The organism is Diaphorobacter sp. B2A2W2 (assembly GCF_056730635.1).
Genome location: NZ_JBWZOR010000005.1, coordinates 1 through 113,023 on the forward strand (window position 1 = coordinate 1; position 113,023 = coordinate 113,023).

General features: G+C 67.2%; 97 protein-coding genes, 2 tRNA genes and 1 pseudogene. 38 read left to right on the forward strand and 62 right to left on the reverse strand.

Annotation, left to right across the window (positions count from 1 at the left end; all coding sequences use genetic code 11):
* Positions 1-130: 130 nt before the first annotated feature.
* Both AC1PPL_RS10380 and AC1PPL_RS10385 read left to right on the forward strand, forming a co-directional pair.
* Complete coding sequence (locus tag AC1PPL_RS10380; protein WP_479973222.1) at positions 131-406, forward strand: head-tail connector protein; 276 nt, start codon at positions 131-133, stop codon at positions 404-406.
* Positions 403-714, forward strand: a complete 312-nt coding sequence (locus AC1PPL_RS10385; RefSeq protein ID WP_479973223.1) for a phage head closure protein — start codon at positions 403-405, stop codon at positions 712-714. Before AC1PPL_RS10380 ends, AC1PPL_RS10385 begins: the two co-directional genes overlap by 4 nt.
* Before the next feature lie 104 nt (positions 715-818).
* On the opposite strand, the gene AC1PPL_RS10390 is transcribed toward AC1PPL_RS10385, so the two are convergent.
* The 5 genes from AC1PPL_RS10390 to tolB form a co-directional block, all read right to left on the reverse strand.
* A tRNA-Lys gene (locus tag AC1PPL_RS10390) sits at positions 819-894 on the reverse strand.
* A 48-nt stretch (positions 895-942) separates the two neighbouring features.
* Positions 943-1,725 (reverse strand): tRNA threonylcarbamoyladenosine dehydratase, encoded by a 783-nt coding sequence (locus tag AC1PPL_RS10395; protein WP_479973224.1) that lies wholly within the window; start codon positions 1,723-1,725, stop codon positions 943-945.
* Positions 1,722-2,507, reverse strand: coding sequence for a tol-pal system protein YbgF (ybgF, locus tag AC1PPL_RS10400; RefSeq protein WP_479973225.1), 786 nt, complete (start codon positions 2,505-2,507; stop codon positions 1,722-1,724). The genes AC1PPL_RS10395 and ybgF overlap by 4 nt, the downstream gene beginning before the upstream one ends.
* The gene (gene pal, locus AC1PPL_RS10405; protein WP_011804994.1) at positions 2,507-3,049 is read right to left on the reverse strand and encodes a peptidoglycan-associated lipoprotein Pal; all 543 of its coding nucleotides are present in this window, start codon (positions 3,047-3,049) and stop codon (positions 2,507-2,509) included. Before pal ends, ybgF begins: the two co-directional genes overlap by 1 nt.
* A 39-nt stretch (positions 3,050-3,088) precedes the next feature.
* Positions 3,089-4,411 carry a Tol-Pal system beta propeller repeat protein TolB gene (gene tolB / locus AC1PPL_RS10410; protein ID WP_252102523.1) on the reverse strand — a complete coding sequence of 441 codons (1,323 nt, stop codon included), beginning with the start codon at positions 4,409-4,411 and terminating at the stop codon, positions 3,089-3,091.
* 121 nt (positions 4,412-4,532) lie between these two features.
* Between tolB and msbA the strand changes: the two genes are divergently transcribed.
* The gene (msbA, locus tag AC1PPL_RS10415; protein ID WP_479973226.1) at positions 4,533-6,317 is read left to right on the forward strand and encodes a lipid A export permease/ATP-binding protein MsbA; all 1,785 of its coding nucleotides are present in this window, start codon (positions 4,533-4,535) and stop codon (positions 6,315-6,317) included.
* A 120-nt stretch (positions 6,318-6,437) separates the two neighbouring features.
* Here msbA and AC1PPL_RS10420 read toward each other — a convergent pair whose 3' ends face one another.
* From AC1PPL_RS10420 to mltG, 6 genes are all read right to left on the reverse strand, one after another.
* Complete coding sequence (locus tag AC1PPL_RS10420) at positions 6,438-7,124, reverse strand: ankyrin repeat domain-containing protein (RefSeq protein WP_270175382.1); 687 nt, start codon at positions 7,122-7,124, stop codon at positions 6,438-6,440.
* The gene (locus AC1PPL_RS10425) at positions 7,121-7,930 is read right to left on the reverse strand and encodes a TatD family hydrolase (RefSeq protein WP_479973227.1); all 810 of its coding nucleotides are present in this window, start codon (positions 7,928-7,930) and stop codon (positions 7,121-7,123) included. Before AC1PPL_RS10425 ends, AC1PPL_RS10420 begins: the two co-directional genes overlap by 4 nt.
* A 73-nt stretch (positions 7,931-8,003) precedes the next feature.
* Positions 8,004-8,363 carry a PilZ domain-containing protein gene (locus AC1PPL_RS10430; RefSeq protein WP_088886564.1) on the reverse strand — a complete coding sequence of 120 codons (360 nt, stop codon included), beginning with the start codon at positions 8,361-8,363 and terminating at the stop codon, positions 8,004-8,006.
* Positions 8,364-8,379: 16 nt separating this feature from the next.
* Entirely contained in the window at positions 8,380-9,378 is a 999-nt protein-coding gene (locus tag AC1PPL_RS10435) for a DNA polymerase III subunit delta' (protein ID WP_479973228.1), read from the reverse strand.
* A complete protein-coding gene (gene tmk, locus AC1PPL_RS10440) occupies positions 9,375-10,028 on the reverse strand; it encodes a dTMP kinase (RefSeq protein ID WP_015913484.1) in 654 nt (217 codons plus the stop codon). The genes AC1PPL_RS10435 and tmk overlap by 4 nt, the downstream gene beginning before the upstream one ends.
* On the reverse strand, positions 10,025-11,026 hold the full coding sequence (gene mltG, locus AC1PPL_RS10445; RefSeq protein ID WP_287802485.1) for an endolytic transglycosylase MltG: 1,002 nt from the start codon (positions 11,024-11,026) through the stop codon (positions 10,025-10,027). Before mltG ends, tmk begins: the two co-directional genes overlap by 4 nt.
* Before the next feature lie 45 nt (positions 11,027-11,071).
* Here mltG and ygfZ point away from each other — a divergent pair, with 45 nt between their 5' ends.
* Positions 11,072-12,007, forward strand: a complete 936-nt coding sequence (gene ygfZ / locus AC1PPL_RS10450) for a CAF17-like 4Fe-4S cluster assembly/insertion protein YgfZ (RefSeq protein WP_479973229.1) — start codon at positions 11,072-11,074, stop codon at positions 12,005-12,007.
* A 59-nt stretch (positions 12,008-12,066) separates the two neighbouring features.
* On the opposite strand, the gene AC1PPL_RS10455 is transcribed toward ygfZ, so the two are convergent.
* The 3 genes from AC1PPL_RS10455 to AC1PPL_RS10465 form a co-directional block, all read right to left on the reverse strand.
* Entirely contained in the window at positions 12,067-12,930 is an 864-nt protein-coding gene (locus AC1PPL_RS10455; protein ID WP_479973230.1) for a YbgC/FadM family acyl-CoA thioesterase, read from the reverse strand.
* Between the two features lie 21 nt (positions 12,931-12,951).
* Positions 12,952-13,878 carry an alpha/beta hydrolase gene (locus AC1PPL_RS10460; protein ID WP_172209278.1) on the reverse strand — a complete coding sequence of 309 codons (927 nt, stop codon included), beginning with the start codon at positions 13,876-13,878 and terminating at the stop codon, positions 12,952-12,954.
* Between the two features lie 79 nt (positions 13,879-13,957).
* Entirely contained in the window at positions 13,958-14,833 is an 876-nt protein-coding gene (locus AC1PPL_RS10465) for a 2-keto-4-pentenoate hydratase (RefSeq protein WP_479973231.1), read from the reverse strand.
* A 62-nt stretch (positions 14,834-14,895) separates the two neighbouring features.
* Between AC1PPL_RS10465 and AC1PPL_RS10470 the strand changes: the two genes are divergently transcribed.
* Together AC1PPL_RS10470 and AC1PPL_RS10475 are read left to right on the forward strand one after the other, a co-directional pair.
* Complete coding sequence (locus tag AC1PPL_RS10470; protein ID WP_479973232.1) at positions 14,896-16,032, forward strand: iron-containing alcohol dehydrogenase; 1,137 nt, start codon at positions 14,896-14,898, stop codon at positions 16,030-16,032.
* 104 nt (positions 16,033-16,136) lie between these two features.
* Positions 16,137-17,588, forward strand: a complete 1,452-nt coding sequence (locus tag AC1PPL_RS10475) for a PAS domain-containing protein (protein ID WP_479973233.1) — start codon at positions 16,137-16,139, stop codon at positions 17,586-17,588.
* A 30-nt stretch (positions 17,589-17,618) separates the two neighbouring features.
* Here AC1PPL_RS10475 and AC1PPL_RS10480 read toward each other — a convergent pair whose 3' ends face one another.
* The 3 genes from AC1PPL_RS10480 to AC1PPL_RS10490 form a co-directional block, all read right to left on the reverse strand.
* Positions 17,619-18,764 carry a patatin-like phospholipase domain-containing protein gene (locus AC1PPL_RS10480; RefSeq protein WP_479973234.1) on the reverse strand — a complete coding sequence of 382 codons (1,146 nt, stop codon included), beginning with the start codon at positions 18,762-18,764 and terminating at the stop codon, positions 17,619-17,621.
* Between the two features lie 28 nt (positions 18,765-18,792).
* Entirely contained in the window at positions 18,793-19,617 is an 825-nt protein-coding gene (locus AC1PPL_RS10485; protein ID WP_011804978.1) for an HDOD domain-containing protein, read from the reverse strand.
* A 71-nt stretch (positions 19,618-19,688) separates the two neighbouring features.
* Positions 19,689-22,064, reverse strand: coding sequence for a Tex family protein (locus AC1PPL_RS10490; RefSeq protein ID WP_312793552.1), 2,376 nt, complete (start codon positions 22,062-22,064; stop codon positions 19,689-19,691).
* Between the two features lie 76 nt (positions 22,065-22,140).
* On the opposite strand from AC1PPL_RS10490, the gene AC1PPL_RS10495 reads away from it, so the two are divergent.
* Together AC1PPL_RS10495 and AC1PPL_RS10500 are read left to right on the forward strand one after the other, a co-directional pair.
* The gene (locus AC1PPL_RS10495) at positions 22,141-22,545 is read left to right on the forward strand and encodes a hypothetical protein (RefSeq protein ID WP_479973235.1); all 405 of its coding nucleotides are present in this window, start codon (positions 22,141-22,143) and stop codon (positions 22,543-22,545) included.
* Between the two features lie 3 nt (positions 22,546-22,548).
* Positions 22,549-23,646 carry a DUF72 domain-containing protein gene (locus AC1PPL_RS10500; RefSeq protein WP_479973236.1) on the forward strand — a complete coding sequence of 366 codons (1,098 nt, stop codon included), beginning with the start codon at positions 22,549-22,551 and terminating at the stop codon, positions 23,644-23,646.
* 146 nt (positions 23,647-23,792) lie between these two features.
* On the opposite strand, the gene AC1PPL_RS10505 is transcribed toward AC1PPL_RS10500, so the two are convergent.
* Positions 23,793-25,199: an MFS transporter gene (locus tag AC1PPL_RS10505; protein WP_479973237.1), complete on the reverse strand. Its 1,407-nt coding sequence runs from the start codon at positions 25,197-25,199 to the stop codon at positions 23,793-23,795.
* Positions 25,196-26,434: a multidrug effflux MFS transporter gene (locus AC1PPL_RS10510; protein ID WP_424297252.1), complete on the reverse strand. Its 1,239-nt coding sequence runs from the start codon at positions 26,432-26,434 to the stop codon at positions 25,196-25,198. Before AC1PPL_RS10510 ends, AC1PPL_RS10505 begins: the two co-directional genes overlap by 4 nt.
* A gap of 231 nt (positions 26,435-26,665) precedes the next feature.
* Between AC1PPL_RS10510 and AC1PPL_RS10515 the strand changes: the two genes are divergently transcribed.
* Positions 26,666-27,304, forward strand: coding sequence for an Lcl C-terminal domain-containing protein (locus AC1PPL_RS10515; RefSeq protein WP_047351373.1), 639 nt, complete (start codon positions 26,666-26,668; stop codon positions 27,302-27,304).
* A 110-nt stretch (positions 27,305-27,414) separates the two neighbouring features.
* On the opposite strand, the gene AC1PPL_RS10520 is transcribed toward AC1PPL_RS10515, so the two are convergent.
* The 6 genes from AC1PPL_RS10520 to AC1PPL_RS10545 form a co-directional block, all read right to left on the reverse strand.
* Positions 27,415-28,320 (reverse strand): SDR family oxidoreductase, encoded by a 906-nt coding sequence (locus AC1PPL_RS10520; protein ID WP_088886548.1) that lies wholly within the window; start codon positions 28,318-28,320, stop codon positions 27,415-27,417.
* Between the two features lie 34 nt (positions 28,321-28,354).
* The gene (locus AC1PPL_RS10525; protein WP_135147981.1) at positions 28,355-29,281 is read right to left on the reverse strand and encodes a glutathione S-transferase family protein; all 927 of its coding nucleotides are present in this window, start codon (positions 29,279-29,281) and stop codon (positions 28,355-28,357) included.
* A 48-nt stretch (positions 29,282-29,329) separates the two neighbouring features.
* Complete coding sequence (locus AC1PPL_RS10530; protein WP_015913501.1) at positions 29,330-29,794, reverse strand: GNAT family N-acetyltransferase; 465 nt, start codon at positions 29,792-29,794, stop codon at positions 29,330-29,332.
* Positions 29,791-30,807, reverse strand: a complete 1,017-nt coding sequence (locus AC1PPL_RS10535; protein ID WP_479973238.1) for an NADP-dependent oxidoreductase — start codon at positions 30,805-30,807, stop codon at positions 29,791-29,793. Before AC1PPL_RS10535 ends, AC1PPL_RS10530 begins: the two co-directional genes overlap by 4 nt.
* 87 nt (positions 30,808-30,894) lie before the next feature.
* The gene (locus tag AC1PPL_RS10540) at positions 30,895-31,302 is read right to left on the reverse strand and encodes a PaaI family thioesterase (RefSeq protein ID WP_015913503.1); all 408 of its coding nucleotides are present in this window, start codon (positions 31,300-31,302) and stop codon (positions 30,895-30,897) included.
* Positions 31,303-31,373: 71 nt separating this feature from the next.
* Positions 31,374-32,165: an SDR family oxidoreductase gene (locus AC1PPL_RS10545; protein ID WP_011804965.1), complete on the reverse strand. Its 792-nt coding sequence runs from the start codon at positions 32,163-32,165 to the stop codon at positions 31,374-31,376.
* Between the two features lie 215 nt (positions 32,166-32,380).
* Here AC1PPL_RS10545 and AC1PPL_RS10550 point away from each other — a divergent pair, with 215 nt between their 5' ends.
* The 6 genes from AC1PPL_RS10550 to AC1PPL_RS10575 all read left to right on the forward strand — a co-directional run bounded on the left by AC1PPL_RS10550 (position 32,381) and on the right by AC1PPL_RS10575 (position 39,524).
* Positions 32,381-32,848: a nucleoside deaminase gene (locus tag AC1PPL_RS10550; RefSeq protein ID WP_479973239.1), complete on the forward strand. Its 468-nt coding sequence runs from the start codon at positions 32,381-32,383 to the stop codon at positions 32,846-32,848.
* A gap of 558 nt (positions 32,849-33,406) precedes the next feature.
* Positions 33,407-34,540 carry an ABC transporter substrate-binding protein gene (locus tag AC1PPL_RS10555; RefSeq protein ID WP_479973240.1) on the forward strand — a complete coding sequence of 378 codons (1,134 nt, stop codon included), beginning with the start codon at positions 33,407-33,409 and terminating at the stop codon, positions 34,538-34,540.
* Positions 34,541-34,722: 182 nt separating this feature from the next.
* Positions 34,723-35,991: an MFS transporter gene (locus tag AC1PPL_RS10560; RefSeq protein WP_312791753.1), complete on the forward strand. Its 1,269-nt coding sequence runs from the start codon at positions 34,723-34,725 to the stop codon at positions 35,989-35,991.
* A 125-nt stretch (positions 35,992-36,116) separates the two neighbouring features.
* Positions 36,117-37,007, forward strand: coding sequence for a putative selenate ABC transporter substrate-binding protein (locus tag AC1PPL_RS10565; RefSeq protein WP_015913507.1), 891 nt, complete (start codon positions 36,117-36,119; stop codon positions 37,005-37,007).
* Positions 37,008-37,128: 121 nt separating this feature from the next.
* On the forward strand, positions 37,129-37,962 hold the full coding sequence (locus AC1PPL_RS10570; RefSeq protein ID WP_011804961.1) for a phosphonate ABC transporter ATP-binding protein: 834 nt from the start codon (positions 37,129-37,131) through the stop codon (positions 37,960-37,962).
* On the forward strand, positions 37,953-39,524 hold the full coding sequence (locus tag AC1PPL_RS10575; protein ID WP_479973241.1) for a PhnE/PtxC family ABC transporter permease: 1,572 nt from the start codon (positions 37,953-37,955) through the stop codon (positions 39,522-39,524). Before AC1PPL_RS10570 ends, AC1PPL_RS10575 begins: the two co-directional genes overlap by 10 nt.
* Before the next feature lie 159 nt (positions 39,525-39,683).
* Here the strand turns inward: AC1PPL_RS10575 and AC1PPL_RS10580 are convergent, their stop codons facing one another.
* From AC1PPL_RS10580 to AC1PPL_RS10630, 11 genes are all read right to left on the reverse strand, one after another.
* On the reverse strand, positions 39,684-40,184 hold the full coding sequence (locus AC1PPL_RS10580; RefSeq protein ID WP_479973242.1) for a flavodoxin family protein: 501 nt from the start codon (positions 40,182-40,184) through the stop codon (positions 39,684-39,686).
* Positions 40,185-40,244: 60 nt separating this feature from the next.
* Complete coding sequence (locus AC1PPL_RS10585; RefSeq protein ID WP_479973243.1) at positions 40,245-42,104, reverse strand: acyl-CoA dehydrogenase; 1,860 nt, start codon at positions 42,102-42,104, stop codon at positions 40,245-40,247.
* A 137-nt stretch (positions 42,105-42,241) separates the two neighbouring features.
* Positions 42,242-43,426, reverse strand: coding sequence for a GGDEF domain-containing protein (locus AC1PPL_RS10590; RefSeq protein WP_479973244.1), 1,185 nt, complete (start codon positions 43,424-43,426; stop codon positions 42,242-42,244).
* A 341-nt stretch (positions 43,427-43,767) separates the two neighbouring features.
* The gene (locus AC1PPL_RS10595; RefSeq protein ID WP_011804956.1) at positions 43,768-44,943 is read right to left on the reverse strand and encodes an acetyl-CoA C-acyltransferase; all 1,176 of its coding nucleotides are present in this window, start codon (positions 44,941-44,943) and stop codon (positions 43,768-43,770) included.
* A gap of 45 nt (positions 44,944-44,988) precedes the next feature.
* A complete protein-coding gene (locus tag AC1PPL_RS10600; protein WP_479973245.1) occupies positions 44,989-47,088 on the reverse strand; it encodes a 3-hydroxyacyl-CoA dehydrogenase NAD-binding domain-containing protein in 2,100 nt (699 codons plus the stop codon).
* 192 nt (positions 47,089-47,280) lie between these two features.
* Positions 47,281-47,976, reverse strand: a complete 696-nt coding sequence (locus AC1PPL_RS10605) for an ABC transporter ATP-binding protein (RefSeq protein WP_479973246.1) — start codon at positions 47,974-47,976, stop codon at positions 47,281-47,283.
* 3 nt (positions 47,977-47,979) lie between these two features.
* The gene (locus AC1PPL_RS10610; RefSeq protein WP_011804953.1) at positions 47,980-48,762 is read right to left on the reverse strand and encodes an ABC transporter ATP-binding protein; all 783 of its coding nucleotides are present in this window, start codon (positions 48,760-48,762) and stop codon (positions 47,980-47,982) included.
* On the reverse strand, positions 48,762-50,099 hold the full coding sequence (locus tag AC1PPL_RS10615) for a branched-chain amino acid ABC transporter permease (RefSeq protein WP_123675702.1): 1,338 nt from the start codon (positions 50,097-50,099) through the stop codon (positions 48,762-48,764). Before AC1PPL_RS10615 ends, AC1PPL_RS10610 begins: the two co-directional genes overlap by 1 nt.
* Before the next feature lie 6 nt (positions 50,100-50,105).
* Positions 50,106-51,059 carry a branched-chain amino acid ABC transporter permease gene (locus AC1PPL_RS10620; RefSeq protein WP_011804951.1) on the reverse strand — a complete coding sequence of 318 codons (954 nt, stop codon included), beginning with the start codon at positions 51,057-51,059 and terminating at the stop codon, positions 50,106-50,108.
* A 75-nt stretch (positions 51,060-51,134) separates the two neighbouring features.
* Positions 51,135-52,370 (reverse strand): branched-chain amino acid ABC transporter substrate-binding protein, encoded by a 1,236-nt coding sequence (locus tag AC1PPL_RS10625; protein WP_103737959.1) that lies wholly within the window; start codon positions 52,368-52,370, stop codon positions 51,135-51,137.
* Between the two features lie 139 nt (positions 52,371-52,509).
* Positions 52,510-54,147: a 3-(methylthio)propionyl-CoA ligase gene (locus AC1PPL_RS10630; protein ID WP_479973247.1), complete on the reverse strand. Its 1,638-nt coding sequence runs from the start codon at positions 54,145-54,147 to the stop codon at positions 52,510-52,512.
* 172 nt (positions 54,148-54,319) lie between these two features.
* Here AC1PPL_RS10630 and AC1PPL_RS10635 point away from each other — a divergent pair, with 172 nt between their 5' ends.
* From AC1PPL_RS10635 to AC1PPL_RS10655, 5 genes are all read left to right on the forward strand, one after another.
* Positions 54,320-55,807, forward strand: a complete 1,488-nt coding sequence (locus AC1PPL_RS10635) for a protein adenylyltransferase SelO (protein ID WP_196995428.1) — start codon at positions 54,320-54,322, stop codon at positions 55,805-55,807.
* Entirely contained in the window at positions 55,804-56,217 is a 414-nt protein-coding gene (msrB, locus tag AC1PPL_RS10640) for a peptide-methionine (R)-S-oxide reductase MsrB (protein ID WP_011804947.1), read from the forward strand. Before AC1PPL_RS10635 ends, msrB begins: the two co-directional genes overlap by 4 nt.
* Positions 56,214-56,774: a septation protein A gene (locus AC1PPL_RS10645; RefSeq protein WP_479973248.1), complete on the forward strand. Its 561-nt coding sequence runs from the start codon at positions 56,214-56,216 to the stop codon at positions 56,772-56,774. The genes msrB and AC1PPL_RS10645 overlap by 4 nt, the downstream gene beginning before the upstream one ends.
* Entirely contained in the window at positions 56,771-57,049 is a 279-nt protein-coding gene (locus AC1PPL_RS10650) for a BolA family protein (RefSeq protein ID WP_011804945.1), read from the forward strand. Before AC1PPL_RS10645 ends, AC1PPL_RS10650 begins: the two co-directional genes overlap by 4 nt.
* A gap of 67 nt (positions 57,050-57,116) precedes the next feature.
* Positions 57,117-57,902 carry a foldase protein PrsA gene (locus AC1PPL_RS10655; protein ID WP_015913520.1) on the forward strand — a complete coding sequence of 262 codons (786 nt, stop codon included), beginning with the start codon at positions 57,117-57,119 and terminating at the stop codon, positions 57,900-57,902.
* Between the two features lie 50 nt (positions 57,903-57,952).
* Here the strand turns inward: AC1PPL_RS10655 and AC1PPL_RS10660 are convergent, their stop codons facing one another.
* The 5 genes from AC1PPL_RS10660 to AC1PPL_RS10680 form a co-directional block, all read right to left on the reverse strand.
* On the reverse strand, positions 57,953-58,723 hold the full coding sequence (locus AC1PPL_RS10660) for a heparan-alpha-glucosaminide N-acetyltransferase (RefSeq protein WP_479973249.1): 771 nt from the start codon (positions 58,721-58,723) through the stop codon (positions 57,953-57,955).
* A 146-nt stretch (positions 58,724-58,869) separates the two neighbouring features.
* Positions 58,870-59,172: a hypothetical protein gene (locus tag AC1PPL_RS10665; protein WP_479973250.1), complete on the reverse strand. Its 303-nt coding sequence runs from the start codon at positions 59,170-59,172 to the stop codon at positions 58,870-58,872.
* Between the two features lie 175 nt (positions 59,173-59,347).
* A tRNA-Pro gene (locus tag AC1PPL_RS10670) sits at positions 59,348-59,424 on the reverse strand.
* Between the two features lie 63 nt (positions 59,425-59,487).
* Positions 59,488-59,754 carry a translation initiation factor IF-1 gene (gene infA / locus AC1PPL_RS10675; protein ID WP_011804941.1) on the reverse strand — a complete coding sequence of 89 codons (267 nt, stop codon included), beginning with the start codon at positions 59,752-59,754 and terminating at the stop codon, positions 59,488-59,490.
* A 235-nt stretch (positions 59,755-59,989) separates the two neighbouring features.
* The gene (locus AC1PPL_RS10680; RefSeq protein WP_479973251.1) at positions 59,990-61,159 is read right to left on the reverse strand and encodes an HPP family protein; all 1,170 of its coding nucleotides are present in this window, start codon (positions 61,157-61,159) and stop codon (positions 59,990-59,992) included.
* Positions 61,160-61,369: 210 nt separating this feature from the next.
* Between AC1PPL_RS10680 and asd the strand changes: the two genes are divergently transcribed.
* Complete coding sequence (gene asd / locus AC1PPL_RS10685) at positions 61,370-62,221, forward strand: archaetidylserine decarboxylase (protein ID WP_312563761.1); 852 nt, start codon at positions 61,370-61,372, stop codon at positions 62,219-62,221.
* Positions 62,222-62,529: 308 nt separating this feature from the next.
* Here the strand turns inward: asd and hutG are convergent.
* Positions 62,530-63,353, reverse strand: a pseudogene (hutG, locus tag AC1PPL_RS10690) (N-formylglutamate deformylase).
* Between the two features lie 722 nt (positions 63,354-64,075).
* Between hutG and AC1PPL_RS10695 the strand changes: the two are divergent.
* Entirely contained in the window at positions 64,076-64,639 is a 564-nt protein-coding gene (locus tag AC1PPL_RS10695; protein WP_479973252.1) for an Rrf2 family transcriptional regulator, read from the forward strand.
* Positions 64,640-64,708: 69 nt separating this feature from the next.
* On the opposite strand, the gene AC1PPL_RS10700 is transcribed toward AC1PPL_RS10695, so the two are convergent.
* Both AC1PPL_RS10700 and AC1PPL_RS10705 read right to left on the reverse strand, forming a co-directional pair.
* Complete coding sequence (locus tag AC1PPL_RS10700; RefSeq protein WP_479973253.1) at positions 64,709-67,351, reverse strand: DUF349 domain-containing protein; 2,643 nt, start codon at positions 67,349-67,351, stop codon at positions 64,709-64,711.
* A 252-nt stretch (positions 67,352-67,603) separates the two neighbouring features.
* Complete coding sequence (locus AC1PPL_RS10705; RefSeq protein ID WP_479973254.1) at positions 67,604-71,311, reverse strand: DUF748 domain-containing protein; 3,708 nt, start codon at positions 71,309-71,311, stop codon at positions 67,604-67,606.
* Between the two features lie 718 nt (positions 71,312-72,029).
* On the opposite strand from AC1PPL_RS10705, the gene AC1PPL_RS10710 reads away from it, so the two are divergent.
* The 3 genes from AC1PPL_RS10710 (at position 72,030) to nrdR (ending at position 74,813) form a co-directional block, all read left to right on the forward strand.
* A complete protein-coding gene (locus tag AC1PPL_RS10710; RefSeq protein ID WP_011804932.1) occupies positions 72,030-72,869 on the forward strand; it encodes a lytic transglycosylase domain-containing protein in 840 nt (279 codons plus the stop codon).
* A gap of 237 nt (positions 72,870-73,106) precedes the next feature.
* Positions 73,107-74,351: a serine hydroxymethyltransferase gene (glyA, locus tag AC1PPL_RS10715; RefSeq protein ID WP_011804931.1), complete on the forward strand. Its 1,245-nt coding sequence runs from the start codon at positions 73,107-73,109 to the stop codon at positions 74,349-74,351.
* A gap of 12 nt (positions 74,352-74,363) precedes the next feature.
* Positions 74,364-74,813, forward strand: coding sequence for a transcriptional regulator NrdR (gene nrdR / locus AC1PPL_RS10720; protein WP_011804930.1), 450 nt, complete (start codon positions 74,364-74,366; stop codon positions 74,811-74,813).
* A gap of 76 nt (positions 74,814-74,889) precedes the next feature.
* On the opposite strand, the gene aroC is transcribed toward nrdR, so the two are convergent.
* Together aroC and AC1PPL_RS10730 are read right to left on the reverse strand one after the other, a co-directional pair.
* Positions 74,890-75,990 (reverse strand): chorismate synthase, encoded by a 1,101-nt coding sequence (gene aroC, locus AC1PPL_RS10725; RefSeq protein ID WP_479973255.1) that lies wholly within the window; start codon positions 75,988-75,990, stop codon positions 74,890-74,892.
* Positions 75,991-76,082: 92 nt separating this feature from the next.
* Complete coding sequence (locus AC1PPL_RS10730; protein ID WP_047351400.1) at positions 76,083-76,538, reverse strand: CBS domain-containing protein; 456 nt, start codon at positions 76,536-76,538, stop codon at positions 76,083-76,085.
* 98 nt (positions 76,539-76,636) lie between these two features.
* Between AC1PPL_RS10730 and AC1PPL_RS10735 the strand changes: the two genes are divergently transcribed.
* The 3 genes from AC1PPL_RS10735 (at position 76,637) to AC1PPL_RS10745 (ending at position 81,855) form a co-directional block, all read left to right on the forward strand.
* Positions 76,637-77,950 carry an O-acetylhomoserine aminocarboxypropyltransferase gene (locus AC1PPL_RS10735; RefSeq protein ID WP_103737968.1) on the forward strand — a complete coding sequence of 438 codons (1,314 nt, stop codon included), beginning with the start codon at positions 76,637-76,639 and terminating at the stop codon, positions 77,948-77,950.
* Positions 77,950-78,771: an alpha/beta fold hydrolase gene (locus AC1PPL_RS10740; protein WP_479973256.1), complete on the forward strand. Its 822-nt coding sequence runs from the start codon at positions 77,950-77,952 to the stop codon at positions 78,769-78,771. Before AC1PPL_RS10735 ends, AC1PPL_RS10740 begins: the two co-directional genes overlap by 1 nt.
* Before the next feature lie 345 nt (positions 78,772-79,116).
* Positions 79,117-81,855: a cation-transporting P-type ATPase gene (locus tag AC1PPL_RS10745; protein ID WP_479973257.1), complete on the forward strand. Its 2,739-nt coding sequence runs from the start codon at positions 79,117-79,119 to the stop codon at positions 81,853-81,855.
* A 12-nt stretch (positions 81,856-81,867) separates the two neighbouring features.
* Here AC1PPL_RS10745 and AC1PPL_RS10750 read toward each other — a convergent pair whose 3' ends face one another.
* Positions 81,868-82,560: an HAD family hydrolase gene (locus tag AC1PPL_RS10750; RefSeq protein ID WP_479973258.1), complete on the reverse strand. Its 693-nt coding sequence runs from the start codon at positions 82,558-82,560 to the stop codon at positions 81,868-81,870.
* Positions 82,561-82,599: 39 nt separating this feature from the next.
* On the opposite strand from AC1PPL_RS10750, the gene hemH reads away from it, so the two are divergent.
* From hemH to AC1PPL_RS10775, 5 genes are all read left to right on the forward strand, one after another.
* Positions 82,600-83,658 (forward strand): ferrochelatase, encoded by a 1,059-nt coding sequence (gene hemH / locus AC1PPL_RS10755; protein ID WP_270175345.1) that lies wholly within the window; start codon positions 82,600-82,602, stop codon positions 83,656-83,658.
* Positions 83,655-86,108 (forward strand): Lon protease family protein, encoded by a 2,454-nt coding sequence (locus AC1PPL_RS10760; protein WP_479973259.1) that lies wholly within the window; start codon positions 83,655-83,657, stop codon positions 86,106-86,108. The genes hemH and AC1PPL_RS10760 overlap by 4 nt, the downstream gene beginning before the upstream one ends.
* A gap of 136 nt (positions 86,109-86,244) precedes the next feature.
* A complete protein-coding gene (locus AC1PPL_RS10765) occupies positions 86,245-87,198 on the forward strand; it encodes a sulfurtransferase (protein WP_011804922.1) in 954 nt (317 codons plus the stop codon).
* 107 nt (positions 87,199-87,305) lie between these two features.
* Positions 87,306-88,403 (forward strand): YeeE/YedE thiosulfate transporter family protein, encoded by a 1,098-nt coding sequence (locus AC1PPL_RS10770; RefSeq protein WP_479973260.1) that lies wholly within the window; start codon positions 87,306-87,308, stop codon positions 88,401-88,403.
* Positions 88,404-88,422: 19 nt separating this feature from the next.
* Positions 88,423-88,590 carry a hypothetical protein gene (locus AC1PPL_RS10775; RefSeq protein WP_011804920.1) on the forward strand — a complete coding sequence of 56 codons (168 nt, stop codon included), beginning with the start codon at positions 88,423-88,425 and terminating at the stop codon, positions 88,588-88,590.
* A 70-nt stretch (positions 88,591-88,660) separates the two neighbouring features.
* Here AC1PPL_RS10775 and AC1PPL_RS10780 read toward each other — a convergent pair whose 3' ends face one another.
* The 11 genes from AC1PPL_RS10780 to AC1PPL_RS10830 all read right to left on the reverse strand — a co-directional run bounded on the left by AC1PPL_RS10780 (position 88,661) and on the right by AC1PPL_RS10830 (position 102,407).
* The gene (locus AC1PPL_RS10780) at positions 88,661-89,620 is read right to left on the reverse strand and encodes a rhodanese-like domain-containing protein (protein ID WP_479973261.1); all 960 of its coding nucleotides are present in this window, start codon (positions 89,618-89,620) and stop codon (positions 88,661-88,663) included.
* A gap of 162 nt (positions 89,621-89,782) precedes the next feature.
* The gene (locus AC1PPL_RS10785) at positions 89,783-90,661 is read right to left on the reverse strand and encodes an alpha/beta fold hydrolase (RefSeq protein ID WP_479973262.1); all 879 of its coding nucleotides are present in this window, start codon (positions 90,659-90,661) and stop codon (positions 89,783-89,785) included.
* 45 nt (positions 90,662-90,706) lie between these two features.
* Complete coding sequence (locus tag AC1PPL_RS10790; protein ID WP_015913542.1) at positions 90,707-91,834, reverse strand: ABC transporter substrate-binding protein; 1,128 nt, start codon at positions 91,832-91,834, stop codon at positions 90,707-90,709.
* Positions 91,835-91,937: 103 nt separating this feature from the next.
* The gene (locus AC1PPL_RS10795) at positions 91,938-94,118 is read right to left on the reverse strand and encodes a 3-hydroxybutyrate oligomer hydrolase family protein (protein ID WP_479973263.1); all 2,181 of its coding nucleotides are present in this window, start codon (positions 94,116-94,118) and stop codon (positions 91,938-91,940) included.
* Positions 94,119-94,169: 51 nt separating this feature from the next.
* Positions 94,170-95,237, reverse strand: coding sequence for a branched-chain amino acid ABC transporter permease (locus tag AC1PPL_RS10800; protein ID WP_015913544.1), 1,068 nt, complete (start codon positions 95,235-95,237; stop codon positions 94,170-94,172).
* Positions 95,238-95,248: 11 nt separating this feature from the next.
* Positions 95,249-96,274, reverse strand: coding sequence for a branched-chain amino acid ABC transporter permease (locus AC1PPL_RS10805; RefSeq protein WP_088886508.1), 1,026 nt, complete (start codon positions 96,272-96,274; stop codon positions 95,249-95,251).
* A gap of 32 nt (positions 96,275-96,306) precedes the next feature.
* A complete protein-coding gene (locus tag AC1PPL_RS10810; RefSeq protein ID WP_287802611.1) occupies positions 96,307-97,032 on the reverse strand; it encodes an ABC transporter ATP-binding protein in 726 nt (241 codons plus the stop codon).
* Positions 97,029-97,811, reverse strand: a complete 783-nt coding sequence (locus tag AC1PPL_RS10815; protein WP_287743727.1) for an ABC transporter ATP-binding protein — start codon at positions 97,809-97,811, stop codon at positions 97,029-97,031. Before AC1PPL_RS10815 ends, AC1PPL_RS10810 begins: the two co-directional genes overlap by 4 nt.
* Before the next feature lie 39 nt (positions 97,812-97,850).
* The gene (locus AC1PPL_RS10820; RefSeq protein WP_479973264.1) at positions 97,851-99,371 is read right to left on the reverse strand and encodes an extracellular catalytic domain type 2 short-chain-length polyhydroxyalkanoate depolymerase; all 1,521 of its coding nucleotides are present in this window, start codon (positions 99,369-99,371) and stop codon (positions 97,851-97,853) included.
* Between the two features lie 131 nt (positions 99,372-99,502).
* A complete protein-coding gene (locus AC1PPL_RS10825) occupies positions 99,503-100,702 on the reverse strand; it encodes a substrate-binding domain-containing protein (RefSeq protein WP_252102471.1) in 1,200 nt (399 codons plus the stop codon).
* Positions 100,703-100,892: 190 nt separating this feature from the next.
* Positions 100,893-102,407 (reverse strand): sigma-54 interaction domain-containing protein, encoded by a 1,515-nt coding sequence (locus tag AC1PPL_RS10830; RefSeq protein ID WP_313147776.1) that lies wholly within the window; start codon positions 102,405-102,407, stop codon positions 100,893-100,895.
* A gap of 564 nt (positions 102,408-102,971) precedes the next feature.
* Here AC1PPL_RS10830 and AC1PPL_RS10835 point away from each other — a divergent pair.
* Positions 102,972-105,161, forward strand: coding sequence for a TonB-dependent receptor (locus tag AC1PPL_RS10835; protein WP_479973265.1), 2,190 nt, complete (start codon positions 102,972-102,974; stop codon positions 105,159-105,161).
* Positions 105,162-105,184: 23 nt separating this feature from the next.
* Entirely contained in the window at positions 105,185-106,378 is a 1,194-nt protein-coding gene (locus AC1PPL_RS10840; RefSeq protein ID WP_287743715.1) for a PepSY-associated TM helix domain-containing protein, read from the forward strand.
* A gap of 46 nt (positions 106,379-106,424) precedes the next feature.
* Here AC1PPL_RS10840 and AC1PPL_RS10845 read toward each other — a convergent pair whose 3' ends face one another.
* From AC1PPL_RS10845 to AC1PPL_RS10855, 3 genes are all read right to left on the reverse strand, one after another.
* The gene (locus AC1PPL_RS10845; protein WP_287983791.1) at positions 106,425-107,954 is read right to left on the reverse strand and encodes a tripartite tricarboxylate transporter permease; all 1,530 of its coding nucleotides are present in this window, start codon (positions 107,952-107,954) and stop codon (positions 106,425-106,427) included.
* 90 nt (positions 107,955-108,044) lie between these two features.
* Entirely contained in the window at positions 108,045-108,596 is a 552-nt protein-coding gene (locus tag AC1PPL_RS10850; RefSeq protein WP_220637586.1) for a tripartite tricarboxylate transporter TctB family protein, read from the reverse strand.
* Positions 108,597-108,729: 133 nt separating this feature from the next.
* Positions 108,730-109,689, reverse strand: coding sequence for a Bug family tripartite tricarboxylate transporter substrate binding protein (locus tag AC1PPL_RS10855; protein ID WP_011804914.1), 960 nt, complete (start codon positions 109,687-109,689; stop codon positions 108,730-108,732).
* A gap of 147 nt (positions 109,690-109,836) precedes the next feature.
* Between AC1PPL_RS10855 and AC1PPL_RS10860 the strand changes: the two genes are divergently transcribed.
* The 3 genes from AC1PPL_RS10860 to AC1PPL_RS10870 all read left to right on the forward strand — a co-directional run bounded on the left by AC1PPL_RS10860 (position 109,837) and on the right by AC1PPL_RS10870 (position 112,562).
* A complete protein-coding gene (locus AC1PPL_RS10860) occupies positions 109,837-110,520 on the forward strand; it encodes a response regulator (protein WP_123675668.1) in 684 nt (227 codons plus the stop codon).
* Between the two features lie 172 nt (positions 110,521-110,692).
* Complete coding sequence (locus AC1PPL_RS10865; RefSeq protein WP_196995413.1) at positions 110,693-112,096, forward strand: sensor histidine kinase; 1,404 nt, start codon at positions 110,693-110,695, stop codon at positions 112,094-112,096.
* Between the two features lie 40 nt (positions 112,097-112,136).
* Positions 112,137-112,562 carry an RNA-binding S4 domain-containing protein gene (locus AC1PPL_RS10870; RefSeq protein WP_047351412.1) on the forward strand — a complete coding sequence of 142 codons (426 nt, stop codon included), beginning with the start codon at positions 112,137-112,139 and terminating at the stop codon, positions 112,560-112,562.
* A 134-nt stretch (positions 112,563-112,696) separates the two neighbouring features.
* On the opposite strand, the gene AC1PPL_RS10875 is transcribed toward AC1PPL_RS10870, so the two are convergent.
* Positions 112,697-112,999, reverse strand: coding sequence for a hypothetical protein (locus AC1PPL_RS10875; protein ID WP_011804910.1), 303 nt, complete (start codon positions 112,997-112,999; stop codon positions 112,697-112,699).
* Between the last annotated feature and the right edge of the window lie 24 nt (positions 113,000-113,023).

The window sequence follows — 113,023 nt, forward strand, 5'->3', positions numbered from 1 at the left end:
GCAGTGCCGCGTTTCAGAAAACTCCGAACGCCAGCGGCATGACCTTTCTGCCATGCGCGGCTGGCACCCCGCCCCGGCCCTGCGTGATGCTTGTCCGGGGCACCTATTCCAACCATTTGAAAGAAATCAAATGCTGACCCTGTCCGAAGTGAAACTGCACTGCCGCATCGACCACGGCGACGAAGATACGCTGCTGCAATCCATGATCGACGCCGCCACGGCATCGGTAGGCGACTACATCAACGCCACCGAGCCATTGGACGCCACCGCACCCGCTCCGGTGAAGGCCGCCGCGCTGCTGCTGGTGGGCGACCTGTACGCCAACAGGGAAGCCCTGGTGGAGCGCCCGCTGTCCAAGAACCCCACGTTTGAACGCCTGCTGGCACCGTACCGGGTGTACGCATGAAGGCCGGGGATCTGACGCAGCGCGTGACGGTGGAGCGGTTCACCAGCACAGTGGACGACTGGGGAACCCCTATCGAGAGCTGGGCCCCCCTGTTCACCTGCTGGGCCGCTGTAGAGCCGCTGGTGGGCCGGGAGTACATCGCGGCGCAGGCGTTGCAGTCTGAGGTGACGACGCGGATAAGGATGCGCTTTCGCCCTTGGATGACGGCGCAGGATCGCGTGATCCACGATGGCAAGACCTACAACATCGTGAGCGTGATCGACGTGCGCTCGGAGAACCGCGAGCTGGTGCTGATGTGCCGGGCCTGACTGTCACCACGTCGGAAACTGTCACCATACTGTCACCGGCTCGGAAAATGAAAAAGCCTGCTACCGTACTGATAGCAGGCTTTCCAGCATTTACGCGGTGTTGGTGGTAGGACGTACAAGATTCGAACTTGTGACCAACGGATTAAAAGTCCGCTGCTCTACCAACTGAGCTAACGTCCCAACCTTTGCCACCTCTCGGTAGCAAAGCTAAAGATTATAGCGTGGTTTTTAGGTCTTCGACCTTTCCGCCAACTTGTCGAGAATCCATCCCGCTGCACAGTGACCAAATGTGGCCGTGACGGCGACCGATGAGCCATAACCATGGCAATTCAGGGATCCGTCGCCTTCACCGACGCCGCAAGACGCGTGTGGCTTTGATACCGCTTCCTTGCTATAGACGCAGGTGACGCCGATTTTGCGGCCTTCTCGGGCCGCGCCGTGGTTCCTGCGCAAGCGATAGCGCAGCTGGGCCAGTAGAGGATCGTGCGTGGTAAACGCCAAATCTTCTACCTCGACTTTATATGCGTGACGCTTGCCCCCGGCAGCACCTACCGTGACGAAAGGCAGCCGTGTGGAGACGGCCCAAGCTGCCATTACGGCCTTGGCGTTTACCTGGTCGCATGCATCCACCAATGCATCCACCGAAGATGGCAACAGAGTGGGCCAGTTCTGTACATCCACGAACTCTTCAACGCAGTTCACCCGACATGCCGGATTGATCAGGGCAATGCGTTCGGCCATGGCGCGTACCTTGGCTTGGCCTATGGTCGTGGTCAGAGCGTGAATTTGCCGGTTGACGTTCGACTCGGCTACATGGTCCAAGTCAATCAGCGTGAGCGCTCCGACGCCGCTGCGCGCGAGTGCCTCTGCTGTCCAAGAACCCACGCCGCCAATTCCGACCACAGCAACATGCGCGCTCCGGATGCGTGCGGCGCCCTCCTGCCCGAACAGGCGTCCCAGCCCTGCGAAGCGCCGCTCCAAGTCTGGCGTGTCGTCAACGGGTGTGATCACTTCAGGCGCGCCAGTCGTTCCTTCGCAGCGGCTGCTGCTTCCGACTGCGGATAAACGCGCAGCAAGTCCTCCAGGGTCTTGCGCGCAGCCCGCGTATCTTTCAATTCGATCTGGCAATTGGCGATCGAGAGGGCCGCCTCGGGAGCGCGCGCATGGTCTGGCGCCGCCGACAACAGAGCCTTGAAGTTGTTAATGGCCTCTTTGTAATCACGCGTGGCGTACTGTGCATTGCCCAGCCAAAACCGGGCAGACGGCACATAACCGGACTGTGGATACTGGCGCACGAAGCTGCTGAAAGCGTTGGAGGCTTCACCGAACTTACCTGCACGGAAGAGCGCCAAGGCCGCCTCAAAATCACGCTTCTCTGCAGGATCAGCCCGGAATTCGCGCCCGTCCAGCGTCACCATCGCGGGCTCAAACTGGCGTAAACGCTCATCGACACCCTGCGCCATGTCCTTCTGGCGGCGCTGCAGCTCTGCGACATCGCGCAATAACTGCTCGTTCTGACCACGCAGTGTCGCCTGTTCGGTGCGTAATGCCTCGATTTGCATCTGTAGGTCGAGCAGGCTGCGCCGTAGTTGCGAGACCTCATCGCCGGACCGTTCACCCGCACGCTGGCTGGCCTGCGTCAATGCATCGACACGCTGGCGCATCTCAAGGATGGCACGGCGCGCCTCGCTGTCCTCGAACAATGCATAGCTGGGGGTCGACCAGCAGGCAGCGGCGGCCAGCGCCGCCGCGCCCAGCGCCCGCGGGCGCAGGAGCAAAGACATGCGCGGCATCAACGGTACGACAGCTCAACGCGGCGGTTTTGCGAGTGCGCGTCTTCCGTGTGGCCCTGCACCGCCGGCTTTTCCTTGCCAAAGCTCACCGCCTCCACCTGCGCGTCCTGCACGCCCAGCAGCCCCAACGAGCGGCGCACGGCTTCCGCGCGCTTCTGGCCCAGCGCCAAATTGTACTCGCGGCCACCGCGCTCATCGGTATGGCCCTCCAGCACGACCTTGCGGGCGGAAGACGCCTTCATGAAGCGAGCATGGGCCTCCAACACGGATTGGAACTCAGGCTTGACGATGAAGCTGTCAAAGTCGAAGTAAATGACGCGCGCCACGCCAACGGGACCCGCAGCGTCCCGGCCCGACTGGGACAGGTCCACAGGAGCCACGCCGCTTTGGCCCGTGCTGCCCGAGTTGGCGCCCGGGGCGGTGGACGTAGCGCCGCGGTCTTCGACCGGCACATCATCCAGTTTGACGCCGGAGCTGCAACCTGCCATGAGGGCGACGATGGAAAGCGCCAGGGACACGCGCTTGAAGGGGAAACGGTTCATTAATGACTCCTGAAGAGCAGTTGTTCGAAAAACGGAAACTTATTTGTTCTGGAACGGGCCCCAGTCGGGCTCGCGGATATCCCCACCCTGCCCCGCCAGACGCGCTTTGATTTTGCCGTCCAGCGTGGTGGTCATCAGGGCTTCGCGACCCTGCTGCTGCGTGGCGTAGACGATCAGGCGGCTATTGGGAGCAAAGCTGGGATTCTCATCGGCGGAGGTGTCGGTCACCGCCGTCACGCTGCCCGACTTCAAATCCATCACGTGCAGCTTATAGGCGCCGCCCACGCGGGAAATGTAGGCCAACCACTGACCATCGGGACTGATGCTGGGCGAAATGTTGTAGGACCCGTTGAAGGTCACGCGCTCCGCGCCTCCCCCGCTGGCTGCCACGCGGTACACCTGGGGCGAACCTCCACGGTCGCTGACGAAGTAGATGCTGCGGCCGTCGCTGGAGAACACGGGCTCCGTGTCGATGCCGCTGCTTTGCATCAAGCGGCGCGGCTCACCGCCGTTGGCGTCGATGGTGTAGAGCTGCGAGCCCCCGTCGCGGCTGAGGGTCACGGCCAAGGTACGGCCATCGGGCGACCAAGCAGGGGCACTGTTGGAGCCACGGAAATTGGCGATCAAACGGCGGCGGCCTGTGGCCACGTCATGCACGTACACCACCGGCTTGCGCGACTCGAACGATACGTAAGCCAGCTGGGTCCCGGTGGGCGCCCATGCGGGAGAAATGATCGGCTCAGGACTGGAAAGTGCTGACTGCGCGTTCTCGCCGTCCGCATCGGCCACCCAAAGGCTGTAGCGCGAGCCGGCTTTGGTCACATACGCAATGCGGGTGGAGAAGATACCGCGCTCGCCCGTGAGTTTTTCGTAGACGAAGTCGGCAATGCGGTGCGCCACCAGACGCAGGTCGGCCTGCGTGACCACGAAGCTCTGCCCGCCCAGGTCCTGCGCCTTGACCACGTCCCACAAGCGGAATCGCACGTCGAAACGGCCGTCGGCCAAGCGCGTGATGCTGCCGGAGGTGAGTGCGTCGGCCTTGCGCTGACGCCACAGGGACAGATCGGGACGGGATGATTCATCCAGCGCGACACCCGACGCGTCCACGCCCAAAAAGCGCCCGCTGCGCTCCAGGTCAGCCTGGACGATGGCGGATATTTTCTGCGGCGACTGCGGTTCGCCACGGAACGGTGCAATCGCAATGGGCAGTTGCGTCAGGCCTACGCCCGTGATTTCCACACGGAACTGCGCAAGCGCTGAAAGGGAGGAACTGGCAGCCAAGGCTGCAACGGCGTGGCGCCGCGAAAGGTGCGGCAGAGCCGTGCGGAAGGAAGGGGTATTGGGGATGCGGTCAATAGTCATTGGAACCATCGAATAACCGTCAAATGCCGGCAAACAGAGCCTCGCATGTTACACATAGCGTAGCGTGCCATGTGACAAACTGTGCCGGTCTGCAATAGCCGAAACGTAGAATCCGCCCCTCATGCAAGATTCGAATCATAGCGCGCCAAAGACCACTTTGCAGCAAGCTCCGCAGTCTCTTTCGCTGTGGGAGCGGTTGCGCAGGCTCCATCCGTACTTCGGTCACCAGCGGCTGGCATGGACCATGGCGGTATTGGCGACGATCGTCGCGGCCGCTACCGAGCCATTGATTCCCGCGCTTCTCAAACCATTGCTGGACCAGGGTTTTACAGAAGGATCGCTGGAGCTCTGGATGGTTCCCGTGGCCATCATCGGCGTCTTCCTGGTGCGTGGGCTGGCCCAGTTCACGGGGCAGTACGCCCTCACGCGCATCGCCAACGAGGGCATGCTGCGCCTGCGCACGGCGCTGTTCGAGCGACTGCTGGCGGCGGACATGGGGCTTTTCCATCGCCAGTCGGCTAGCGCACTGTCCAACACCGTGGTGTATGAGGTGCAGACCGGGTTCACCTCGCTGGTCCAAGCGCTGCTGGGCCTATCGCGCGACGGTTTCACGCTGGTCGCCCTGCTGGGTTATCTCATCTACCTGAACTGGCAACTCACGCTGATCGTGGCGGTGCTGGTGCCGGGGGTGGCCTGGGTGATGAAGACGCTCTCGCGGCGCCTGTACAAGATCACTAAAAGCAGCCAGCAGGCCACCGACGACCTGGCCTATGTGGTCGAAGAGAACGTACTGGCCCACCGTGTGGTACGCCTGCACGGCGCCCAGGCCGAGCAGGCCGCGCGCTTTGACACGCTGAGCCAGCGCCTGCGCCGCCTGGCCATCAAATCCACGATCGCCTCGGCCGCCATGACGCCCACCACGCAGTTGCTGTCCGCGGGCGCGCTGTCCACCGTGATCTGCATCGCCCTGTGGCAAAGCCATGGCAACGGTGCCAAGGACGTGACCGTGGGCGGTTTCGCCTCGTTCATCGCGGCGATGCTGATGTTGATAGCGCCCATCCGCCGCATGGCCGACATCGCCAACCCCATCACGCGCGGCGTGGCGGCGCTGGAACGGGGCCTGGCCCTGCTGCACGAGGCGCCGGCCGAGACAGGCGGCACGCACACCGCGCAGCGCGCCCAGGGGGCGATTGCCCTGCGCAACGTGACCGTGTCCTTCCGTCCCGACCAGGCGCCCGCACTGGACGCCGTGAGCCTGGACATCCGCCCGGGCGAAGTGGTGGCGTTCGTCGGCCCCTCCGGTGCCGGCAAGACCACGCTGGTGAACTTGCTGCCGCGCTTTCTCAGCCCCAGCAGCGGCCAGGTGCTGCTGGATGGCGTGGCGACCGACCAGTGGGCGTTGCCCAGCCTGCGCGCGCAATTCGCCATGGTGAGCCAGGACGTGGTGATGTTCAACGACAGCATCGCCGCCAACGTGGCGCTGGGCGCTGCCGTGGACGAGCAACGTGTGCAGCACTGTCTGGACGCAGCGAACCTCGCCGAATACGTAGCCAGCCTCCCGCAGGGTATGCACACCGTGGTGGGGCACAACGCGACGCAGCTGTCGGGCGGACAGCGGCAGCGGCTGGCCATCGCGCGGGCGCTCTACCGCGACGCTCCGGTGCTCATCCTCGACGAGGCCACCTCGGCGCTGGATACCGAGTCCGAACGCCTGGTACAGCAGGCCCTGCAGCGCCTCATGCAGGGGCGCACCACGCTGGTAATTGCCCACCGCCTCTCCACCATCGAACACGCGGACCGCGTGGTGGTCATGGAGCAAGGGCGCATCGTCGAGCAGGGCCCCCACGCGGAGCTGCTGACCCGGGGCGGCCTGTACGCGCGCCTGCGCGCACATGGCGGCGCGTGACTACCAAAAACAATAGCTGCTTGCGCTTACCCTGTAAGCGATGTAGCACTCTTTTGGCCTGAAACTGCCAGCTGACAGGCGCCAGCAGCTCCGTTATTCATAGCATACGCGCCCAAGGGCCTACCATTTCCCGCGGTCCGGCTGGCGGCGGCGTACGGCCTCCGCCACCAGTTGCACCATGTCCTGCCGGTCGGCGCGCATGGCGAAATCCACGGCCGACAGGCCCAGTTGGTTCTTCAGCGATGGGTCGGCCCCCTCGCTGATCAGCAGGCGCGCCGCATCCGCCGTGCCGTAGCGCACGGCCATCATCAGCGGCGTGGTGCCGTTGGGCGATGCGGCGTCGATGTAGGCGTGATGCTCCAGCAACAGCGCCACCATGGCGGCGGCATCGGCCGTGGTGCTCGCGGCGGCATAGTGCAGCGGCGCCCAGCCGGTCTTATTGACGTCCGCCTCGCGCGCGATCAGACCGCGCGCAGCGGGCAGATTGCCGCGCAACGCGGCCATCATCAGCGCGCTTTCGTCCTTGGCATTGCGCTCCTCCACCTTCAGCCCCTTGGCGGCGATCAGCACCTCGGCCACCTGCCGCGCTTCCTCGCGCAGGGCCAGGATCAGCGCGGGCTGGCCCTTGGGATCGCGCGCGTTGGGGTCAAACCCGCGGCGCAGCAGCGAAGCCACCGTGGCGGCATCGTCGCGCGCGATGGCACGCAGGAAATCGTCGTACGCGCCGGCATGCGCCAGCCCCGCGGTGCCGGCGGCAGCCACGGCGAGCCACGCCAGGGCGCTGCGACGCTGCAACAGGCTCTTCATACTGCCTCCTTGCTCAAGAAAAGTTGCTCGAAGTTACGGCTGGTTGCCTCGGCCACCTGCTGGACGCTCAGCCCTTTCACCTGTGCCAGCTGCTGGGCGACGTAGGGCACATAAGACGGGTTGTTGATCTTGCCCCGGTAAGGCACCGGCGCCAGATACGGGCTGTCGGTCTCGATGAGCAGGCGGTCCATGGGTACAAAGGCGGCCACGTCGCGCAGGTCCTGCGCGTTCTTGAATGTGACGATGCCCGAGAACGAGATGTAGTAGCCCCGGTCCAGCGCCGCGCGGGCCACCTCGGCGGTCTCGGTGAAGCAGTGGAACACGCCGCCCGCACGGTTGCCCGCGCCGCCCTCGCCCTCTTCGCGCAGGATGGCCAGGGTGTCCTGCGAAGCGCTGCGCGTGTGGATCACCAGCGGCTTGGCCGCCGCGCGCGCAGCGCGGATATGCGTGCGAAAGCGCTCGCGCTGCCACTCCAGGTCGGCGATGCTGCGGCCGCCCTTGCGGTCGTCCATGCCGTAGTAGTCCAGCCCCGTCTCCCCGATGGCCACCACGCGCGGCAGTGCTGCGCGCTCCAGCAGGTCCTGCACGGAGGGCTCGGCCACGCCTTCGTTGTCCGGGTGCACGCCGACCGTGGCCCAGAAGTTGTCATAGCCGGTCGCCAGCGCGTGCACGGCGGAGAACTCCTCCATCGTGGTGCAGATGCACAGCGCGCGGTCCACCTGCGCCTCGGCCATGGCCTGGCGGATCTGCGGCAACTGGCTGATGAGTTCGGGAAAGTTCAGGTGGCAGTGGGAATCAACAAACATGGTGGTCTCGAAAAGCAAAAATGCCGACCGGCGGGCGCGGTCGGCATCCTGCGGGGCCCGCGAAGGGTTGCCCTTAGATGGTCTGCGTAGGCCGTTCAGACGCCAGGGCCGTGCCCAGCACTTCCTCGATCTTGTGCTTGAGCTGGCGCGACTTCTCGTCCTTGGGAAACTGGATGCCCACGCCCTGCGTGCGGTTGCCCGCGGCGCGCGCGGGTGTCACCCAGGCCACGCGGCCGGCCACGGGGTAGCGCTGCGGGTCGTCGGGCAGCGTGAGCAGCACGTACACATCATCGCCGAGCTTGTATTCGCGCGCCGTGGGCACGAAGATGCCGCCCTCTTCGAAGAACGGGATATAGGCCGCGTACAGCGCGGCCTTTTCCTTGATGTTCAGCTGCATGACGCTGGGACGCGGCGCTGTGGAGGGACTGCTCATAGGTCGTAGAAGGCTTTCAATGGCGCGAGTTTAGTGTGTGGCGCGCCTGCGCCACAAGCGACTCCAGCATCAGGCCGGCGTTGAAGGGGTGCTCGGCCGTGCGCGCCTCCTTGGCGAGGGCGCGCGACCAGCGCGTGAGCGGCCCCACGCCGGGCGGCGCGGGCAAGTCGGCGGGCGAGAAATAGCGCGGCTGTGCACCCACGCGTTGTGCCAGCAGATCGTGGCAGAGCTTTTGCAAGGCATCTACGGCCTGTGCGGGTTCCAGCCCGGCCAGCGCCGACACGTCGCCGCGCGCCACGGCCTTGGGCAGCAGCGCCCAGGTCTGCGGGCTGCGGCCCGCACGCGCCAGGGCTAATGCGTCGTCAGGCCTGCCGCCGGCGGCGCGCAGCAGGGCCTCGGCCGCGTCAGTGGGCACGCCCTGCTCTACCAGCCATTGCTGGCTTTGGGCCGGATCGGGCCACTGCAGGGTGTGCCCCAGGCAGCGGCTGCGGATGGTGGGTAGCAGTTCGTGCGCGGCCTCGGTGGCCAGCACAAAGCGCACGTCGCCCGGAGGCTCCTCCAGCGTCTTGAGCAGCGCGTTGGCCGTCACATGGTTCATCTGCTCTGCCGGGTAGACCAGCACGGCCTTTCCGCGGCCGCGCCCGCTGGTGCGCTGGGCGAACTCCACCGCGTCGCGCATGGCCTCGACGCGGATCTCGCGGCTGGCCTTGCGCTTCTTGTCCTCGATCTCGGCCTGCGCCTTCTCGGGCAGCGGCCAGCCCAGGGCCAGCGCCTGCGTTTCGGGCATGAGCACGCACAGGTCGGCATGCGTATGCACATCGATGCCATGGCAGCTGGCGCACTGGCCGCAGGCGCCGTGCGCGGTGGGCGCATCGCACAGCCAAGCGCGCACCAGCTCCAGCGCCAGCGTGTACTGGCCCAGGCCGGACGGGCCCTGCAGCAGCCACGCGTGGCCGCGCTGGGCCAGCAGCGCCTGGCGCTGCGCGGCGATCCAGGGGGCGACCGTGGCACTCATGGCGTCTGCGCCAGCCAGCCGCGTGCGGCCACCACGGCACGCAGCTGCGCGGCAACCTGCTCGCGCGGCTGCGACGAGTCGATGCGCGCAAAGCGCTGCGGCGCTCCCGCGGCGCGGTCGGCATAGCCGCGCGCCACGCGGGTGAAGAATTCCACAGGCTGCGACTCGAAGCGGTCGGGCGCGCGCGCGGCGGACAGGCGCTGCGCGGCCACCTCAGGTGGCACATCGAACCACAGCGTGAGGTCCGGGTTTCGCATCAAATCAGGCTGCAGACCAACACCAGTCTGCGCAAGGCGCTCCATATACGATAGCACCTCCAGATCGAAGCCGCGCCCTGCGCCCTGGTAGGCAAAGGTGGCATCGGTGAACCGGTCGCACAACACCACTTCGCCGCGTGCCAGCGCCGGCTCGATCACGCAGCGCAGATGGTCGCGCCGCGCGGCGAACACCAGCAGCGTTTCGGTCAGCGCGTCCATGCTGTCGTGCAGCAGCATCTCGCGCAGCTTCTCGGCCAGCGGTGTGCCGCCGGGCTCGCGCGTCAGGGTCACGGTATGCCCCGCAGCGCGCAGCGCCTGGGCCAGCGCGTCGATGTGCGAGGACTTGCCCGCGCCGTCGATGCCCTCGAAGGTGATGAATGCGCCGTTGGTCATTTCTGGCCGCGTTGGTAGCGGTTCACCGCACGGTTGTGGTCTTGGAGCGTGCTGCTGAAGTGGCTGGAACCGTCGCCGCGCGCCACGAAGTACAGCGCCTTGGTGGGCGCGGGCTGCACCGCGGCCAACAGCGCGGCCTTGCCGGGCATGGCAATCGGCGTGGGCGGCAGGCCCACACGTGTGTAGGTGTTGTAGGGGGTGTCGGCGGTCAGGTCACGGCGGCGCAGGTTGCCGTCGAACTTCTCACCCAGGCCGTAGATCACCGTGGGGTCGGTCTGCAGCAGCATGCCCACGCGCAGGCGGTTGCTGAACACGCCGGCGATCTGCGCGCGGTCTTCGGCGCGGCCGGTTTCCTTCTCGACGATGCTCGCCAGGATCAGCGCCTGGTCGGCCGATTGGAGCGGCGTGTCCGGCGCGCGCTGCGCCCAGGCCGCGTCCAGACGCCGGTCCATGGCGTGCAGCGCGCGACGCAGCACGGCAATGTCGCTGCTGCCCTTGGCATAGGTGTAGGTGTCGGGAAAGAAGCGCCCCTCCGCCGGCACGCCCGCGCGGCCCAGGCGCTCCATGATGTCTGCGTCGCTCAGGCCCTGGCTGTCGGGCTTGAGCTGCTCGGCCCGCGCCAGCGCCTGGCGTACCTGGCGAAAGGTCCAGCCTTCCACCAGCGTGACGGCGCGCAATGCCTCCTCGCCGCGCACCAGCTTCTGCAGCAGCGCGTAGGGGCTGGTGCCCTGGGGAATCTCGTAGTTGCCGGCCTTGATCTCGCGGTCCTTGCCCGACAGCCGGAACCACAGGAACAGCACGTCCGCATCCGTGGCCATGCCCGACCGCACCACCGCGCGGGCCACGCCGCGTGGCGTGGTGCCAGGCTCGATCTCCAGCTCCAGCGGCTGGCCGGCGGGCACGTCCGCGCGCACCGGCAACGGCGCCTGCAGCCACCAGGCGGCCACAGCGCCCACGGCGATCACGATGAGCAACACCAATGCGAGGAAACGACGCACAACCCTGCAGCCTGTATGAAAGAAGCCGGGCATCATAATTCAGCCATGACCGACTCCATGCCAGTGCCCCCGTCCCTGCCTGCGGACGGCGTAGTCCCCCTGTCCCACCTTGGCGTGATCCGCGTGGCCGGTGAAGACGCCGCCAAGTTCCTGCACGGCCAGCTGACGCAGGACTTCGCGCTGCTGGATCTGCACCACGCCCGCCTGGCGGCGTTCCTGACCGTCAAGGGCCGCATGCAGGCCAGCTTCATCGCCTTCAAGCGCAGCGAGGCCGAGGTACTGCTGGTCTGCGCCCGCGACCTGCTGGCGCCCGCCCTCAGGCGGCTGTCGATGTTCGTGATGCGCGCCAAGGCCCAGCTGACCGATGCCACAGGCGACTTTGCGCTGTACGGCCTGCTGGGCGACGCCGCCCGCGCCGTGCTACCCGCTGGCGAGCCCTGGGCCAAGGCCGATGTGGGGGATGCCAGCGTGGTGCAGCTCTACCCCGCCGAAGGGCAGCCGCGCGCGCTGTGGGTAGCGCCCGCTGGCAGCGCCGCGCCCGCTGGCGCAGCCCTGACCGAAGCGCTGTGGCTGTGGAGCGAGGTGCGCAGCGGCATCGCCACCCTGACCGCACCCGTGGTCGAGGCCTTCGTGCCGCAGATGCTGAACTATGAGTCCGTGGGCGGCGTGAACTTCAAGAAGGGCTGCTACCCCGGCCAGGAGGTCGTGGCGCGCAGCCAGTTCCGCGGCACGCTCAAGCGGCGCACTTACCTGGCACATGCCCCTTCGGCCGTGGCCGTGGGTGCTGAAGTGTTTGCCGATGGTGACGCCGAACAGCCCGTGGGCACGGTGGTGCAGGTTGCGACCGCACCCGCCGGCGGCGTGGATGCGCTGGTGTCGCTGCAGATCGCAGCCACCAGCGGTGCCCTGCAGGTGGGCGCAGCGGAAGGCGTGGCGCTCACGCTGCTGCCGCTGCCCTACGCGCTGCTGGAAGACATTTAAGCAAAAACAGGCGCTAGCGCTTATTTGAAAAGCGTTAGCAGCTATCAATAAAGAAGCAATCAGCCCTGCAGACTGCGCCGCATGGTGATGTGGGCAATGCCCGCCTCCTCATACGGTTGGCCTGCCGCCTCAAAGCCCGCGCGGCGGTAGAACGCCTCGGCGCTGCACTGGGCATGCAGCGTGACCTGCGCGTCGCCGCGCGCGCGTGCCGCCTGCACCAATGCGTCCAGCACCATGCGGCCCCAACGCTGGCCGCGCAACACGCGGTCCACTGCCATACGGCCAATGCGCGCCTCGCCCGGCGCATCCTGCAGCAGTCGGCCCGTCGCCACGGGCAGACCCAGGCGGTTGTAGGCGACGGCGTGCACGGCAGTGGCGTCCAGCGCGTCCAGCTCGATCTCGGGCGCAATCCCCTGCTCCTGCACGAACACCGCCGTGCGCAGCGCCGTGGCGTAGCGCCCCAGCGTGGCCCAGTCGCCCACGCGCAGCTCCACCATCTCGCCGCCGGCCTCGTAGTGCTCGATCATCGCGCGCAGCGCGGGCGGCACCGCGCGCTTGGTCTGCGTAGCGGGGTCGGCAAACACATAGACCAGTTCCACGGTCACCAGCAGCCGATCGCCAGCGAACATGCTGGCCTCGAACACCAGCGACGTGGTGCCCACGCGCGCGCGGCGCATGCCCACGTCCAGCAGGTCGTCGAGCCGGGCCGAGGCGTGGTACTCGACGCTGGCTTTCTTGAGGTACACCTCGCCGCCCAGCGCCTGCATGCCGGTTTCGTACGGCAACGCCAGCGCGCGCCAGTATTCGGTCATGGCGCAATCAGCGTAGGTGAGGTAGTGGGCATTGAAGACGATCTTCTGGATGTCCACCTCTGACCAGCGCACGCGCAGGCGGTGAAAACAGCGAAAGTCAGAGCGTTGCATGGCGTGTTTCCGTCGAAGGGATCAGTCGAGTTGAAAGGCGCTGCGCAGCGCGGCGGCAGCATCGGCATGGGCCTGGCGCGCCTCGGGAAGGGCGCGACCCATCTTGATGAATTCGTGCGTCACGCCGCGGTAGATCTCGAGTTGCACCGGCACGCCCGCGGCACGCAGCTTGTCCGCGTACTCCACGCCCTCGTCCACCAGCGGGTCGTACTCGGCCAGACCGATCCAGGCCGGCGCCACGCCCTCGGCGTCGGGCGCGAGCAAGGGGGCGAAGCGCCAGTCCTCGCGCTCGGCGCGGCTGGGGATGTACTGGTCGAAAAACCAGCCAATGGCCGCGCGTTCGAGCACCAGGCCGTGCGCGAACTCGGTGTGCGAGGGCGTGTCCTGGTGCGCCGTGGTGCCGGGGTAGATGAGCAACTGCAGCGCCAGGGGCAGCCCGGCATCGCGCGCCTGCAGAGCGCACACCGCGGCCAACGTGCCGCCTGCGCTGTCGCCGCCCACCGCCAGGCGCGACGGGTCGGCGCCCAGCGTGGTGGCGTGCTGCGCCAGCCAGGCCAGCGCGTCCCACGCATCGTCGCTGGCCGTGGGGAACGGATGCTCGGGCGCGAGCCGGTATTCCAGCGACACCACCATACAGCCGGCCAGCCGCGCCAACTCGCGGCACAGCACGTCGTGGGTGGCAATGCTGCCGATGGTGAAGCCGCCACCGTGCAGGTACAGCAGCAACGGCAGCGCCTGCGCGTCAGAGGCCGTGGGTGCATACAGGCGCGCGGGCAACGGGGTGCCGTCGCGTGCGGGGATGCGCAGGTCTTCCACGCGCGGCAAGGCCGCCTTGGGCAGCTCCAGCACCCCGGCACCCAGTTCATAGGCAGCGCGGGCCTGTGCAGGGCTCAGGGTGTGCAGTGGGGGGCGCCCGGCGCGCGCCATGCCGTCGATGACGTTGCGCATCTGCGGCGTGAGCCGCGCGTGGTGGGGGGAAGGCACATGGGAAGCGGAACCGGGCGTCGTCAACGGAAAAGTCCTTGGGTTATTGGAAGTGCACCTGCACCGGCTGCGCGCCGGGCAGGCCCAGATAGGTTGCCGTGACGCTCAGGCCGGCGCGCGGGGGCAGCAGCGGAGAAAACGACCCCAGGCTCACCAGGTCGCCGGGCTGCAGCGTGATCTCCTCCTGCTGCAGCGCCTGGGCCAGCCAGACCACGGCGTTGAGCGGATGCCCGAGGATATCGCTGCCCTTGCCGCTGGCGAGCAGCGCGCCGGAATGGTCCGTGAGCTGCACGGTCATGCGCTCCAGCGCGTCCAGCAGCGCATAGCGCTCGCCGCGCGTCGCCGGCACGGCGATAGGCTGCCCGGCGATACCCAGGCGCGCGCCCACGTTGATCGCGCCCACGCCGGCGCCGTTGAGCTGGGGCGGCGCCTGCACCACCAGGTCGGGCAGCTCGATGAAGGGGATCACCTGGTCGATGTGCTGCAGCACCTCCTCGGGCGTACGCGCGTGGTTGATGGCCGCATCCTTCACGCGTACCAGCAGGTCGGCCTCGTACAGCGGGCGCGCCCCAAACGCGGTGGGCACGGTGCTGCCGCCGGGGCGCACCATGCCCTCGTACAGTTTGCCCCACACCGGCTTGTCGGTGTTGAAGCGCTTTTGCACCGCGGGGTTGGTGAGGCCGGCCTTGTAGCCCACCACCTTGCCCAGGCGGGCGCCCAGCAGCGCATTGAACTTGGCGCGGGTGCAGGCGCCGTCGGCGTCTGACAGTGCCGGGAAGTTGGGCGCGGGGGTCTTGGCGGCGTAGTGCGAGGCCATCGCTCCCACCGCGGCGTCGCTGAGGCACTCGGCCTGGGCGCCCAGGCCGGTCGCCAAGGCGACCCCCGCGCCCAGGGCGATGAGGGTTTGCTTCATGGTCATGCGTGTCTCCTGGTTGTAGTGTGTCGGGCGATCCTACTGGCACTCCCTCTCTTTCGCACACCATGGCTTTCATCTACTACGTCACCCAGATCCAGTTCGAATTCGGCGCCGTGCGCCTGCTCAAAGCAGAATGCGAGCGCATCGGCATCACCTGCCCCCTGGTGGTCACCGACCCCGGCGTGAAGGCCGCCGGCGTGCTGCAGCAGGCGCTGGACGCCCTGCCCGGCCTGAACGTCGCCGTGTTCGACCAGACGCCCTCCAACCCCACCGAGGCGGCCGTGCGCGCGGCCGTGCAACTCTACAAGGCCCAGGGCTGCGACGGCCTGATCGCCGTGGGCGGTGGCAGCGCCATCGACTGCGCCAAGGGCATCGCCATCGCCGCCACGCACGACGGCCCGCTCACGCACTACGCCACCATCGAGGGTGGTTCGCCGCGCATCACTGAGCGCGCCGCGCCGCTGATCGCCGTGCCCACCACCAGCGGCACGGGCAGCGAGGTGGCGCGCGGCGCCATCATCATCGTGGATGACCACCGCAAGCTGGGCTTTCACTCCTGGCACCTGGTACCCAAGGCCGCCATCTGCGACCCCGGCCTCACGCTGGGCCTGCCGCCCCTGCTGACGGCCGCCACGGGCATGGACGCCATCGCGCACTGCATGGAAACCTTCATGTCCGCCGCGTTCAACCCGCCGGCGGACGGTATTGCGCTGGATGGCCTGGAGCGCGGCTGGCACCATATCGAGGCCGCCACGCGCGACGGCCAGGACCGCGACGCACGCCTGGCCATGATGAGCGCCAGCATGCAGGGCGCCATGGCCTTCCAGAAGGGCCTGGGCTGCGTGCATTCCCTGAGCCACAGCCTGGGCGGGCTGAACCCGCGCCTGCACCACGGCACGCTGAACGCCGTGTTCCTGCCCGCCGTGGTGCGCTTCAACGCGCAGGCCGAATCGGTGCGCAAGGAGCGCCGCCTGGAGCGCATGGCCCATGCCATGGGCCTGGCCTCCGCCAGCGACATCCCCGATGCCATCCGCGACATGAGCGCACGCCTGGGCCTGCCCACGGGCCTGGCGGCCATGGGCGTGACCGACGCCGTGTTCGACGACGTGATCAAGGGCGCCCTGGCCGACCACTGCCACAAGACCAATCCCCGCCTGGCCACGCCAGACGACTACCGGGAGATGCTGGTCGAGTCGCTCTGACCCGCGGCAGCGTCCGCCGAGCAGGCGCCCGGCGGCCCCGCTACACTGGTGCGCTTAACATTTATTAACACGCATTCCGCCGGTTCGGCGGGGTCGCGTACCGCATGCGCACACACCCGCTCTCCAAATGGCTGACGCAAGGCACCTACCCGCGCCTGTACGTTCCCATTGTGCTGATCATGGTGGCGGTCACGCTGGTGCGCTACCACGCGCTGGTGGGCGCCGAGCGTGAGGAGGCGCAGCTGCGCATGCGCGCAGAGCTGCAGGCAGCCGCGTACGCCGTGCTGCAGGCGCTGGACGAGCCTGCCGGCAATGCTGCAGCGCAGGAGCGCCTGCGCCAGGCCGCGCAGGTCGCGGACGCACCAATCCAGTCCATTCGCTGGGAACTGCCCTCCCGCCCGGCCGTCGACCTGCGCAACGCCATGCCGCCCACCAAGGCGCCGCCGTGGTTCGTGCAGCTGCTGGATCTGCCCACCCCGCGCCACACGGTGGCGCACCGGCTGGCGGACGGCCGCACGGGGCAGCTGGCGCTGGCGCTGTGGCCCCAGCACTACGTGGACCGCGCCTGGAGCGCCATGGCCACGCAGTTGCGCATCACGGCGCTGAACATCTTCACCATCCTGCTCCTGCTGACCCTGATCCTGCGCGCGAACGACCGCATGCTGGACCGCATGCGGCACGCGGCGGAGCGCTTCAAGCAAGGCCACCTGGACGCGCGCATACGCCGCACGGGCACGCTGGAGGCGCGCGAAATCGCCGACACCTTCAACGACATGGCGGGCAAGGTCCAGTCCCTGGTGCTGTCCCTGCAGGAAACCCAGCGGCAGCAGAACGAGCAACTGCACTTTCGCCGCCAGCTGGTGAACGCCCTGCCCCTGCCTTTGTTCGTGCTGGGGGCGGATGGCGCGCACCTGGAGACCAACAAGGCCTGGCGCGAACTGCTCAATGCCTCCCGCCCCGCCACCGTCGCGGGCACGCTGGACCAGCTCTGGGCCGATGGCGTGGACTCCTCCATCGTCCTGGCCCAGCGGCTGTCCGACCGGCCCTCGGGATGGCAGACCACCGTACGCCCCTTGCAGGGCGTGCCGCACGAGATGGCCTGCTACCACGCCACCTTCACCGCGCCCGACGGCGTACCCGCCGGCACCATCGGCGTGCTGGTGGACATGACGGAGCACACCCAGGCACTGCAGGCAGAGCGCGCCGGCCGTGCGTGTGCGGAGGCCGCGCTGGACGCCGTGGCCGATGGCGTCATCACCATGGACGCGCAGGGCCTCGTGCGCACGATCAACGGCGCGGCCCAGCGGGTCATCGGGCTCGCGCAGGGGCAGACGGTCGGCCGCCACGTCGATGAGGTTTTTCGCCTGGAGCCACCGCACTCCGTGCTTGCCGCCTCGGGAACGCAGGGGCATGCTGCGCACGGCGCGGGCGCCGCGGCCACCGCGATCCTCGCCTGCCATTCGGGTGCGCCGCGCACGGTGGACTACTCCGTGGCGGCCGTGCACGCGCCCGACGGCACCGCCGCGGGCCACGTGCTGGTCTTTCGCCCCCGGTGACGTTGCCGCGGCACGCCGCGGCGGACACGCTCACAGCGGCTGGACGCGGGCGGGATCGGGCCGCCGCAGCCACTGCGCCCACTCGTCCGCCAGCTGCTGCGCCGCCGCCGTCGCGGTGCTCCAGGCACGGGCGCGCGCGGCCGTGTCGGTGCCGTAGCGGGTGAAATCGGTGCGGTCCGGCAGTTTGCCGCCGGGCAGGCTGCGCACCCAGTCGGGATGGGGCGACAGCAACACCATGCGGTCCAGCGCCGGCGTGGCGCGGTGGCGCCAGGGCAACCCCTTGTCCAGCCAGCCGGGTACCACGCGGTGCTGGAAGTGCGGGTACAGCACGATCCCCGGTGCACTTTCCAAGCCGTTTTGGCCTGCAGCACCCGCGGGCAAAGCGGTAGAAGCTATATTTTTAATAGCGATTGGTGCCTGATAACGCAGGTGCAGGTGGTAGTCGGTGATGCCCCCGTCCCAGTAGGCGCCGCGCGGTGCGCCTGCGATGTCGTGCACGGCGCGCAGCACGAAGGGAATGGAACAACTGGCCTGCAGCGCGGGCATGAAATTCTGCGGGGTCAAGGCCACCTGGTGGGTGCGGAAGTCGCGCACGTCAAATGGCAGCGCGCCCGGCGCAGCGGTGGAGAACACCACGCGGTCCAGCCACAGCGCCAGCGCGCGGCGGTGCAGCGCATTGCTGGCGAAAGCGCCCAGGTAGCCCAGCGGCGTGGCCCAGCGGTGCTCGCGCGCCAGCAGGTGGCGCCCGCGCGCGGCGATGATGTGCAACCGGTAGCGCGCATGGCCCAGCACCGTGTCCACACGGCCGCCAAAAAAGGCCTGCAGGTTCTGGCCGAACTGCGCGCTCACCGCGTCCGCCGTGGGGCGGCGCGCGCCGCGGGGCAGCTCGTACTCCTGGTGGATGTAGTCGTGCTCCAACCGTTCGAAGGCCGGCAGGCTGTTATCCAGGCACGCCGTGGCCATGCGCCACGCGCCGATGGAGGCTCCCACCAGGTCCACCGGCTGTGCCGACTGCGCCAGCCATTCACCAAAGACAAACCGGTCCAGCGGGCCGAGGATGAGTCCCTTCGGGCCGCCCGCGGCCGCGGGAATCACGGCCACGTCGCTCGGCGCCAGGCCATGGCGCCCGATGTGCCGCAGCGCCTGCGGACCGGCATGGATGCACAGCGCCTTCATCACGCCCCCGCCTCACGCATGCGCCGGCTCACACGTAATCGCCCGCGTCGGGGCGTACCTTCCAGTCAATGGGGTCCTGCTGCAGCACCATGTCGATGTCCAACCCCAGCGCGATGCCGACTTCGCCGGGGAAAGACCCCGCCAGCTCGCGCGCATCCAGCCCTGCCTCGCGCGCGCGGGCGCGCCACGCGGCCAGGTGCAGCACGCCCGCCAGCGGCTCGTACACATCGTTGTCGAATGGCGCATGGTGGTGGCGCAGCGCGTCCACCACGGTCTCGGGCAACTGCCAGCGCCAGGCCAGCCCCGCGCTCACATGGGCGTAGCAGTAGCCGCATAGGTGCTGTTCCAGCCGGGCGCGGCGCAGGTCCAGCGGGCCCACCAGGCTGTTGAGGGTCTGCATGCGGCCCGCGTCGGCCAGGTGCATGGCCAGCTCGCCCACCCCGTGCAGCAGGCCGGCCGTGTAGGCAGCGATCTGGTTGTGGTGCACCAGCCCGGCGAGCGCGCGTGCCACTTTGGCCGTGTGCAGGCTGTAGCGCCAGAAGTGCTGCAGGTTCATCCCCGGCACCGAGCGCGACGTGGTCCCCAGCGGCGCGGACGCCACCAGCGCGCGCAGTTGGGACACCCCCAGGAGCGCCAGCGCCTCAGGAATACCGCCGATCTGGCGCTGCGCGGCGAATGGAGGCGTGTTCGCCTCTTCCAGCAGGCGCGCGGCCAGTGCAGGGTCGGTGCCGAAGAGCTGGTTCAGGCGCCGCAGGTTGGGCTCGACCGCGCTCAGCTCGTTCATCAGCAGCGCCACCGCGCGTGGCAGGCTGGGCAGCGTGATGGGCTGCGCCAGCAGTGCGTTCAACTCCATGGATCGGATCGCCCAGACAGGAAGGTCGGGCCATTATCCATGCAACTCTTACGGTTGTTTACGGGTAGCGCTCAGCGCTTGCCCTGCTGCAGCTTGGCGAAGGCCGAGGCCATGGCCGAGGGCTGTGCCGGCTCGGCCGCGCGGCGCGGCGCGGCGTAGCCACGGCCCGCGCCTTCGAAGCGGTTGTCGCGCGGGCCGTCACGCCGGGCTGGCGCGGCGTCCAGCTTCATGCTGAGGCTGATGCGCTTGCGCGCCGCGTCCACCTCCAGCACCTTCACTTTGACGATGTCGCCGGTCTTGACCACCTCGCGCGCGTCATTCACGAACTTGTGGCTGAGCTGGCTCACATGCACCAGCCCGTCCTGGTGCACGCCCAGGTCCACGAAGGCGCCGAACTGGGCCACGTTGCTCACCGTGCCCTCCAGCACCATGCCCTCGCGCAGGTCGGCAATGTCTTCCACACCCTCGTTGAAGCGCGCCACCTTGAAGTCGGGGCGCGGATCGCGGCCGGGTTTTTCCAGCTCGCCCAGGATGTCGCGCACGGTGATCACGCCGAATTTCTCGTTGGCGAACAGCTCGGGCTTGAGCGTCTTGAGCATCTCGGCGCGACCCATGAGCTCGGCCACCGGCTTGCCGGTCTTTTCCATGATCTGCTCGACCACGGGGTAGGTCTCGGGGTGCACGCCGGTCATGTCCAGCGGGTTGTCGCCATCGCGGATGCGCAAGAAGCCGGCCGCCTGCTCGAAGGTCTTGGCACCCAGGCCGCTGACCTCCATGAGCTGCTTGCGGTTCTTGAAGGCGCCGTGCTGCTCGCGCCAGCGCACCACGGCCTTGGCCACGCTGCCCGACAGGCCCGACACGCGCGCCAGCAGCGGCGCGCTGGCGGTGTTCAGGTCCACGCCGACGGAGTTCACGCAGTCCTCGACCACGGCGTCCAGCGTGCGCGCCAGCTCGCTCTGGTTCACGTCGTGCTGGTACTGGCCCACGCCGATGCTCTTGGGCTCGATCTTTACCAGCTCGGCCAGCGGGTCCTGCAGGCGGCGCGCAATGCTGGCGGCGCCGCGCAGGCTCACGTCCACGTCGGGCATTTCCTGGCTGGCGTACTCGCTGGCGGAATACACCGAGGCGCCAGCCTCGCTCACCACTATCTTTTCAATAGCTGGTAGCGCTTGCCCCGCCTGGTCTACCGCCTGTTTTTGCATTAATTTGATCAACTCGGCCGCGAGCTTATCGGTTTCGCGGCTGGCGGTGCCGTTGCCGATGGCGATGAGCTGCACGCCGTGCTTCATGCACAGGCGGCCCAGCGTGGCCAGGCTGCCGTCCCAGTCGCGGCGCGGCTCGTGCGGGTAGACGGTGGCGGTCTCCACCAGCTTGCCGGTGCGGTCCACCACGGCCACCTTCACGCCAGTGCGGATGCCGGGGTCCAGCCCCATCACGGCGCGCGGGCCGGCGGGCGCGGCCAGCAGCAGGTCGCGCAGGTTGTCGGCAAACACCTTGATGGCCACTTTCTCGGCCTCTTCGCGCAGGCGCGAGAACAGGTCGCGCTCGGTGGACAGGCTGAGCTTCACGCGCCAGGTCCAGGCCACGCACTTGCGCAGCAGGTCGTCGCTCTTGCGGCCCTGGTGGCTCCAGCCCAGGTGCAGGGCGATCTTGCCCTCGGCGATGCTGGGCTGGCCCGGCTCGGGCTCCACGGGCAGCACCAGCTTGGCTTCCAGGATTTCCAGCGCGCGGCCGCGGAACACCGCCAGCGCGCGGTGCGAGGGCACACGGCCAATCGGTTCGTCGTACTCGAAGTAGTCGCGGAACTTGGCCACCTCGGGGTCGTTCTCGTTTTTGCCGTCCACCTTCTTGCTGCGCAAGAGCCCCTCGGCCCACAGCCATTCGCGCAGCGACTGCACCAGCACGGCGTCCTCGGCCCAGCGCTCGGACAGGATGTCGCGCACGCCGTCGAGCACGGCGAAGGTGGTCGAGAAGTCGGGCCCCGGCTTGCCGTCATCGAGCGTGGTGGCGGGCTGGCAGAAGGCCTGGGCCTCGGCGTGCGGGTCCAGCGTGGGGTCAGCCAGCAGCTTGTCGGCCAGCGGCTCGATGCCGAACTCCTTGGCAATCTGGCCCTTGGTGCGGCGCTTTTGCTTGAACGGCAGGTAGATGTCTTCCAACTCCTGCTTCGTTGGAGCAGCAGCAATGGCAGCGCGCAATGCGTCGGTCAGCTTGCCCTGCTCGTCGATGCTTTTCAGCACGGCCACGCGGCGGTCTTCCAGTTCGCGCAGGTAGGCCAGGCGCGCTTCGAGCTCGCGCAGTTGCACATCGTCCAGGCCGCCGGTCACCTCCTTGCGGTAGCGTGCGATGAAGGGCACGGTGGCCCCGCCATCGAGCAGCTCCACCGCGGCGCGGACCTGGGATTCGGTGACTTTGATTTCTGCGGCCAACTGCCGAACGATCTGCTGCATGTGCCTTCTGAGACGGGTCAAAACACGAAGCGCGCGAGTTTGCCACAGGGCTTGCTCCCTAAAATTGCAACTGCCGATGTCCACCCCGCCCTTTCCCCTCCGCACCGAATGCCCGCCCGGCGCCTGCGTGTGCGAGCGCGACGCGCTGATGCGCACGCCCGGCGGTGATGTGCGCATCCTGCGCCTCACGCGCGACGAGGAAAAGCGCCTCGTGCAGCGCCTGGAGAGCCTCACCAGCCTGGCCGACCTGCGCCACATGGAGCAGCGCCTGTTCGAGCAGCTCGGCGTGCGCCTGACCATCGGCACCAGCCCCAACGAGGTGCGCAGCCTGCGTGGCATCACCGTGCTGGTCCAGGAGCAGCCGGGCCTGTGCCGCAAGACGCGCCAGGCCATCCCTGCGGCCATCAAGAAAAGCATGGACCGGAACCCCGAGATCGTCTACGCCCTGCTCAACGCGAGCGGCCTGTTCGAGGGCCTGTGATCCATGCAGGACGATCTGTTTGGCGGTGCGCCGCAATCACCCTCAGCATCGCCCTCAGCACCGCCACGACCACCGGAAGACACCCCCGCCCGCCCACGGGAAAAGTCGCCCACCCGCCGCACCGGTGTGCATCCCGCCGCCTGGGGCGACGATCTGCGCACACTCGCCAACCGGCTGCCGCCCACGCTGCGGCTGGGCACCTCCTCCTGGAGCTACCCTGGCTGGCAGGGCTTCGTGTGGGAGGGGGCGCATTCCGAACAGCTGCTGGCCCGCAAAGGCCTGCCCGTGCTGGCCCAGCATCCGCTGATGCGCACCGTGAGCATCGACCGGAGCTTCTACCGCCCGCTCACGGCCAGCGACTATGCGCGCTACGCGGCCCAGGTGCCGGCGGACTTCCGCTTCGTGGTCAAGGCGCCCAGCCTGGTCACCGACGCGCTGGTGCGCAGCGAGGACGGCCGTGGACGCGAGCCCAACCCGGCCTTCCTGGATGCGCAGTTGGCCGCCCAGGAGTTCGTGGCGCCCGCACTGGAGGGGCTGGGCCAGCGCACCGGCGCGCTGGTGTTCCAGCTAAGCCCGCTGCCCTGGAACCTGCTGGACCGCCTGCCCGAGGTGTTGGAGCGACTGCGCACGCTCTTGCAGGCCCAACCGGCGCTGCGCCCCGCGGCGCCCGACGCCGTGCTGGCCGTCGAGGTGCGCGACCCCGAATGGCTGGCGCCCGCGCACCTGCCCCACTTCGCCGACGTACTGCGCAGCAGCGGCGCCACCTACTGCCTGGGCCTGCACGCGCGCCTGCCACCCCTGGCCGAGCAACTACAGCTGCTGCGCCTGCTCTGGCCCGGCCCACTGGTCTGCCGGTGGAACCTGAACCCCGTGCACGGCCCGCAGGGGTATGAAGCCGCTGAAAAGGGCTACGCGCCCTACGACCGCATTCACGACCCCGATCCCGACAACCTGGCGCTGCTGGCGCGCACGGTGGCGGGCATCTGCGGACGGGGCCAAAACGCCTTCGTGACCATCAGCAACCACGCGGAAGGCTGTGCGCCGCTGACAGTGCAGCGGCTGGCGGAACAGGTGGTTCTTTATGATCAAAAACAGCTCTAGCGCTTGACTGGCAAGCGCTGGCAGCTATCTTTTTTGACGATCTGACGATCACGGACTGCCGCGCCCGCACGACGTTCTTCTTGCGCCAAAAGGAGGCCAAGAACACCGCCCACATGGGGCGCACAAGCGCCACGGCTCTGCCTCTGTTACCGCTGCCTCACCCGCAGCGAGCTGCACACCCCCGCCACCACCGCGCACACCCCCGCCACCAGCAGTGCCAGCGACTCCGCGCTTCCATCGTGCCCCGGCCGCAGGGCGAAGATGGCCGCGAGCGACACGGCGCCCAGTGTCTGGCCCGTCAGGCGCGCGGTGCCCAGCATGCCGCTGGCCGCGCCGCTGCGGTGCAGCGGGGCCGAGGTGACGATGGTGTGGTTGTTGGGCGACTGAAACAGCGCAAAGCCGGCACCGCACAGCGCCATGCGCCAGGCCACGTTCCAGTCCGCGGGCTGCGCGGGCATCAGGCTCAGCGAGATCAGGCCGGCAGCAAACACCGCCATGCCAATGCCGCCGAGCAGGCCGTCCGGGTAGCGGCCAATCAACCGACCCGCCAGCGGCGCCACCACGGCGGTGGCCAGGGGCCAGGCCGTAATGAGCAGCCCGGCCTCCAAGTGGGTGCGGCCCTGCGCCTCCAACAGCAGAAAGGGCAGCGACAGAAAGCCCAGCATCTGCGCGCAGAACGCCCCCACGGACGAGCCCATCGACAGGGCGAACACCGGAATGCGCAGCAGGTCCACCGGAAACAGCGGCGCCGCCAAGCCGCGCTGGCGCCACAGGAACACCGCCCCCACGGCCACACCCGCGGCCAGCAGGATCGCACCCGTGGCCGCGCTGCCGCCCTGCGCCGCGCTGCGCACGCCCAGTTGCTCCCCGCCGAGGAACAGCAGCGTGAACATGGCGCCGTTGAGTAGCACGTCGATGGCGGAAAAGCGCGGCGCACGGTTGGCGGATGGAGGATTGACCGGCAGCGCACGCCGCCCCAGCCACCAGACTCCCACGCCCAAGGGCAGGTTCATGGCAAACAGCCAGGGCCATGACGCCACCGACAGGATGGCCGCCGCCACCGACGGCCCCGCCATGGACGCGGTGGCCACCACCAGCGAATTGATGGCCATGCCGTGGCCCAGTTGTGCGCGCGGATAGATCAGGCGCACCAGCGCCGCGTTCACGGCCATCACGCCCGCGGCGCCCAGGCCCTGCAACGCCCGCGCGGCAATCAAGGCGGGCATGCTGGCCGCCAGCATGGCGCCCACCGACGCCAGCGCGAACAGCGCCATGCCCACCAGATACACGCGCCGGTAGCCCACGCGCTCGCCCAGCGCGGCCAGCGGCAGCAGCACGACCAGCGTGGCGAGCTGGTAGGCGTTGACCACCCACACGCTCTGCGCCGCGCCCGACTGCAACTGGCGTGCGATGTCGGGCAGCGCCAGGTTGACGATGCTGCTGTCGAGCACCGCCAGCGTGAGCCCGAGAACGATGACCAGCATCGCCTGGCGGCGTGCGGGCTGCGGCAGGCCGTCGGCCAGGGGCGGCGCACCCACGGGTAAGCCGCTCATGGCCGGCGCTCCGGGGCGATGTCTTTCGCGGCGCCGTGCGCGATGCGCTGCGCGCCCGCCGGCCCCAGCGTGATCCAGGTCAACGCCACCCCCGTCAGCGCCCCCGTGGCCATGCCCACCACCATGGGCAGGGGCGCGTCGCTGGCAAACAGGCCCACCGCCGCCATGGCGAGGGTGCCGATCAGCATCTGCAGCGTGCCCATGAGGGCGGACGCCGTCCCCGCAATGGTGCCGTGCTCCTCCAGCGCCAGCACGGAGGTGGTGGGGATCACCAGCCCCATCAGCGCGCTGGCAACGAAGTACAGCACCAGCAGCACGGCCAGCCGGTCGCCGCCCAGCAGGTAATGCGCCAGCAGGGCCAGCATGACCGCGCCCGCGCCGCTGGCGGCCGCCTTCACCACCGGCGCCATGCCGTAGCGCCGCCCCAGCCGCGCCGTGAACTGCGCGCTGGCGAAGAAGGCCGCCGCGTTGACCGAAAACGCCACGCTGTACTGCACCGGCGACAACCCGTAGTGGTTGATCAGCACGAAAGGCGAGCCCGCCAGGTAAACGAAGAAACCCGCCATGGAGCAGCCGCCGATCCCCACCAGCCCCAGGTAGTGCCAGTCGCGCAGCAGCGTCGTGTAGGCCGCGGCCGCGCTACCCACGGAACTGCGCACCCGCTGGCCGGCGGGCCGTGTCTCGTGCAGCGCCCGCTGGACCAACACCAGCCCGGCCAGCGCCGCCACCGCCACCACCCAGAACACGCCGCGCCAGCCGGCCAGCGCGATCACGCCGCTGCCCACCAATGGCGCCAACAAGGGCGACACGCTGAACACCAGCATCAGCAGCGACATGAGCCGGGCCGCCGCGGTGCCCGTGTGCAGGTCGCGCACCACCGCGCGCGGAATCACCATGCCCGCCGCCGCGCCGAGCCCCTGCACAAAGCGCAGCAGCACGAGCGTGTGCACGTCGGTCGCCAGCGCGCAGCCCACGCTGGCCAGCGTGAACAGGCCCAGCCCGAAGAACAGCGGCGGCCTGCGCCCGACCATGTCGGACACCGGGCCGTAGACCAACTGGCCCACGCCCAGCGCGAGGAAGAAGGCCGTCAGGCTCCACTGCACCGCCCCCACGTCGGCCCGCAGCGCCGCGCCGATGGCCGGCAGCGCCGGCAGGTACATGTCGATGGCAAATGGGCCGATGGCGGAGAGCAGGCCCAGGATCAGGGCCATGCGGAAGAACGGGGAAAAGGGCATTCGGGCGATTGTCGCCACACTGGCCGGATCGTGCTGGCGCGCTGCGCGAAGGCCCACATCGCCTCCCATGCAGCGCCGCGGCCGGCACCCGCGTGCGTTCGATGGCCACAAAAGCCGCCCTTACTGCCCGCTGTTCACGGGTTGCCTGGCCCTGCCGCCGCCCGACAATCGCGTGCGCGGCTCGGCCGCACTGTTCCTGCCGTCCTGTACTGCCTCGCCCGGAGACACCGCATGCCCCTGCCCCCGATCGCCCCCGCCCTGCGCGGCTGGGCCGCCACCCTGGCCCTGTGCGCTGGCGCCCTGCTCCTGGCCGCGCCCGCCCTCGCCGCCACGGACCGTGAGGACGAGGCCGACGACGCCCCGCCCGTTCCGGTCGCGCCCGCCCAGCCGGTGCTGGTGCCGTCGCCCGACGGCGCGCTGGTGATCGATACGCAGGCGCGGCTGGCCTGGCCGCGCTGCGCGCAGGGCATGCAATGGACAGGCGCCACCTGCACCGGCGTGGCCCTGCGCTACACCTACGGCGAGGCCCAGGCGCTGGTGCGCCAGCGCTGGAAGGACGAGGGCGTGCGCTGGCGCCTGCCGCGCGTGCCCGAGCTGCGCCGCCTGGTCAACCGCAACGCGCAGCCGCCCTCGGTCGACCCCCAACTCTTTCCCAATGCGCCCCTGGAATGGCACTGGACCGGCACCGCCAGCGTCAACACCCTCAGCGTGAACCCCTACGCCTACGGCAATGTGGCGCGCGGCGGCGCGGGCGAGAGCAGCCTGTCGGTGCAGCAGGGCTGGGCCGTGGACATGACCAGCGGCGAGGCCCGCGGCGACGTGGGCCGCAGCACGCGCCTGCCCATACGGCTGGTTCGCCCGGCGCCCTGAGCGGACGCTCTGCGCACCCTGCACCTGGGCGGACGCGCAAACGCTACATTTTCAATAGCTGCTAGCGCTTATCCAGCAAGCGCCAGAAGCCATTTCAATTCAAAAGCCGGTCACTGCGCGCGCAACGCCGCCCGCAGTTGCGCCCCCAGCTCGGGTTTGTCCGCGAACGGGTCGGTGGGGTTGCGTGCCTGCACCACGTCTTCCATGCGCGTGCGCACGGCCCCCAGCGCCTGCGGGTGGCTGTAGATGTAGAACTGCCCCGCCGCCACGGCGTCGAAGACCTTCTGCGCCACCTCGGCGGCCGTCACCTTGCCGCTGGTGACGGCCTTGCCGATCATGGCCTGGCCGATGAGCTGGCTCTTGGTGGGCCGCTCGTCCGCCAGCACCTGCGGGCGGTTGCGCTCGCTCTGGCTGATGCCCGTGGGCACGAAATACGGACACAGCACGCTGGCGCCCACCTGGTCGGTGACCAGCGCCAGGTCCTGGTACAGCGTCTCGCTCAGTGCCACCACGGCGTGCTTGCTGACGTTGTAGATGCCCATGTTGGGCGGGGCCAGCAGGCCGGCCATGCTGGCGGTGTTGACGATGTGCCCGCGCCAGGCGGGGTCGTCCTTGGCGGCCTGCAGCATCAGCGGGGTGAACAGGCGCACGCCGTGCACCACGCCCATGAGGTTCACGCCCAGCACCCATTCCCAGTCGCGGGCCGAGTTCTCCCACACCAGCCCGCCCGATCCCACGCCCGCGTTGTTGAACACCAGGTGCGGCGCGCCAAAGTGCTGCACCACGTCCTGCGCCAGCTGCTCCATCTGCGCGGCGCTGGACACGTCCACCCGGCGCGCCAGCACGGGGGCGCCAGCGGCGGCCAGCTCCACGGCGGCGCGCTCCAGCGCGTCCTGCTGCACGTCCACGAGGACCAGGTTCATGCCCAGGCGCGCGCCGATGCGGGCGCACTCCAGGCCAAAGCCCGAGCCCGCCCCCGTGAGCACGGCGGTCTTGCCGGCGAAGTTGTCGATCATGCTGTGTGTCTCCTGCGGTCTATGAATGGAAATCTCATGCGGCGCGGCGCAGCACATAGCCCACGCGTGGGAAGTGCACATACACGTCGCCCGCGCGCGGGTCGGTGCGCGCCAGCGTGTAGCGCGTGCGCGTGGCAGCGATCAGCGTGCCTTCGGTGGGCTCGGGCCCAAAGCTCTCGGCGGTGATCGTCACGCGGCTGCCCAGGGGGATGCCATGCTCGTCCTGGAAGGCCTCGGCGGGCAGCGGCTGGGGTAGCGCGCCTGCGGCAACGGTGACGGCGTCCTGGGCGCTGAACTTCTCCGCGCGGCCCTGGCCCTGCGCGGCCATGCGATCCATCCACTCCAGCACCGCCGGCGTGGCCGAGAGAATGTCGGCCATCACCGGCACGCATTCGCGCGTGAACCACAGCGGGTGGTAGGCGGCAAAGTCGGCCACGCAGGGCTCGGCGCCGAAGAGAAAGTCGTGCTCTTCCACCATGTTGGCGATGCGCCGCAGGTACGAGCGGTAGGCCGCCGTGGCGTCCGCCGGGTGGGTGCGCGCCGTGCCCATGGCGCGGCGGTCGTTGCGAAAAGCCTCGGCCGCACCATCGGGCAGGCCGGCGAACAGCGCCTGTGCCCCGCGCGGCTGCAGGCAGTAGGCCATGGCAGCCCCGAACAGCACCATGTCCGCCCACTGGGCGAACACGCGCGAGACGCCTTTGAGGTGCGGCGGGTACAGCACGGGCTCGGGCTGCAGATGCTCCAGCACATCGCAGATCAGCGCCGTGTCGCAATAGATGTCAGCCCCGATCTGCAGGAAGGGCGTGCGCCGGTAGCCGCCGGTGAGTGCCACCACGTCGGGTTTGGGCATGACGCTGGGCACGATCACCGACTTCCACGCCAGTTGCTTGAAGCCGAGCACGCAGCGCACCTTGTGTGCGAACGGCGAGGCGGGATAGTGGTGCAGGATGAGTTCGGTCATGCGCGCTCTCCGGTGCGGTGCGAAAGACGGCCCCTGCCTTGCGCCCTTTCAGGCCTGTGGCGGCGGGCTCCACAGCATCTCGACATGCGGGATGTCGTCTTCCAGATAGGGATCGGACACCGTAGCAAACCCCAGGCTGCCATACAAGCGCTGCAGGTGCGCCTGCGCGCTGATGCGCACCGGGCGCCCCGGCCATACCCGCTGGCACTGCGCCAGCCCCTCAGCCACCAGCGCGCGGCCCAGGCCGCTGCCGCGCGCCTCGGGCGCGCAGACCACGCGGCCGATCGAGGGCTCGGCGTAGTTCACCCCGGGGTCCACCACGCGCAGCGTGGCCAGCAGCGGCCCCTGCGGCTGCGCGCGGCCCAGCAGGTGCCAGGCGTGCTTGTCCGCGCCGTCCGGGTCCTGGTAGGGGCCCTGCTCCAGGATGAACACCCGGCAGCGCAGGGCCAGGGCATCGTGCAGCGCGTGCACGCCCAGGTCGTCAAACCGTGCCCAGCTCCACTGCACCGTCAAACCAGCTTCACCAGTTGCTTGCCGAAGTTCTTGCCCTTGAGCAGGCCCAGGAACGCCTCGGGCGCCGCGGCCAGGCCCTGGGCGATGGTCTCGCGCGGGCGCAGCTTGCCGCTGGCCGCCAGGCCTCCCAGTTCCTTGAGCGCCTCGGGCCACACCTCCATGTGTTCGCTGACGATGAAGCCCTCGACCTTCATGCGGTTGATGAGGATGAGCGCGGGGTTCTGTAGCGGCAGCGGCTGGCCGTCGTAGCCGGCGATCATGCCGCACACGGCCACGCGGGCGAACGCGTTGGCGCGCAGCAGCACGGCGTCCAGGATGTAGCCGCCCACGTTCTCGAAGTAGCCGTCGATGCCGTCCGGGCAGGCTTCCTTGAGCGCGCGGGCCATGCTCTTCAAATCGCCGTTCGCACGGTGGTCGACGCAGGCGTCAAAGCCCAGCTCTTCAGTCACATAGCGGCACTTGTCCGGGCCGCCGGCAATGCCCACCACGCGGCAGCCGCGCGCCTTGGCCAGCGCGCCGAAGGCACTGCCCACGGCGCCGCTGGCGGCGCTCACCACCACGGTCTCGCCCGCCTTCGGGGCGATGATCTTCACCAGGCCGTACCAGGCGGTCACGCCGGGCATGCCCACGGCCCCCAGGTAGGCCGACAGCGGCACGTGGGTGGTATCCACCTTGCGCAGCATGCCGGGCGTGTTGCCGTCGGCCACGCTGTACTCCTGCCAGCCGCCCATGCCTACCACCTTGTCGCCCACGGCATAGGCCGGGTGGCGGCTCTCGACGACCTCGCCCACCGTCCCGCCGATCATCACCTCGCCCAGCGGCTGGCTGGCGGCGTAGCTCTTGCTGTCGTTCATGCGCCCGCGCATGTAGGGGTCCAGGCTCAGGTAATGGTGGCGCACCAGCACCTGGCCGTCCTGCAGCGCAGGCGTATCGGTGGTGACCAGGCGGAAGTTGTCCACCGTGGCTTCACCCTGGGGGCGGTTGTCGAGGAGGATCTGTTGGTTGCGTGGCATGCGAAATCTCCAGGTTAAATTTTGCTATTGTTTCAATAGCTTCTAGCGCTTGGTACATAAGCTCCAGAGCCACTTTTCATTCAAGACTCAGTCGGTGGACACGCCGCCGGGCACGGCCTTGGGCACGTATTTGAAAGTGCCCGTGGCATGGCTGCAAACGCGCCCTTCGGCGTCGTACACCGCCCCTTCGACGAAGGCCAGCGAGCGCGTGCGGTGCAGCAGCCGCCCCTTGGCCACCAGCGGGCCGCGCGCCGGGTGCATGAAGCTGGTCTTCATCTCGATGGTGACCACGCCCATGTCCGGCGTATCGCTGCGCGCGGCCGTGGCCAGGGTCACGTCCAGCAGCGTCATGGTGGCGCCGCCATGGGTGACGGCGTAGGAATTCATGTGCTCGGGCCGCGCCTCAAAGTGCAGTTCGGACGTTCCGCCCTGCATGTGATGCAGGGTGAAGCCCAGCTCTTTGACGAAGGGAATGTCGGCACCAAAATCCAGCACGGGAAGCTCCTTGCTCAGGTAAAAAAAGACCGCAAGGATAGTGCCCCTGGCGCGGTGGTTCGCCCTTGCCGTCAGCCGCCGATGACCGCGCTCACGCCCCCGTCCACGGCCAGCCACTGGCCGGTGATGTGCTTGCCCGCCTCGCTGGCGTACAGCAGCGTGATGCCCTTGAGGTCTTCGTCGTCGCCCAGGCGGCGCAGCGGCGCGTGCGCGGCCATCTTTTCCTCGCCCAGCGTCTCGATGAGCACGGTGGCCATCTTGGTCTTGAAGAAACCCGGGCAGATCGCGTTCACGCCGATGCCATGCACGCCCCACTCGCAGGCCAGCGCGCGCGTGAAGTTGATCACCGCACCCTTGGAGGTGTTGTAGGCAATGGTCTTCATCTCGATCGGGTTGCCCGCCAGCCCCGCGATGGATGCCACGTTGATGATGCGGCCGCTCTTGCGCGGGATCATGCTGTGCTTGCCGATCGCCTGCGACAGCAGGAAGTAGCCGCGCACGTTCAGGTTCATGACCTTGTCCCATGCGGCCACGGGGTGGTCCTCGGCCGGCGCGCCCCAGCTCGCGCCGGCGTTGTTGATCAGGATGTCCACGTCGCCCATGCGCTGCAGCGTCTCGCTGGCCAGGCGGTGGATGTCTTCCTCGCGCGCGCAGTCGGCGGCGACCCAGCGCGCGTCGATGCCGGCGGCCTGCAACTCGGCGGCGGCCTGCTCCAGGTCTTCGGCCTTGCGCGAGCTGAGCATGATGCGCGCGCCCGCCTCGCCCAGCGCGTGCGCCATCTGCAGCCCCAGGCCGCGCGAGCCGCCGGTGACGAGGGCGGTCTTGCCCGAGAGGTCGAAGAGTTGTTGCGCGGTACGGGCCATGAAGGTGTCTCCCCAAGAGTCTGTGGTACGCCGTGCCATCGCCCACAGTGGGCAACGGAGGCGCGGCGGCAGGATTTTGAGCGGCTATTGTGGCGAGCGGCCCGCGCCACACATGTCACATGCGTGATTCATCGGCAGGGTTTTTGTGTCCAAAGGACAATCCGGCCGCGGAGCCCGCGGGGAAAGCGGGGGCCGCTCATTTTTCAGGAGTTCCCATGTCCACCGATACCGCCCTGCTGCGCCGGGCCGTGCACCTGGCCCACGACAACCGGGCCCGCGGGGGCCGGCCCTTCGGCGCGGTGATCGCGCGCGGCGGCGAGGTGATCGCCACCGGCGTGAACGACATCGTGCACAGCCACGACCCCAGTACCCACGCCGAGATGCAGGCCCTGCGCGCCGCAACGCGCCAGCGGGCGAACCCCAGCCTGGTGGGCTGCACGGTCTACGCCAGCGGCCACCCCTGCCCCATGTGCCTGGCGGCGCTGGTCATGGCCGGCGCGGACAGGGTGTTCTACGCCTTCGACAACCGCGACGCCGCGCCCTACGGCCTGTCCAGTGAAGGCGCCTACCAGCGCCTGCGGCTGCCGCTGGACCCGCCGCCCCTGCCGCTGCAACGCCTGGCCACGGGCATCGGCGTGGAGCAGCTCTACGGCGACGCGCCCTGGCCCACGGACGGCCCCTGACACCCCTGACCACAGCGCCGCTGGGGCCGGTGCCGGCCCCTGCGTATTGGAATGCCTGGCGACGGTGGCGCTGGCCACGCTGAAGCGGGGCCCCTTCCCCACGGCCATGGGATCGACGGGCCGGCATGGGGATTCTCGGCGCCTGCATGTCCCACCCTGCGGCCCATGGCGCTGATGGGCGCGGGGCATGGTTGGCCCCCGCAGCGCTACGGCGCCTGGGCGCGCGCGCCACGGCCACCGGCGCGCCGGCATGCGTCGCCGGGCTGCGCTCGCCGCCGTGCAGGCGTGCCCATTGCACCTGGCCACCGCCGCGGGTTATCGCGCCGTGCGGCTGGCAGCATCGCCGGCGGCCGGGCTGGCTCGACAACGGTAGGTGCGTGATGCGGGAATGTGCGTTCCGGTATGTGACCTTTCTGGCGCCACACGCGCACCACGTACGCCGGCCGTGCCACATCGCGGTCACAATATGCACCTTTTGAGGGACTGCAGCCACCCGCTGCCAGTGCAAAACCACAGCCCATGCACCCACTTGGTGCAACGCGGGCACAGGGAGGAACCATGAACCAGAAACCCCATGGGCGCCTGCGCGCCTGGCAAGCCGCCTGCCTGCTGGCGGGCGCCCTGAGCGGCGGCGCCGCCTCGGCCGACATCCTGATCGGGCAGACCACGGCCGTCAGCGGCCCGGTGGCCGCCAGCGTGGGCGAGACCCTCGCGGGCGTGCACCTGTATCTGGACCACATCAATGCCAAGGGTGGCGTGCATGGCGAGCGCATCAAGCTGATCACGCTGGACGACAAGTTCGAACCCAAGCTCGCCGGCGAGAACGCACGCCGCCTGATCGAAGACGACAACGTGGCCGCGCTGTTCATGAGCCGCGCCACGCCGCACACCGAAGCCATACTGCCGCACCTGGCCAAGCACGGCGTGGCGCTGGTGGCGCCCTCCACGGGTGCGATGACCTTCCACAAGCCCGCCAACCCACTGGTGTTCAACGTGCGCTCCAGCTACCAGGCCGAGACCGAGAAGGCCGTGGAGCACCTGCACACCATCATGGTCCAGCGCATCGCTGTGGTGCATGTGGACGACAGCTTTGGCGAGGACTGCCTGGCCGGTGCCCAGAAGGGCTTTGCCAACGTGGGCAGCAAGCCCGTGGCCGTGATCAAGGCCGACCGTGCCAAGCCGGACTACGCCACCATCGTGCCGCAGCTCATCCAGGCGCAGGCCCAGGCGGTCATCTGGATCGGCTCCAGCGTGGCGGTGAGCGACGGCGTGAAAGCGCTGCGCAAGGCCGGCTCGTCCATGCAGGTGGTCACGGTGTCGAACAACGCATCCCGCGGCTTCGTCGCCCAGCTGGGCGACTCGGTGCGCGGCGTGATCGTCACGCAGGTGTTCCCCAACGTGCGCTCCATGGGCTACGCCATCAACCGCGAGGCCGCCGCTCTGGCCAAGGCCAAGGGCAACCTAACGCTGTCGCCCTCGGTGATGGAAGGCTTCACCTCCGCCAAGGTGCTGGTGGAAGGCCTGCGCCGCGCCGGCCCCAAGCCCACGCGCGAGAAGATCGTCACCGCGCTGGGCAGCATGAGCCACTACGACCTGGGCGGGCTGGAGCTGGGCTACGGCCCCGGCGACCGCACGGGCCTGAGCTACGTGGAGCTGTCCATCATCGACGCGGACGGGCTGTTCCGCCGCTGACGCCGTCGCTGCCGCGCCGCGGGGCCACCGGGCCACCGGGCTACCGGGTCACCGCCCCTCGCGCGTTGCGGCAGCCCCCATCGCCAATCGCGATGCGCCGCCGGCCGCAGCCGGCGCACACGGCCCACGGGAGCCGTTACAACCAAGGGTCGCATTCAACCGGCCCCACGCCCGTCGCCCCCATGTCCTCTCAAGATTCCTCACCGGCCCGCTGGTACTTCGGCTGGAACATCGTGGCCGCGGCCACCGTGCTCACCGCCCTCACCGTGGGCCTGCGCCTGGGGCTGGGCCCGCTGTTCCTGCCCATGGCCGAGGACCTGGGCTTTTCGCGCAGCCTGCTGTCGTCCATCGTTGCCGTGGGCATGCTGTGCTACGGCGCGGCCATGCCGCTGGCGGGCTGGCTGGTGGCGCGCCGGGGCACACGCTTCGTGCTGTTGGCGGGCACGGTCCTGCTGGTGGCGTCGACACTCTGGGCAGTGAACACGCGCACGCCGCTGGGGCTGCTGCTGAGCTTCGGCATCCTCATGTCCGTGGGCGCGGGATTCACCAGCCCGGTGGCGCTCACGCCGGTCATCAGCCGCTGGTTCAACCGCCGCCGGGGCATGGCGCTGTTCTTCTTGTCCACGGGCTCTATGGCCGGCATCGCCATCATGACGCCCGCGCTGGGCATGGCGCTGCAGCATCTGAGCTGGCAGGCCACGCTGCTGGGCTTTGCCGCGCTGTTCACCGTCATCACCGTGCCCACGGCGTTGTGGGTGATCCGCGACGAGGCGCCTGCCGATGGCGATGCCCCGCTGCCCGGCAGCCCCATTCGTGCGGCGAACCCGGTGGCTCCCGCAGGGCAGCACTACACGGTGCTGCAGGCCATGCGCACCGGCACCTTCCTCAAGATCACGCTGGGCCTGTTCGCCTGCGGCTTCAGCATGAACCTGCTGGGCACGCACGGCATGCCCATGCTGATGGACCATGGCTTTGACGCCACCACCAGCGCCTTCGGCATCGGCCTGATCGGGTTGGTGGCCATTCCCAGCACCATGGTACTGGGGCGCCTGGCCGACCGGCTGCCGCGGCGCAAGCTGCTGGCCGCCATCTATTGCGTGCGCGGCGTGGGCTTCTTTGCCCTGCTGCTGGCGGGAAATACCCTGGAGCTGTACGGCACCTCGGTGATCGGCGGCATTGCCTGGGCGGGCAGCATCGCGCTGTCGTCCGCCATCCTGGCCGACATGTTCGGCGTGCGGCTGGTGGGCGTGCTCTACGGCTGGGCCTACCTGGGGCATCAGGTGGGGGCCATGATCAGCGCCTGGCTGGGCGGCTGGGGCTATGAGCATTTCGGCACGCACTGGATCGCCTTCGGCCTGTCGGGCGCGCTGCTGATGGTGGCCGCGGGGGTGGCGCTGCTGCTGCCGGGGCGGCGCCCCCCGGTGCTGCCCACGCCCCAGGCGGCGGGCTGAGCGTTCACCGCCGGCCGCGCGCCACCCGGGCAGCCGGCGCCACCTTGGGCGACAATGGCGGCCCTCGCGCACACCCCGCAGGCCCTCGGCTTGCAGCGCGCTCGATTCAACTTTCCCGCACCGCCATGACCTCTTCAACGACCGCACGCCGTGCGGCGCTGCGCCGCTTTGCCGCAGCCGCCGCCGCTGTCGCCAGCTTCTCTCCCCTCCTGTCCACCCAGGCCGCCGAGCCGCAGGTGCTGCGCGTATCCGCCATCCCCGACGAAGCGCCTACCGAACTGCAACGCAAGTTCAAGCCGCTGGGCGAATACCTGTCGCAGGCCACCGGCATGAAGGTGGTGTTCACCCCGGTAACCGACTACGCCGCCGTGGTCGAATCCCTGGCCACGCGCAAGCTGGACCTGGCCTGGCTGGGCGGCTTCACCTACGTGCAGGCGCGCATCCGCACGGGTGGTACGGCCATTCCGCTGGTGCAACGGGAGGAGGACGCACGCTTTACCTCGCGCTTCATCACCGCCGACCCCACCATCCAGGGCCTGGCCGACCTCAAGGGCAAGACCTTTGCCTTTGGCGCTCCCTCGTCCACCTCGGGCAGCCTGATGCCGCGCTACTTCCTGCAGCAGGCCGGCGTCCAGCCCGAGCGGGACTTCAAGACCGTGGCCTATTCCGGCGCGCATGACGCGACCGTCGCCTTCGTGGCCGCTGGCAAGGCGCAGGCCGGCGTGCTCAACGCCTCCGTCTGGGACAAGCTGGTCGAGACCAAGAAGGTGGATCCGTCCAAGGTACGGGTGTTCGCCACCACCCCACCCTACTTCGACTACAACTGGACCGTGCGCGGCGATCTCGATCCCGCCGTGGTGCAGAAGATCAAGGCCGCCTTCCTGGCGCTCGACCCCGCCAAGCCCGAGCACAAGGCCATCCTGGAACTGCAGCGCGCCTCGCGCTTCATCGCCACCGAGCCGCGCAACTACGACGGCATCGAAGACGCCGCCAAGACGGCCGGCCTGCTGAAGTAAGCGCGCCGGCGCGCGCGGGCCTGGCCCAGGTAGCCCGCGCGTGCGCCATTGGCGTTTTTGATCAAATCAGCCCCTAGCGCTTTCTGGATAAGCGCTAGCAGCTATTGAAACAAGAGCAACCATGAGCTTCGAGCTGGACGGCGTGGATCTATGCCACCCCGGCGGCCATGTGGCGCTGCGCGGCATCACCCTGGCCGCGCGCCAGGGCGAGAGCCTGGCGCTGATCGGCCCCTCGGGGGCGGGCAAGACCACCCTGCTGAACCTTCTGGGCACGGCCCTGCCCGCCAGCGCCGGCCGCGTGCACGTGCTGGGCTCCGCCCTGGGCGCGTCGTCGCCCGACACGCCCCATGCTTCGTGGCCTCCGCCGCGTGCGCTGCGCGCGCGCATCGGCACCGTCCACCAGGCCCCGCCCCTGCCGCCGCGCCAGCGCGTGGTGACCGCCGTGCTGGCCGGGCGCCTGGGCCAATGGCCCGCATGGAAGGCGCTGGCCTCGCTGCTGTACCCGGCCGACCTGCCGGGTGCGCACGCCGCGCTGCAGCGCGTGCAGTTGCAGGACAAGCTGTTCGCGCGCTGCGACCAGCTCTCGGGCGGGCAGCTGCAGCGCGTGGGCATTGCCCGCGTGCTGTACCAGCAGCCAGCGCTGCTGCTGGCCGACGAGCCCGTCTCTGCCCTCGACCCCACGCTGGCGCTGGCCACCGTGCAGCTGCTGGTGCAGGACGCGGCCGCGCGTGGCGCCACGCTGGTCGCCAGCCTGCACGCGGTGGACCTGGCGCTGGCCTGCTTTGCGCGCGTGGTGGGCCTGCGCGAGGGGCGCATCGCCTTCGACCTGCCGGCCGGCGCGGTCACGCCCGATCTGCTGCAGGCGCTGTACGCCCCGCCCGGCGACGGCGCGCTCGCGCCGGATGAAACGCCCACGCCGCCCCCGACCACCAGCAGCTACGCCTCATGCCGTTGACGCACCCCGCCCCGCACCTGCGCGACCCGGCCGCACGCGGTCGGCTGGGCGGCGCGCTGCTGGCCGTGGTGCTGCTGTGGCCGCTGTTGCAGGCGTCGGGCTTTGACCTGGCAGCTCTGCTGGCGCCCGAGAACCTGCGCGTGCTGGGCGGGTTCCTGCGCCAGTTTCTGCCGCCTGAAACGGGTGCCGACTTCCTGGCCCTGCTGGCGCGCGCCACGCTGGAAACGCTGGCGATTGCCACCACAGGGCTGGCACTGGCCTTCGTGTTGGCGGTGCCATTGGCCTACTGGGCCGGCAACGCCGCACGCGAGCACCCCCGGCTGAACCCTGTGGCGCGTGGCGTGCTCACGGTGCTGCGCGGCATTCCGGAACTGGTGTGGGCGCTGGTGTTCGTGCGCGTGTTCGGCCTGGGTCCGACGGCGGGCGTGCTGGCGCTGGGGCTGGCCTACGGAGGCATGCTGGGCAAGGTGTATGCCGAGATCCTCGAATCCGTGCCCGCCGCACCGGCCCAGGCGCTGGTGCGCAGCGGCGCGCGCCGGCCCATCGCCCTGCTCTACGGCCTGCTGCCGCAGGCGGCGCGCGAACTCACCTCCTACACCGTGTACCGTTGGGAATGCGCGGTGCGCGCCTCGGTGGTGATGGGCTTCGTGGGCGCGGGCGGGCTGGGCCAGCTCATGGACCAGGCCATGAAGATGCTCAACGGCGGCGAGGCCTGCACGATTCTCGTGACCTTCATGCTGCTGGTGCTGGCGGCCGATGCGCTGTCGGGCGGGTTGCGCCGCGCGCTGGATGCGCCCCCCGCGGCACGCGCCGCGCCGCTGGGCTGGCGCAGCGGCGCGCTGACTGCGGCCGTGCTGGCCGCCCTGGCGGCCAGCCTGTGGCTGCTGGACATGGACCTGCCCGCGCTCTTCACCGCCGAGGCGGCGCACAGCATGGCCGAATTTGCGGGCGGCTTCTTCCCGCCCGAGCTGGGCCGCGCCTGGCTGCGGCAGGTGGCACGCGGCGTGTGGGAGACGCTGGCCATCTCCATCGTGGGCACGCTGCTGGCCGCCCTGCTGGCCCTGCTGCTGGCCCTGCCGCGCCGGCGCGCGGGATGGAACCTGCTGCTGAACCTGCTGCGCTCGGTGCCCGAGCTGGTATGGGCCACGCTCACCGCCCTGGCCGTGGGCCTGGGGCCGTTTGCCGGCGCACTGGCGCTGGCCCTGCACACCACGGGCGTGCTGGGCCGGCTGTATGCGGAGGCGCTGCAGAACACCCCGGCCACGGCCGCGCGTGCGCTGCGCCAGGCTGGCAGCAGCGGCGCCCTGGCGTTCCTGTACGGCACGCTGCCCGGGGCGGCGCCGCAACTGGTGGCCTACACGCTGTACCGCTGGGAGATGAACATCCGCATGGCCGCCATCCTCGGCTTCGTGGGCGCGGGCGGCCTGGGGCAGTTGCTTTACGTGGAGCTGTCGCTGTTCCACCATGCGCAGGCGGGCACGGTGATCCTGGCGATGCTGGCGCTATCGGTCGCGGTGGACTGGGCCAGCGCGGCGCTGCGCCGCTGGATGGACAGGGCCTAGTACCGCAACCGGGGAGCGGAGGAACAAAAGGCGATCGATGGCTTCGCCCCAAGGGTCAGGCGCGAACCGCAGCAACGACCGTGGCCATTGCGAGGATGGGCAACGCCGCCTCGCGGGCGAAGGCGCGCTTTCATGTCCCGACACTTTCGGGTCGCAGCACTAGAACACCCCCAGCGCGAGCCCGGTGGCCAACGCCTCGCCCAGCGCACGGCAGCGCTCCAGGTCCGCCGCGCCGATCTGCTTGGGAGCGAGGATCGCCTCGGGCGTCTGGGCGTGGGTGCAGACGATCAGCGGCTCGGCCACGGCCTTCAGCCGCCAGCCCGTGGCGATGCGGGCGATCTGGCGTGCGGCGTTCTGGCCGTCGCTGCCGGCGCAGACCAGGCTGGCGTAGGGCCGGCCATTGATGCGGTCCAGCACCGGGTAGTAGCAGCGATCGAAGAAGTCCTTGAGCTGGCCGCTGATGGCCGCCAGGTTCTCCGGCGTGGCAAACAGGTAGCCCTGCGCGGCCAGCACATCGTCCGGCCCCGCCTGCGCCGCGTGGAGCAGGCGCACCGCCACGGCGGGCTCGGCCGCGGCGCCGGCGCGCGCGGCCTCGGCCATCTGGCGCGTGCCGCCGGTCAGCGAGTGGTAGACGATCAGCAGGGTCTGGGGCGCATCCATGCGGCAAGCATAGACCGTTGCCCATGCGGGCGACCACCACCCTGCGGAGAGCGCGTGGCGTCAGAACGCGTCTTCATCCAGTGCCGCACAGGTCAGATCCCGCTGGCGCACCACCTGCAGCCAGGCACCGATGCGCGGCAATTCATAGTGATAAAAATAGCGTGCAGCGCCCATCCTTCCGGCGCTAGCAGCTATTGAAAGAGTAGCATCCCGTGCGAGCACGCTGCACGCCACGTCCAGCCACATCCAGGCCAGCACCGTGTGGCCGAAGGCCTGCATGTAGGGCACGGCGTTAGCCAACGCCTCGGTAGGGTTGCCGGTGGCCCAGGCGGCCTGCGTGGCTTCGCCCACGTCCTGCAGGGCCTGGGCCAGTTGGTCCGCCCAGGAGGCGAGTTCCGGATGCTTGCGCGCCTGGGCAATGGTGGCGCCAATGGTGCGCGCCAGCAGCTGCAGGCCTGCGCCGCCCTGCATCACCACCTTGCGGCCCAGCAGGTCGGCGGCCTGGATGCCGTGCGTGCCCTCGTGGATCATATTCAGGCGGTTGTCGCGCCAGTACTGCTCCACGGGGAAGTCGCGCGTGTAGCCGTAGCCACCGTGGATCTGTATCGCCAGGCTGTTGGCCTCCAGGCAGAACTCGCTGGGCCAGCTCTTGGCGATGGGGGTCAACACCTCCAGCAGCAGCCTCGCATCCTGCGCCGCCTGCGGCTCGCCCGTGCGGCCCTCGTCCACCAGCCGCGCGCAGTACAGGTTGAGCGCCAGCGCGCCTTCGCAGTAGCTCTTTTGCGCAAGCAGCATGCGCTTGATGTCCGCATGCCGGATCAGCGGCACCGGCGGCTGGCTGGCGTCCTTGGCGGCACTGCCGGCGGCGCTGGTGCTGCCCTGTACCGGGCGGCCCTGCAGCCGCGTCCTGGCGTAGTCCAGGCTGGCGTAGTAGCCTGCCAGGCCCAGCGTGGTTGCCGCCATGCCGATGGCGATGCGTGCCTCGTTCATCATGTGGAACATGCACCTCAGGCCCTCGCCCGGCCGGCCCACGAGGTAGCCGATGGCGCCGGCGCCGCCGCGCACGGGGTACCTGCCCTCGCCAAAATTCAGCAGCGTGTTGGTGGTGCCGCGCCAGCCCAGCTTGTGGTTCAGTCCGGCCAGCGCCACGTCGTTGCGCTCGCCCGTCAGTTGGCCATCGGTATCCACCAGCTTCTTGGGCACGATGAAGAGCGAAATGCCCTTCACTCCCGGCACCAGCTTGCCGTCCGGCCCGGGGATCTTGGCGAGCACCAGGTGCACGATGTTCTCGGTCAGCTCATGGTCGCCCGAGCTGATCCACATCTTGTTGCCACGCAGGCGGTAGCGCGGGCCCAGCGGGTCGACCTCGAAGTCTGCGCCGTCGGCCTCGGCGCGCGTGGTGATGTCGCTCAAGGACGAGCCTGCCTGCGGCTCCGAAAGACACATGGTGCCCGCCCAGCGGCCGTTGAATTCGTTGGCGGCAAACACCTGCTGCTGCAGGGGTGTGCCGTGCACGAGGATGGCGTTGGCGTTGCCCGTGGTCAGCAGGTTGGAGCCAATGCTGATCGACGCGCACCCAAAGAAACTGTTGGCCGCCGACTCCACGACATACGGCAGCTGCATGCCGCCCAGCGCATAGTCCTGCGCCGCGCTGAGCATGCCGCTGTCGGCAAACGCCTGCCGCGCATCGTGCGTGCACGGGGGCAGGATGACCTTTTCGCCGTCGAATTGGGGCTCCTGCGTGTCCACCGTGCGGTTGAACGGCGCGTACTTCTCGCGCGCGATGCGCTCGCAGGTGTCCAGCACAGCGTCAAACGTCTCGCGCGAGTGGTCCGCAAAGCGCTCGCGCGCATTGAGCGATTCAGCCTGGAGCCAGTCGTAGAGCAGGAAGTCGAGCGTGGAGCGCAGGGAGGTGGTCATGCACGAAATTATGGAAGGGACGGGCCGATGAAGCCTGTCCGCTGGGTGACGCGCACCGCAGGGGCCATTGGATCGCACGCTGGAACACTGGGGCTTTGGCCAAATCACCGTCTCGGCATCTCGGTAGTGCCCGTGATTCAGGCGTACGAAGGGGTGGCCATATACGGCCCGGCTATTTCGACGCGGTTGCGTCCCGCGGCTTTGCCGCGGTACAGAGCCGCGTCGGCTTGTTGCAGGGCCACCTCCAAGGCGTGTGCATCTGCAAAGCCCTGTGAAACCCCGACCGTGACCGTGCACTGCAGCGGATGACCGCCCTCTGCAATGTCGATGGTTTGCGTCTCGATGGCTGCACGCAATCGCTCCGCCATGTGCATGGCCCCGGGAAAGTCGGTGTTCAAGCAGATCACCGCGAACTCTTCCCCGCCCAGACGGCTTACCAAATCACCACGACGCGCCGTAGCCTGGAGTATCTCCGCCACGCGGCACAGGACGGTGTCTCCGGCGTGGTGGCCGTAGGTGTCGTTGATCCGCTTGAAATGGTCAACGTCGACAACGAGCAAGTGCGCATGCTCCGCCCGGCGCTGGTTGAAGTACAGCTGCAACGCCTCGGTGAGACCTCGCCGATTGAGCAACTGCGTCATCGGGTCCCGCGCAGCGATATGGCGCAACTGATCGGTCAAGCGGCGCAGTACCAGCCAGACGATCGATGGCGGCAGCACCGTGGCCAGGAATGACATGTAGATGTAGAACACCAGCTGGAACTGGCGGTCCATCTGCAATGCATCCAGGCCGCCATCCAGAAGCTTCATGAACTTGAGCGCGTTGAGTACGCATAGGCCGCTGATCAGCGCGGCAAAAAAGACCATCTCGCCATACAGATCCTTGGCAAATGTGCGAGCGCCGTAGATCACCGTCAGGGCCATCACAAAAAACAGGAGTGCCGATCCCCCTGAAAGCATGGCGTAGCGTGCAACCGGCCCCAAGCTCCATTGCACCAGTACCTGCGCAAGGCTGTAGAGCGCCGCAAATACGAGAAGTGGAGACAGCAAGGGGACGGCGTGCCCAAAGAAACGCATGGCTCCGAGCCAGTAAACCACCGGGGAGGCCAGCGTCAGCGTGTGGTTCACCACACTTATCGCACTCCAGGCGGGGCCGCCCTCCAGCAGCTGCAGCACATAGGCGGAGCCCAGTAGAAAGTTGCCGAGCGCGAAAAGATCCATCCCCATTTTTTGCCCATGCAGCCGTTTGCTGATCAGCAAGAACATCACCGCAAAGCACAGCAGATGCGCGCAGAGCATGCCAACGAGAACGCTTGCGACCATGGGGATATTCAAAGGGGACTTGGCCGACCCTTAGGGCGAGTCGTCCAAGCCAGGACGACGGGCAGGGATTGTTGTAACAACCAGTAATTCAGAGGAGTTTAATCGTCCGCACTCGCAGCCGCCCGTTGGACAGAACTTCAGAACGCTTGCAGCCCCTCCAGCGGCTGGCCCGCTGCGTCGCTCCCTGTACAGGAACCCGTTTCACAAAAATATCGCTCGTTTCTCCTGCTACCGCCCATGCAGCAAGCGCAGACAGCTATCAAAATAAAAGCAAGCGCCCCGCGCAGACCACATCGTCTGCGCGGGGCGCTTGTTGTTTCAGTCCGAAAGCGGATCAGCGCTTACAGCACTTCAAACACGCCCGCCGCGCCCATACCGCCACCAATGCACATGGTCACGCACACGCGCTTGGCACCGCGGCGCTTGCCTTCGATGAGGGCGTGGCCCGTGAGGCGTTGGCCCGAAACACCGTAGGGGTGGCCCAGAGCGATGGCGCCGCCGTTCACGTTCAGGCGGTCGGCGGGAATGCCCAGCTTGTCGCGGCAGTACAGCACCTGCACGGCGAAGGCTTCGTTCAGCTCCCACAGGTCGATGTCCTGCACCGTCAGGCCCAGTTTCTTGAGCACCTTGGGTACGGCGAACACGGGGCCGATGCCCATTTCGTCAGGCTCGCAACCGGCCACGGCAAAGCCCAGGAAGCGGCCCAGGGGCTGGAGATTGTTGCGAGCAGCGTAGTCCTCGCCCACCACCACGCAGGCGCCCGCGCCGTCCGAGAACTGGCTGGCGTTGCCCGCCGAGATCAGCCCGCCAGGCATGGCCGGGCGGATACCGCTGATGCCTTCCTTGGTGGTGCCCTCGCGCGTACCCTCGTCGCGGCTCACGGTGACCTGCTTGGTGATCAGGCCCAGCGTCTTGTCGGCGATACCCGCGGTGACGGTGATGGGCGCGATCTCGGCGTCGAACAGGCCGGCTGCCTGGGCGGCGCAGGCCTTTTGCTGGCTGGCGGCGCCGTACTCGTCCATCGCGTCGCGGCCGATGTGGTAGCGCTTGGCCACCTGCTCGGCGGTCTGCAGCATGCTCCAGTAGATCTCGGGCTTTTGCTTGGCCAGGGCCAGGTCCTGGATCATGTGCAGGTTCATTTCCTGCTGCACACAGGAGATGCTTTCCACGCCGCCGGCCACATACACCTCGCCCTCGCCCGCGATGATGCGCTGCGCGGCGGTGGCGATGGTCTGCAGGCCCGAGGAGCAGAAACGGTTGATGGTCATGCCCGATGTGGTGACGGGCAGGCCAGCCTTGAGCGCGATCTGGCGCGCGATGTTCATGCCGGTGGCGCCTTCGGGATTGGCGCAGCCCATGATGACATCATCGACGGCGGCGGGGTCAATGCCCGCGCGCTGCACGGCGTGCTGCACGGCGTGGCCGCCCAGCGTGGCGCCGTGGGTCATGTTGAACGAGCCCTTCCAGCTCTTGGCGAGCGGCGTGCGGGCGGTGGAAACGATCACTGCGGAGGTCATTGCAATATTCCTTGTTCTGCGTGCTTCAGGCGGACGAACGGGCGCTCAGGCAAAGGCCTTGCCTTCGGCGGCCAGCCGGGCCAGCAGCGGCGCGGGCTCCCAGGCGCGTGCGTCATCCAGCGGGTTGCGGGCAAAGCGCTTCATGGACTGCGCCACGTTGAACAGGCCCACTTCGCTGGCGTAGTGCATGGGACCGCCGCGGTGGATGGGGAAGCCGTAGCCGGTCAGGTACACCATGTCGATGTCGCCCGACTTGCTGGCGATGCCCTCTTCCAGGATCTTGGCGCCCTCGTTGACCAACGCATAGACCAGGCGCTGCACGATCTCCTCGTCGCTCACCTTGCGCGGCGTGATGCCCAGGGCCTTGCGGTGCTCCTCGATCATCTGGTTCACCACGTCGCTGGGAATCGCGTCACGCTTGCCAGCCTGGTAGTCGTACCAGCCCGCCCCGGTCTTCTGGCCGAAGCGTCCCATCTCGCACAGCAGGTCGGCCGTCTTGCTGTACTTCATGTCGGGCTGCTCGACGGCGCGGCGCTTGCGGATGGCCCAGCCGATGTCGTTGCCGGCCAGGTCGCCCATGCGGAACGGGCCCATGGCGAAGCCGAACTTCTCGATGGCCTTGTCCACCTGCTGGGGCGTGCAGCCTTCGTCCAGCAGGAAGCCGGCCTGCTGGCTGTAGCGCTCGATCATGCGGTTGCCGATGAAACCGTCGCACACGCCGGAGACCACGGCCGTCTTCTTGATCTTCTTGGCCAAGGCCATCACGGTGGCCAGCACGTCCTTGGCCGTGGCCTTGCCGCGCACCACTTCCAGCAGTTTCATCACGTTGGCGGGACTGAAGAAGTGCATGCCCACCACGTCCTGCGGACGCTGGGTGAAGGCGGCGATCTTGTCCACGTCCAGCGTGGAGGTGTTGGACGCCAGGATGGCGCCGGGCTTGGCCACGGCGTCGAGCTGCTTGAACACGGCTTCCTTCACGCCAAGCTCTTCGAACACGGCCTCGATGATCAGGTCGCAGTCCTTCAGGTCGGCATAGTTCAGCGTAGTGGACAGCAGGGCCATGCGTTGCTGGTACTTGTCTTCTTTGAGCTTGCCCTTCTTGACCTGGGCTTCGTAATTCTTCTGGATCGTGCCGATGCCGCGGTCCAGCGCCTCCTGCTTCATCTCCAGGATGGTCACGGGGATGCCCGCGTTCAGGAAGTTCATGCTGATGCCGCCACCCATGGTGCCCGCGCCGATCACGCCGACCTTCTTGATGTCCCGCTTGGGAGTCTCGGACGGGACGTCGGGGATCTTGCTCGCGGCACGCTCCGCAAAGAACAGGTGGCGCAGCGCGCGCGACTCGGGCGTCCACATCAGGTTGATGAACAGCTCGCGCTCATACGCCAGGCCGTCGGCAAACTTGCGCTTGGTGGCCGCCTCCACGGCGTCCACGCACTTGGCGGGCGCGGGGAAGTTCTTGGCCATGCCCTTGACCATGTTGCGTGCGAACTGGAAGTACGCATCGCCCTCGGGGTGCTTGCACGGCAGGTTGCGTACCAGCGGCAGCGGGCGCACGTCGGCCACGCTTTGGGCGAAGGCCAGCGCTTCCTCGGCCAGCGATTCGGGCGAAGCGGCCATCTTGTCGAACAGCTTCTGGCCGGGCACGGCGCCGATCATCTCGCTCTTGACCGGCTCACCGCTGACGATCATGTTCAGCGCTGCCTCCACACCCACCACGCGCGGCAGGCGCTGCGTACCACCCGCGCCGGGCAGGATGCCCAGCTTCACCTCGGGCAGCGCCACGTTGCAGCCGGGCGCGGCCACACGGTAGTGGCAGCCCAGGGCCAGCTCCAGCCCGCCGCCCATGCAGACGGTGTGGATGGCAGCCACCACGGGCTTGGTGCAGTTCTCGACGGCGTTGATGACGGAGTGCAGATTGGGCTCCTGCAGCGACTTGTCGGTGCCGAACTCCTTGATGTCGGCGCCGCCCGAGAAGGCGCCGCCCGCGCCGGTGATGACGATAGCCTTGACGGCCGCGTCAGCCTGGGCGCGATCGAGGCCATCGACGATGCCCTGGCGCGTGGCCAGGCCAAGCCCGTTGACGGGCGGGTTGTTGAGGGTGATCACGGCCACGTCGCCGTGGACCTGGTATTCAGCCGTCATGCTGTCGTTCCTCTTGAATCTCGGGTGGATGAAAGAAAAGTACGCTCGTGCGTTTTTAGCACGCAAGTCTAGAGGCAGGGGTCGCAGTTTTTTGTCTCAGCCGGGACAAGCACGCCGCGCACACCGACGTCTAACTATCCTTTTGATAGCCAACAGCGCTCATCCACAAAGGGCTAGAGGCCAATGAGGCCCTCAAACCTCCAGCCACTCCTTGCGTACATAGCTGTTGGCACGCAGCTCGTCGGGCGTGCCCTGAAAGACGATGCTGCCGTGCCCCATGACCAGCGCGCGGTCGGAGATGGTCATGGCGATGGTGAGTTTTTGCTCGATGAGCAGCACGGAGATGCCCCGCTGCTTGAGCCGCGTGAGGTACTCGCCCACCAGTTCGACGATTTTGGGCGCCAGCCCCTCGGTGGGCTCGTCGATGATGATGAGGTCCGGGTCGCCCATGAGCGTGCGGCACAGGGTCAGCATCTGCTGCTCGCCGCCGGACATGACGCCCGCCTCGATGTTGCGGCGCTCCTTCAGGCGCGGGAACATCTCGTACATGTCGTCAAAGCTCCAGCGGCTATCCCTGCCACTGCCCTTCTGGCCTAGCAGCAGGTTCTGGTGCACGGTGAGGTTGGGAAACACGTCGCGGCTTTCGGGCACGTAGCCGATGCCCAGATGGGCGATCTCGTAGGCCTTCCTGCCATTGAGATTCTGGCCCTTCCACTGCAGCGTGCCTTGCCAGTCCACCAGGCCCATCACGGCCTTGGCCGCGGTGGAGCGACCGGAGCCGTTGCGGCCCAGCAGCGCGACGATCTCACCCGGGTGCACGTCAAATCCCACGCCGTGCAGCACATGGCTCTTGCCGTAGTAGGCGTGCAGGTTCTCGACTTTCAGCATGTCTCAGTGTCCCCCGGCCTGCTGCGCGGCAATGACGGAGCCCAGGTAGGCTTCCTGCACGCGCGGGTTGGCGCGCACGTTCTCGGGCGTGTCGAAGGCGATCACCTCGCCATACACCACCACGGCGATCTTGTCGGCCAGGCCGAAGACCACGCCCATGTCGTGCTCCACGGTCAGCAGGGTGCGGCCCTGCGTGACCTCCTTGATGAGGTGGATGAAGCGCGTGGTCTCGCTCTTGCTCATGCCCGCAGTGGGCTCATCCAGCAGGATCACGCTGGCGCCGCCGGCGATGGTGATGCCGATCTCCAGAGCGCGCTGCTCGGCATAGGTCAGGTTCATGGCCAGGGTGTCGCGCTTCTTGTCCAGCTTGATCATCTCCATGAGCTGCGTGGCCCGGTCGTTGGCATCCTGCAACCTGGACAGGAAGCGCCAGAACGCATAGCGGTACCCCAGGCTCCACAGCACGCCGCAGCGCAGGTTCTCGAACACGCTGAGCTTGGGAAAGATGTTGGTGATCTGGAAGCTGCGCGACAGCCCCATGCGGTTGATCTCGAAGGGCTGCTTGCCGTCGATGCGCGCGCCGTGCAGCAGCACTTCTCCGCTGGTGGGCGCGAACCGCCCGCTGACGAGGTTGAACAGCGTGGACTTGCCCGCGCCGTTGGGTCCGATGACGGCCACGCGTTCGCCGGGCCGTACCGCCAGGTTGGCGCCGCGGATGATCTCGGTCTTGCCGAAGCTCTTGCGCAGGTCGCGCAGCTCCAGCGCATAGGTTGCCTGGTCCGCCATCAGCCTGCCTCCCCACGCTTGATCTCGTGCTCGATCTCTTCCTGGATCGCACCCCACTGCCGCATGAACTGCCTGCGACAGAGTTCGAACAGCCCCACGCCGGTCACCAACACGAAGCCGGCGCCGAACCAGCTCGCCACGCTCTTGGCGTTCAGCGTCGCACCCAGAAACTCCAGCTGCGGCCCCAGCGCCTCGTTCAGCTGCAGGTGATAAGTCATCTCGATCATCGCTGCGGCCCCCAGCACCGCCACCAGTGCCGTCCCGCCCAGTGCCAGGTAGGCGCTGATGATGCCGCGCAGCTTGCCGTACTTGGCCAGGCGCAGATTCATCATGATCAGGCTGGCTATGCCGCCGGGTGCATACATGACCATGAAAAGGAACACCAGGCCCAGGTACAGCAGCCAGGCCTTGGACAGCTCGGACAGCAGCACCGACGCCAGCACCAGCAGCACGGCGCCGATGATGGGGCCGAAGAAGAACGTGGCCCCGCCCAGGAAGGTGAACAGCAGGTAGCTGCCCGAGCGCACCACGCTCACGCTGTCGGCGGCCGTGACGATCTCGAAGTTGATGGCCGCCAGCGCCCCGCCGATGCCTGCAAAGAACCCGGCAATGATGAAGGCGAAGTAGCGCACGCGCTGCGTGTTGTAGCCGATGAACTCCACACGCTCAGGGTTGTCGCGCACGGCGTTGAGGATGCGCCCCAGCGGCGTGCCCGTGAAGGCGAACATGGCGGCCGTGCACACGAAACAATACGCGGCGATCAGGTAGTACACCTGAATTGCCGGACCGAACGTGATGCCCAGTACCGGCTGGCCATACACGCGGTCCGTGGTGATGCCGCCTTCGCCCCCGAAGAACTCAGGAAACATCAGCGCCATGGAGGCCACGAGTTCGCCGATGCCCAGTGTGATCATCGCGAAGGTGGTGCCGGACTTCTTAGTGGTGACATAGCCCAGCAGCACGGCGAAGAACATGCCCGCCAGCCCTCCCACCAGCGGCATCAGCACCAGCGGGATGGGCAGTCGCCCGTCGCTGGCCATGTTGATGGCGTGCACCGCCAGGAACGAGCCCAGGCCGGTGTACACGGCGTGGCCGAAGCTCAGCATGCCGCCCTGCCCCAGGAGGATGTTGTACGACAGGCAGATGATGATCGCGTAGCCGATCTGCGACAGCATCGTCAGCGCCAGGCTGCTGGTGAACAGCTGGGGCGCCACGACGAGAGCCAGGGCAAACAGGCTCCAGATGACGATGCGCCCCACATTCAAGGGTTTGAAGCGGTAGTACCGCACGGCGCCCCCGGCGTCCGCGGTCGAAGGTGCAGAGGAAGTGGTGTGCATGGCCTTTCAATCCTCCCGCGTGCCCAGCAGGCCCTTGGGCCGGAAGATCAGGATCAGAACGAGGAACAGGTACGGCAGGATCGGCGCCACCTGCGAGATGGTGAGCTTGAATAGCGGATAGCCAAAGGTCTGTTCGGTGACCTGCACGCCCAGGCGGGCGAAGGCATGCACCAGCGAATAGTCCAGCGCCACCGCAAAGGTCTGCACCAGTCCGATGATGAGTGACGCCAGGAACGCCCCCGCCAGCGACCCCATACCCCCGACCACCACCACCACGAAGATGATGGAGCCCACCGAGGCCGCCATGGCCGGCTCGGTCACGTAGGTATTGCCGCCGATCACGCCGGCCAGCCCCGCCAGCGCGCAGCCGCCGCCAAACACCAGCATGAACACGCGCGGCACGTTGTGGCCCAGGGCCTCCACCATGTGCGGATGCTTGAGCGCCGCCTGGATCACCAACCCGATGCGGGTGCGCGTGAGCAGCAGCCACACCGACAGCAGCATCAGCACCGCCACCAGCATGACGAATGAGCGCGACTTGGGAAACTGCGTGCCGTACAGGGTGAAGAGCGGCCCCTGCAGTTGCGCAGGCAGGCCATAGGGCACGGTGGAGCGCCCCCACACCAGCTGCACCACCTCCAGGATCAGGTACGACAGGCCAAAGGTGACCAGCAGCTCGGGCACATGGCCGAACTTGTGCACGCGGCGCAGCGCATAGCGCTCGAAGACCGCGCCCAGCGCCCCCACCAGCAGCGGTGCCACCACCAGCGCGGGCCAGAAGCCGATGGCACCCGACAAGGTGTACGCAAAGTACGCGCCCAGCATGTAGAAACTGGTGTGCGCGAAGTTGAGCACGCCCATCATGCTGAAGATCAGCGTCAATCCCGAACTCAGCATGAACAGCAGCAGACCGTAGCTGACGCCGTTGAGCAGGGAGATCACGAAAAACTCAAGATTCATCGCAAGACCGCGCAGCAGGTGAAAAAAAGGCCCGAGGAGACTCGGGCCCCAAAGGTCGTCCCACCAGGAACTACATCAGGAAGGCCGCTTCATCTGGCACGACGTGGGCGTGCTGGCCACATAGGGCTCGTAGTACTTCACCGGCACGAAGGTGTAGCCGGTGTTCTCGGCATCGCGGGGATACTTGTCGCCCGCCTTTTCCCAGCGGGTCACGAACAGGCCCTGCTGCAACTGGTGGTCGGACTTGCGCATCTCCACTTCGCCGTTGAAGCTGTTGAACTTCATGCCTTCCATCGCAGCAGCCACCTTCACGGGGTCGGTGGACTTGGCCTTCACGAAGGCGGAATCCAGCATGGAGAAGGCGTGGTACACGGCGCCGGTGTACATGTCGTCGTTGAACTTCTTCTTGTAGTCGCCCACGATGCGACCGATCTCGCCCGGCAGATTCAAGTGGTTGTACGACACCATGTACACCCGGCCCGCGGCGCCTGCGCCCATGGCCGTGGGGCTGCCCGTCACGCCGCCGTAATAGGTGTAGAAGTTCACGTTGTTCAGGCCTGCATCGTTGGCAGCCTTGATGAGCAGCGCGAGGTCGGAGCCCCAGTTGCCCGTGATCACCGTGTCCGCACCCGACTGCTTGATCTTGGCGATGTAGGGCGCGAAGTCGCGCACCTGCGCCAGCGGGTGCAGGTCGTCGCCCACGATCTGCACGTCAGGGCGCTTGCGCTTGAGGTTCTCCTTCGCGTACTTGGAGACCTGATGTCCGTGCGAATAGTTCTGGTTGATCAGGTACACCTTCTGGACCTCAGGATGGTCCTTGATGAAGGTGGTCATGGCCTCCATCTTCATGGAGGTGTCGGCATCCAGGCGGAAGTGCCAGTAGCTGCACTTGCTGTTGGTGAGGTCAGGGTCCACCGCCGCGTAGTTCAGGTAGACGACTTCCTTGCCCGGGTTGCGCGCGTTGTGCTTTTCCAGTGCGTCGATGATGGCCAGCGCCGGGCCCGAACCATTGCCCTGCACCACGTAGCGCGCGCCCTGGTCCATGGCGGAGCGCAGTGCGCTGGTAGTCTCCTGCGGGCTGAGCTTATTGTCGATGCCGATGATCTCGAACTTCACGCCCGACGCGTTCTTCTTGTTGAACTCCTCGGAGATGAACTGGAAGCTCTTGAGCTGGTTGGTGCCCACCGCGGCCATGAGGCCCGACAGCGGATCGAGCCAGGCGATCTTGACGGTTTCCCCTTTTTGGGCGAATGCGCCACCAGCACATGCAAATACTGCGCTAGCAGCTACCATTTTGATAGCGAACTTCATGCCTCGTCTCCTTGTGAGAATGAATACGCCGCAGCGTACAAGGGATGCAACGAGGCGCCGTTCAGGGATTGCCCCTAGCAGCTATCACCCATGTGACCGGCGCGCAGGAACAGTCCCTTGCCCACCGGCCCGGGCGCGCTCACAGGCCGGGCAACTGGTAGCCCGCCAGTTGCTCGCGCAGGCGGGTCTTGAGCATCTTGCCGGTGGCGCCCAGCGGGATCGCATCGACGAACACCACGTCATCGGGGATCTGCCACTTGGCGGTCTTGCCCTCGTAGAACTTGAGCAGTTCCTCGCGCGTGACCTGGGCGCCCGGACGCAGGGCCACCACGACGATCGGGCGTTCATCCCACTTGGGGTGCGGCATGCCGACACAGGCCGCCATCGCCACGGCGGGGTGCGCCATAGCGATGTTCTCGATGTCGATGGAGCTGATCCACTCGCCGCCGGACTTGATCACATCCTTGCTGCGGTCGGTGATCTGCATGAAGCCATCCGGGTCGATGGTGGCCACGTCGCCCGTGGGGAACCAGCCCCGGCCCTGCTCGTCCTTGACGAGCGGGCTCTCGCCCTTGTAGTAGCTGTCCAGGATCCAGGGGCCGCGTACCAGCAGGTCGCCATAGCTCTTGCCGTCCCAGGGCTGCTCCTGGCCATCGGCGCCGACGATCTTCATGTCCACGCCATAGATGGCACGGCCCTGCTTTTGCAGGATGTGCATCTGCTCGTCCTTGCCCATCTGCAGGTGCTTGTTCTTGAGCGTGCACAGCGTGCCCAGCGGGCTCATCTCGGTCATGCCCCAGGCGTGCAGCACGGACACGCCGTACTCGTCCTGGAAGGCCGTGATCATGGCGGGCGGGCAGGCCGACCCGCCGATGACCGTGCGGCGCAGGGTGCTGAACTTCAGGCCCGCGGACTTCACATGGTTGAGCAGCATCTGCCACACGGTGGGCACGCCCGCGGCAAAGGTCACGCCCTCGGCCTCGATGAGGTCATGGACCGACTTGCCATCCAGCGCCGGGCCGGGGAAGACCACCTTGCAGCCCGTGAGGGCCGCCGAGTACGGGATACCCCAGGCGTTGACGTGGAACATCGGCACCACGGGCAGCACCGCGTCGCGCGCCGAGAGGTTCATCACATCGGGCAGCGCAGCGGCATAGGCATGCAGCGTGGTGGAGCGATGGCTGTACAGCGCCGCCTTGGGGTTGCCCGTGGTGCCGCTGGTGTAGCACATGCTGGACGCGGAGTTCTCGTCGAACGTGGGCCACTGGTATTCGGCCGACGCGCCGCCGATCCAGTCTTCATAGCTGGTGAGGCCGGGGATGCCCGAGTCCGCGGGCAGCTTGTCGCTGTCGCACAGCGCCACCCATTTCTTGACCGTGGGGCACTTGGCATGCACGGCCTGCACCAGCGGCAGGAAGGTCATATCGAAGCACAGCACCTGGTCCTCGGCATGGTTCACGATCCAGGCGATCTGGTCGGGGTGCAGGCGCGGGTTGATGGTGTGCAGCACGCGGCCCGAGCCGCTCACACCGAAGTACATCTCCATGTGGCGGTAGCCATTCCAGGCCAGCGAGGCCACGCGGTCGCTGGACTGCAGGCCCAGCGCATCCAGGGCATTGGCCAGTTGGCGCGAACGCCGGGCCAGGTCGCGATAGGTATAGCGATGGATGTCCCCCTCCACGCGGCGCGAGACGATTTCCCCGTCGCCATGGTGACGCTCGGCGAACGAGATCAACGAGGAAATCAAGAGAGGTTGGCTCTGCATCAGGCCCAGCATGGATGCTCCTTTGGTAATGAATTGTGGGTGTACGAAGACTGCGCCATCGTAGCGGGGAACATGGGGCTTTCCAGCCACGGAGCCATCCGGAGAAATCCCACGTTCGCGCCGGCCCCCGCGCACAAGGCCTTGGCCCAGATCGGGGCATAGGGGCCCGGGGGACAATCCCCACATGACGTTTGCCCCCACCCCTGACGCTACCCCAGTCGCGCCACTGGTGCCCGCCTGGCAGCCGGGCTTCGCCGCGCTGGGCTCGGCCTTCTTCACGCCGCTGCGCCCCACTCCCCTGCCCCAGCCTCACTGGGTGGGCACCAGCGCCGAGGTAGGCGCCTTGCTGGGCCTGCCCGAAGCCTGGCAGCAGCGCGACGACGCACTGCAGGCCTTCACAGGCAACGCCCTGCTGCCCGGCAGCCAGCCGCTGGCCAGCGTGTACAGCGGCCACCAGTTCGGCGTGTGGGCCGGCCAGTTGGGCGATGGCCGTGCCATCCTGCTGGGCGAAACCGCCACGGGCCAAGAGGTGCAGCTCAAGGGTAGCGGGCGCACGCCCTATTCGCGCATGGGCGACGGCCGCGCCGTGCTGCGATCTTCGATCCGCGAATTCCTGTGCAGCGAAGCCATGCATGCGCTGGGCATACCGACCACGCGCGCGCTGTGCGTGACCGGTTCGCCCGCGCCCGTGCAGCGCGAGGAGGTGGAAACCGCCGCCGTGGTCACGCGCGTGGCTCCCAGCTTCATCCGTTTCGGCCACTTCGAGCACTTCGCGGCGCGCGGCCAGGAAGCCGAGCTGCGCGCCCTGGCCGACTACGTGATCGACCGCTACTACCCCGACTGCCGCCGCTCGCAGGAATGGGAAGGCAACGCCTATGCCGCACTGCTGCATGCCGTGAGCGAGCGCACCGCTGCACTGCTGGCGCAATGGCAGGCCGTGGGTTTTTGCCATGGCGTCATGAACACCGACAACATGAGCATCCTGGGCCTCACGATGGACTACGGGCCTTTCCAGTTTCTGGATGCTTTCGACCCCGGACACATCTGCAATCACAGCGACGTACGCGGCCGTTACGCCTTCGACCGCCAGCCCAGCGTGGCGTACTGGAACCTGTTGTGTCTGGCCCAGGCGCTGCTGCCGCTGATCGGCGAGGTGGACACGGCGCGCGCCGCGCTGCAGTCGTACGAAGGCAGCTTTGGCCGGCAGTTCCTGGCGCGCATACGCGCCAAGCTCGGCCTGCAGCAGGCGCGCGAAGGCGACGCCGCATGGGTCGATGGCCTGTTGCGGCTGCTGGCCGCCGACCGCGTGGACTACCCCATCTTCTGGCGTCGGCTGTCCGGTGCAGTAGCCACGGAGGATTTCGAACCCGTGCGCGATCTGTTCCTGGACCGTGCAGCTCTGGACGCCTGGTTGCTACAATATAAGGAGCTATTAGCGCTTGATGGATGGGCGCTAGCGGCCGATTTGATGCATAAAACCAATCCACGCTTCGTGCTGCGCAACCACCTGGGCGAACAGGCGATTCGCGCCGCGAAACTCGGGGACTTCTCCGAACTCCAAATATTGCAAAGGTTGCTGGCGCGCCCCTTCGACGACCACCCGGGGCACGAGGCCTACGCCGGCTTTCCGCCCGACTGGGCGTCCTCCATCTCCATCAGCTGTTCCTCATGACCTACCCCATCCAGAAAACCGAAGACGAATGGCAGGCGCTGCTGCAGGCCAAGGGCGCCGAGCCCGCGGCTTACCAGGTCACGCGTCACGCGGCCACCGAGCGGCCCTTCAGCGGCAAGTACGAAGGCCACTGGGCCGACGGCAGCTACCACTGCGTCTGCTGCGGCGCCAAGCTGTTCGACTCCGACACCAAGTTCGACGCGGGCTGCGGCTGGCCCAGCTTCTCGCTTGCCGTGCCCGGTGCCATTCGGGAGATCGAGGACCGCAGCCACGGCATGGTGCGCACCGAGACCGTGTGTGCACAATGCGGGGCCCACCTGGGCCATGTCTTCCCCGACGGCCCGGCTCCTTCGGGTCTGCGCTATTGCATGAACTCCGCCTCGCTCGATTTTGAACCCCCGGCGCCATGAAACTGCTCATCGACTTCTTTCCGATCATCCTGTTCTTCGCCGCATTCAAGGTCTGGGGCATCTACGTGGCCACGGCCGTGGCGATTGCCGCCACCGTCGTGCAGATCGGCTACATCCGCCTCAAGCACGGCAAGGTCGAACCCCTGCAATGGCTGAGCCTGGGCGTCATCGTGCTGTTCGGCGGCGCCACGCTGCTGGCACACAGCGAAACCTTCATCAAATGGAAGCCCACCGTGCTCTACTGGCTCATGGGCGGCACCTTGCTCGTCGGCCAGTTGGTGTTCCGCAAAAACTTCATCCAGTCACTCATGGGCACGCAGATCGATCTGCCCGCGCCCGTGTGGCGCAACCTGAACTGGGGCTGGACGGGCTTTTTCGCCACCATGGGTGTGCTCAATCTGTGGGTGGCCTACAACTTCGACACCGACACCTGGGTGAACTTCAAACTGTTCGGTGGCATCGGCCTGATGTTCGCCTTCGTCATCGCCCAGGCGCTGTACCTGAGCCGCCACGTCAAGGATGAGGGCGACGCCGCGCCCAAGGACCTGCAACCATGAACACCACGCCCTCCATCGCTATCACGGCAGAGGCCATGGCCGAACGCCTGCGCGCCGCACTATCGCCCACCCATCTGGAAGTGGTGGACGAAAGCTGGCAGCACGAAGGCCATGCCGGCGCCAATGGAACCGGGTTTGGCACCCATTTCCGCGTGCGCATCGCGTCACCGTTATTTACAGGCAAGCGCAAGGTTGCACAGCATCGCCTTGTGTATGATGCGCTGCAGATTTTCATTGACCAAGGCGCCCACGCCATTGCCATTGAAACTCTCTGAAACAACCCCGATCCAAGGGCGTTGCAGCCAGTCGTCTGCAGCCTATTTCCCAATCAGTGGATTCCCAATGAAGAAAAAGCTCTTGTCCGGCCTCGTGGCCGCAGCCGTGCTGGGCACGATGGCATTGCCCGTTGCCGCGCAAAACCTCGCCATCGTCAATGGCAAGGCGGTTCCCAAGGAACGTGCCGAAGTCCTGAAGCAGCAGGTGGAGCGCTCGGGCCGCCCGGTCACGCCCGAACTGGAAAACCAGATCAAGGAAGAAGTAATCGCCCGCGAGATCTTCATGCAGGAAGCGCAAAAGCGCGGCCTGGAAGGCTCTGCCGATTACAAGGCCCAGATGGAGTTGGCACGCCAGACCATTCTGATCCGTGAACTGTTCGTGGATTTCCAGAAGAACAATGCCGTGACCGATGCCGAGATCCAGGCCGAGTACGACAAGTTCGTGGCCGCCAACGCTGGCAAGGAATACAAGGCCAGCCACATCCTGGTCGAAAAGGAAGACGAGGCCAAGGCCATCATTGCTTCCATCAAGAAGGGTGGCAAGTTTGAGGACATTGCGAAGAAGCAATCCAAGGACCCCGGATCCGGCGCCCGCGGTGGCGACCTGGACTGGGCCAGCCCGAGCAGCTACGTGGCTGAGTTCACGGAAGCGCTGGTGAAGCTGGAGAAGGGCAAGATGACCCAGACTCCCGTGAAGAGCCAGTTCGGCTGGCACGTCATCCGCCTGGACGATGTGCGCGAAGCCCAGCTGCCGAAGCTGGAAGAGGTCAAGCCCCAGATCGCCCAGCAACTGCAGCAGCAGAAACTGGCGAAGTTCCAGGAAGACCTGCGCGCCAAGGCCAAGGTGGAGTAACCACTACAGGCGCCTCGCGCACGACAACGCGGCCTTCGGGCCGCGTTTTTTTATGCCCGCCCCGCCAGCCAGCCTGCCAGCAACAGTCCTGCGATCAGGACGGGCTGGTGCAGCATGTAATAGCTGAGGCTATAGCGTCCCAAACCAGCCAGGGGCGCTACCACACACGGCAACGGGCGGGACAGCCAGCCGTCCGAACGCACAACGAGCCACTGCCCGGCCGCCATCCCCCACCACATGACGCCCAGCCACGGAAAGAGCGGCACATAGTCCTCGGTAAAGGGCTTTCGCGAAATCCAGCCCAACCAGTTAAGGCCCCGTCCATTGAATAGCGGCGCCCATTCTGAAAGAGGCCCCCGCAGCGCCCAGCCTGCGACCCAAGGCGACACCAGTGCCAGCAGCCCGGCCAACCACAGCCACCTGCCCCATCCCGCCGTCAGCCGCATGATGACGAGCATCACTGCCATGCCGTGCAGCACACCAAAGTAAATGAAGCTGCGCGGGAACATCAGAAAAGAGCCAACCGTTACCAGCAATGCACAGGCCGTGATCTGGCTCCAGCGCCGGGCGAAACGCGCCCACCCAACCTGACGTTGCCAAGCCACCGCTTGTCCCAGCCCCGCACATCCCAGGAACAGACTGACGATGAGGGTTCGCTGCACAGTCCACAAGGGATCTGCCCGGAAGTCCTGGGGCCAGTAGCCAAAATGGCTGAGGTCGAAGCAGAAATGGAAGGCCGTCATCCATACCATGGCGAACCCGCGCAATGCGTCCAGTCGGTCATGGCGTGTCTCGGCAGTTTTTCGAGCGGTCGTCAGCAAAACGCGTCCCACAAGTCCAGGAAAAAGGCTGGCGCTTCAAGCCAGCCTTCAATGATCACCCTCCCCAGTACTCGCCCGATCAGGACAACCCAGCAACCAGAGGGAGCGCTAAATTATGGGGTGCGTATCACGGCGACGCCGCCGCATTAAGGTTTCTTTGCAGACGTTGGCTCGTTCACCAAATTCATAGCAGGCTCCCCGGCGCTGGACTGCTCTGCCTCCTGGAATCGGCCGTGCCGGTTTGCATAGGTGGACTCATCGCCACCCGCTCCAAAGCGTCGCGCCTGGCCGCCATCCGCCGCATTTTCACCATCCACGATAGGCTCGTCCGTGGAGTCCTCCCGCATACCGTAGTTGTTGAAATGTCCACGGTCGCGTGCGCGTTGTTTCTGGTCTGCCGCCAGCCTTTCGGGAAGAGGCGCAGTATCAAACACTGCTTCTTCAGACATGCTTCTGCTCCTGCGATGAAAAATTCATCCTAGGAAGACAGGGACGGCGCTGATGTAAGACGGTGCCGTAGGAGCCCAGCGGGGATTGTCTGTCATCGTTGGCCAGCGAACATGGCAGCCCGCAAAAACAAAGACAAAAGGGGTTAGGTCAATAGACCTAACCCCTTGATTCAATTGGTCGGAGCGGCGGGATTCGAACTCGCGACCCTCTGCTCCCAAAGCAGATGCGCTACCAGGCTGCGCTACGCTCCGACAGCTGGCATTCTAACCTGCCAGATTCTGTTCACCGCCAAAAATCGGCGGTATTTGTCACACTCAGCGATTGCCAGATGACGAGCCGGTGCCCGGCCCAGGGCCGCGCCCTGCAAGGTGGCGGAAAGTGATACGGCCCTTGGTCAGGTCGTAGGGCGACATTTCCAGCGACACCTTGTCACCTGCCAGGATGCGAATATGGTGCTTGCGCATCTTGCCGCCGGTATAGGCGATGAGTTGGTGGCCGTTGTCCAGCGTCACGCGAAAGCGCGAATCCGGCAGGACTTCGGTCACGCTACCCTGCATTTCAATCAGTTCTTCTTTGGCCATGTGTGTGGTCAGTCTCTTGATAACAATTATCTATGGCGGCGCCTGGAAAAGCCGATGCGTCCACTAACCCAAGGGCCGCATCGGCCCTTGAGGGGCTCGAAGCAAGGTGCAATGCAGGCAGGTGAGTTGCTGCACCAAAGGCGCAGGAGGCCGTAAGGCCGGGGAAACGGCTTCAATGGACAGGCGAAGCGCTGTGCATAAGCGGCGGAATTGTACTGCGATGTCGAAGCCGGGCCTATGGCCGGGCAACCGCGGCAGCCAAGGTCTTCACGAGGTCCGTCTGCGTGATGATGCCAACCAGTTCCTGCGCATCATTCACCACCGGAATGTGGTGGTGTCCCGCCTCGGAGAACAGAGGCACCAGATCCATCACATGCTGTTCAGACAGCACCTGCTGCACGGGAGACGACATCAGGCCTTGTACTTGCTCGGGACGTTTGGGCCGCCCCATGATGAGCGAGCGTAGACGTTGGCCCATGCCTTCATGCATGTCCAGATTGGCCAGGCGCATGAAGTCTGCCACCGTGACGATGCCGACCACCCTGCGCGCCCCGTCCACTACCGGCAACGCCTTGACGGCATGCTTGCGCATGAGCGCCCAGGCATCCTTGAGGGGCGTCTCGGCAACCACCGCATGCACCGGTGATGACATGATCTCGCCGCATCGCAGCTCGCCAAGCGTGCGCTGGAAGGCGGCTTTGCCAGCCAAGTGCAAAAGCCCCTCTAGGTCGGCGCGACTGACATCCAGCACTTGGTTGTAGTGCGATAAGGCGGCATCCAAATCGGCCGAGATGAAAGCGCCAGATTCCTTATGCGCGGCCCCCCGCGCTCTTTGTGCATGCGGATAGCTGCGCCCCGTCAAGTGATTGAAGGCCATTCCCATCAACACCAGCGCCAGCATATTGAGCAGCACCGGAAATACCGCAAAAGCCGCGCCGTCCTGCGGATTGAGCACAGCGAACAAGGCCATCGCCCCGCCTGGGGGGTGCAGGCAGCGCAATGCCAGCATGACCGCCACGGCAAGTCCCACGGCTGCGCCGCAGGCCAGAGCGACGTGGGGAACCAGCGTGGCGCAGGCAACGCCTACCATGTACGACAGCACGCTGCCCGCCAGCACTGGCCACGGCTGGGCGAGGGGGCTGGAAGGCATCGCAATGATGAGCAGCGCACTGGAGCCCAGGGAGGCCACCATCCACGGGACCGGCAGGCCAGCCCCGAACCAATGCGCAAACAGCGCCACCACGGCCACGCAAAGCGCGATACCCGACACCATGCGCAAGCGTTCGCGCTGATTGACGCCTGCAGGCGCCGGCCAGAAAAGTCGCAGCCAGCCAGCGACGCGCCGTAAGGCTGACGTCGGCGGCTCTACCGCAGCGTCTGTGCGAGGGAATGGGGGTGCAGACATGAATGGGAGAAGGCGCCAAGCCGCGCAGAGAATCGGCGCGGCGGCCGTTGCTCGAGGAAGCCGCGCATTATCCGGGCAAGCCCTGAACTTGCAGGGCATGTGGTTTTTTGCACTATCACAGGCAGTCCACAACCGCACGGGACGCACGACTGGGGCGCAATCCACCCTCCCCTTAGAATCATCCGACTCCATCACCAGGATTACCGCCACGTGTCTGATCGTATCGCCGTACTGCCTCAGTACTTGTTACCCAAACAAGCCCTGACCTCCTTTGCCGGACGTATGGCGTCTGCGCGTGCGGGCCAATTGACCACCGCGGTGATCCGCCGGTTTGTGGCGCGCTACGGCGTGGACATGAGCGAGGCGGCCAATCCGGACATTGCGAGCTACGCAACCTTCAACGACTTCTTCACACGTGCGTTGCGCCCTGGACTGCGCCCGCTTGCCGATGCTGCGGTGGTATGCCCTGTGGATGGAGCGGTCAGCCAGATCGGTCCTATCGAGCAGGACCAGATCTTCCAAGCCAAGGGCCACCTCTACTCCACCGCGGCTCTGCTTGGCGGCGACGCCGAAATGGCCGCGCAGTTCCAGGATGGCAGCTTCGCCACCATCTATCTCAGTCCACGCGACTACCACCGCATTCACATGCCGTGCGATGGACGACTGGTGCGTATGGACCATGTGCCTGGGGCATTGTTTTCAGTGAACCCGACCACCGCACGCGGTGTGCCCGGACTGTTTGCGCGCAACGAACGTGTGGTCTGCCTGTTCGAAACGCCCCTGGGCCCCATGGCGCTCGTGCTGGTAGGCGCCACCATTGTCGGCAGCATGGCCACGGTATGGCACGGCCAGGTCAATCCGCCGCGTACCGGCCAACCGCGCCGCTGGGATTACCGGGACCGAGAAGTCGTGCTTCGTCAGGGTGATGAAATGGGGCGTTTTCTGCTGGGCTCCACGGTCGTGCTGCTGTTTCCCCGCGGCGCAGTTCAGTTCATGCCGGGATGGGAAGCAGCGCGGCCCGTGCGGCTGGGTGAAGCCATGGCGCACCGCTGCGGCATCTAGTTCACCTATTGGTGCGTTGATACCCGCTGTTCAGTGCCTCTCTGGCACCCGAGCAGTGGTAAACAAGGTGGGCTCGAGTTCCAGATCCAGGGGGTCCACGGGTTCAGCGCGCCCCACCAGGTACACAGCCAGATCCTGGCGTCGCAGTGCTACATGGCTGACAGTTTCCCAACTTCCGGCTCGCCTCACCCGGGTGCCCGGCTTGAAGACCGGCATGCGGAATTGTCTGGACCATCCCCACGGCGCCTCGGCCGGATCTTGCGCTACGAGAGAGGGACTGGAAACCTGCATGCGCGCATCTTAGCGCGTCAGCGCAATGACCGTTGCTGCGCGAACCGGAGTGCTGCCTCCACCATACGTTGCAGCGTGGGCTGAATGCGCCCGGCGCGCTCCGGCAGGTAGTTGAACGGCGGTGCCTCCTGCATATAGCTGCACTGTGTCATCTCCAGTTGGACCGCGTGGATGTTGCGCGCAGGCTCGCCGTAACGGCGCGTGATGTAGCCTCCCTTGAACCGTCCGTTGAGCACGGCCGTGTGGTCGAGCGCCGTTTCGGCAATGGCAAACAGCTCCTGCGCCAGCGCTGCATCGCAGCTCGTGCCTCCGGCGGTACCCAGGTTCAGGTCTGGCAATGTGCCGTCGAAGAAGCGCGGAAGGACCGACCGAATCGAGTGCGCATCCCACAACACCGCCACGCCATGGGTGGCGCGCATACGGTTCAACTCTTCCCGCAACTGGGCATGGTAGGGCTCCCACAATGCCTCGCGCCGCGCGGCAACCTCGGCTGCGTCCGGCACGAGCCTGCCGCTATACAACGGCGTGCTGTCAAAGGCGTCCACAGGGCACAGCGCAGTGACGCTCTGGCCTGGGTAGAGGCTGGAGCCATCAGGAGGGCGATTGAGGTCAATCACATAGCGCGAGTGCGTGGCGACCAGTACTGAAGCTCCCATCGACTTCGCAAAACCGTAGAGCCGTTCCAAATGCCAATCGGTGTCCGGAACGCTCCGCGCCTCGGGGTTGAGGCGCCTTGCGATGGCGTCTGGCACATGGGTGCCCACATGGGCATGGAAACCAGCAGTGGCGCGGTGCCTCTGTGGAAGGTGAAAGGGGGACAATCGGAAGGCACGACATTCATGGCAATGGACAAGCGGGCGAACCAACAGTTGGCGTTAGTGCGCAACCTGGGCCGCAGTATGGCGCATCATCTTGAGGCTCAAGGGATCCCGTCCCACCTGCCGCACCGGCAACGACACACGCGCGTGTAGCCAAAGGCCAATGAGTCAGACCACTGTCCTCATGTATTGCCGAAGGGCTTTAAGGACCCGCCCGTATAATTTGTCCACCATGCCGAGATGGTTGATTGCGGTTTTCACCCTCCACTTCCTGCTGAGCGTGGGTGTCTCCGCATTTGGCAAGGTGCCACCCGTGGAACACCTGCGGCCAGCGGTCGCCTCCGTGCAGTTGGCACCAGCAGACAAAGCCGCGATGGCAACAGCCGCTGACCCTTCCGTGGCAAACGACGCGTCATCCGAAGGCGAGCATGGCCTGATGGACGCGCAGCAGGATCTCCCGGACGATCAGAACATACGCGCCTTTCGCGGCAAGCCCCTCCATGGCTTGTTCAGTTGCCCCGCGCAATGGGAGAGAGCCGCACTCTCCCCTGTGCTGAAAAAGCAGCCTAAACCTCCCAGGTCCCTGACTACGCGCGCCTAAAAGGTTGCGCCCGCCTGGACGCGTTCTGCGAACGCGAGAGACAGGTGCGCCGCGCAACTCCGGCGTGCAACCCCCTTCCTCTTTTCCTTCCTGACCATCGGACCGATGGCTTCAGGCCCTTTTCCTACCCTCAGGAACAGCACCATGCGTTTGACCACCCGAGGCAAACTCGCCGTCACTGCGGTCACCGATCTGGCCTTGCGCTCCCACGGCCGGCCCATCGCGCTTCCCTCCATCAGCGCCCGCCAAGGCATCTCCCTTTCGTATCTCGAAGACATCTTCAGCGCACTGCGCCGCGCCGGCCTGGTCCACAGCATTCGCGGGCCCGGCGGGGGGTACACACTGACACGGCCGCCACAGGAACTCTCCGTGGCCGATATCGTCATCGCCTCCGAAAAATACATGGGCGGCGCCGATGACAAGGGCACGGACACCGGCATCGCATCGGCACCAGGCGAGATGACGGCCGAGCTGTGGGCCAGCTTTCACTCGCGTGTCATGGAATACCTGCAGTCCATTACGGTGGCGGACCTACTGACCCAACGGGAAGCCAGCGCCTGCCATGCCGACCATTCTGCAGCCGTGGTAGTGGCCCCGCCCGCCAGCACCACAGGCCGACGGGCAGCGAAAACCCAGCTACCGTCAGGGGATGTGCCGAACTCCGTATTTGCCTTGGGGCTTGCCGTTCCGCGCACCCGGACGAGTTGATGCGCTGGCATCCGTAGCGTCCTTCTCCGGAACGACACGGATGCCCGCCCTGGGCGACGACACCGCCGACTATTTGCCGAGCAGGACCTTCAATGCGCTCTGCAGGCGGCGCGCGCCTGCCTCGTCGCTGGCGCCTTCCAGCACGCGCGCCACATCCTGCGTCCAGGTTTGCGCCGGCGACGGATCGTTGCGACGCGTGAGCAACTGCAGCTGCAGAGCACGCCGTGCGGCCAGTTGGTCTGCGGGCGTCGGGACCTCCGCTGCGATCTCCAGCCGCAGCAATGCTTCCGGGGCACCCCCGGCCGCAGGTGCCGCAATCGCCTGTGACCAGGCGGTGCGCGCCGTGGGGGGCACCTTGCCGCCCAGTTCCTGGACGCTGGGCAATTGCGCAGCGTCACGGCTCTTCCAGGCCGACAACAGTTGCGTGAGCGCTTCGCCATGGGCCTGTGCCGCCAGCTTGCGCAGCGCGCCCTGCGCATGCTCCATGGCGTCGCGTTGCGCGCGGAAAGCCGCATCACCCAGACGCGGACCTCGCGCAGCAGCAGCACCATCGCGCTCCCGCCCCCGCCCCTGCATACCGCTGTCCCGTGGGCCGCGGCCGTCACGCCGGTCGCCACCGCGGCCGGCGACCGTGGGCTGCGCGGGCACCGCCTTGCGCGCCCCCGGCCGGTCATCGCCACGCACGGCCACCACCGGGCGCGCCGCAGGCACGGGTTTGGAAGTCGGCGCATCGTTTTGATCTGCTACCGAATCAGTAGCTGCTTGCGCTTGACCATCAATGGTTTGATCGGCTTTTTTATCCAAATTCTCGGAATCCCCCGATCCGCCGGCAGGCTCCTTCAGCGCGCGCTCCAGCGCGGCCATGGCACCGCGGATCTTCTGCGCATCGCCCGACGCATTGGCGGCCTCCAGCGCCTTGGATGCCTCCAGCACGGCCCGGTCGCGCGCGCTCAACTCGGAGGCACTGCGCTCACGTTCGGCCGACTTGCGGTTGAACGCCTCGTCGATGGGCTTGCGGAACGCGTCCCAGAGCTTCTGCTCATGCTTGCGATCCAGCGGCACCGCCTGCGCCTCGGCCTGCCAACGCTGCTGCAAGGCCTTGATGGCATCGATGCGCAGACCTGGGGCCGCACCCAGGGCGCCTGCCTCCTCGATCATGGCGTGGCGGCGCTCCAGGCTGGCCTTCTGCGCAGCCTCCAGCGGAGCGCTGGCAGCCGCCAGTGCCTGCTTCCACAGTGGCTGCAGTTCAGCGAACATCTTTTCGCTCACATGGCCACCGGTGCGCCAACGCTCGGCAAACTGGTGCAATGCACGACTGAAGGACTTCCAGTCCTGCGCAGCGGCAGCGGCCTGCGATTGGGCCCAGGCATTCACCTCTTCGATCAGCGCCAACCGCTGCGCACGGTGTTCGGCACCTTCGGCACGCACCTTCTCCAGCCAGCCCTCGACCACCTTGTGCGCGGCATTGCACGCATCGTCGAATTTCTTCCACAGGGCGTGGTTGGCCGGCGCCCCCTGGTCGGCCTGCTTCCACTGCTCGCGCAGCTGGCGCAGCGTTTCCTGCATCTTGCGCCCGCCGAGGGACTGTCCTTCCGGCCTGCGCAGCAGTGCCTCGGCCCGGGCCACGAGATCCTCGCGCACCTGGTCGGCGCTCCAGCGCTGCCAGCCCTCCAACTCGCCCGCGGCCACAAGGGCGGCGTGCACTTTCTGCTCCAGTTCGGCATTGATCAACTTGCCGTGCACCTTAAGCACGGCGCGCAGCGCAGTCGCTGCGCCAGCGCTGGCCTTGCCATGGCCCTGTGCGGTTTCCTGCTCCAGCTTGGCGAGGGCCTCCTGAACGGCCTGCAAGGCCTTCTCGCGCATTTCAGGAGTCGCCTGCGGCTTGGATGGGCGGGGGGCAGGCGTCTTGGCGGCGGCTCCCGCTTCTGAGGGTAGCCCGCGCGCCTGGCGCAGTTCGTCGGACCACACGGGCACGGGCGGCAGGGGAGCCGAGGGGTCTTCTGCCGCAAGCACAGCCTGCGTCAATGCCGACTGAAACGCCTCCCACACCACCAGCAGCTGGGTGCGCGAAGCATCGAGCAACGCGGGAAAACGCGCTTCTACGCTGGGCCAGGCACTGTCGTCGGCAAGTGCCTGGGCCTGCTCCTGCCAGCGGCCGACATCGGCGTTCAGCAGTTCCAGCGCAGACTGCGCATCCTTCCACGGTTTGGTGGAGAGCACTTCGATGCGCTGCGCGAGCAGAACGGCGGCTTCGCGCTGCACCTGAACACGATGCTGCAGGTCTTCGATGGTTTTCACGCGCTCGTTCAGACGCTGTTTGAGCACCGACAGAGGTTCGCGGGACAGCGGCGCGCCGGCCTTGGCCGCATCGCGCTGCCAGGCGAGCGCGTCGGCAATGTTGAGCTTGGCGGCTGCGAGCAGCGCTTCGGCCTTGGCTGCCCATTCGGCGGCGATCGCCTCCTGGCCCTCCGCGCGCCGAATCTCGTCCAGTCGCTCACGCACTGCGCGCGCGGCGCCTTTGTCCCGCGCACTCAATTCCTTGAATACTTCCTGGAGCTTTTCCACGCCAGGCTGGGTGGACAACCATTCACGGATGCGTGCCGAGCGTTCACCCGACGTGGCCGCAGAGAAAGCGCCGCCCGTCAACGCATCAAGGGGATGCGGCTCGCTGGTTTTGGCAGGGACCGGGGTCGCGTCAGATGCGTCGGACATTTTGCTACGTGAAGAAAAAGGGAACATGGATTCATCAAGGTGCAAGCGAGCCACCTTGCGCCAACAGCGCAAGCAGTAGGTGGGCATCGCTCACGGACAAGCGGCTATTTTCGCCCGGTTTTACACCGCCTTCCCGCTGCGCCAGATCAGGAATCTGAGGGATAGACGGGATGGCGCGGGAACCGCGCTCGCATTGGAACGGTACTGTACCGGTAGCCGCACCCTGTGAGGTTACAAAATCCCGCGCACCCCTCACTGGGCATTCAAAGAAAGCTCTGCCTTCGGCCGCCATGGCGCATCGCCCTCCTCCTCCGGCTGCAGCTTGCTTGCGCCTACGAACAAACGTTCAAGCGGGACTTGCTGTTGCGCCAGATAGTCCCGCACGGCCACCCCTCGCGCCAAGGCCAGATCCGCCATGGCGTTGTCCGGAACTGTCAGGTTGTGCATCAGCAGGGCCTCCATCTCTGCAACGGGTACGTCCTTCGCCAGACCGACGAAGTTGCGCGGTTTGCGGATGTCGGACCGGCGATACAACTCCTTCAGCAGCGCAGGGTATTCCTCCTCAGTGAGCGGTGCGATGCTGTCCGCAGGTTCACCCGCACGGATGGCTGCCCTGCGCTTTTGCGCCTCGGCCATGTCTCGCAAGCGCTGGCGTTTCCATGCCAGCTGCTCGGCGTCGGGCTGCGCCCAACCCACGACCGTGACCTTCAGCGCGGGGCGGTTGTTCAGTTCGTTGGCGATTTTGTCCAGTTGCTGTCGGGCCTTCTCATCCAGTTCTGCGCTGCCCAGCGCGAAGAGAACCGCGCCCTGCTCGCCCGCGTCGCTGAAAGCGCCAGCCAACAGGGAAAAGGGGGCGGTGATCGCTTTCATGATGAGGTTGCCGATGACCTTCAGGATGACCGCTCCGAGACGGAATTCGGGGTCGTTGAGGGAGCCGCTGATGGGCAGATCCACGTCGATGATCCCATTGCGGTCCGCCAGCAGGGCCGTCGCCAGCCGCACGGGCAGACTGGCGGACGCGCCCTCCACGGGCTCCCCAAACGCCAGTTGGTTCAATACCAGCTTGTTGGTAGCGATGAGCTGCCCATCGGGCAAGATCTTGTACGCCACGTCCATGCTGAGCTTGCCCTTCTCTATCCCATGACCCGCGTACTTGATGCTGTAAGGCGACAACGGGGGCAGCTCAAGGTCACGCATGCGCCCCTGAATATCCAGCGCCAGGGGCTTGACCAGCGGGTTGATGCGGCCGGTGACTTCCAGTGACGCCGTCCCCTGGGCGCGACCGCGCAATTCCAGGTCGGCCATCTGCGGCGCTGCCCCCGCCTCCGGCGACACCGAGGAAAATGCGCTCAACCGGCCCGTGAGTGCACTCAGGTCGGCAGAGTAGTTGGGTTTGATGAAGTAATCCGTGAAGCGCACCGACCCATTGGTCAGCGCCACGGGACCAAAGCGGATCTGCGGACCCGAAGGGGCCGCTGCCGGAGCGGCGGCTGCAGCGTTCGATGCCGCAACCGCGTCTTCCGCTGCCGACGCCTTGCGAATATCCTGCAAATTGATGCGGCCGTCTTCCTGCACGATGATCCGTGCGAAGAAATCGCTGAGCGCCGTTTCCTTCACATCCAGAGACACAGGCTGGTCTGGCTGCAAATTCATCGCCACCCCGCGCAACGCCAGGGATTTCCAGCGCAGCAGATCCTCGCCCCGCGCACCTACGCTCCGCTCGCCGGCCTTCGTCTCCTCAGGCATGTCCAAGCCAGCCTTGGCGCGCACGCGCACCTCGTCCAGCGACACATCCCCCTTGACCGAAACAGTGGCGCCGGCATTCCCCTGGACATAGCGCACGTCTCCGTCGAAGCCACCATCGGCGCGGAGGACGTCGACATTAAGCTCCTGCCCTACATAGGGCTCCAGCGCGTGCAACGGCAGGTGTTGGGCGCGTACCTTGCCCTGCGCCGTCAGAACGGGCGCCATCGCCACCGAGCCCTCGTAGCGCAACCGGCCTGGTTCGGTCCTCCCTGCACCCACCCGGCCTTCCAGGCGCAATGACGTGGGAGTGACCCGCCCGTCCGCATAAGCAAAATCCCGCGCGTGCAGTTGCAGGTCGAACACATTCAGCGCTACGGCGCTCTGCGCTGCCGCGTCGCGCAAAGCCACTGCTGCGCCATCGATCTCCAGGGAAGCCAGCCCCATGGACCAGGGACGACCCGCAGCCTTTGGAGCGCCCGCGTTGGGCCCCTTCACCCCCGGGTGCGACACACCCCACTGTTCAAACATCCATTCCCCCGAGCGAGTGCGCGACAGCAGCAGGCGCGGCCTCTGCAACGAAATCCGCTCTACCGATACAGCGCGCTGGGGCCAGCGTATCCAGGCATTGCCCGCTTCCAGCCGGCTCCACGCGGCCAGTGAATCCGCGGGCGCGTCCTGGATTCCTGCGCTCTGCAGTGGAACGCATTGTTCCTTGGAGGCGCAACGCAGCGCCAACTTATCCACGGACAACGCAGCCACCTTCGCCAGCACGACATCGCCATGCCGTGCTATTCCGAGGTCCGCATCCACGGAACCTTCCACGCGGGGTTGCAGCACGCCCGCCAGATAGGGCGCAGCGATGGACAGCGGCAGGCCCTTGATGGAAAGGGCAGCCTGCGCCTGCGAGGCGCTCACTTGGCCCAGCACAGCCAATCGCGCGGATTCGCTGCTGCCGGCGGCCGCAGACTGCCTGAGGGAAGCACTCGCACGCAGTTGCGTGGGCTGTTCCAGCGGCAAGGCAATGGACGACGCTTCTACCTGCAGGTCTTCCACCTCCCACGCGGCGATCCCCCGCGGCAGGCTGGCATCGGTCCATTGGATGAAGCCATCCCGCAAACCCACCCTGGCGATATGGACACGCCAGGGCTCCGCAGACTCCTTTGTCTGTGGCGCTGGGTGCTCGTCCCTGTCGGCCCGTGGCAGTCCCGCAAGCTTTACTTCACCCGCCTCGTTTCGGCGTACATGTGCACGCGCGCCGCGCCATTCCAGCAGATCAATGTTGATCCTGCGCCGCAGGGGCTCCGCCTCCTTGAATACGGCACGCATTTCCTCGAACTGCAGCAAAGGCTGCTCCTGCGCATCGGTGGCATGTACCCCGCTCAGTTGCACATCCCCGGAAATCAGCAGTCGAGGGGTCTCCCGCTGCTCGAACCCTAGTTGAACATCCGCGCCCAATCGCCCCGCCTTGAGCCGCACCGGCACGCTGGGCGGCAGGTAGCGGCCGAAGGGGGCCAGGTCGAAATTCTCAATATGCAGGCGAACCTCGGCTTGCCTGGCGTCCGTGAAGAGAGTGGCCATCGCTGAGGTATCAAAGGTGCTGCCGTTGAGCTCAAATGCCAGGCGCGGCGTCACCTTGACCTCGCGGTCCGCAGAAAAACTGCTCAGGAAAGGAACGTCCAGTTCCACGCGGCGCAACGTGTGCACCACCCCCACCGTACGGTCATCGAATTCGACGACACCACCCTTCAATGCGATATTGAAGAGCGCGAAATGTGCCGGCTCCGTGGCTGATTTCTCGCCCTGCGGCTTCGCCGCCATGAGCGCGAGCAAGTCGTCCACGTCATAAACGCCTGGGGCCAATTGCGTGACACGAACTACCGGGTCGTCTACCTGCAGCGCATCGATCACTGGAGCGCCCCGCCAAAGGGATTGCAATTCAGCGTCTATATAGATGCGGCCCACCCGTACCTGCTCTGAACTGCCATCCTTTGACGCCAGGGCTACGCCGTGCAAAGTGGCCTCCAAAGTCCAGGGCAAAAACTCCACCCGTTCGACCGTCAGCTTGCGCCCCAGCGCTTCACTCGCATGCCTTTCAATCTGCGACTGCGCCAGCGGAGGGACCACCAGCCAACCGAGCAGCCACGCGCCGCCCCAGCACAGCACCAACCATGCAAATCGACGAATCCAGGGGTTGTTCTTGATGACTTGCAGCACGCGGCACCTATTCTGTTGAGCTACCAACGCAATGGGACCGTCCCCGCGCTGACGCAGGCAGGTAAAAAAACGCAAAAAAAGAAAGCCCGGTGTCGAACTTCTTCGCACACCGGGCTTGACGGCTGACACAACGGTCTTTCGCCATCTTTTTGCGCTTGGGAGAGGATCGTCTCAAGCGCAGGAGGCAAGGGATTGCCTCCAGGGGTTGCCTTGGAGGAGATCTCATGTGACGCGGCACTGCCTGCCATTCATCGCGCTGATCGCCCCGTTTGGCGGATGCCTGAGTCGTTCAGGCACCTCAAAGATAGCAAATCCGAGCGCGCCTTCCAACAGCTTTTAGCAATGAAAAATTTCATGCAATTGACTGTTTCATTAAGCAGTCGAATTGCTAGCGCACAGACCCTTCTTAAAAGGACATGCGTGAAAAAACTGTGCTTTCCCACAGATTGAACAGAACTTTTTGTTCTAAAAAATTCAAATATTAGTATTGACCTTGTATTTGGAGACCTCCTAGAATCCGCCAGCCCTCAACCAAGGCCTAGTAAAAACCCTAGCCACTACAGATTTCGGCTACGACAGTCAACAGATTCCCCTGGGCCTAACGCGCCTAAACGGACTGAACGGCATACCCACCCAGACCCCACCGTCTGGCAGGACCGGACTCCTGAGCAACCACGACAGTGCTCTTCGCTCAGGAGCCGACTTAGAAAGGAAAGCTATGACAGCGTCAGGAAATGTGATTGCCGGCGTCCGCACGTTTGCGGGCGATGTGATCAACGGTTTTCTGGAAGTGACACACAGCGGCTTCGCCCTGCTCGGACTGGGCGTCGTCTTTGGCGTGATCACACTTACGGCACGCCCGGATCTGCGCCAGGCAGGAGAAGAAGAACTCATGGGCTGGCTGCAGGCCCGCCAGGAAGCCGTAGTGGGCTTCCCTATGGAGCCTGCCGCAAGCGAGCGGGCAGTAGCGCTCAACCCCAAGGAGTTGCCGCGGGAACAGGCTGCCGTGGCCTACTGGCTCAGCAAGAAGTACCGCGTGGCGCCCGAACCGCTGGCGGCACTGGTCACCGAGGCGTATGAAATCGGCGCGCGGACCAAGCTGGATCCCACCTTGATCCTGGCCGTCATGGCCGTGGAATCGAGCTTCAACCCGTTTGCACAAAGCCCGGTAGGTGCGCAAGGATTGATGCAGGTGATGACGCGTGTGCATACCGACAAGTACGAAGGCTTTGGTGGGCACCTGGCGGCATTCGATCCCGTGGCCAACCTGCGCGTGGGCGTGAAGGTGCTGCAGGAGTGCATCGCGCGCGCCGGCTCGCTGGAAGGCGGACTGCGTTATTACGTCGGCGCAGCCAACCTGCCCGACGACGGGGGCTACGCCGCCAAGGTACTGGCGGAGCATTTCCGGCTGCGCCAGGTCGCCAATGGTCGCACGGGCGTTTCTCCCGCCGGCCCCGTGAATCCACCTCTTCTGTCCACCAAGGCTCCTGCCACACCGGAAGCCGCACCTGCAACCCCTGCCACTGGCGAGAAGGTGGCCCTGCTGAGCGGCCTCTGAAGAGCCTACTCTGGCATTGATGAAGGGCGTGCTCAGCTACACTAGCAGGGCACGCAACTGGCGATAGGCGCGGACGTCCCCCGGGGCACCGCCGCTGACGTGGACACCGGCAGGAAACAGCGTTTTTCTGCAAACCACTGGGGAGCGTGCCGCGCGGCAGGCACCAGCCCCGCAGCGATCCGTCGTTCGCCTGGGCAGCCCTTGATTGCCAAGGGACACTTAGTTCATCGGACTGCCATGTACCAACGCAATATTCTTGTCGAACAAACCGATCCCGAGGTGTGGGCCGCCATCCAGGCCGAAGACCGCCGCCAGGAAGAGCACATCGAGCTGATCGCCAGCGAGAACTACGCCTCGCCCGCCGTGATGGCCGCTCAGGGCTCGCAGCTCACCAACAAGTACGCCGAAGGCTACCCTGGCAAGCGCTACTACGGCGGCTGCGAGAACGTGGACGTGATCGAGCAGTTGGCCATCGACCGCATCAAGCAACTCTTCGGCGCCGAAGCGGCCAATGTGCAGCCCAACTCGGGTTCGCAGGCCAACCAGGCTGTGCTGATGGCCTTCCTGAAGCCCGGCGACACCATTCTGGGCATGAGCCTGGCCGAGGGCGGCCACCTCACGCACGGCATGCCGCTGAACATGAGCGGCAAATGGTTCAACGTAGTCTCCTACGGACTGAACGACAAGGAAGAGATCGACTACGACGCGCTGGAAGCCAAGGCCCGCGAGCACAAGCCCAAGCTGATCATCGCCGGCGCCTCCGCCTACGCCCTGCGCATCGACTTCGAGCGCTTCGCGAAGATCGCCAAGGAAGTCGGCGCCATCTTCTGGGTGGACATTGCCCACTATGCCGGCCTGGTCGTCGCGGGCGAGTACCCCAACCCGGTGCCGTTTGCAGACGTGGTGACCTCCACCACGCACAAGAGCCTGCGCGGCCCGCGCGGCGGCATCATTCTGATGAAGGCCGAGCACGAGAAGGCCATCAACAGCGCCATCTTCCCCGGCCTGCAGGGCGGCCCGCTCGAGCACGTCATCGCCGCCAAGGCCGTGGCCTTCAAGGAAGCCCTGTCGCCCGAGTTCAAGCAGTATCAGCAGCAGGTGACCAAGAACGCCAAGGTGTTCGCGGAAACGCTGATCCAGCGCGGGCTGCGCATCGTGAGCGGTCGCACCGAAAGCCACGTGATGCTGGTGGACCTTCGCGCCAAGGGCATCACCGGCAAGGAGGCCGAGGCAGCCCTGGGCAAGGCCCATATCACGATCAACAAGAACGCGATCCCCAACGATCCCGAAAAGCCGATGGTCACCAGCGGCATTCGCGTGGGCACGCCCGCCATCACGACACGGGGTTTCAAGGAAGAGGAAACGCGCCTCACGGCCAACCTGGTGGCCGACGTGCTGGACAATCCGCATGACGAGGCGAACCTGGAAGCCGTGCGCGCCAAGGTGCACGCGCTGACCAGCCGCTTCCCGGTCTATCGCTGATCGACCGCTGCGATGAAGTGCCCCTTTTGCAGCCATCAGGAGACGCAGGTCGTCGAGACCCGCGTCTCCGAGGACGGGGACTTCATCCGCCGCAGGCGCCAGTGCGGCGCCTGCGACAAACGCTTCACGACCTACGAACGACCGGAAGTCAACTTCCCCACGGTCGTCAAGAAGGACGGCCGCCGCGTCGAATACGACCGCGAGAAACTGCTGGGATCGTTCAAGCTGGCGCTGCGCAAGCGACCGGTGAGCACAGTGCAGATCGACTCGGCCATCGAGCGCATCGAGGAAAAGCTGCTCAACCTGGGGCAGCGCGAGATTCTGTCCAGCCGCATCGGCGAGTTGGTCATGCGCGAGCTGAAGAAGCTCGACAAGGTGGCCTATGTGCGCTACGCCAGCGTGTACCGCAGCTTTGAGGACATCGACGAGTTCCGTGCGCTGGTGGACGAAGTCCGCAAGTAAGCCGCTGCTTTCCCATTGCTCTTCTATTGATAGCTGGCAGCGCCCACTGGGCGGGCGCTACAGCCGTTTTTGACCATCACCCCAGGCGGACTGCCGGAATCGGAGCCACGGCCTGCACCACGTCGCCGCATTGCGCACGGTGGCGCAGCGCATGGTCCATGATGACCAATGCAAGCAACGCCTCGGCGATCGGCGCGGCGCGGATGCCTACGCAGGGGTCGTGGCGCCCCTTCGTGATCACCTCGGTACTCTGGCCGTGGATGTCGATGGACTCGCGTGGGCTGATGATGGAACTGGTGGGCTTGATGGCCAGCGACACCTCGATGTCCTGCCCGGTGCTGATGCCGCCCAGCACGCCACCCGCGTTGTTGCTGGCGAAGCCCTCCGGCGTGAGCGAATCGCCGTGCGTGGTGCCGCGCTGGGCCACGCTGGCAAAGCCAGCTCCAATCTCCACACCCTTCACGGCGTTCAGGCCCATCATCACATGGGCGATGTCGGCGTCCAGCTTGTCGTACAGCGGCTCGCCCAGTCCCACGGGCACACCGGTAGCTTGCACACGAATGCGCGCGCCGCAGGAGTCGCCGGACTTGCGCAGCGCGTCCATGTAGTCCTCGTAGGCCTGCACGTCGGCCACCGGTGCGAAGAAGGGGTTGTGCGGCACATGCTCCCAGCTCTCGAACGGGATGGGCAGTTCGCCCAGTTGGGTCATGCAGGCACGAAAGCGGGTGCCGTATTTCTCGGCCAGCCATTTCTTGGCCACCGCGCCGGCAGCCACGGTGGGTGCCGTGAGGCGCGCAGACGAGCGGCCGCCTCCGCGCGGGTCGCGCAGGCCGTACTTGTGCCAGTAGGCATAGTCGGCATGACCCGGGCGGAAGCTCTGCGCGATGTTGCCGTAGTCCTTGCTGCGCTGGTCGGTGTTGCGGATCAGCAGCGCGATGGGCGTGCCGGTGGTCTTGCCCTCATACACGCCCGAGAGGATTTCCACCGCATCCGGCTCGTTGCGCTGCGTCACATGGCGGCTGGTGCCGGGGCGGCGGCGGTCCAGGTCGGCCTGGATGTCGGCCTCGGACAGTTCCATGCCGGGCGGGCAGCCGTCGATCACGCAGCCGATGGCGGGGCCATGGGATTCACCAAAGTTGGTGACGCAAAAAAGGGTACCGAGTGTGTTGCCGCTCATAGGAGTGCGATTATCCCCGAGCCACTGTTACTACCAAAAAATAGCTGCCAGCGCCTGATTGACAAGCGCTGGCAGCTATTGTGATCACCAAATCAGTTGGCCGGCCGCGATTCTTCCTGCGGCCAGTCGCGGATGTAGGCCTTGAGCAGCTTGTTCTCGAAATTCTGGCTGTCCACCACGGCCTTGGCCACGTCGTAGAAGCTGACCACGCCCATCAGCATGCGCTTGTCCATCACGGGCATGTAGCGCGCGTGGCGGCCCAGCATCATGCGGCGCACCTCGTCCATGTCGGTCTCCAGCGTGCAGGTCAGCGGCGCGTCGTCCATGGCGGTACGCACCAGCATGGTGCCCACGCCGCCACCATTTTTCGTCAGCGCCTGTATCACCTCGCGGAAGGTGAGCATGCCCACCAGGTCGCCATGTTCCATCACGACCAACGAGCCGATGTCCTTCTCGGCCATGGCATCCACGGCGCGGGCCAGCGGCTCGTCGGGATGCACGGTGTAGAGGGTGTTGCCTTTGAGGCGCAGGATGTCGCTGACTTTCATGGGGAGTCTCCGAAGGGTTCTGCAGGCGCTGCATGCAGCCCGATAGCGAATAAATATAGCCCACAATGGCGCACAAATTCACCACTTTGGAGACATGAATGCCCGGATATTCCGACCCCGGCTTCGACACGCTGGCCCTGCACGCCGGCGCGCAGCCGGACCCCGCCACAGGTGCGCGCGCCGTGCCGATCCACCTGAGCACCTCGTTCGTCTTCGAGTCGAGCGACCATGCGGCGGCCCTGTTCAACCTGGAGCGCCCGGGCCATGTGTACAGCCGCCTGAGCAACCCCACCAACGCGGTGCTGGAGCAGCGCGTGGCGGCGCTGGAGGGCGGCGTGGGCGCGATCGCCGTGGCCAGCGGGCAGGCCGCGCTGCACCTGGCGATTGCCACATTGATGGGCGCAGGCAGCCACATCGTGGCCAGCACGGCGCTGTATGGCGGCAGCCAGAACCTGCTGCACTACACGCTGCGCCGCTTCGGCATTGACACCACCTTCGTGAAGCCCGGCGACATCGACGGCTGGCGCGCAGCCATCCGCCCCAACACCAAGCTGTTCTTTGGCGAAACCGTAGGCAACCCCGGGCTGGAGGTGCTGGACATCCCCACGGTCGCGGACATTGCGCATGAAGCTGGCGTGCCCCTGCTGGTGGACTCCACCCTCACCTCGCCGTGGCTCATCAAGCCCTTCGAGCATGGCGCGGACCTGGTGTACCACTCGGCCACCAAGTTCCTCTCAGGCCATGGCACGGTGATCGGCGGCATCGTGGTCGATGGCGGTAGCTTCGACTGGGAAGGCTCCGGCCGCTTCCCCGAGTTGACCCAGCCCTACGACGGCTTTCACAACATGGTGTTCACCGAGGAGAGCACCGTGGGCGCCTTCCTGCTGCGCGCGCGCCGCGAGGGCCTGCGCGACTTCGGCGCCTGCATGAGCCCGCACACCGCCTGGCTGATCCTGCAGGGCATCGAGACCCTGCCGCTGCGCATGGAACGCCACATGCGCAATACCGAGAAGGTGGTGCAGTTCCTGGCCAGCCACCCGTTCGTCGAGCGCGTGGGCCACCCGCTGCTCGAGTCCCACCCCAGCCACCAGCTCGCGCAGCGCCTGCTGCCGCGCGGCGCGGGCTCGGTGTTCAGCTTCGACCTCAAGGGCAACCGCGAGCAGGGCAAGACGTTCATCGAGACGCTCAAGCTCTTCAGCCACCTGGCCAATGTGGGTGACTGCCGCAGCCTGGTGATCCACCCCGCCTCCACCACGCACTTCCGCATGAGCGACGAAGCGCTCGCCGCGGGCGGCATCAGCCAGGGCACGATCCGCCTGTCGATCGGACTGGAAGATGCCGACGACCTGATCGACGACCTCAAGCGGGCACTCAAGGCAGCGGAGAAGCAAGCGGGAAAGGCGGGTGCGTGATGTACGTGCAAGTCAACGGCGCACAGACCTACTGCTACACCGGCGGCAAGCCCTTCGATGCCGCTAAGCCCACCGTGGTGTTCATCCACGGCGTGCTCAACGACCACAGCGTCTGGGCGCTGCAAAGCCGCTACATGGCCAACCATGGCTGGAACGTGCTGGCCGTCGACCTGCCCGGCCACAGCAAAAGCGCGGGCGATGCCCCTGCGAGCGTGGAGCAGGCGGCCGACTTCGTGGGCGCCCTGCTCGACGCACTGTCCATCCAGCGCGCCGCGCTGGTGGGCCATAGCTGGGGCTCGTTGATCGCGCTGGAGGCCGCCGCACGCCTGGGCGGGCGCATGAGCCATCTGGTGCTGGTGGGTACGGCCTATCCGATGAAGGTGTCGCCCGCGCTCATCGAGGCATCGCAGACCGACCCCGAGCAGGCGCTGCGCATGGTCAACGTGTTCTCGCGCAGCACCCTCGCGCCCCCCTCAGGCGCGGGCTTCTGGGTGTACGGCGCGGGCATGGCGCTGGGCCGCAAGGTGCTGCGCAGCAACCCGCAGGTCAATGTGTTCCACCGCGGCTTCGTGGCCTGCGACAGCTACGCCCACGGCGAACAGGCCATCGCAGCAGTGCAGTGCCCCGTGCTGTTTGCCTTGGGCACACAAGACCAGATGACCGCGCCCAAGGCCGCGCAGGGGTTGATCCAGGCCGCGCGATCCGCGGGCAAGGGCGTGCAGATCGTCCATCTGCCGGTGGGCCACCACCAGATGACCGAAGCACCGGACGCAACGCTGTTCGCCATCCGCGACTTCCTGGCAAGACGCATCTCCGCCTGAGATCGTTGCACGGCAGGGCCGGCGGTGCAGGGCATCCCCTGCAGCGCTCCCCTGCCCAATGGATGACGGGCGCCGCCGCCTCGGCAGAGGGATATGACTTCCCCTGCCACATGCGAAGCACTGGCCCCTGCTTGCCTGCGGCGACCATTTACCGGCCGCGTGATGCATATCAAAAACAGCATCAAACGACCAACCGGCAAGCGCAGTCAGCTATTTTTTAGATAGCAGTCGAAGGCCAATAGCGGCCACTTTCCCCGGCCTGGCACTGGGACATTGGCACGGTCCGCGCCTGCGGACCTAGACTGGGTTCACTCGACCAGTCGCGTCGCCCGGCGCCCGCCCTGCATGCACCTGCCTCCATCCACCGATGCCCGCGACACCCCGTGGCATGCGCTGTCCGCTGGCGAAGCGCTGCAACGGCTGCAAACCGACGACCGCCACGGCCTGGCGCATGCCGAGGTGGCGCGGCGCCTGGCACGCTTCGGCCCCAACCGCCTGCCCGCGCCGCCGCGCCGACCGGCCTGGCTGCGCCTGCTGCAGCAATTCCACAACGTGCTGATCTACGTGATGCTCGCTGCCGCGACGGTCACCGCGGCACTGGCGCACTGGATCGACACCGGGGTGCTGTTGGGGGCCGTGATCGTCAACGCGATCATCGGTTTCTTGCAGGAGGGCAAGGCCGAGTCGGCGCTGGACGCGATACGCCACATGCTCTCGCACCAGGCCACGGTGCTGCGCGGGGGGGAGCGCCAACTGGTGGCCGCCGACCAGCTCGTGCCGGGCGACATCGTCATCCTCGCGTCCGGCGACAAGGTGCCTGCGGACCTGCGCATCCTCACGGCCCGCAGCCTGCGCGCCGACGAGGCCGTGCTGACGGGCGAGTCCGTGCCCTGCGACAAGGACGAAGCCGCCGTGGCAACCGACGCCGCTTTGGGCGACCGCCGCAGCATGCTCTACTCCGGCACGCTGGTGGCCGGGGGCACCGCTTTGGGCACCGTGGTGGCCACGGGCACGAAGAGTGAACTGGGGCGCATCAGCACGCTATTGGCCCAGGTGCAGGCGAGCACCACGCCGCTGCTGCGGCAGATCGCGCAGTTCAGCCGCTGGCTGGCGCTGGCCATCGGGCTGTTCGTGCTCGCCACGTTCGCCATCGGGGTGCTCTGGCGCGCTCAGGCACCCGCGGACATGTTCATGATGGCCGTGGCGCTGGCGGCCTCGGCCATCCCCGAGGGGCTGCCCGCCATCATGACCATCACCCTGGCCATGGGCGTGCGGCGCATGGCGCAGCACAACGCCATCATCCGCCACCTGCCGGCAGTGGAAACGCTGGGAGCCGTCACGGTGATTTGCTCCGACAAGACCGGCACCCTCACTTGCAACGAGATGACCGTGCAGCGCGTGGTGACCGCCGACCATGTCATAGAGGTGACCGGCAGCGGCTATGCGCCGCAGGGGGGCTTCCTCATCGGGGGCGTGCCCATCACTGCGCAAGAACACCCTGCCCTGCAGTCCGTGGCCCTGGTGGCGCTGCTGTGCAACGACGCCGCGCTGCACGACGGTCCCCAGGGCTGGAGCCTGACGGGCGACCCGACGGAGGGCGCGCTCGTCACCCTGGCGCTCAAGGCGGGGCTGGACGCAACGGCGCTGCATGCCCGCCAGCCACGCATCGACGCCATACCGTTCGAGTCCGAGCACCGCTTCATGGCCACGTTGCACCACGACCACGCGGGGCATGCGGTGATCCTGGTGAAAGGAGCCCCCGAGCGTGTGCTGGACATGTGCAACGCACAGCGCCAGTGGCCCGCCGATGGCGCGGCCACCGATGCCCCGCTGCAGCACGACTACTGGCGCCGCGCGGCCAACGACTGCGCGGCGCGGGCGCTGCGCGTGCTGGCGATCGCCATCAAGCGCGTGCCGGCGCAGCAGCACGCGCTGCAGTTCGCCGACATGGAGGGCGGCTTCACGCTGCTCGGGCTGCTGGGCAGCATGGACCCGCCGCGCCCCGAGGCCGTGGCCGCGGTGGCCGAATGCCAGGCCGCGGGCGTACGCGTGAAGATGATCACCGGCGACCACGGCGAAACCGCACGTGCGATTGGCGCGCAGCTGGGCATCGGCCTGGGCCGCCCCGCCCTCACGGGCGCCGAGATCGAGCTGCTGGACGACGCCGCCTTGCGCGACGTGGTGGCCAGCGTGGACGTGTTCGCCCGTGCCAGTCCCGAACACAAGCTGCGCCTGGTGCAAGCCCTGCAGTCCCGCGGTGAAGTCGTGGCCATGACGGGCGACGGCGTGAACGACGCGCCCGCACTCAAGCGCGCCGACGTGGGAGTCGCGATGGGCAGGAACGGTACCGAGGCCGCCAAGGACGCGGCCGCCATGGTGCTGACCGACGACAACTTCGCCACGCTGGGTCATGCGGTGCGCGAGGGCCGGGGCATCTACGACAACGTGCGCAAATTCATCCTGTTCATGCTGCCCACCAACGGGGGCGAGGCGCTGATCGTGTTTGCCGCCATCGCATTCGGCCTGCTGCTGCCGCTCACCGCGGCGCAGGTGCTGTGGATCAATCTGGTCACGTCCAGCACGCTGGGCGTGGCGCTGGCATTCGAGCCTGCGGAGAACGACGTCATGCGCCGCCCTCCCCGGCCTCCGCAGGAAAAGCTGCTGTCCGGCCTGTTCGCGTGGCGTGTGCTCATGGTGGCGGTTTGCATGGCGGCGGCTTCGCTCGGGCTGTTCCTGTGGGAGCTGTCCAACGGCGCTGCGATCGAAACCGCGCGCACCATGGCTGTCAGCGCGGTGGTAGTGATGGAGATGTTCTACCTGCTCAACAGCCGGCACATCGAGCGCAGCGTGCTGTCGCGCGAGGGCCTGCTGGGCAATCCCAAGGTGCCCCTGACCATCGCCCTCTGTGCGCTGCTGCAACTGGGCTTCGTGCACCTGCCCTGGATGCAGGCCGTGTTCGGCTCCACGGACCTGTCTGTGCAGGAATGGTCGCGCGTCCTGCTGGCCGGGCTGGCCGTCTTCACGCTGGCCGAACTGGAAAAGGCGGCTCTGCGGCGCTGGCGCGCACGCCGCGCCCATCGCTGACACGGACCACGCCTACCCCAGCAGGCGGCACAGCGCGGACAGGTCGCGCACGGTGGCAGGAGGCGCCACCGCGTGCGGCCACGCCGCATCGCCCCGATTGAGCCAGGCCGCCTGCATGCCGGCGCCCAGCGCGCCATGCGCATCCAGCGTGGCATCGTCGCCTATGTGCAGCACGTCCGCCGGCGGCAGGTCAAGCACCCGCGCCGCCTCATGGAAGATGCGGGGGTCGGGCTTGGCAATCCCGAACTCGCGGGCGCTGATGCTGGCGCGAAAGTACCGTCCGATGCCGATGGCCTGCAGGTCCGCATTGCCATTGGACAGCGCCACCACCGGGTGGCGCGCCGAGAGGAATTCCAGCGCCGCTATCGCATCGTCGAACAGCTCCACCCGCTGGCGCTCGGCGAAGAACACGTCGAACCCCTGGTCCGTGAGCGACTCGTCCTCGCCCGCCTGGCGCAGCGCTGCGCGGATGGTCTCGCGGCGCAGCACCGTCAGGTCGTGCGATAGGTGCGCATGGGCGGACGCCACCTGCGCACGGAGCATGCGGGACGTATCGGGCGACGCCAGCAGCGCCGAGGCGCCGGGCGCTACCGTGAGCAGCCACTCGATCAGCACCTTCTCAGCCCGCGCAATGGTGGGCCAGATAGGCCATAGGGTGTCATCCAGGTCAAGAGTGATGGCGCGGATGCGGGAAATATCGAGCATGGCCCGAGCATACCGCCCGGCATTTGCCACAATCACCGCATGCCCGCCTCGCCTTCTCACCATGCCGCCCAGACGGCCTCAGCCTCTTCGATCCAGACCGCCGCAGCACGCGAAAGCACCGCCATTCTGCTGTGCAACCTGGGCACGCCAGACGCCCCCACCGCACCGGCGCTGCGCCGCTATCTGGCGCAGTTCCTGGGCGACCCGCGGGTGGTGGAAATTCCGCGGGCGCTGTGGCTGCCTCTGCTGTACGGGATCATCCTGCGCACGCGGCCGGCCAAGTCGGCCGCCAAGTACGCCAGCATCTGGACGGAAGAAGGCTCCCCGCTCGCCGTATGGACGGCCAAGCAGGCGGTGATGCTGCGCGGCTGGCTGGGCGAGGCCGGCCAGCCGGTGCGGGTACTGCCCGCCATGCGCTACGGTCAGCCGGCCATTGGTGCGCAACTGCAGGTGCTGCAGGACGCCGGCGTGCGCCGCGCGCTGGTGCTGCCGCTGTACCCGCAGTACTCGGCCACGACCACCGCCAGCGTGTTCGACGACGTGGCCGCGTGGGTGCGCCGCTCGCGTTGCTTTCCCGAGCTGCGCTTCGTGAACGACTACCACGACCACCCGGACTACATTGCCGCGCTGGCCCAGTCGGTGCGCGCGCACTGGCAGCGCGAGGGCGGCCCGGCGGACAAGCTGGTGATGAGTTTTCACGGCATTCCCGAACGCAATGTGCGGTTGGGCGACCCCTACGCGGAGCAATGCCGCACCACGGCCCGGCTGCTCGCGCAGGCGCTGGGGCTGGGCGAAGACCGGTACCTGCTGACCTTCCAGTCGCGCTTTGGCAAGGCCCGCTGGCTGGAGCCCTACACCGAACCCTCGCTGGTGGCGCTGGCACAGGGCGGCACGCGCCGCGTGGACGTGATGTGCCCGGGCTTCACCAGTGACTGCCTGGAAACGCTGGAGGAGATCAACCAGGAGGCACGCGAGGCCTTCTTGCACGCAGGCGGCCAGGACTTCCGCTACATCCCCTGCCTGAACGACAACCCCGCCTGGATCACCGCCTTGAGCCGCATTGCACAACAGCACCTGGCGGGCTGGAGCCAGCCATGAGCGCGCCCTGCACGGCACTCGCACCCGGCCAGTTGCGCCTGAGCATCCGCCCCGAGAGCCTGGGCTTTGACGACACGCGCGCGCTGGTGGCCGAGCCCCTGCCGTGGATCGGCCAGCAGCGCGCGTTCGATGCGGCCCGGTTCGGGCTGACCATGCAACAGCCCGACTACCACCTGTTCGTGCTGGGCGAGGTCGGCAGCGGCCGTGCCTCCCTGATGCGCCAGGCCATGGACGAAGCGGCCGCCAGCCGGCCCGTGCCGCCGGACCTGTGCTTTCTGCACGATTTCGACGCACCCGAACGTCCACGCGCCCTGCGCCTGCCCGCGGGCCAGGGGCGCCAGCTGCGCGACCAGATGGCGAGCTGGAGCCGCCAGCTGGAGGCGGAGATCCCCAAGCGCCTGGCTGCGCCGGACGTGAAGAACGAGCGCGAGCGCATCCACAAGCGCTACCAGAGCGACGAGGCGCGCGCCTTCAGCCAGTTGGCCGACTTCGCGCGTGCACGGCGGTTTCGCCTGTCGCGTGAACAGGGGCAGATGGTGTTCACCCTGCTGGGCCCGGGCGGCGAGCCGCTGACGGAGGCCGATGGCGCAGCGCTGGGCGCACCCGAGCGCGCCGCCATCGAGCTGGCCGAGCAGGAGCTGCGCACGGAGATCGTGCGCTTCCTGGAACAGACCCGCCCGCTGGAGCGCGCGCGCGACGGTGCGCTGGCGCAGCTTCTGCGCCAGAGCGCCGGCCCGCTGGTGACGCACGGTCTGGACGACATCCGCCAGGGCCTGCGCAAGCAGATCAAGGACGCGGTCAAGCTGGGACGCTGGCTCGACCAGGTGCAGCGCGAGGTGCTCGACGACCTTGAGCTCTTCGTGCCTCACGAAGGCGAGCAGCCCGACGATCCGCAGGAAGAGGAACGCCGCGACCAACTGGCCAACCTGCTGGCGCTGTGCCAGGTGAACTTGGCGGTGGACAACGCTTCCCTGAAGGGCGCGCCAGTGGTGGTCGAAGACAACCCGCAGCTGCGCAACCTGTTCGGCCACATCCAGTACGAATCCGGGGAAGACGCGCCGTATGCCGATTTCTCCAGCATCCACGCCGGCGGCCTGCTGCGTGCGCACGGCGGCTACCTGATGCTATTCCTGCGCGACCTGCTGGGCGATACGCCGCTGTGGGAACGGCTGCGCCGCTTCCTGCGCTGCAGCCGCCTGGCGGTCGAGGACACGGCCGCCAGCCATGGCGGTGGTGGGCCGACAGTGGCGCTGCAGCCCGAGGGCGTGGATGTGGACGTCAAGCTCGTGCTGATCGGCACCGCCGTCGAGTATTACGTGCTGCAGGAGGGCGACGAAGACCTGGCGCAGCGCTTTCGCGTGAAGGTGGATTTTGCCGAGCGCTTCACCGCCAGCGCCCAGACGCATTACGCCAGCGCCGTGTTCATCGCGCGCGCGTGCGCCCGCCGCGGCCTGCCGCACTGCAGCGCCGCGGCCGTGGCCCGCCTGCTGGAATTCACCCACCGCGAGGCCGACGACCAGTCGCGCCAGAGCGCGCGCTTTTCCCTGCTGGAAGCCCTGCTGCTCGAAAGCGCGGCCCAGGCACGGGCACGCGGCGCGGCGCTGACCGATGCGGCCGACGTGGAAGCCGCACTGATCGCCAAGCGCCAGCGCCACAACGCCCCCGAGGAGGCATTGCACGAATCGATTGCCGAGGGCGAGTTGCTCATCACGCTGGACGGCACGCGCGTCGGCCAGTTGAATGCGCTCACGCAGATCGACCTGGGCGACTACCGCTTCGGCTTTCCGGTGCGCATCACCGCGCGCACGCATGCGGGCCAAGAAGGCCTGGTCAACATCGAGCGCGAGGTCGAGCTGTCCGGCCCGATCCACGACAAGGGCGTGCTCATCCTGCACAGTTATTTCAGCGCGCTGTTCGGACACCTGGCGCCGCTGGCGCTCAACGCGTCCATCGTGCTGGAGCAGGAGTACAGCGGCATTGAGGGCGACTCGGCCTCCTGCGCCGAGCTGTATGCCCTGCTGTCGTCGCTGTCGGGCCTGCCGCTGCGCCAGGACATCGCGGTTACCGGCGCGCTCAACCAGCACGGTGAGGTGCTGCCCGTGGGCGGGCTGAACGAGAAGATCGAGGGCTGGTTCCGCGTGTGCGCGCACGCGGGCCTGACCGGCACGCAGGGCGTGCTAATTCCGGCACGCAACCAGCGCCACCTGATGCTCTCGCCCGCCGTGGTGGATGCGGTCGCGGCGGGGCGCTTTCACGTCTATACGGCGCAGCACGTCAGCGAGGGCATTGCGCTGCTCACTGGTACGCACGCGGGCCTCACCCCCGGCGAGCCGTGGGAAGGCAGCGTGCGGGCGCGCGCCGAAAGCACGCTGCTGGCCTACCGCCGCGCGTGGCAGGCCATGGCGCTGGGGCGGCGGCGCGTGCCGCGCAGGCTCGGCAGCGGCCTCTGAAAGCCGCCCGGCGCCGCGGTGGGCCGGGCCTGGCTTATCCATATTGGCTATAAGAACAATCCGATTCTGTCGTTGATGAGGCTCAAGGGCGCGGGACAATTACGCCCTTCCCTGAACGACTGTTTTCGAGATCGCCATGAAAAAACTGCTCGCCCTCGCGGTATTCGCCACGGCCGCCCATGTGGCCCCTGCGGCGTGGGCAGCCCAGCCACTGCTGACGCCTGCCGAACTGAAGGCCCAGACAACGCAGGCCACGCCGCCGCGCGTGATCGACATCCGCGACCCCGCCAGCTACGGCGCCCAGCACATTCCGGGTGCGGTGAATGCCCCCTACGGCAAGTGGCGCGGCCCCGCCAGCAACCCGGGTGAACTGCCCGACCTGCCCCGGCTCACCGCGCTGGTGCAGTCGCTAGGGCTCACGCCCACCACGCATGCCGTGGTGGTCTCCACGGGCGCGGACCCGACGGATTTCGGCGCGGCGGCGCGCGTGTACTGGACGCTGAAGCTGCTGGGCCTCAAGGAACTCTCCATCCTCAATGGCGGCATGAAGGCCTGGGGCCAAGCCCAGCTTCCGTTGACGGCCGAGGTGCCACAGGTCGCGGCCAGCCAGTACACGCCCACGCTGGACACCCGCCTGCTGGCCACGCGCGAGGACGTGGGCCAGCACATTCGCCTGAGCAACGCCGCACTGGTGGATTCGCGCCCCGATGCCTTCTACCAGGGCAAGGTGCGTGCGCCCGCGGCCAAGGTGTCTGGCACCCTGCCGGGCGCGCAGCAGCTGGACTTCAACCAGTGGTTCGTTCCCGGCACCTCCACCTTCGTGGATGCGGCGACGGCCCGGCAGATCGCCGCCAAGGTCAAGCGCGAACAGGGCCAGGACATGGTCGCGTTCTGCAATACCGGCCACTGGGCGGCCACCGACTGGTTCGGCCTGTCCGAAGTGGCGGGCCTGCCCGGCGTGAAGCTGTATGCCGGCTCCATGGTGGACTGGACCCAGTCCCAGGAGCCGCCGCTGATGGCGAACCAGCCCACCCGCGCCGAGGCACTGGCCTACGACGCCAAGCAGTGGTGGGAACGCAAGCTCAAGTAAGGCAGCCCACTGCGCTGGGCACCTGACAGCCTCATAGTCAAATCGGCCTCTAGCGCTTGCCAGGAAAGCGCTAGCAGCTCACTTTTTTGAATCTCTAGCCCTCTTCCATGAAACGACTCCCTCTTGCGGCCCTGCTGGCCATTTTCTTGGGCTGGCTGCTGTGGACCGTGTCCGTGCGGCAAGCGGCCCTGTTCGCCGTAGGTCTGGGCCTGGGCGCGGTGCTGGCCGGCCAGCGCTTTGGCTTCACCACGGGCTGGCGCATGCTCATCGAGGACAAGGACGCCAGCGGCGTCATGGGCCAGCTGCTACTGCTGGCACTGGCCGCCGCACTGGCCATGCCGCTGCTGGGCCACTTCCCTGAACTGACGGCCGCCCTGGGCCCACCCAGCGTGAGCCTGCTGGTCGGCGCCTTCGTGTTCGGGCTGTGCATGCAGATTGCCGACGGCTGCGGCAGCGGCACGCTGTACAAGGCGGGCCTGGGCATTCCGATGAACGCGGCGATCCTGCCGCTGTTCGCGCTCGGCAGCTTCCTGGGCTCGATGCACCTGGGCTTCTGGCTGGACCTCGGCCGCGCGCAGCCCGTCGGTTTGGTCAATCGCTTCGGTTGGCAACAGGCACTGTTGATCACGCTGGCGGTGCTGGCCGTGGTCGCGGTGGCGGTGCGCTGGTATGCGCGCCGCGCCCAGGGGCCGCAAGGCACGCAGCCCCAGCCGCTGCTGGTGCGCAGGTGGATCGTGGGCGCCGTGCTGCTGGCGCTGCTGGCCACGCTGAACCTGGTGATCGCCGGCCAGCCCTGGGGTGTGGTGTACGGCTTTGGCCTGTGGGCGGCAAAACTCGCCCAGGCCAGCGGTGCCGCGGACCTGGCGGGCAACTGGTTCTGGAGCCAGCCCGGCAACGCCGCCCGCCTGCAGGAGACCGTGCTGCTGGACGTGACCAGCATCACCAACATCGGCATCCTCGGGGGCGCTCTGTGGGTGTCGGCCGGCAAGCCGGTCACGGCCAAGGCGCTGACGGGCACGCAATGGGCCGTGGCCCTGGTCGCGGGCCTGCTGCTGGGGTACAGCTCACGCCTGGCCTTCGGCTGCAACGTCGGCGCCATGCTGTCGGGCATCTCCACAGGCAGCCTCCACGGCTGGATCTGGGTGCCGCTGGCCTTCGCAGGAACGATCTTCGGCCTGCGCATCCGTCGCCATTTCGGCTTATGAACACGAGGAGAGCTACGCCATGACACGACACACCACACTGCGCCTGGCCTTCTGGGCCGTGCTCGCCGCCTTCCTGGCCTGGGACTACAGCAACTCCGCCCCGGTGGACCTGCGCTTCGAGGCGCCGCTGATCGCAGCCGGCTCGGGCAAGGCCGCCTCGGGCGGGCACTGCTCCATGCCGGACTGACGTCCTTCTCCGCGCACAACGCAACAAGGCCTCCACACGGAGGCCTTGTTGCTTGGCGCGGCGAGCGGTCTCAGGGCGTATCGGCAGACGGCTTGGCGACCTCGAACCCGGCGTCCTGCCAGGCCTGCAGCCCGCCCAGCAGCGGGCGCACGTTGGAAAAGCCTGCGCGCTGTAGCTGGCGCGCCAGCCGGGCGGCCGATATCTCTGCCGGGCAGTCGCAATAGATGACCACGCCGTGCGGATGCGCGTCGTGCGGCAATAGATGGGCGTGGGGTGCTGCCGCGTCCCGGGGGCGCAGCTCCCACGCCTGGGCGCCAGGAATATGGCCCGCGCTGTAGGCCTGACCCGTGCGCACATCGATCACCGTGGGCATGATCCCCTGGGCCTGCATGCCGCGCAACTCCTGCACCGACACGCGAGGCATCTTCAGCGAGCGCACCGTGCGCTGGCGCTGCCACCACTTGCGCAGAATGAACACGCCCAGCCCCACCGCCAGCAATACCAATCCCCCCTGGCCCAGCGCTGTGAGCACGGCCAGCAGGTCCTCGACCGTGGTGCTGAACAGCGATCCCAGCAACACTGCCGAGCCCACCCAGATCAACGCGCCCAGCGTGTCGTACAGCACGAAGACCGACCGCGGCGTGCCCACCACACCCGCAAGCGCGCTGGCGATCGACGCAAAGCCTGGAACGAACTTGGCAATCAGCAGCGACTTGGGGCCCCAGCGGCCGTAGAGCGATTCCGTCTGGCGGATGCAGGCATCAGGCGACAGCGAAATGCGGCAGATGCGCCCCAGCACACGATGGCCGTAGGATTTGCCGGCCTGGTACCACAGCAGGTCGGCAATGAGCGCGGCCGCCACGGCCAACAGCACGATGCGTGCGCCGTGCTGCCAGTCGTCGCCCGCCACCGCGCCGGTGACCACCAGCACTGGATAGGCGGGAATGGGCGCACCCAGCTGCTCGATCAGCACGTTCAGGAACACGACACCTAGGCCGTATTCGCGAATCAGATCCACCAGAAAACCCATGTCGCGGTTCCCTTCATGCCGTGCCGGCGTCGCCGCTGACGCCCAGGCAATGCAAGTCTCACATGCTAGCTGCAACGGCTGCGCCGAGTGAGACCTGAAATAAGGAAACTGCGTTGCGTGGATGGCAACAATGCAGGCACACCGCGCAAGCCGTGCGCCGCCTCACCCCTGCGCGGGCAGGCCCTGCAAAAAGCGCTGCACCCAGGCCAGTTGCTGCGGCACGTTGAGCGCGGGCGCGTGGCCGCAGCCCGGCACCTCGACCACCTCCAGCAGGCCGCGTGCGCCCGGGCCCCGGCGCTGCATCTCCTGCACCACCGCGGGCAGCACCAGGTCGGACTCGGCCCCGCGCAGGCACAGCACGGGAATGTCGAGCCGGTCGTAGTGCGGCCAGACGAGATAGTCGTTCTCATGCCGCGTGAACTGCTGCACCATGGCCGGGTCGTAGTGCGGGGTCACGCGCCCATCGGGCAGGCGGCGCAGCGAGGTCTCGGTAAGGCGCAGCCACTGCGCATCGCTGAGCCAGCCGAACGGCGCGTAGGTGCGGCGAAAGAAGGCCTCCAACTCCATCACGGTATCGAACTGGGGCGGCTGGCCCGCATAGGCTTTGATGCGCTCCAGCGCGGGGCCGGCCAGCTGCGGGGCATTGTCGTTGAGCACCAGGTGCGTGATGCGCCTGTGCAGGCGCGGCGCCAGCAGGCCGGCGGCGCACACGGTGCCGATGGCGCCGCCCATCGACGTACCCACCCACTGCACCCGCTGCACACCCAGCTGATCCAGCAGCTCCTCCACAACGCGTGCATAGAAAGCCAGCGTGTATTCGCGCTGCGGATCACGGCTCCACTGGCTCAGGCCGCGACCCAGGGTGTCGGGGCACAACACGCGCCAGCCATGGGCCGCCAGGTGTGCGGCCAGCTCGTCCATGTCGCGTCCGGTGCGTGCCAGGCCGTGCCAGGCTATCACCACCGGCGCGCCGGGCGCGCCCCAGTCGGTCAGGTGGATTTCATAGCCGGCGCAGCGCACGTAGCGCGAGACGAAGGACATGGTGCAGCCTTTGTGCAGGGAGAGTGTGATCGCCGCGGGCGCGCCTCACTTCATGAGCCGGCCGTTGCCCCCGATCACCGTGACCTCGACGAAGCGCGAGCCGACACGGTTGTTCGGCCCGTAGTTCAGCGTGACGCCACCCAGATCGAACCCCTGCAGCGACTCCAGTGCACGCAGCACGCGTGCCCTGGTAGGCTGCGGGCCGGCACGGCGCAGGGCCTCGACAAGGACCTTCGCGCCCAGGAAGGTCTCGAAGCTGGTGTAGTTGATCTCAGCCTCTGGCGCGTATTTCTTGAGCAACTGCTGATACTCGCGCACCACGGGCAATTGAGGCCGGTAGGGGTACGGCACCACCTGGCTGATGGCCAGGCCGTGCGCGTTCTTCAGCCCCGCCAGCTTCACGATTTCGGCGGGGTCCACCACGGAGATGTTGAACAGCCGCGCGCCGCCGCCCTGCTCGCGGTAGCGCTTGGTGAATGCGGCAGCCGGCTTGTTGACGGCGATCATGATCACGGCTTGCGCATCCATGGCGCGGATGGTCTGCACGGCGGAGTCCACGTTGTCGGTGTTGCGCTCATAGCCGGCCGCGGCTACCAACTTGAGCTGGCGCCGCTCCAGCGCCGCCTCCACTCCGGCCAGGCCCGCCTTGCCGAAACCGTCGTCTTGGTACATGACGGCAATGCGCGTGATGCCCAGCGTGGCAAGCTGCTGCACCATGTGCTCGGCTTCATCGGCATAGCCCGCACGCACATGGAAGATCCAGGGGTTGAAGGGCGTGCGCAGCACCTCGCCGCCCGTGTACGGCGCCACCAGGGCCGCACCGCCCTGCTCCAGCACCTTGTCGGCCAGCAACTGCGCAATGTTGGCCGTGCCGGCAAAGCCGAACAGGGCAACGACTTCAGGGCGGTCGAGCATGGCACGCGTCAGACGCACGGTGTCGTCCACCTTGTAGCCATCGTCCTCCACCTGCAGGCGGATCTTGGCGCCATGCACACCCCCCTGCGCGTTGACGGCGTCAAAGTACACCTTGCCGCCCAGCACCATCTGCTCGCCCGTGGACGCGAGCACGCCCGACAGCGGCGCCACCTGCCCGATCACCACCTCTGCGGCCGATGACGCGAGAGCCGCCAAAGACAGCAGCAACCCGCCAACCCAACACCTCAGCTTGCGCATGCCCGTCCCTTCCTTTCGAAGCACCAAACGCAGTCCCCACGCAGGGGCCCCGGCCCTGCCCCGGATGCCGGGGCACAGGCGGGGCCTCTTCAGCCGCGCAGCCTCAACGCGGCACGCTGATGGATGTGCCCACAAAGCCAATCTGGTCGGCGGCGGCGGGGCTCATGGCGAACGGCGGGACATTGGCTGCGGTAATGGCCGGCGCCGCTCCCGCGGTACCGCCGCGCGGCGTGGTGCGCACGACCTGGTTTGCGGGCAGCGGGCCGCCGTTCTTCAGGTGCGCCCACATCACGTCCATGGCCTGGTTGAAGTACGGGTGCAGCGGCACGAAGCGCGTGTCGAAACCTGAGAAGGGCAGGAACGCATCGAAGTGCTGACCGTTCATGACTTCCACGTAGCGCAGCTTGCTCGACGCGCCCTCCACAGCACGATTGAGCGCCGCGTAGGCACGCGCGTTGTTGTTGACCGGCACCAGCGCATCGCTGCGGCCGGCGACGATGATCGCCGGCTTGCCGCGCAGGTTGGCGTTGTGCAGCACCTCGGCCACGCCGCTGCGCACGGCGTCGCTCTGCGCCTTGGTCGGCGTGCTGGCCGCCGTAAGGGCCGCACCGGTCACGGGGTCCTTGCCGCTGACCAGCGCATACTGGCACAGCGCGTTGTCCAGCCCGAAGTCCGCCACGCCGGTAGAGGGCGACACGGCGAAGGGCCAGGACTTGGCGCCTCCCACCGAGTCGTTGTAGATCACCGTGGCGGGCGTCCCATTGGCTGTGCCGTTCGCGGTGGCGGCGCTTTGGGCCAGCGCCGTGGGCGCGGCGGCAATCACGTCGCCCGTGGCATTGGCAGCGGCAAAGCTGGACCCGCACAGGTTGGCATCCGCGCCAAAGCGGCCATAGGCCATGGTGTACATGGCCGACAGGATGGGTCCGTTGCCCAGCGCATAGTGGGCGTTGTGCATGGTGTTGTTCTCGGCGTTCCAGCCATAGGCACGCAGCTTGGCCAGGGCGTCGGCCGCACGCTCCTCCGTGGTGGCGCCACTCACCAGGCCTTTGGCCGCCAGGCCGTCGCAGCGTGCCGTGGCGCGCGCAGTCATGGCAGTGAGGGCGATGTAGTTGTAGATCGATGTCTCGTTGATGGCCGCGTCGGCCGCCAGCGCGGCGCAGGGCTGGTAGATGTTGCCCCAGGTGGTGTACTCGGCCAGGGTCTTGCCGTAGCCAGCGACCGCCGCGCCGTCGAACTGGATGCCATAGCCGGAGGCGGTGGGCATTTCGGTCACGGGCTCTGAAGCCACCACGCCGTCGATCAGGCCCTCGCCGTCCTGCTCGGCTGCGCGCAGCGAGGCGGCGCCGCCATTGGAGGCGGAGCCCGCGATCACCAGCGTGTTGCCCTTGGTGAACGGTACCGGATTGTCTGCCGTGCCATAGCGCGCATTCAGCACATACAGCGCATAGCGGCCTGCCGCCAACGTGTCCGCACCCCAATCCTTCTCGGGGTTTTGCTGTGAGTGCGCGTGCTTGATGGCAATGCGATTGGGGAAGGCCGCGTTGTACGCCGAGCGCACCGCATCCGTCAGATTGGCAGCAAAGAAGCTCAGCGCCCCCGCCGCCGTGCGCGTGGCGCGCGTGCCGTCGACCTTGTTGACCGTGTCGTCGGCCAGGTTGTGCAGGCCCACGCCCTTGCCGGCATCCGTCAGCGCGACGGCGCAGCCCTTCTTCAAGCCCCACTCCCCCGCCGTGCCGATGGCACCGTACACGCCGCGCGAACCGGACGAAGGGCCGAGCACGATGCAGGGGTTGCTGGTGTTGAAACTGTCGGGCACCTGCACGGCGATCACGGTTTGCTTGCGGCCGGAGCCATCGTCCAGCACAGCGAGGTATTCACGGCCTGGGATCAGACCTTCACTGGCGGTCACCTGGCCTTCGGCCGTGATGTTGGGGCCGTACAGCGTGCCATAGCCGCCCTTGGCCGTGTAGTCCAGGATGCCGCGGTAGTTGGAAAACAGCGCATTGCGGCGCAGTTCCGCCGCCGTGGGGTTGGCCGGGTCGGCATAGGCGGGCGCGGCCGCGGCGCCCAGGCCCGTTTTGCCAATACCGCCCGTCAGCAGGTCCTGGGTAGCAGCAGTGGCGCCCGTGCCTACGGTCGTGGCCGGGTACACCGTGGCGCTGATTTCTTTGATGCCTTGGGGCAGATCGTTGGACGGATCCGATCCGCCGCCACAGGCCACCAGCGTGGCCCCCGCCAGCGCCGTCAGCGCCCAACGCACCGTTACTCGTTCATTCACTCGCATGTTGTCTCCTAAGGTTGTGGTAATGGCAGTACGAGAAAAAAAGCGCACCCATCAAGGCGGGGCACGCAGGGAACGCAGGCGCCCCACCACACCGGTGGGGAAGTAATAGACCGAGAGCACGAACAGCAGGCCCAGCCACAGCAGCCAGCGGTCGGGCGACAGGAGTGCGGCCAGCCAGGGAAGACCAGAGGCAGCCTCATGGGCAACGCCCAACAGGTCCTGCAGGTAGCTTTGCGCCACCACGAAGAGCACGGAGCCGACCACGGCACCATAGATCGTGCCCATGCCGCCGATCACGACGATGAGCAGGCAGTCCATCATGATCTCGAAGCTGAGCGACGTGTCCGGCCCGTTGTAGCGCAGCCAGAGGGCCAGCATGGCACCCGCCGCACAGGCGAACAGCGCGGACAGCACGCTGGAGAGCGTGCGGTACACCACCACGCGATAGCCGATGGCCTCGGCACGGAACTCGTTCTCGCGGATGGCCTGCAGCACACGGCCAAAGGGCGAGTTCACGATGCGCAACAGCGCCAGCACCAGCACCACAGCCGTGACGAACAGCAGGTAGTAGGTGATGAGGCGCCCGTCGATCAGCACCCCCAGCACCTCCTCCTCGAAGGGCTCGAAGCTGGGCGACAGCCACTCGGGCAGCTTGAAGGTCAGGCCGTCCTCGCCGCCCGTCCAGTCCGAGAGCTGCGAAGCCAGCGTCTGGAACGCCGCCGCCACGGCCAGGGTGATCATGGCGAAAAAGATGGCGCGCACGCGCAGCGAGAACAATCCGATCGCCAGCGCCAGCAGCAATGACAGCAGCAGCGCGCACCCCAGCCCCACGGCCAGCGCGCCCCATGTAGCACCCAGGCGGCTGGTGGCGATGGCGATGCCGTAGGCGCCGATGCCGAAGAACATGGTGTGCGCGAAGCTCACGATACCCGTGTAGCCCAGCAGCAGGTCGAAGCTGGCGACCAGCACCACGAACACCAGCACCTTGGCCGCCACGTTGAGCGCCTTCACGCCCGCAAAGGCGAACGGCGCCACGGCGAGCCCCAGCAGGCAGGCCATGAGCAGCACAGCCAGCACCTTGCTGCGGGGATAGTCGCCAGAGAGGAGCCGGTTCAGCATCGACGCGCTCCTCAACGGTTGGCCACCGGGTACACGCCCTGCGGCCGCCACAGCAGGATGGCGACCATGAGCGCGATGTTGGAGAACAGCGCCACCTTCGGCAGCAGGAAGCCCGTGTAGTTGGCCATCAGGCCCACGAGCAGCGCACCGATCAGCGCACCACCCGTGCTGCCCAGTCCGCCAATGATGATCACGATGAAGATCAGCACGTTCACCTGGGCCCCCATCTGCGGCACCACGTTCTGCTGGTACAGCCCCCACATCACGCCGCCCAGCCCCGCCAGCGCGCTGCCGGCCACGAACACGCCCACGAACAGCCGCCGCACGCCGTAGCCCAGGCTCTCGACCATCTCGCGGTCCTGCACGCCGGCGCGGATCAACAGGCCCAGCTTGGTGCGCGCAAGCGTCCACGCCAGCAGCGCGAACACCGCCAGCCCCACGCCAACGGCCAGCACGCGGTACTTTTCCACGGCCGCCTCGCCGACGAGCCACGCGCCCCGCATGGCCTCGGGCAACGGCAGCGGAATCTGCTGTGGTCCCCAGATGACCTTGATCAGTTCCTCGCCGATGATCATCCCGCCCATGGTGATGAGGATCTGCTTGAGATGCTGGCCGTACACGGGGCGCACGATCAGGCGCTCGAATGCCAGGCCCACCGCGCCGGCCACCAGCATGGCGACGGCCATGGCGGGCAGCACGGCCACCAGGTTGCGCCACAGCGCGGCCGACCCAGTCCAGTCGCTCATCGCGCCCAGCACGCTGGTGGCGACAAACGCGCCCAGCGCGATGAACACGCCATGGCCGAAATTCAGCACGTCCATGAGCCCGAACACCAGCGTGAGGCCGGAGGCGATGATGAAGATGATCATGCCCATGGCCAGCCCCGCAACCGTGAGGGTGAGCCAGGTGCTGGCCGATCCGATGAAGGGCAGCACCGCGATCGCCAGCAGCGGTACCAGCGCCAGGGGTGTCCAGTCGATGGCTATTGCGCCCCGCCCGGTCGCTTCACTTTTAATAGCTACTCGCGCTTGCTGCATGGGCGCTACAGGCCGATTTTGTTCAAACCTGTTCATAACGACAGCCCCAGCAGCGACTGCTGCAACGCCTCGTCCTCGGCCAATGCGGCCATGGGGCCGGCATGCACCACTACACCGTTGTCCATCACCGCCACCTGGTCGCCCAGGCGCTGGGCGAAGTGCAGGTTCTGCTCTACCAGCAGGATGGTGGTGCCGCTGGCCTTGAGCTGGGCGAAGGCGTCGATCATGTTGTTGACGATGGCGGGCGCCAGTCCCTTGCTGGGTTCATCCACGATGAGCAACTCGCGCGGCTCCACGATGGCGCGTGCCACGGCCACCATCTGTTTTTGCCCGCCGCTGAGCTTGCCTGCGGGGTGATTCCAGAACTTTTCCACGGCGGGAAAGAGCCGGAAGATCCACTCCAGCCGCGCGCCGTCCATCTGCGTCGCGGTGCGCGCGCCACGCGCGGCCAGCAGCAGGTTTTCCTTCACCGTCAGGTCGGCAAAGATGCCCATGTTCTCGGGTACGTAGGCAATGCCCTGCTGGGCAATGCGCGGCGTCTCCCAGGCCGCGATGCCCTGGCCGCCGAAGGTGATGGTCCCGGCACTGGCGCGCCACAGACCCATGATGGTGCGCAGGGTCGTCGTCTTGCCCGCGCCGTTGCGCCCCAGCAGCAGCGTGAGCTGCCCGCGGGGCACGGCCAAATCAACGCCATGCAGGATGTGATATGCCCCGATGTGCGTGTGCACGCCGGACAGCTTCAGCAGCGGTGCGCTCATGCCTCAGCCTCCGCAGCCGACGCCGCCGTGCCCAGGTAGGCCTGCTGCACGATGGGCGACGCGATCACTGCGGCGGGCTCGCCGTCCGCGACGAGCACGCCGTTGTGCAGCACGATGATGCGGTCGGCCAGCTCGCGCACCACGTCCATCTTGTGCTCGACCAGCAGGATGGTCTTGGTCTTGTCTTTCTTGAGCGCGCGTATCAGGTCCAGGATCACGGGGGCCTCGTCATGGCCCATGCCAGCCGTGGGCTCGTCGAACATGTAGACCTGCGGGTCCAGCGCCATGAGCAGCGCCACCTCCAGCTTGCGCTGGTCCCCATGCGGCAGGCTGGCCACTGGCATGCCTTGCCGATCTGCCAAGGCCACGGCATGCAGGATGCCCTGCGCACGGGCGGTGAGCGTGGCGTGGTCGCTCCAGATGCTCCACAGGTTGAGGCCGCGCCGGTGCCGCCCCGGCTGCGCGGCCTGCACGGCCAGGCGCACGTTCTCCAGCACCGACAGGTGCGGAAACAGATTGGTGAGCTGGAACGCCCTGCCCAGGCCGGCGCGCGTGCGCGCAGAAGGCGGCAGGCCCGTGAGGTCCTGGCCATGGAGCGACACGCGACCTGCCGTCGCCTTGAGCTGGCCCGAGATCAGGTTGAAGTACGTGGTCTTGCCCGCGCCATTGGGCCCCACGATGGCCGTGAGCGTGCCCTGCGCGAAGGCACAGGTCACGGCGTTCACCGCCACATGCCCGCCGAAGCGGATGGTCAGGTCCTGGGTGGCCAAGGCGCTCATGGGTCCGTACTTGTGTGCCGATGCCGCGATCGGTGCGCGTCAGGGGCAGGTGCCGATCACGTAGTAATTGGTGGCCGTCTGCTTGAGCGTGGTGGTCACGAACACGTTCCACAGCCCCATGCTCTGGCCGGAGCCATTAGCGTAGGTGTAGCCGCCCTGCTGGTAGGCGCGCCCCGCTTGTGTGTGCGCATAGTTGCTGGCTGTGGTGCAGGTGCCAGGGGACTGCGTGGGCGCGAGCGTGGTGCCGCTCACGGCGTTCGACGCATCACCCTCTGCGCCGTTGGCATCCACCGCACGCACCGCCCAGCTGTAGGTGGTGGAAGCGGTCAGCGCCGAGTCGGTATAGCTGGTGGCGTAGACGGTAAGGGCGTTGGCTTTGTTGCCGTTGCGGTAGACGTTGTAGCCGCTGGCGCCAGCCACGGCATTCCAGGCCAGGTTCATGCTTGTGGCGGTGGCGCCCGACAGGCTGAGGCCGGTGGGCGCCGGCAGGACCGGATCGGTGGGCGGTGGGGTGCCGCCGCCGTCGCCCGAACCTGCACCGGAAGCGATGCGATCCACCATGGCCTTGATCGCGGCCATCTGCGCGCCGCTCTTCTGCGCGAAATTGCCGCCGTACCAGCCGATCCAGTCCCAGCAGGCGTTCGGGTTGGCCAGCGATCCGCTCTTGGCGGTGCTGCGGCTGGTGTTGTCGATCCGGGTCTGCGGGAACAGCAGGATGATCTGGTTGGTATCGGCCCAGCGGCTATAGCCGGTGTTCTTGACGAACTTGTCGCCGATCTTGTCGGTGCTCTGCTGGCAACCGTGCAGCACGACGTGCAGCTTGCACTGCGCGCCGCTGGCGCAGCTTGCGGGCACGTACAGCCAGGCGTTGGCGGCCATGCCCGGGTTGCCGGCGGTATAGGCGCTTTGATCGAACTCGATGTAGTTGGCTGCCGCAGGGGCGTTGTTGCGCGCATTCAGCGCGCCATAGAAATGTGAGAGCACCGCTCCCGCGCCGTCATAACCGCAGTTGCTGATGAAGGGCGAGGTGCTGCTGCTGCATGCGTTGTTGCTCGTGCTGTCAAAGTCGGTGGGCAGCACATGCGCGGCCCCGCTGCGCTTGACGTACGTGATGCTGCCCGCGGGTACCCCATTGTTGAGGTACTGGGTCTGCAGCGCATCGGTCAGGTTGGGCCCCACGGTGTAGTCGCTGGTGCCCGTGAAGATGTAGATCTGCTGAGCGGCAATGCCGGACTTGCCATCGATGGTGCCGTTGGCGCTGTAGCTGTCGATGCTGCCCTGCATCGCGCTCTGCTGGCTGGCGCTGATGCTGGCGTTGTACATGCAGGCCGTGTAGTTGTTGTGGCCCGCGCACATGTACGGCCCCGCGGCAAAGATGCCCACGCCCATGAAGGTGGACGAGTACGCATTGCCAAGCTGGTTGGCCATGAAGCCGCCTGAGGACAGCCCTGAAACGCTGATCTTGCCCGTGTCGATGTTGTACTGGCCCAGCGGCGCCGCCGCCTGCGCCATGCCCGCGGATGCCAACGCAGCAGCGAGCAGAAAACGATGGAATGGCATGCTTTTGTCTCCTGTCAAAGGGGCGCGGTGTGCGCAAGTCCGCCCCGTGTGGCCCGGGGTTCATCGAGGAATACAAGCGACGTGTGGACGGCCGGGCGAGCCTTCGCCGGCGCGCCTTGCACGGTGGGCAATCAGCGCTTGTTGCGGATCGGTACCTGCATCTCTTGCGGCTTGATCTCGCGCACCAGCTCGGGTACGCCCCACGCAAACGCCGGGTCGTTCTTGATGCGGAAGTGGTACATGCTCTGCATGGCTTGGTGGTCTTCCTTGCGGAAGGTCATGGTGCCCTTCGGCGTATCGAAGCTCATGCCCTCCATCGCCTTGATGAGCGTATTGGTCTTCGTGTCGCCGCCGGTTTTCTTCAGCGCCGTCACGATCGCCATGGCGGCCGAGAAACCACCGGCCGTGAAGAAGTCTGGCGGCGTCTTGAACTGCTTGTAGTGCATGGCCACCAGGGCCTCGTTCACCGGGTTCTTCGGGATGCCGAAGTAGTAGTACGTGGCGCCTTCCATGCCCGGCATGCCCTTGAACGCCGCCATCGCGGGCAGGATGTTGCCGCCCGTGGCAATCTCGATGCCGTAGCGCTTGAGATCCATGTCGTTGATCTTGAACGGGTTGCCAGCCCCGGCCCACAGCACCCAGATCACCTTCTTGCCCGGCTGGTCCTTGAGCCGGTCTATCAGGCGCTGCGCGCCCGCGGTGAAGTCGGTGGTGGCCGCGGGCAGGTATTCCTCATGCACCAGCTTGGCTGTCTTGATGGCATCCTTGAAGGCCTTGACACCGTCGCGGCCAAAGGCGTTGTCCTGCGCCAGGGTGGCGATGAGGGTGCCGGGCTTGTCGATGGCGACGGCGTTGCCGATCGCGTCCTGGCTGGAATTGCGGCCCGTGCGGAAGATGTACTTGTTCCACTTGTCACCGGTGATCGAGTCCGCCACCGCGGGCTCGACCAGCAGGATCTTCTTGTATTCCTCCGCCACCGGCAGCATGGCCAACGCCACACCCGAGGCGCTGGGGCCCACCGCCAGGTCCGCCTTATCGTCGGAATACGCCGTTGCCAGCTGGCTCTTGCCCAGGTCTGGCTTGCCCTGGTCATCCTTCTCGATCACCACGAGCTTCTTGCCCGCCACCGCCATGGTCCCACCAGTGGCGTAATCCAGCCCCATCATCAACCCTGCCTGCGTCTGCTTGCCATAGGCTTCGAGCGGCCCGGTCTTGCTATAGACATGGGCGATGCGAATCTCGGACTGAGCCAGTGCCAACGGCGCGGTCAGAGCGGCCGCCAGGGCTGCGGCCAGGCCGCCGGCCCGCGCCGCGAGGCTGCGATGGTGCATGCGTGTCTCCTCTTTTGAGTATGACAAACACATTGCACGCACCATGCCAGGGCGCAAGTGGCCCGACATGGTCGCCGGACAGATCACCAGACGTCACTTCGGCGACATTTTTCGTGAATTTCCAGCCGCTGCGGTTTTCTTGACTAATTTACAGACAAATTGAATGCCTTAATTTCAGGCATTTGTCTATTTATTTATCAGGGTTAGCCAAGGGCTGCCCCATCCGTTCGTAGAGCGTGGCACGGGAGATGCCCAGGTGCCGCGCCGTGGCGAGCTTGTTGCCACCATGCAATGACAGCGCTGCAGCTATGGCGCGGCGCTCCAACTCTGCCACCTGCACGGCCAATGGGCGCAGCAGCGCCGCGCCATCGTCGCCGGTAGAAACCCCGCCCGCATCGGGTGTGGGCGCTGCGGGTTCGACGCCGCTTTCGCGCAGCACCTGACGCAATTGCTCTGCATCGACGGTCAGCGTTTCGCTGCGCATGGCAGCCTGCTCCAGTACGTTGCGCAGTTCGCGGATGTTTCCGCGCCATGCCTGCGCGCCCAGCAGGGCCAGTGCATCGGGCAGCAGCTCGGGCGGGGCGATGCCATTGCGCAGAGCCAGGTCGTCGGCCAGGGCCTCCACCAAGGCAGGAATGTCGGCACGCCGCTCCCGCAGCGGTGGCACGCGGATGGGCAGCACATGCAGGCGATAGAAGAGGTCTTCGCGGAACAGGCCGTCGCGCACCAGCACGGCCAAGTCGCGCGAAGTGGCGGCTACCACGCGCACGTCGAACGGCACGAGCTGATTGGAGCCCAGGGGCTCGATTTCACCTTCCTGCAGGGCGCGCAGCAGCTTGGCCTGCAGATTGGAGGGCATGTCACCGATCTCGTCGAGGAACAACGTGCCCCCGTCGGCCAGCTTGAATTTGCCCTCCCGGCCCCGCACGCTGGCACCGGTGTAGGCACCGGGGGCTACACCAAAGAACTCTGCCTCCAGCAATGTGTCGGGCACGGCGGCGATATTGACGCTCACGAAGGGACCTTGTGCCCGCGTGGAAGCCGCGTGGATGGCATGGGCCAGCAGCTCCTTGCCCGTGCCGGTTTCGCCCAACAGCAACACCGGACTCTGGGACTGGGCCGCGCGGCGCGCCTGGCGCTTCACCTCGGTGGCTGCGGGGCTGGCACCCACGAAGCTGGCGAACGTGTGCTTGGCACGGCGCACCCCCGGGCCAGCCACGGGCAGCCGGCTGCGCTGCGCGGCCAGCTCGCGCCGCGCATCGTCCAGCTCGCGCTGGAGTTGAGCAAACTTGGCAATCAGCGGCTGCAGCGTGGTTTCCGGATGGTCGAACAACACGATGCCAATGGCGCCGATCACGCGCCCATCATCCCCATGCAGGGGAATGCGGCTGACCACGAACGTGCCGGCCTTGTTCGTCAGCAGGTCCACCAGGACGGGCTGGCCCGTCTCCAGCACCTGGCGCATCTGGGTGTTGGGAATCACCTCCTCCACCATGCGGCCCACGAAGTCATGGACCGAATGCACGCCCAGGTCGGGCAGGAAGCGGCGGTAGCCCTCGTTGACCCACACGATGCGCCCGCTCAGGTCCACGAGGAACATGCCCTGGCTCATGGTGGAAAAGAGCTGGAACATGGAGCGCGCAGCCAGTTCCAGGATGCCCTGCGCATCCAGCGGCAAGGGCGAGGCGTCGGTATGCAGGGGCATGGTCGGATGGTAACGCCGGCGTTCGACGCCCATTGCAAATTAATAAGAACCATTCTCAACATAGAGCTATACTCCGCGCCTGTGCAAGCGTGCTCTCTGGTGGGGAGGTCCCGGGGGCGGCCGTCCCCCGGGCGCTGGCCGCGCTGAGCTTGCGCGGCGGTACCCGGCGCACTCTGTTTAGGGCGATGAACGAGGCAGCGGTGTGCATCAATCCATAAACGCCAATCACTCTCGTTCTTATGCTCTTTAACGTCAGCGCACAGCTTCTTCACGCCCTTAACGCCCACCGATGTTGTCCGGCCCAACCATGAACGACACCCGCTTTTCCCCGTCCACCCCGCGGGCTCCCGCGCCAGCGCGGCCCTCCCTCTGGCTCTGGCCGTGCGTGCTGGGCTTGCTCACCGCCAGCGGCTTGCTGAGCGCACTGGTGTCCGACCACTGGGGCGACCGCTGGTCATGGTTCGCGCTTGGCCTGCCCGTTGCCGTGATGACCTGGTGCGCGCTGGTCCCGCGCGCCAAGCCCTGCGCCGCCCTTGACTCTGTTTCCTCCCGCCCACCACAACCATGAACCGCCCCACCCCTTTAGCCCTGGCCATCTTTGTCGCGCTGCAGTCCATGGCGCATGCGCAGGGCACGCCATCCGCGCCCGAACTCCCCACCGTTGAGGTCAACGCCAGCGCCGACGCGTCGGCCCAGGGCCTGTCGCCAGCCTATGCGGGCGGCCAGGTGGCGCGCGGCGGGCGCGTCGGCATCCTGGGGACGCGCGACCCGCAGGAGACGCCCTTCAGCATCACCGCGTACACCAACGAACTCATCCAGGATAAGCAGGCCCGCAGCGTAGGCGAAGTGCTGCAAAACGACTCTGGCGTGCGCATGGCGCGGGGCTTCGGCAACTTCCAGGAGGCGTATTTCATCCGCGGCTTCGTGGTCGGCTCCGACGACGTGGCCTACAACGGCCTGTACAGCCTGCTGCCGCGCCAGTACATCGCCACCGAACTGTTCGAGCGTGTCGAGGTCCTGCGGGGCGCCGCCACCTTCCTCACGGGGGCGGCGCCCTTTGGGGGCGGCGCGGGGGGCTCCATCAACCTGCTGCCCAAGCGCGCGCCGAACGAGCCCTTGTCCCGCGTGACGCTGGGCACCGGGTCGGGAGGTTACGGACACGCTGCGCTCGACCTGGCGCGCCGCTTCGGCCCCGAGGGCAGCACCGGCATCCGCGTGAATGCCGCGCTGCGCGATGGCGATACCGCCATTGATCACGAGGAAAGCCGCCTGGGCCTGCTTTCGGTGGGGCTGGACTGGCGCAGCCGTAACGTACGCCTGTCGGGGGACATCGGCTGGCAGGACAACAAGCTCAAGGGTACGCGCAGCAACGTGACACTAGGCCCCCTGGCCACCAGCATCCCCGCCGCGCCCGATGCCAAGGCCAACTTCTCCCAGCCCTGGTCGTATTCCAACGAGCGCGACCTCTTCGGTACGCTGCGCGGCGAAGTCGACCTCACTCCCGACATCACCGCCTGGGGTGCCTGGGGCATGCGCCGCAGCAAGGAGGCCAATTCGCTGGCGAACCTGAGGGTAACCAACTCCGACACCGGCGCGGGCAGCGTCTACCGCTTCGACAACACACGCAAGGACCGCGTGAACACGGGCGAGCTGGGCGTGCGCGGCAAGCTGCGCACCGGCAGCGTGGGACACGAATGGGTGGCGTCCGCCTCGTATTTCGACTTCGAGAAGGACAACGCCTATGTGATGGATTACGGCAACACTCTGCCCGCCAACCTGTATGGCTACACCCCCTATGCCGCTCCCGCATTCAGCGCCGGCGCGCTGCATGGCGGCGACCTGGCAAACCCCAACCTCACGGGGCGCACGCGCCTGGTCAGCTTTGCCCTGGGCGATACGCTGGCCTTCACGGACGACACACTGCTGCTCACCGTGGGCGCGCGCCACCAGAGCATCAAGGTCCAGGACTACGCCTACGGCACCTCGGCACCGCTGGGCAGCTACGACAAGAGCCGCATCAGCCCCGCGGCCGGGGTGGTGTTCAAGGCCAGCTCCCGCCTGTCGCTGTACGCCAACTACATCGAGAGCCTGAGCCAAGGCGAAACGGCCCCGGCCACGGCCAACGGCGTTCCGGTCATCAACCACGGGCAGCAGCTCGCGCCCTACGTTTCCAAACAGAAGGAAATCGGCGTCAAGTACGACGCCGGCCGCATCGGCGGCTCGGTGGCGCTCTTCAGCACCACGCGCCCGCGCGCGCTGGTAAATGCCGACAACGTCTTCACCGCCGCCGGCGAAGACCGCCACCAGGGTATGGAGTTCAACGTCTATGGCGAAGCCGCACGCGGCCTGCGCCTGCTGGGTGGCGCCACCTGGCTGCAAGCCAAGCAACGCGCCACGGGCACCGCCGCGCTGGATGGCAACCGCGTGATCGGCGTACCGCGCCTGCAGGCCAATGCCGGGGTGGAATGGGACGTGCCGGGCGTGCGCGGCCTCGCCCTGGATACGCGCGTGGTCCACACCGGCGCCAGCTACGCCGACGATGCCAACACCCTGCGCCTGCCCGCCTGGACGCGCCTGGACCTCGGCGTGCGCTATCTGACCGAGGTCGGCGGCCGGCTGCTGACACTGCGCGCCCGCGTGGACAACGCCACCAACCGCAACTACTGGGCTTCTGCGGGCGGCTACCCCGGATCAGGCTACCTGGTGGTAGGCGCACCGCGCACCTTCACGCTAAGCGCCAGCGTGGATTTCTGACCCCCTACGGACGCACCAACGCCATGCTGACACCCAACACCCTCAAGACCTGGACCTGGCTGCACAAGTGGAGCAGCCTCGTCTGCACGGTCTTCATGCTGCTGCTGTGCCTGACCGGCCTGCCGCTGATCTTTCACCACGAGATCGGGCACCTGCTCGGCACCGAGGTGGAGGCCCCCGCCATGCCGGCGGACACGCCCCGCGCCAGCCTGGACCGCATCCTGGCGGTGGCCCAGGCGCAACACCCGGACCGCGTGGTGCAGTACGCCTCGCAGCCCGATGACAGCACCGACCTGTGGTTTGTGACGCTCACGCCCACGCCGGCTCCCACGGACGACTTCCGCTCCGTCGCCGTGGACGCGCGCACGGCCGAAGTGCTGGCCCAGCCGCGCTTCGACGAGGGCTTCATGTGGGTCATGCTCAAGCTCCACGTAGACCTGTTCGCGGGCCTGCCGGGCAAGCTGTTCCTCGGGTTCATGGGCCTGCTGCTGGTGGTCGCCATCATCAGCGGCGTGGTGCTCTACGCGCCCTTCATGCGCAAGCTGCAGTTCGGCGAGGTGCGCCGCGACCGCTCCACGCGCGTGAAATGGCTGGACCTGCACAACCTGCTGGGCATCGTGACGCTGGTGTGGGCCTGCGTGGTCGGCGCCACGGGGGTGGTCAACACCTGGGCCGACCTGATCGTCAAGTACTGGCAGCACGACGAGCTGACCGCGCTGCTGGCGCCCTACCAAGGCCAGCCGCTGACGCCCGTCGCCGAGCGCGGCTCCCTGCAGCAGTCACTGGACGCAGCGCTGGCCCAGGCGCCGGGCACGCGGCTGTCGTTCATTGCGTTCCCGGGCACGGCGTTCTCCAGCCCGCACCACAACACCTTCTTCCTGCGCGGTGATGCGCCGCTCACCTCGCGCCTGCTCGAGCCCGTGCTGGTCGACGCGCGCACCGCCAAGGTCACCGCCGCGCCGGAGCTACCGTGGTACCTGACGGCCCTGCTGGTGTCCCAGCCGCTGCACTTTGGCGACTACGCGGGCATGCCCATGCAGATCCTCTGGGCCGTGCTCGACATCGCCACCATCATCGTGCTGGGCAGCGGCCTGTACCTGTGGGTGGCGCGGCGCCGCACGCAGCCGCAGGGCGCGGCCGCTGCGGCCCGGCAGGAAGGCCCCGGCAGCGGGCCTGCACCCCGGCCAGGCCCGGTGGCGGCCCGGGTGCTGCGCTAGGGCCGCGCGCGCGCCGGCGTGCGTAGCGCCGACGCGCAGCGCTCCATCAACTCACATCGTCCACGCTCTGGCGCGCATGGGCCAGGTTGCGCTCGGCCCAGCGGCGCAGCACGCGCGGCACGATGAGCACGGCCAGCACGATCACCAGCAGCGTCACGGCCATGGGGCGCTGCAGGAAGATCATCCAGCTGCCCTCGCCGATGGAAATCGCGTTGCGCAGCTGCGCCTCGGCCAGCGGTCCGAGGATCATGCCCACCACCACGGGCGCCGTAGGGAAGTCGAAGCGCCGCATCAGCACGCCCAGCAAGCCGATGCCGTACAGCAGGAACAGGTCGAACGTGCTCTGGCGCATGCCGTAGGCGCCCACCGTGGCAAAGATCAGGATGCCGGCGTAGAGCTGTGGACGCGGAATCTTCAGCAGCTTCACCCACAGCCCCACCATGGGCAGGTTCAGCACCAGCAGCATGATGTTGCCGATGTACAGCGACGCGATCAGCGCCCACACCAGCGTGGCCGATGTGGTGAACAGCTGCGGGCCGGGGTTCAGCCCATAGTTCTGGAAGGCCCCCAGCAGCACGGCCGTGGTGTTGCTGGTCGGGATGCCCAGTGTCAGCAGCGGGATGAGCGCCGCGGTCACCGTGGCGTTGTTGGCCGCCTCGGGGCCCGCAACCCCCTCGATCGCGCCACGGGTGCCGAACTCGGCCTTGTCCTCGCCCTTGGCCAGACGCTTTTCGGTCGCGTAGCTCAAGAAGGTGGGAATCTCCGTCCCCCCCGCCGGGATGCAGCCGAAGGGCGTGCCGATCACGGTACCGCGCAGCCATGCGGGAATGGACCGGCGCCAGTCGCGCCACGTCATGTGCACACGGCCCATCTGGTTCTGCGACTCTTCCACCCGGCCCTCGTACAGCGCCGCATACAGCACCTCGGCCACGGCGAACAGGCCCACGGCCACCAGCACGATGTCGATGCCGTCCAGCAGCTCCATCTTGCCCACGGTGTAGCGGGCGGCCCCCGAGATCTGGTCCATGCCCACGCAGCCCAGCGCCAGGCCCAGGAACAGCGCCGTCATGCCGCGCAGACTGCTCTGGCCCAGCACCGCGCTCACCGTGGTGAAGGCCAGCACCATCAGCATGAAGTACTCGGGCGGGCCGAGCTTGACCGCGAACTCGGCCACGCCCGGCGCGAACAGCGTCACCACCACCGTGGCGATGGTGCCGGCGACGAACGAGCCGATGGCCGACGTGGCCAGCGCCGCGCCCGCGCGCCCGCTCTTGGCCATCTTGTTGCCCTCCATGGCCGTGACCATGCTGGCGGTCTCGCCCGGCGTATTCAGCAGGATGGACGCCGTGGAGCCGCCATACATGGCGCCGTAATAGATGCCCGCGAAGAAGATCATCGAGGCGGTCATGTCCACCTTGGCCGTGATGGGCAGCAGCATGGCCACCGCCACCGCCGGCCCGATGCCCGGCAGCACACCCACGGCCGTTCCCAGCGCGCAGCCCACCAGGGCCCACAGCAGGTTCGCCGGCGTGATCGCCGTGGCAAAGCCTGCGAGCAATGCGTCAAAGATTTCCATAGCACTCAATCCCCGGTTTGAACGCGGCCTGCGCCGGCGCCATCGAAGCAGCCAAAGTCAGCATGCATGTGCACTCTCCCGTGCCCTGGCTTACAGCCACCCGGTGGCGGTCAGGCCCGGCAGGTTGATCGCCAGGAACTGCGTGAACAGCCAGAACACCGGCGCGGCGATGGCCAGCCCGGTCGCCACATCCACGGCCAGCACGCGCGGCGACAGCAGGCCCGTCTGCCCGCCCGCGCGGCGCAGCCCCTGCACGGCCAGCGCATAGCACAGCGTGCAGCCCACGATGAAGCCCAGCTCCACGATCAGCGCTGCATTCAGCAGAAGCCCCGCCGATACCCAGGCAAAGGGCCCCCACGCCGCGCGCGGCGCGCCGCCCGGGTCGGCCGCTTGACGGTAGCCGCCCGTGGCAGCCTCCCAGATCAGCCAGCCGCCACACACGGCCAACACCAGGGCGCAGGCCCACGGCAGAAAGTTGGGCCCCACGCCGCCATAACCGGCGTTGCCGGGGATCTCCAGCGCGCCCCAGGCCATGGCCGCGGCCACCAGGATGACGCCAGCGCCCACGGCGGCCTGCCAGCCGGGCGATGGCACGGCGCTGGCGGGTGCAACGGAGGGAGGGGAAGAGGAAAGCTCAGACATGGCTGCGGCCTCCGGGAAGGCGCCGCACCGCGGCGGCGCAGGTTTCAAACAGAAAACGGCCCTAGCGCTTATCCATCAAGCGATGACAGCTCTCAAAAGAGGAGCACCGCAGCACACTGCGGCGCCGCCGGGCTTAGACCATGCCCGACTTCACCATGGTGGCGCGCAGGCTGGCGAACTCGCTGTCCACGAAGTTGGCGAAGTCGTCGCCGGCCAGCCACGCGGGCGTCCAGCCGTTCTTCTCCAGCGCCTCGGCCCACGCCTTGCTCTTGACGGCCTTCTCCACCATTGCCACCAGCGCCTTGCGCTGCTCGGCCGTGATGCCGGGCGCGCCGTACACACCGCGCCAGTTGCCGATCTCGACGTTGATGCCCTGCTCCTTGAGCGTGGGCACGTTCACGCCCTTCAGGCGCTGGCCCGAGGTCACGCCGATGGGCTTCATCTTGCCCGCGGCGATGTACTCGGAGAACTCGCTGTAGCCGCTGCCGCCCACGGTGACGTTGCCGCCCAGGATGGCCGCCGTCGCCTCCCCGCCCCCACGGAAAGCCACGTAGTTGATGCGCGCCGGGTCCACCCCCACTTCACGGGCGATCATGGCCGCTGCGATGTGCTCGGTGGAGCCGCGCGAGCCACCGCCCCATTTCACGCTGCCGGGGTCCTTCTTGAGCTGCGCCACCACCTCGGCCATGCTCTTGAAGGGCGAGTTGGCGGGCAGCACGAAGACGTTGTATTCGCTGGTCAGCCGCGCGATCGGCGTGGCCTGGCTCAGGTTGACCGGCGGCTTGCCGGTGATGATGCCGCCCAGCATCACGGCGCCCATCACCATCAGCGCGTTCGGGTCGCCCTTGGAGCCGTTCACGAACTGCGCCAGGCCGATGGCGCCGGCCGCGCCGCCCTTGTTGTCATAGGTCACGCTGGAAGCCACGCCCGCATCCTGCAGGGCCTTGCCCAGGGCGCGGCCCGTGGTGTCCCAACCGCCGCCGGGGTTGGCGGGCAGCATCATCTTGACGGCCACGGCGGCCTGGGCCGACAGCGGCAGGCTGCCCGCGGCGGCCAGTGCCGCCAGCGACTTCAGAAAGGTATCGCGACGCATGTTGTCTCCTTGCTTGTTAGAAAAAGGGAACGCTGACCGGCGCGATGATGCGCGCGCAAGCTGTCAAACGGCTGTCCACGGCACCAGGGTTAACACCGAGATCTGCGCGCCAACCGCCACCCGCCGCAAACGCGTTCTAATCCGCGGATGCAACTGCTTCTCGTCGAAGACGACGCCACCATGCAGGCTACGCTGCAGCGCTCGCTGGCGCGCCGCGGCATGGCCGTCACCGCCCTTGCGGACGGGCGCGCCGCGCTGGCCGAATGGCGCGCGCACCCGCCCGACGCCGTGGTGCTGGACCTCACCCTGCCCGGCCTGGACGGCCTGCAGGTACTGCAACAGGCACGCGCCGGCGGCCTGCGCACCCCCGTGCTGCTGCTGACCGCGCGCGGCACCGTGGGCGACCGCGTGCTGGGCCTGAACGCGGGGGCCGACGACTACCTGCCCAAACCCTTCGACTTGGACGAGCTGGAGGCCCGGCTGCGCGCCCTGCTGCGCCGCAGCGGCGATGCGGCAGATGACAAACAGGCCTCCAACGCCCTGGTGATGGGCGCCTTGCGCTATGAAAAAGAAAGCGGTGCCATCTATCTGCACGATGCACCCATGGACCTCACCCCGCGCGAATTGGCGCTGCTGCGCACCCTGCTGGCCCAGCCGGGGCGCGCAGTCGCCAAGGAGCGGCTGTATGAACTGGTCTTCCCCGGCCAGAGCGAGGTGCAGTACGAGGCCATTGAAGTGGTGGTGTACCGCGTGCGCAAAAAACTCGCAGGCACCGGCGTGGCCCTGATGACGCTGCGCGGCCTGGGCTATCTGCTCAAGCCAGAGACATGAAACAGCCCGTGAGTCGCTGCGCGCCTTCCCCCTCCAGGCAGGCGATGCCGCAGGCCCGGCCGGGCCCGCTACGCGGCGCGCGCTGGCATGGTTTGCGCCACCGCCACCGGACAGGAGCGGGGGCGCCTGTGCGCCAGGCTCCCCACCACGCGCAACGCAGCCGGGTGGCGGCATGACGCGCCCGCAGTCGCTGCGCCGCCAATTGCTCGTGGGCATCCTGCTGCCCACGCTGCTCTTCGTGGGCGTGAACACCTACAGCCTGCACCGCCAGGCGCTGGCCGCGCTGCACACTGCCTATGACCGCACGCTGCTGGCTTCGGCCAAGACCATCAGCGAGCAGCTGGACGTGCGCGGCTGGGACGACATGGCCGAGCTGCGCGCCATCGTGCCCTACGCGGCGCTGGAGGCCTTCGAGGCCGACAACCAGAGCCGCATGTTCTACCGCGTGTCCAACCTGCGCGGCGACTTGATTTCCGGCTTTGCCGAACTACCCGCCTGGCACGGCACCATCCCGCAGCGCCCGCCTTATGCGGCGCTCGTGGACTTCTATGACGACCGTTTTCGCGATCAGCCCGTGCGCGTGGCCGTGCTGCTGCAGCCCGTGGCCAGCAGCGAGGGCCGCGGCATGGCCGTGATCCAGGTGGCGGAAACACTGGAGCTGCGCGAAGCGGCGGCCCTGCAGATCCTGCACACCACGCTGGCACGCCAGGCGCTGCTGCTGGCGCTCATCGCGGGCATCGTGGTGCTGGTGGTGCAGCGCGCCACGCAACCGGTGCGCCAGCTGAGCAGCGACCTGCAGGCCCGTACCGAAGGCGACCTGGCCCCCCTTGCCGCCCCCGCCGCGCCGCGCGAGCTGCAGCCGCTGATCGACGCCACCAACGCGGTCATGCAGCGCCTGTCGCGCCTGCTCGCCCACCAGCAGCGCTTCGTGCGCGACGCGTCGCACCAGTTGCGCACGCCGCTGGCCGTGCTCAAGACGCAGGTGCAGTCCGCCCTGCGCGGCGACCTGCCGCCCACGCAGGCGCTGCGGGAGATTGGAGACACCGTGGACCGCGCCACGCAATTGGCCAACCAGATGCTGGCGTTGGCCAAAGTGGAGCAGCTGCGCCAGCAGGGCGAGGTGCCCGTGACGCGGCTGGACACAGTGCTGCGCGAGATGGCGCTCGAGCTTTCTCCGCTGATCGCACAGGGCGACCTGGACTTCGGCATCACTACCGACGCCGCGCCCATCCACGCGCACGAGTGGATGCTGCGCGAGCTGTGCCGCAACCTGCTGCACAACGCCATACGCCATGCGCCGCCCGGCACCGAGCTCGCCGTCACGCTGCACCGCGAGGACGGTGAGGCCGTCCTTACCCTGGCCGACGCCGGCCCCGGCATCGACGAAGAACTCGCGGCGCGGCTGTTCCAACCGTTTTCGGCCGGCGACGTGCGCACGGGTTCGGGCCTGGGCCTGGCGATTTGCCAGGAGATCGTGCACGCGCTGGGCGGCAGCATCACCCTCGCCAATCGCCAGGCGGACGGCCGCGTGCTGGGCCTGGACGCCGTGGTGCGGCTGCCACTGGCCGACGCCTGAACCGTTTTTCACGCACGCCGCCCCAGGCAAAATCACGCCGATGACGACACCACCCGATGCAATGCGCCTGGACAAATGGCTGTGGTGCGCGCGCTTTTACAAGACCCGCAGCCTCGCCGTGGAAGAGATCGGCAAAGGCCGCGTAACCGTCAACGGCCAGGCGGCCAAAGCCGCGCGTGAACTGCGCGCGGGCGATACCGTCGCGCTGCGCCAGGGCGCGGTCGCCCGCACGGTCGTAGTGCGCGCCTTGAGCAACTTCCGCGGCCCGGCGCCCGTGGCGCAGCAGCTCTATGAGGAAACGCCCGAGAGCCTCGCCGCGCGCGCCCAGGCCGCCGAAGCGCGCCGCCTGGCGCCCGAGCCGGCCGCCGCGCTGCGCGAGGGCCGCCCCACCAAGCGCGACCGCCGCTCCATGGACCACCTGCGCCATGACTGGGACGACCGCTGGAGCGCCTCCATCGACGACTGAGATGGGCAGGGCTTGGGCACAGCACCGCAGCCTGTGGCAGCCAGCCGCCAAAGCCCCACGACGCGAAAGCACAGCGCTCACACGGGCCGTGTGCGCTATGCCCGAAGCTATGCCCAAAGCGCTATGCCCAAAGATCAGGCCGCCAGGCGTTCATCCTGCGCCGCGTCATGCCATGCGTCACCCTCTCCCGCCAGCAGCACCAGGTCCTGCGCGGGCCGGTCACACGGCGATGCGCGAAAGCGCACGGCAATGTCCGCGGCCGCGGGCGAGAAGAACAGCACCACGCGGTCCTCGGCCGCATCGAAGTGCGAGAACAGCGCCCGCCCCGTGCCGGGCTGCGCCATGAGGAACCTCGCCATGAAAACCTGTTGAATCTGCCGCAGGGGCTCGAAGGCCTGTTGTTCGTTGCCCAGTTGCAGCGTGTACCAATGGCTCACATCCCACCTCGTTTGCCGAAAAAA

What these genes read in the sequence shown, in the direction of transcription:
- AC1PPL_RS10835 (WP_479973265.1), top strand. Translation starts at nt 102,972, where the DNA reads ATGAACCGCCCCACCCCTTTAGCCCTGGCCATCTTTGTCGCGCTGCAG.
- AC1PPL_RS10650 (WP_011804945.1), top strand. Translation starts at nt 56,771, where the DNA reads ATGAACACCACGCCCTCCATCGCTATCACGGCAGAGGCCATGGCCGAA.
- aroC (WP_479973255.1), bottom strand. Translation starts at nt 75,990, where the DNA reads ATGAGCGGCAACACACTCGGTACCCTTTTTTGCGTCACCAACTTTGGT.
- AC1PPL_RS10770 (WP_479973260.1), top strand. Translation starts at nt 87,306, where the DNA reads ATGAAACGACTCCCTCTTGCGGCCCTGCTGGCCATTTTCTTGGGCTGG.
- AC1PPL_RS10385 (WP_479973223.1), top strand. Translation starts at nt 403, where the DNA reads ATGAAGGCCGGGGATCTGACGCAGCGCGTGACGGTGGAGCGGTTCACC.
- nrdR (WP_011804930.1), top strand. Translation starts at nt 74,364, where the DNA reads ATGAAGTGCCCCTTTTGCAGCCATCAGGAGACGCAGGTCGTCGAGACC.
- AC1PPL_RS10805 (WP_088886508.1), bottom strand. Translation starts at nt 96,274, where the DNA reads ATGCAGCAAGCGCGAGTAGCTATTAAAAGTGAAGCGACCGGGCGGGGC.
- AC1PPL_RS10475 (WP_479973233.1), top strand. Translation starts at nt 16,137, where the DNA reads ATGCGCACACACCCGCTCTCCAAATGGCTGACGCAAGGCACCTACCCG.
- AC1PPL_RS10760 (WP_479973259.1), top strand. Translation starts at nt 83,655, where the DNA reads ATGAGCGCGCCCTGCACGGCACTCGCACCCGGCCAGTTGCGCCTGAGC.
- AC1PPL_RS10545 (WP_011804965.1), bottom strand. Translation starts at nt 32,165, where the DNA reads ATGGCCCGTACCGCGCAACAACTCTTCGACCTCTCGGGCAAGACCGCC.
- AC1PPL_RS10620 (WP_011804951.1), bottom strand. Translation starts at nt 51,059, where the DNA reads ATGAATCTTGAGTTTTTCGTGATCTCCCTGCTCAACGGCGTCAGCTAC.
- AC1PPL_RS10510 (WP_424297252.1), bottom strand. Translation starts at nt 26,434, where the DNA reads ATGCCCTTTTCCCCGTTCTTCCGCATGGCCCTGATCCTGGGCCTGCTC.
- AC1PPL_RS10470 (WP_479973232.1), top strand. Translation starts at nt 14,896, where the DNA reads ATGGCTTTCATCTACTACGTCACCCAGATCCAGTTCGAATTCGGCGCC.
- AC1PPL_RS10615 (WP_123675702.1), bottom strand. Translation starts at nt 50,099, where the DNA reads ATGCACACCACTTCCTCTGCACCTTCGACCGCGGACGCCGGGGGCGCC.
- AC1PPL_RS10605 (WP_479973246.1), bottom strand. Translation starts at nt 47,976, where the DNA reads ATGCTGAAAGTCGAGAACCTGCACGCCTACTACGGCAAGAGCCATGTG.
- AC1PPL_RS10785 (WP_479973262.1), bottom strand. Translation starts at nt 90,661, where the DNA reads ATGTCCTTCGTCTCGCGCTACGTGCGCTGCGCCGGCTATGAAATCCAC.
- AC1PPL_RS10665 (WP_479973250.1), bottom strand. Translation starts at nt 59,172, where the DNA reads ATGTCTGAAGAAGCAGTGTTTGATACTGCGCCTCTTCCCGAAAGGCTG.
- AC1PPL_RS10695 (WP_479973252.1), top strand. Translation starts at nt 64,076, where the DNA reads ATGCGTTTGACCACCCGAGGCAAACTCGCCGTCACTGCGGTCACCGAT.
- AC1PPL_RS10520 (WP_088886548.1), bottom strand. Translation starts at nt 28,320, where the DNA reads ATGATCGACAACTTCGCCGGCAAGACCGCCGTGCTCACGGGGGCGGGC.
- AC1PPL_RS10435 (WP_479973228.1), bottom strand. Translation starts at nt 9,378, where the DNA reads ATGAGTGCCACGGTCGCCCCCTGGATCGCCGCGCAGCGCCAGGCGCTG.
- AC1PPL_RS10840 (WP_287743715.1), top strand. Translation starts at nt 105,185, where the DNA reads ATGCTGACACCCAACACCCTCAAGACCTGGACCTGGCTGCACAAGTGG.
- AC1PPL_RS10645 (WP_479973248.1), top strand. Translation starts at nt 56,214, where the DNA reads ATGAAACTGCTCATCGACTTCTTTCCGATCATCCTGTTCTTCGCCGCA.
- ygfZ (WP_479973229.1), top strand. Translation starts at nt 11,072, where the DNA reads ATGACCGACTCCATGCCAGTGCCCCCGTCCCTGCCTGCGGACGGCGTA.
- AC1PPL_RS10420 (WP_270175382.1), bottom strand. Translation starts at nt 7,124, where the DNA reads ATGAAGAGCCTGTTGCAGCGTCGCAGCGCCCTGGCGTGGCTCGCCGTG.
- AC1PPL_RS10655 (WP_015913520.1), top strand. Translation starts at nt 57,117, where the DNA reads ATGAAGAAAAAGCTCTTGTCCGGCCTCGTGGCCGCAGCCGTGCTGGGC.
- AC1PPL_RS10625 (WP_103737959.1), bottom strand. Translation starts at nt 52,370, where the DNA reads ATGAAGTTCGCTATCAAAATGGTAGCTGCTAGCGCAGTATTTGCATGT.
- AC1PPL_RS10825 (WP_252102471.1), bottom strand. Translation starts at nt 100,702, where the DNA reads ATGCACCATCGCAGCCTCGCGGCGCGGGCCGGCGGCCTGGCCGCAGCC.
- AC1PPL_RS10575 (WP_479973241.1), top strand. Translation starts at nt 37,953, where the DNA reads ATGCCGTTGACGCACCCCGCCCCGCACCTGCGCGACCCGGCCGCACGC.
- AC1PPL_RS10800 (WP_015913544.1), bottom strand. Translation starts at nt 95,237, where the DNA reads ATGCTGAACCGGCTCCTCTCTGGCGACTATCCCCGCAGCAAGGTGCTG.
- AC1PPL_RS10495 (WP_479973235.1), top strand. Translation starts at nt 22,141, where the DNA reads ATGTCCACCCCGCCCTTTCCCCTCCGCACCGAATGCCCGCCCGGCGCC.
- AC1PPL_RS10425 (WP_479973227.1), bottom strand. Translation starts at nt 7,930, where the DNA reads ATGTTTGTTGATTCCCACTGCCACCTGAACTTTCCCGAACTCATCAGC.
- AC1PPL_RS10490 (WP_312793552.1), bottom strand. Translation starts at nt 22,064, where the DNA reads ATGCAGCAGATCGTTCGGCAGTTGGCCGCAGAAATCAAAGTCACCGAA.
- AC1PPL_RS10860 (WP_123675668.1), top strand. Translation starts at nt 109,837, where the DNA reads ATGCAACTGCTTCTCGTCGAAGACGACGCCACCATGCAGGCTACGCTG.
- AC1PPL_RS10580 (WP_479973242.1), bottom strand. Translation starts at nt 40,184, where the DNA reads ATGGATGCGCCCCAGACCCTGCTGATCGTCTACCACTCGCTGACCGGC.
- AC1PPL_RS10855 (WP_011804914.1), bottom strand. Translation starts at nt 109,689, where the DNA reads ATGCGTCGCGATACCTTTCTGAAGTCGCTGGCGGCACTGGCCGCCGCG.
- glyA (WP_011804931.1), top strand. Translation starts at nt 73,107, where the DNA reads ATGTACCAACGCAATATTCTTGTCGAACAAACCGATCCCGAGGTGTGG.
- AC1PPL_RS10465 (WP_479973231.1), bottom strand. Translation starts at nt 14,833, where the DNA reads ATGACCATGAAGCAAACCCTCATCGCCCTGGGCGCGGGGGTCGCCTTG.
- hemH (WP_270175345.1), top strand. Translation starts at nt 82,600, where the DNA reads ATGCCCGCCTCGCCTTCTCACCATGCCGCCCAGACGGCCTCAGCCTCT.
- AC1PPL_RS10700 (WP_479973253.1), bottom strand. Translation starts at nt 67,351, where the DNA reads ATGTCCGACGCATCTGACGCGACCCCGGTCCCTGCCAAAACCAGCGAG.
- AC1PPL_RS10830 (WP_313147776.1), bottom strand. Translation starts at nt 102,407, where the DNA reads ATGCCCCTGCATACCGACGCCTCGCCCTTGCCGCTGGATGCGCAGGGC.
- AC1PPL_RS10865 (WP_196995413.1), top strand. Translation starts at nt 110,693, where the DNA reads ATGACGCGCCCGCAGTCGCTGCGCCGCCAATTGCTCGTGGGCATCCTG.
- AC1PPL_RS10820 (WP_479973264.1), bottom strand. Translation starts at nt 99,371, where the DNA reads ATGCCATTCCATCGTTTTCTGCTCGCTGCTGCGTTGGCATCCGCGGGC.
- AC1PPL_RS10550 (WP_479973239.1), top strand. Translation starts at nt 32,381, where the DNA reads ATGTCCACCGATACCGCCCTGCTGCGCCGGGCCGTGCACCTGGCCCAC.
- AC1PPL_RS10740 (WP_479973256.1), top strand. Translation starts at nt 77,950, where the DNA reads ATGTACGTGCAAGTCAACGGCGCACAGACCTACTGCTACACCGGCGGC.
- AC1PPL_RS10555 (WP_479973240.1), top strand. Translation starts at nt 33,407, where the DNA reads ATGAACCAGAAACCCCATGGGCGCCTGCGCGCCTGGCAAGCCGCCTGC.
- AC1PPL_RS10735 (WP_103737968.1), top strand. Translation starts at nt 76,637, where the DNA reads ATGCCCGGATATTCCGACCCCGGCTTCGACACGCTGGCCCTGCACGCC.
- tmk (WP_015913484.1), bottom strand. Translation starts at nt 10,028, where the DNA reads ATGACCAACGGCGCATTCATCACCTTCGAGGGCATCGACGGCGCGGGC.
- infA (WP_011804941.1), bottom strand. Translation starts at nt 59,754, where the DNA reads ATGGCCAAAGAAGAACTGATTGAAATGCAGGGTAGCGTGACCGAAGTC.
- pal (WP_011804994.1), bottom strand. Translation starts at nt 3,049, where the DNA reads ATGAACCGTTTCCCCTTCAAGCGCGTGTCCCTGGCGCTTTCCATCGTC.
- AC1PPL_RS10790 (WP_015913542.1), bottom strand. Translation starts at nt 91,834, where the DNA reads ATGCGCAAGCTGAGGTGTTGGGTTGGCGGGTTGCTGCTGTCTTTGGCG.
- AC1PPL_RS10810 (WP_287802611.1), bottom strand. Translation starts at nt 97,032, where the DNA reads ATGAGCGCACCGCTGCTGAAGCTGTCCGGCGTGCACACGCACATCGGG.
- AC1PPL_RS10635 (WP_196995428.1), top strand. Translation starts at nt 54,320, where the DNA reads ATGACGTTTGCCCCCACCCCTGACGCTACCCCAGTCGCGCCACTGGTG.
- AC1PPL_RS10430 (WP_088886564.1), bottom strand. Translation starts at nt 8,363, where the DNA reads ATGAGCAGTCCCTCCACAGCGCCGCGTCCCAGCGTCATGCAGCTGAAC.
- AC1PPL_RS10500 (WP_479973236.1), top strand. Translation starts at nt 22,549, where the DNA reads ATGCAGGACGATCTGTTTGGCGGTGCGCCGCAATCACCCTCAGCATCG.
- AC1PPL_RS10745 (WP_479973257.1), top strand. Translation starts at nt 79,117, where the DNA reads ATGCACCTGCCTCCATCCACCGATGCCCGCGACACCCCGTGGCATGCG.
- AC1PPL_RS10795 (WP_479973263.1), bottom strand. Translation starts at nt 94,118, where the DNA reads ATGCGAGTGAATGAACGAGTAACGGTGCGTTGGGCGCTGACGGCGCTG.
- AC1PPL_RS10570 (WP_011804961.1), top strand. Translation starts at nt 37,129, where the DNA reads ATGAGCTTCGAGCTGGACGGCGTGGATCTATGCCACCCCGGCGGCCAT.
- AC1PPL_RS10595 (WP_011804956.1), bottom strand. Translation starts at nt 44,943, where the DNA reads ATGACCTCCGCAGTGATCGTTTCCACCGCCCGCACGCCGCTCGCCAAG.
- AC1PPL_RS10600 (WP_479973245.1), bottom strand. Translation starts at nt 47,088, where the DNA reads ATGACGGCTGAATACCAGGTCCACGGCGACGTGGCCGTGATCACCCTC.
- AC1PPL_RS10585 (WP_479973243.1), bottom strand. Translation starts at nt 42,104, where the DNA reads ATGACCACCTCCCTGCGCTCCACGCTCGACTTCCTGCTCTACGACTGG.
- AC1PPL_RS10565 (WP_015913507.1), top strand. Translation starts at nt 36,117, where the DNA reads ATGACCTCTTCAACGACCGCACGCCGTGCGGCGCTGCGCCGCTTTGCC.
- AC1PPL_RS10610 (WP_011804953.1), bottom strand. Translation starts at nt 48,762, where the DNA reads ATGGCGGACCAGGCAACCTATGCGCTGGAGCTGCGCGACCTGCGCAAG.
- tolB (WP_252102523.1), bottom strand. Translation starts at nt 4,411, where the DNA reads ATGACTATTGACCGCATCCCCAATACCCCTTCCTTCCGCACGGCTCTG.
- AC1PPL_RS10505 (WP_479973237.1), bottom strand. Translation starts at nt 25,199, where the DNA reads ATGAGCGGCTTACCCGTGGGTGCGCCGCCCCTGGCCGACGGCCTGCCG.
- AC1PPL_RS10515 (WP_047351373.1), top strand. Translation starts at nt 26,666, where the DNA reads ATGCCCCTGCCCCCGATCGCCCCCGCCCTGCGCGGCTGGGCCGCCACC.
- AC1PPL_RS10750 (WP_479973258.1), bottom strand. Translation starts at nt 82,560, where the DNA reads ATGCTCGATATTTCCCGCATCCGCGCCATCACTCTTGACCTGGATGAC.
- AC1PPL_RS10560 (WP_312791753.1), top strand. Translation starts at nt 34,723, where the DNA reads ATGTCCTCTCAAGATTCCTCACCGGCCCGCTGGTACTTCGGCTGGAAC.
- AC1PPL_RS10455 (WP_479973230.1), bottom strand. Translation starts at nt 12,930, where the DNA reads ATGCAACGCTCTGACTTTCGCTGTTTTCACCGCCTGCGCGTGCGCTGG.
- AC1PPL_RS10730 (WP_047351400.1), bottom strand. Translation starts at nt 76,538, where the DNA reads ATGAAAGTCAGCGACATCCTGCGCCTCAAAGGCAACACCCTCTACACC.
- AC1PPL_RS10850 (WP_220637586.1), bottom strand. Translation starts at nt 108,596, where the DNA reads ATGTCTGAGCTTTCCTCTTCCCCTCCCTCCGTTGCACCCGCCAGCGCC.
- AC1PPL_RS10710 (WP_011804932.1), top strand. Translation starts at nt 72,030, where the DNA reads ATGACAGCGTCAGGAAATGTGATTGCCGGCGTCCGCACGTTTGCGGGC.
- ybgF (WP_479973225.1), bottom strand. Translation starts at nt 2,507, where the DNA reads ATGCCGCGCATGTCTTTGCTCCTGCGCCCGCGGGCGCTGGGCGCGGCG.
- AC1PPL_RS10780 (WP_479973261.1), bottom strand. Translation starts at nt 89,620, where the DNA reads ATGGGTTTTCTGGTGGATCTGATTCGCGAATACGGCCTAGGTGTCGTG.
- AC1PPL_RS10460 (WP_172209278.1), bottom strand. Translation starts at nt 13,878, where the DNA reads ATGCGCAACGTCATCGACGGCATGGCGCGCGCCGGGCGCCCCCCACTG.
- msbA (WP_479973226.1), top strand. Translation starts at nt 4,533, where the DNA reads ATGCAAGATTCGAATCATAGCGCGCCAAAGACCACTTTGCAGCAAGCT.
- AC1PPL_RS10480 (WP_479973234.1), bottom strand. Translation starts at nt 18,764, where the DNA reads ATGAAGGCGCTGTGCATCCATGCCGGTCCGCAGGCGCTGCGGCACATC.
- AC1PPL_RS10535 (WP_479973238.1), bottom strand. Translation starts at nt 30,807, where the DNA reads ATGCCACGCAACCAACAGATCCTCCTCGACAACCGCCCCCAGGGTGAA.
- AC1PPL_RS10765 (WP_011804922.1), top strand. Translation starts at nt 86,245, where the DNA reads ATGAAAAAACTGCTCGCCCTCGCGGTATTCGCCACGGCCGCCCATGTG.
- AC1PPL_RS10815 (WP_287743727.1), bottom strand. Translation starts at nt 97,811, where the DNA reads ATGAGCGCCTTGGCCACCCAGGACCTGACCATCCGCTTCGGCGGGCAT.
- AC1PPL_RS10870 (WP_047351412.1), top strand. Translation starts at nt 112,137, where the DNA reads ATGACGACACCACCCGATGCAATGCGCCTGGACAAATGGCTGTGGTGC.
- AC1PPL_RS10680 (WP_479973251.1), bottom strand. Translation starts at nt 61,159, where the DNA reads ATGTCTGCACCCCCATTCCCTCGCACAGACGCTGCGGTAGAGCCGCCG.
- AC1PPL_RS10775 (WP_011804920.1), top strand. Translation starts at nt 88,423, where the DNA reads ATGACACGACACACCACACTGCGCCTGGCCTTCTGGGCCGTGCTCGCC.
- AC1PPL_RS10485 (WP_011804978.1), bottom strand. Translation starts at nt 19,617, where the DNA reads ATGGAGTTGAACGCACTGCTGGCGCAGCCCATCACGCTGCCCAGCCTG.
- AC1PPL_RS10525 (WP_135147981.1), bottom strand. Translation starts at nt 29,281, where the DNA reads ATGACCGAACTCATCCTGCACCACTATCCCGCCTCGCCGTTCGCACAC.
- AC1PPL_RS10380 (WP_479973222.1), top strand. Translation starts at nt 131, where the DNA reads ATGCTGACCCTGTCCGAAGTGAAACTGCACTGCCGCATCGACCACGGC.
- AC1PPL_RS10845 (WP_287983791.1), bottom strand. Translation starts at nt 107,954, where the DNA reads ATGGAAATCTTTGACGCATTGCTCGCAGGCTTTGCCACGGCGATCACG.
- AC1PPL_RS10590 (WP_479973244.1), bottom strand. Translation starts at nt 43,426, where the DNA reads ATGGTCGCAAGCGTTCTCGTTGGCATGCTCTGCGCGCATCTGCTGTGC.
- AC1PPL_RS10630 (WP_479973247.1), bottom strand. Translation starts at nt 54,147, where the DNA reads ATGCTGGGCCTGATGCAGAGCCAACCTCTCTTGATTTCCTCGTTGATC.
- msrB (WP_011804947.1), top strand. Translation starts at nt 55,804, where the DNA reads ATGACCTACCCCATCCAGAAAACCGAAGACGAATGGCAGGCGCTGCTG.